This is a genomic window from Streptomyces sp. NPDC044921, from assembly GCF_056432865.1.
The window spans coordinates 1-113555 of record NZ_JBWKIF010000013.1 but is presented as its reverse complement, the minus strand read 5'-3'; the positions used below and the strand labels follow the sequence as shown (position 1 = coordinate 113555).

The 113555-nt window shown below is 72.9% G+C and carries 102 protein-coding genes, 2 pseudogenes and 1 riboswitch (1 of these 105 running past the window's edge); of the genes and pseudogenes, 59 read left to right on the top strand and 45 right to left on the bottom strand.

The annotated features are described in order from the left end of the window. The 3 genes from AC07DA_RS21535 to sucD form a co-directional block, all read left to right on the top strand. Positions 1-1149, top strand: partial view of a hypothetical protein gene (locus AC07DA_RS21535; RefSeq protein ID WP_479129786.1) — the 3' portion only. 264 nt of this gene lie to the left of the window's left edge; the window shows 1149 of its 1413 coding nt (coding positions 265-1413); its start codon lies beyond the left edge, outside the window; its stop codon occupies positions 1147-1149. A gap of 634 nt (positions 1150-1783) precedes the next feature. Further along, the gene (gene sucC / locus AC07DA_RS21530) at positions 1784-2965 is read left to right on the top strand and encodes an ADP-forming succinate--CoA ligase subunit beta (protein WP_479129784.1); all 1182 of its coding nucleotides are present in this window, start codon (positions 1784-1786) and stop codon (positions 2963-2965) included. A 21-nt stretch (positions 2966-2986) separates the two neighbouring features. After that, positions 2987-3871 carry a succinate--CoA ligase subunit alpha gene (sucD, locus tag AC07DA_RS21525; protein WP_094054536.1) on the top strand — a complete coding sequence of 295 codons (885 nt, stop codon included), beginning with the start codon at positions 2987-2989 and terminating at the stop codon, positions 3869-3871. A gap of 106 nt (positions 3872-3977) precedes the next feature. On the opposite strand, the gene AC07DA_RS21520 is transcribed toward sucD, so the two are convergent. Further along, complete coding sequence (locus tag AC07DA_RS21520) at positions 3978-4796, bottom strand: sigma factor-like helix-turn-helix DNA-binding protein (protein WP_479129891.1); 819 nt, start codon at positions 4794-4796, stop codon at positions 3978-3980. Between the two features lie 828 nt (positions 4797-5624). On the opposite strand from AC07DA_RS21520, the gene AC07DA_RS21515 reads away from it, so the two are divergent. Next, positions 5625-7544: a cell division protein PerM gene (locus AC07DA_RS21515; RefSeq protein WP_479129783.1), complete on the top strand. Its 1920-nt coding sequence runs from the start codon at positions 5625-5627 to the stop codon at positions 7542-7544. Positions 7545-7760: 216 nt separating this feature from the next. Here the strand turns inward: AC07DA_RS21515 and AC07DA_RS21510 are convergent, their stop codons facing one another. After that, positions 7761-8540: a hypothetical protein gene (locus tag AC07DA_RS21510; protein WP_479129782.1), complete on the bottom strand. Its 780-nt coding sequence runs from the start codon at positions 8538-8540 to the stop codon at positions 7761-7763. Positions 8541-8843: 303 nt separating this feature from the next. Between AC07DA_RS21510 and purN the strand changes: the two genes are divergently transcribed. Together purN and purH are read left to right on the top strand one after the other, a co-directional pair. Beyond that, the gene (purN, locus tag AC07DA_RS21505; RefSeq protein WP_479129781.1) at positions 8844-9482 is read left to right on the top strand and encodes a phosphoribosylglycinamide formyltransferase; all 639 of its coding nucleotides are present in this window, start codon (positions 8844-8846) and stop codon (positions 9480-9482) included. Continuing rightward, positions 9479-11041, top strand: a complete 1563-nt coding sequence (purH, locus tag AC07DA_RS21500; protein WP_479129780.1) for a bifunctional phosphoribosylaminoimidazolecarboxamide formyltransferase/IMP cyclohydrolase — start codon at positions 9479-9481, stop codon at positions 11039-11041. The genes purN and purH overlap by 4 nt, the downstream gene beginning before the upstream one ends. 86 nt (positions 11042-11127) lie before the next feature. On the opposite strand, the gene AC07DA_RS21495 is transcribed toward purH, so the two are convergent. From AC07DA_RS21495 to AC07DA_RS21485, 3 genes and pseudogenes are all read right to left on the bottom strand, one after another. After that, positions 11128-12705 (bottom strand): protein kinase domain-containing protein, encoded by a 1578-nt coding sequence (locus AC07DA_RS21495; RefSeq protein ID WP_479129779.1) that lies wholly within the window; start codon positions 12703-12705, stop codon positions 11128-11130. Positions 12706-12797: 92 nt separating this feature from the next. Continuing rightward, a pseudogene (locus AC07DA_RS21490) lies at positions 12798-12911 on the bottom strand (FHA domain-containing protein); the annotation flags it as partial. Between the two features lie 133 nt (positions 12912-13044). Then, the gene (locus AC07DA_RS21485) at positions 13045-13626 is read right to left on the bottom strand and encodes a hypothetical protein (RefSeq protein ID WP_479129778.1); all 582 of its coding nucleotides are present in this window, start codon (positions 13624-13626) and stop codon (positions 13045-13047) included. 275 nt (positions 13627-13901) lie between these two features. On the opposite strand from AC07DA_RS21485, the gene AC07DA_RS21480 reads away from it, so the two are divergent. The 9 genes from AC07DA_RS21480 (at position 13902) to AC07DA_RS21440 (ending at position 26037) form a co-directional block, all read left to right on the top strand. Then, positions 13902-14756, top strand: a complete 855-nt coding sequence (locus AC07DA_RS21480; protein WP_479129776.1) for a bifunctional methylenetetrahydrofolate dehydrogenase/methenyltetrahydrofolate cyclohydrolase — start codon at positions 13902-13904, stop codon at positions 14754-14756. A gap of 307 nt (positions 14757-15063) precedes the next feature. Further along, entirely contained in the window at positions 15064-15501 is a 438-nt protein-coding gene (locus AC07DA_RS21475; protein ID WP_479129890.1) for a DUF3017 domain-containing protein, read from the top strand. A 363-nt stretch (positions 15502-15864) separates the two neighbouring features. Next, positions 15865-17118, top strand: coding sequence for a helix-turn-helix domain-containing protein (locus tag AC07DA_RS21470; protein ID WP_479129775.1), 1254 nt, complete (start codon positions 15865-15867; stop codon positions 17116-17118). 346 nt (positions 17119-17464) lie between these two features. Next, positions 17465-18454, top strand: coding sequence for a malate dehydrogenase (locus tag AC07DA_RS21465; RefSeq protein WP_479129774.1), 990 nt, complete (start codon positions 17465-17467; stop codon positions 18452-18454). A gap of 232 nt (positions 18455-18686) precedes the next feature. Beyond that, a complete protein-coding gene (locus AC07DA_RS21460; RefSeq protein WP_479129773.1) occupies positions 18687-20207 on the top strand; it encodes an aldehyde dehydrogenase family protein in 1521 nt (506 codons plus the stop codon). Between the two features lie 284 nt (positions 20208-20491). Further along, positions 20492-22024, top strand: a complete 1533-nt coding sequence (locus AC07DA_RS21455; protein WP_479129772.1) for a GMC family oxidoreductase — start codon at positions 20492-20494, stop codon at positions 22022-22024. Positions 22025-22056: 32 nt separating this feature from the next. Further along, on the top strand, positions 22057-23130 hold the full coding sequence (locus AC07DA_RS21450) for a quaternary amine ABC transporter ATP-binding protein (protein WP_479129889.1): 1074 nt from the start codon (positions 22057-22059) through the stop codon (positions 23128-23130). Continuing rightward, positions 23130-25079: an ABC transporter permease gene (locus AC07DA_RS21445; protein ID WP_479129771.1), complete on the top strand. Its 1950-nt coding sequence runs from the start codon at positions 23130-23132 to the stop codon at positions 25077-25079. Before AC07DA_RS21450 ends, AC07DA_RS21445 begins: the two co-directional genes overlap by 1 nt. A 1-nt stretch (position 25080) precedes the next feature. Then, complete coding sequence (locus AC07DA_RS21440) at positions 25081-26037, top strand: ABC transporter substrate-binding protein (protein ID WP_479129770.1); 957 nt, start codon at positions 25081-25083, stop codon at positions 26035-26037. A gap of 3 nt (positions 26038-26040) precedes the next feature. On the opposite strand, the gene AC07DA_RS21435 is transcribed toward AC07DA_RS21440, so the two are convergent. From AC07DA_RS21435 to AC07DA_RS21425, 3 genes are read right to left on the bottom strand one after another with little or no spacing between them, the layout of a single operon-like run. Further along, positions 26041-26760, bottom strand: a complete 720-nt coding sequence (locus AC07DA_RS21435) for an isocitrate lyase/PEP mutase family protein (RefSeq protein WP_479129769.1) — start codon at positions 26758-26760, stop codon at positions 26041-26043. Continuing rightward, the gene (locus AC07DA_RS21430) at positions 26757-27233 is read right to left on the bottom strand and encodes a carboxymuconolactone decarboxylase family protein (protein WP_479129768.1); all 477 of its coding nucleotides are present in this window, start codon (positions 27231-27233) and stop codon (positions 26757-26759) included. Before AC07DA_RS21430 ends, AC07DA_RS21435 begins: the two co-directional genes overlap by 4 nt. Continuing rightward, a complete protein-coding gene (locus tag AC07DA_RS21425) occupies positions 27230-27736 on the bottom strand; it encodes a carboxymuconolactone decarboxylase family protein (protein ID WP_479129767.1) in 507 nt (168 codons plus the stop codon). The genes AC07DA_RS21430 and AC07DA_RS21425 overlap by 4 nt, the downstream gene beginning before the upstream one ends. A 47-nt stretch (positions 27737-27783) precedes the next feature. On the opposite strand from AC07DA_RS21425, the gene pdxR reads away from it, so the two are divergent. From pdxR to AC07DA_RS21395, 6 genes are all read left to right on the top strand, one after another. After that, positions 27784-29205 (top strand): MocR-like pyridoxine biosynthesis transcription factor PdxR, encoded by a 1422-nt coding sequence (gene pdxR / locus AC07DA_RS21420; RefSeq protein WP_479129766.1) that lies wholly within the window; start codon positions 27784-27786, stop codon positions 29203-29205. A gap of 142 nt (positions 29206-29347) precedes the next feature. Then, positions 29348-29701, top strand: coding sequence for a hypothetical protein (locus AC07DA_RS21415; RefSeq protein ID WP_479129765.1), 354 nt, complete (start codon positions 29348-29350; stop codon positions 29699-29701). 14 nt (positions 29702-29715) lie between these two features. Beyond that, positions 29716-30897, top strand: coding sequence for a glutathionylspermidine synthase family protein (locus AC07DA_RS21410; protein WP_479129764.1), 1182 nt, complete (start codon positions 29716-29718; stop codon positions 30895-30897). 151 nt (positions 30898-31048) lie between these two features. Then, positions 31049-31134, top strand: a riboswitch (ZMP/ZTP riboswitch). A 31-nt stretch (positions 31135-31165) separates the two neighbouring features. After that, positions 31166-32611 carry a glycine hydroxymethyltransferase gene (locus tag AC07DA_RS21405; protein ID WP_479129763.1) on the top strand — a complete coding sequence of 482 codons (1446 nt, stop codon included), beginning with the start codon at positions 31166-31168 and terminating at the stop codon, positions 32609-32611. Between the two features lie 115 nt (positions 32612-32726). Then, positions 32727-33740: a tryptophan--tRNA ligase gene (gene trpS / locus AC07DA_RS21400; RefSeq protein WP_479129762.1), complete on the top strand. Its 1014-nt coding sequence runs from the start codon at positions 32727-32729 to the stop codon at positions 33738-33740. A gap of 143 nt (positions 33741-33883) precedes the next feature. Next, the gene (locus tag AC07DA_RS21395) at positions 33884-34462 is read left to right on the top strand and encodes a 2'-5' RNA ligase family protein (protein WP_479129761.1); all 579 of its coding nucleotides are present in this window, start codon (positions 33884-33886) and stop codon (positions 34460-34462) included. 88 nt (positions 34463-34550) lie between these two features. Here the strand turns inward: AC07DA_RS21395 and AC07DA_RS21390 are convergent, their stop codons facing one another. Both AC07DA_RS21390 and AC07DA_RS21385 read right to left on the bottom strand, forming a co-directional pair. Then, on the bottom strand, positions 34551-35306 hold the full coding sequence (locus AC07DA_RS21390; protein WP_479129759.1) for a decaprenylphospho-beta-D-erythro-pentofuranosid-2-ulose 2-reductase: 756 nt from the start codon (positions 35304-35306) through the stop codon (positions 34551-34553). A 19-nt stretch (positions 35307-35325) separates the two neighbouring features. Continuing rightward, positions 35326-36720, bottom strand: a complete 1395-nt coding sequence (locus tag AC07DA_RS21385) for an FAD-binding oxidoreductase (protein WP_479129758.1) — start codon at positions 36718-36720, stop codon at positions 35326-35328. A 133-nt stretch (positions 36721-36853) separates the two neighbouring features. On the opposite strand from AC07DA_RS21385, the gene AC07DA_RS21380 reads away from it, so the two are divergent. The 4 genes from AC07DA_RS21380 to AC07DA_RS21365 are packed head-to-tail and all read left to right on the top strand — an operon-like array spanning position 36854 to position 39666. After that, positions 36854-37375 (top strand): phosphatase PAP2 family protein, encoded by a 522-nt coding sequence (locus AC07DA_RS21380; protein ID WP_479129757.1) that lies wholly within the window; start codon positions 36854-36856, stop codon positions 37373-37375. Continuing rightward, positions 37368-38312 carry a decaprenyl-phosphate phosphoribosyltransferase gene (locus AC07DA_RS21375; protein ID WP_479129756.1) on the top strand — a complete coding sequence of 315 codons (945 nt, stop codon included), beginning with the start codon at positions 37368-37370 and terminating at the stop codon, positions 38310-38312. Before AC07DA_RS21380 ends, AC07DA_RS21375 begins: the two co-directional genes overlap by 8 nt. Further along, on the top strand, positions 38309-38761 hold the full coding sequence (locus AC07DA_RS21370; RefSeq protein ID WP_479129755.1) for a GtrA family protein: 453 nt from the start codon (positions 38309-38311) through the stop codon (positions 38759-38761). The genes AC07DA_RS21375 and AC07DA_RS21370 overlap by 4 nt, the downstream gene beginning before the upstream one ends. Next, on the top strand, positions 38749-39666 hold the full coding sequence (locus tag AC07DA_RS21365) for a YihY/virulence factor BrkB family protein (RefSeq protein ID WP_479129754.1): 918 nt from the start codon (positions 38749-38751) through the stop codon (positions 39664-39666). The genes AC07DA_RS21370 and AC07DA_RS21365 overlap by 13 nt, the downstream gene beginning before the upstream one ends. Here AC07DA_RS21365 and AC07DA_RS21360 read toward each other — a convergent pair. Then, the gene (locus AC07DA_RS21360) at positions 39614-40918 is read right to left on the bottom strand and encodes a D-alanyl-D-alanine carboxypeptidase family protein (protein WP_479129753.1); all 1305 of its coding nucleotides are present in this window, start codon (positions 40916-40918) and stop codon (positions 39614-39616) included. The two genes, AC07DA_RS21365 and AC07DA_RS21360, sit on opposite strands and share 53 nt — an antisense overlap. Positions 40919-41090: 172 nt before the next feature. Between AC07DA_RS21360 and AC07DA_RS21355 the strand changes: the two genes are divergently transcribed. Both AC07DA_RS21355 and AC07DA_RS21350 read left to right on the top strand, forming a co-directional pair. Continuing rightward, on the top strand, positions 41091-41330 hold the full coding sequence (locus tag AC07DA_RS21355) for an SCO4848 family membrane protein (protein ID WP_383324869.1): 240 nt from the start codon (positions 41091-41093) through the stop codon (positions 41328-41330). Between the two features lie 23 nt (positions 41331-41353). Then, complete coding sequence (locus tag AC07DA_RS21350; RefSeq protein ID WP_479129752.1) at positions 41354-42697, top strand: metallophosphoesterase; 1344 nt, start codon at positions 41354-41356, stop codon at positions 42695-42697. A gap of 92 nt (positions 42698-42789) precedes the next feature. Here the strand turns inward: AC07DA_RS21350 and AC07DA_RS21345 are convergent, their stop codons facing one another. Further along, positions 42790-43164, bottom strand: coding sequence for a CU044_2847 family protein (locus tag AC07DA_RS21345; protein ID WP_479129751.1), 375 nt, complete (start codon positions 43162-43164; stop codon positions 42790-42792). A 286-nt stretch (positions 43165-43450) separates the two neighbouring features. Between AC07DA_RS21345 and AC07DA_RS21340 the strand changes: the two genes are divergently transcribed. Both AC07DA_RS21340 and AC07DA_RS21335 read left to right on the top strand, forming a co-directional pair. Further along, complete coding sequence (locus tag AC07DA_RS21340) at positions 43451-43672, top strand: hypothetical protein (RefSeq protein ID WP_479129750.1); 222 nt, start codon at positions 43451-43453, stop codon at positions 43670-43672. Continuing rightward, the gene (locus AC07DA_RS21335; RefSeq protein WP_479129749.1) at positions 43666-45567 is read left to right on the top strand and encodes an aKG-HExxH-type peptide beta-hydroxylase; all 1902 of its coding nucleotides are present in this window, start codon (positions 43666-43668) and stop codon (positions 45565-45567) included. The genes AC07DA_RS21340 and AC07DA_RS21335 overlap by 7 nt, the downstream gene beginning before the upstream one ends. Positions 45568-45595: 28 nt before the next feature. Here AC07DA_RS21335 and fxsT read toward each other — a convergent pair whose 3' ends face one another. The 7 genes from fxsT to AC07DA_RS21300 all read right to left on the bottom strand — a co-directional run bounded on the left by fxsT (position 45596) and on the right by AC07DA_RS21300 (position 55868). Beyond that, the gene (fxsT, locus tag AC07DA_RS21330) at positions 45596-50014 is read right to left on the bottom strand and encodes an FxSxx-COOH system tetratricopeptide repeat protein (RefSeq protein ID WP_479129748.1); all 4419 of its coding nucleotides are present in this window, start codon (positions 50012-50014) and stop codon (positions 45596-45598) included. Further along, the gene (locus AC07DA_RS21325) at positions 50011-51171 is read right to left on the bottom strand and encodes an AAA family ATPase (protein ID WP_479129747.1); all 1161 of its coding nucleotides are present in this window, start codon (positions 51169-51171) and stop codon (positions 50011-50013) included. Before AC07DA_RS21325 ends, fxsT begins: the two co-directional genes overlap by 4 nt. A 123-nt stretch (positions 51172-51294) precedes the next feature. Next, entirely contained in the window at positions 51295-52806 is a 1512-nt protein-coding gene (locus tag AC07DA_RS21320; protein ID WP_479129746.1) for a VMAP-C domain-containing protein, read from the bottom strand. Then, on the bottom strand, positions 52799-53827 hold the full coding sequence (locus AC07DA_RS21315; RefSeq protein WP_479129745.1) for an effector-associated domain 2-containing protein: 1029 nt from the start codon (positions 53825-53827) through the stop codon (positions 52799-52801). Before AC07DA_RS21315 ends, AC07DA_RS21320 begins: the two co-directional genes overlap by 8 nt. 253 nt (positions 53828-54080) lie before the next feature. Next, complete coding sequence (locus tag AC07DA_RS21310) at positions 54081-54821, bottom strand: TetR/AcrR family transcriptional regulator (RefSeq protein WP_479129744.1); 741 nt, start codon at positions 54819-54821, stop codon at positions 54081-54083. 32 nt (positions 54822-54853) lie between these two features. Beyond that, positions 54854-55348 (bottom strand): thiol-disulfide oxidoreductase DCC family protein, encoded by a 495-nt coding sequence (locus AC07DA_RS21305; RefSeq protein WP_479129888.1) that lies wholly within the window; start codon positions 55346-55348, stop codon positions 54854-54856. 112 nt (positions 55349-55460) lie between these two features. Beyond that, positions 55461-55868, bottom strand: a complete 408-nt coding sequence (locus AC07DA_RS21300; protein ID WP_365087398.1) for a hypothetical protein — start codon at positions 55866-55868, stop codon at positions 55461-55463. A 121-nt stretch (positions 55869-55989) separates the two neighbouring features. On the opposite strand from AC07DA_RS21300, the gene AC07DA_RS21295 reads away from it, so the two are divergent. Both AC07DA_RS21295 and AC07DA_RS21290 read left to right on the top strand, forming a co-directional pair. Then, positions 55990-56382 carry a hypothetical protein gene (locus AC07DA_RS21295; RefSeq protein ID WP_479129743.1) on the top strand — a complete coding sequence of 131 codons (393 nt, stop codon included), beginning with the start codon at positions 55990-55992 and terminating at the stop codon, positions 56380-56382. Next, positions 56382-58853, top strand: coding sequence for a DUF4132 domain-containing protein (locus tag AC07DA_RS21290; protein ID WP_479129742.1), 2472 nt, complete (start codon positions 56382-56384; stop codon positions 58851-58853). Before AC07DA_RS21295 ends, AC07DA_RS21290 begins: the two co-directional genes overlap by 1 nt. Before the next feature lie 3 nt (positions 58854-58856). Here the strand turns inward: AC07DA_RS21290 and AC07DA_RS21285 are convergent, their stop codons facing one another. The 6 genes from AC07DA_RS21285 to AC07DA_RS21260 all read right to left on the bottom strand — a co-directional run bounded on the left by AC07DA_RS21285 (position 58857) and on the right by AC07DA_RS21260 (position 63730). Next, a complete protein-coding gene (locus tag AC07DA_RS21285) occupies positions 58857-59468 on the bottom strand; it encodes a Uma2 family endonuclease (protein ID WP_479129741.1) in 612 nt (203 codons plus the stop codon). 151 nt (positions 59469-59619) lie between these two features. Further along, positions 59620-60399 (bottom strand): succinate dehydrogenase iron-sulfur subunit, encoded by a 780-nt coding sequence (locus AC07DA_RS21280; RefSeq protein WP_479129740.1) that lies wholly within the window; start codon positions 60397-60399, stop codon positions 59620-59622. Beyond that, positions 60399-62153, bottom strand: a complete 1755-nt coding sequence (gene sdhA / locus AC07DA_RS21275) for a succinate dehydrogenase flavoprotein subunit (protein WP_479129739.1) — start codon at positions 62151-62153, stop codon at positions 60399-60401. The genes AC07DA_RS21280 and sdhA overlap by 1 nt, the downstream gene beginning before the upstream one ends. Positions 62154-62172: 19 nt before the next feature. Continuing rightward, positions 62173-62655, bottom strand: a complete 483-nt coding sequence (locus AC07DA_RS21270) for a succinate dehydrogenase hydrophobic membrane anchor subunit (protein ID WP_479129738.1) — start codon at positions 62653-62655, stop codon at positions 62173-62175. A 5-nt stretch (positions 62656-62660) separates the two neighbouring features. Further along, positions 62661-63041 carry a succinate dehydrogenase, cytochrome b556 subunit gene (gene sdhC, locus AC07DA_RS21265; RefSeq protein WP_037670267.1) on the bottom strand — a complete coding sequence of 127 codons (381 nt, stop codon included), beginning with the start codon at positions 63039-63041 and terminating at the stop codon, positions 62661-62663. A gap of 191 nt (positions 63042-63232) precedes the next feature. Beyond that, positions 63233-63730 (bottom strand): 2-oxo-4-hydroxy-4-carboxy-5-ureidoimidazoline decarboxylase, encoded by a 498-nt coding sequence (locus AC07DA_RS21260; RefSeq protein WP_479129737.1) that lies wholly within the window; start codon positions 63728-63730, stop codon positions 63233-63235. Between the two features lie 291 nt (positions 63731-64021). Between AC07DA_RS21260 and AC07DA_RS21255 the strand changes: the two genes are divergently transcribed. The 4 genes from AC07DA_RS21255 to AC07DA_RS21240 all read left to right on the top strand — a co-directional run bounded on the left by AC07DA_RS21255 (position 64022) and on the right by AC07DA_RS21240 (position 67418). Continuing rightward, positions 64022-65623 (top strand): beta-N-acetylhexosaminidase, encoded by a 1602-nt coding sequence (locus tag AC07DA_RS21255; protein ID WP_479129887.1) that lies wholly within the window; start codon positions 64022-64024, stop codon positions 65621-65623. A gap of 96 nt (positions 65624-65719) precedes the next feature. Next, positions 65720-66226: a hypothetical protein gene (locus tag AC07DA_RS21250; RefSeq protein ID WP_479129736.1), complete on the top strand. Its 507-nt coding sequence runs from the start codon at positions 65720-65722 to the stop codon at positions 66224-66226. Positions 66227-66334: 108 nt separating this feature from the next. Further along, positions 66335-66889, top strand: a complete 555-nt coding sequence (locus AC07DA_RS21245; RefSeq protein WP_479129735.1) for a hypothetical protein — start codon at positions 66335-66337, stop codon at positions 66887-66889. 133 nt (positions 66890-67022) lie between these two features. Next, complete coding sequence (locus AC07DA_RS21240) at positions 67023-67418, top strand: hypothetical protein (RefSeq protein WP_479129734.1); 396 nt, start codon at positions 67023-67025, stop codon at positions 67416-67418. A gap of 49 nt (positions 67419-67467) precedes the next feature. Here the strand turns inward: AC07DA_RS21240 and AC07DA_RS21235 are convergent, their stop codons facing one another. Continuing rightward, complete coding sequence (locus AC07DA_RS21235; protein ID WP_479129733.1) at positions 67468-68655, bottom strand: N-acetylmuramoyl-L-alanine amidase; 1188 nt, start codon at positions 68653-68655, stop codon at positions 67468-67470. A gap of 367 nt (positions 68656-69022) precedes the next feature. Here AC07DA_RS21235 and AC07DA_RS21230 point away from each other — a divergent pair, with 367 nt between their 5' ends. The 4 genes from AC07DA_RS21230 (at position 69023) to AC07DA_RS21215 (ending at position 73050) form a co-directional block, all read left to right on the top strand. Further along, positions 69023-69640 carry an RNA polymerase sigma factor gene (locus tag AC07DA_RS21230; protein ID WP_479129732.1) on the top strand — a complete coding sequence of 206 codons (618 nt, stop codon included), beginning with the start codon at positions 69023-69025 and terminating at the stop codon, positions 69638-69640. Positions 69641-69802: 162 nt separating this feature from the next. Next, complete coding sequence (locus tag AC07DA_RS21225; protein ID WP_479129731.1) at positions 69803-70795, top strand: hypothetical protein; 993 nt, start codon at positions 69803-69805, stop codon at positions 70793-70795. Positions 70796-71254: 459 nt separating this feature from the next. Continuing rightward, a complete protein-coding gene (locus tag AC07DA_RS21220) occupies positions 71255-71929 on the top strand; it encodes an RNA polymerase sigma factor (protein ID WP_479129730.1) in 675 nt (224 codons plus the stop codon). Further along, entirely contained in the window at positions 71929-73050 is a 1122-nt protein-coding gene (locus tag AC07DA_RS21215; protein WP_479129729.1) for a hypothetical protein, read from the top strand. The genes AC07DA_RS21220 and AC07DA_RS21215 overlap by 1 nt, the downstream gene beginning before the upstream one ends. A gap of 157 nt (positions 73051-73207) precedes the next feature. On the opposite strand, the gene AC07DA_RS21210 is transcribed toward AC07DA_RS21215, so the two are convergent. Further along, entirely contained in the window at positions 73208-74041 is an 834-nt protein-coding gene (locus AC07DA_RS21210; protein WP_479129728.1) for a L,D-transpeptidase family protein, read from the bottom strand. A 137-nt stretch (positions 74042-74178) separates the two neighbouring features. Between AC07DA_RS21210 and AC07DA_RS21205 the strand changes: the two genes are divergently transcribed. Both AC07DA_RS21205 and leuE read left to right on the top strand, forming a co-directional pair. Continuing rightward, positions 74179-75759: an acyl-CoA mutase large subunit family protein gene (locus AC07DA_RS21205; protein ID WP_479129727.1), complete on the top strand. Its 1581-nt coding sequence runs from the start codon at positions 74179-74181 to the stop codon at positions 75757-75759. Positions 75760-75822: 63 nt separating this feature from the next. After that, positions 75823-76470, top strand: coding sequence for a leucine efflux protein LeuE (leuE, locus tag AC07DA_RS21200; RefSeq protein ID WP_479129726.1), 648 nt, complete (start codon positions 75823-75825; stop codon positions 76468-76470). 160 nt (positions 76471-76630) lie between these two features. Here the strand turns inward: leuE and AC07DA_RS21195 are convergent, their stop codons facing one another. From AC07DA_RS21195 to AC07DA_RS21180, 4 genes are all read right to left on the bottom strand, one after another. Then, positions 76631-77548 (bottom strand): class I SAM-dependent methyltransferase, encoded by a 918-nt coding sequence (locus AC07DA_RS21195; protein WP_479129725.1) that lies wholly within the window; start codon positions 77546-77548, stop codon positions 76631-76633. A 61-nt stretch (positions 77549-77609) separates the two neighbouring features. Beyond that, positions 77610-78761 carry an acyltransferase family protein gene (locus AC07DA_RS21190; RefSeq protein WP_479129724.1) on the bottom strand — a complete coding sequence of 384 codons (1152 nt, stop codon included), beginning with the start codon at positions 78759-78761 and terminating at the stop codon, positions 77610-77612. 178 nt (positions 78762-78939) lie between these two features. Continuing rightward, on the bottom strand, positions 78940-80274 hold the full coding sequence (locus AC07DA_RS21185) for an alpha-2,8-polysialyltransferase family protein (protein ID WP_479129723.1): 1335 nt from the start codon (positions 80272-80274) through the stop codon (positions 78940-78942). Further along, a complete protein-coding gene (locus AC07DA_RS21180) occupies positions 80274-81260 on the bottom strand; it encodes a glycosyltransferase family 2 protein (RefSeq protein ID WP_479129722.1) in 987 nt (328 codons plus the stop codon). The genes AC07DA_RS21185 and AC07DA_RS21180 overlap by 1 nt, the downstream gene beginning before the upstream one ends. A gap of 198 nt (positions 81261-81458) precedes the next feature. On the opposite strand from AC07DA_RS21180, the gene AC07DA_RS21175 reads away from it, so the two are divergent. The 4 genes from AC07DA_RS21175 to AC07DA_RS21160 are packed head-to-tail and all read left to right on the top strand — an operon-like array spanning position 81459 to position 86330. Continuing rightward, a complete protein-coding gene (locus tag AC07DA_RS21175; protein ID WP_479129721.1) occupies positions 81459-82829 on the top strand; it encodes a DUF6716 putative glycosyltransferase in 1371 nt (456 codons plus the stop codon). A 35-nt stretch (positions 82830-82864) separates the two neighbouring features. Then, positions 82865-84130: a cytidylyltransferase domain-containing protein gene (locus AC07DA_RS21170; protein ID WP_479129720.1), complete on the top strand. Its 1266-nt coding sequence runs from the start codon at positions 82865-82867 to the stop codon at positions 84128-84130. A 14-nt stretch (positions 84131-84144) separates the two neighbouring features. Continuing rightward, positions 84145-85083, top strand: a complete 939-nt coding sequence (locus tag AC07DA_RS21165; protein WP_479129719.1) for an N-acetylneuraminate synthase family protein — start codon at positions 84145-84147, stop codon at positions 85081-85083. 44 nt (positions 85084-85127) lie between these two features. Beyond that, positions 85128-86330 carry a ferritin family protein gene (locus tag AC07DA_RS21160; RefSeq protein WP_479129718.1) on the top strand — a complete coding sequence of 401 codons (1203 nt, stop codon included), beginning with the start codon at positions 85128-85130 and terminating at the stop codon, positions 86328-86330. Positions 86331-86376: 46 nt separating this feature from the next. On the opposite strand, the gene AC07DA_RS21155 is transcribed toward AC07DA_RS21160, so the two are convergent. After that, on the bottom strand, positions 86377-87063 hold the full coding sequence (locus AC07DA_RS21155; protein ID WP_479129717.1) for a class I SAM-dependent DNA methyltransferase: 687 nt from the start codon (positions 87061-87063) through the stop codon (positions 86377-86379). Positions 87064-87361: 298 nt separating this feature from the next. Here AC07DA_RS21155 and AC07DA_RS21150 point away from each other — a divergent pair, with 298 nt between their 5' ends. The 8 genes from AC07DA_RS21150 to AC07DA_RS21115 all read left to right on the top strand — a co-directional run bounded on the left by AC07DA_RS21150 (position 87362) and on the right by AC07DA_RS21115 (position 97228). Next, positions 87362-88594, top strand: a complete 1233-nt coding sequence (locus AC07DA_RS21150; protein WP_479129886.1) for a M20 family metallopeptidase — start codon at positions 87362-87364, stop codon at positions 88592-88594. Positions 88595-88912: 318 nt separating this feature from the next. Continuing rightward, the gene (locus AC07DA_RS21145) at positions 88913-89956 is read left to right on the top strand and encodes a BMP family lipoprotein (protein WP_479129716.1); all 1044 of its coding nucleotides are present in this window, start codon (positions 88913-88915) and stop codon (positions 89954-89956) included. Between the two features lie 273 nt (positions 89957-90229). After that, entirely contained in the window at positions 90230-91279 is a 1050-nt protein-coding gene (locus AC07DA_RS21140) for a BMP family lipoprotein (protein WP_479129715.1), read from the top strand. A gap of 210 nt (positions 91280-91489) precedes the next feature. Beyond that, entirely contained in the window at positions 91490-93079 is a 1590-nt protein-coding gene (locus AC07DA_RS21135) for an ABC transporter ATP-binding protein (RefSeq protein ID WP_479129714.1), read from the top strand. After that, positions 93079-94200 carry an ABC transporter permease gene (locus AC07DA_RS21130; RefSeq protein WP_479129713.1) on the top strand — a complete coding sequence of 374 codons (1122 nt, stop codon included), beginning with the start codon at positions 93079-93081 and terminating at the stop codon, positions 94198-94200. The genes AC07DA_RS21135 and AC07DA_RS21130 overlap by 1 nt, the downstream gene beginning before the upstream one ends. After that, positions 94197-95471, top strand: a complete 1275-nt coding sequence (locus tag AC07DA_RS21125; RefSeq protein ID WP_479129712.1) for an ABC transporter permease — start codon at positions 94197-94199, stop codon at positions 95469-95471. The genes AC07DA_RS21130 and AC07DA_RS21125 overlap by 4 nt, the downstream gene beginning before the upstream one ends. Further along, on the top strand, positions 95468-95872 hold the full coding sequence (locus tag AC07DA_RS21120) for a cytidine deaminase (RefSeq protein WP_479129711.1): 405 nt from the start codon (positions 95468-95470) through the stop codon (positions 95870-95872). The genes AC07DA_RS21125 and AC07DA_RS21120 overlap by 4 nt, the downstream gene beginning before the upstream one ends. A gap of 72 nt (positions 95873-95944) precedes the next feature. After that, complete coding sequence (locus AC07DA_RS21115; RefSeq protein ID WP_479129710.1) at positions 95945-97228, top strand: thymidine phosphorylase; 1284 nt, start codon at positions 95945-95947, stop codon at positions 97226-97228. Between the two features lie 133 nt (positions 97229-97361). On the opposite strand, the gene AC07DA_RS21110 is transcribed toward AC07DA_RS21115, so the two are convergent. Genes AC07DA_RS21110 through AC07DA_RS21100 form a run of 3 tightly spaced genes read right to left on the bottom strand, consistent with a single transcriptional unit; the run spans position 97362 to position 99836 of the window. After that, positions 97362-98180 carry an ABC transporter permease gene (locus AC07DA_RS21110; RefSeq protein WP_479129709.1) on the bottom strand — a complete coding sequence of 273 codons (819 nt, stop codon included), beginning with the start codon at positions 98178-98180 and terminating at the stop codon, positions 97362-97364. Continuing rightward, positions 98177-99136, bottom strand: a complete 960-nt coding sequence (locus tag AC07DA_RS21105; protein WP_479129708.1) for an ATP-binding cassette domain-containing protein — start codon at positions 99134-99136, stop codon at positions 98177-98179. Before AC07DA_RS21105 ends, AC07DA_RS21110 begins: the two co-directional genes overlap by 4 nt. Before the next feature lie 31 nt (positions 99137-99167). Next, positions 99168-99836 (bottom strand): DUF4097 family beta strand repeat-containing protein, encoded by a 669-nt coding sequence (locus tag AC07DA_RS21100; RefSeq protein WP_479129707.1) that lies wholly within the window; start codon positions 99834-99836, stop codon positions 99168-99170. Between the two features lie 221 nt (positions 99837-100057). On the opposite strand from AC07DA_RS21100, the gene AC07DA_RS21095 reads away from it, so the two are divergent. Continuing rightward, complete coding sequence (locus AC07DA_RS21095; RefSeq protein ID WP_479129706.1) at positions 100058-100834, top strand: GbsR/MarR family transcriptional regulator; 777 nt, start codon at positions 100058-100060, stop codon at positions 100832-100834. Between the two features lie 7 nt (positions 100835-100841). Here AC07DA_RS21095 and AC07DA_RS21090 read toward each other — a convergent pair whose 3' ends face one another. Next, on the bottom strand, positions 100842-101762 hold the full coding sequence (locus AC07DA_RS21090; protein WP_479129705.1) for an AEC family transporter: 921 nt from the start codon (positions 101760-101762) through the stop codon (positions 100842-100844). Between the two features lie 136 nt (positions 101763-101898). On the opposite strand from AC07DA_RS21090, the gene AC07DA_RS21085 reads away from it, so the two are divergent. Then, a complete protein-coding gene (locus AC07DA_RS21085; RefSeq protein WP_479129704.1) occupies positions 101899-102285 on the top strand; it encodes an STAS domain-containing protein in 387 nt (128 codons plus the stop codon). Here AC07DA_RS21085 and AC07DA_RS21080 read toward each other — a convergent pair. Both AC07DA_RS21080 and AC07DA_RS21075 read right to left on the bottom strand, forming a co-directional pair. Further along, positions 102169-103185, bottom strand: a complete 1017-nt coding sequence (locus AC07DA_RS21080) for a sigma-70 family RNA polymerase sigma factor (protein WP_479129703.1) — start codon at positions 103183-103185, stop codon at positions 102169-102171. The genes AC07DA_RS21085 and AC07DA_RS21080 overlap by 117 nt on opposite strands. Positions 103186-103372: 187 nt before the next feature. After that, positions 103373-104644 (bottom strand): MFS transporter, encoded by a 1272-nt coding sequence (locus AC07DA_RS21075; RefSeq protein ID WP_479129702.1) that lies wholly within the window; start codon positions 104642-104644, stop codon positions 103373-103375. Positions 104645-104707: 63 nt separating this feature from the next. On the opposite strand from AC07DA_RS21075, the gene AC07DA_RS21070 reads away from it, so the two are divergent. Further along, positions 104708-105661 (top strand): LysR family transcriptional regulator, encoded by a 954-nt coding sequence (locus AC07DA_RS21070; RefSeq protein WP_479129701.1) that lies wholly within the window; start codon positions 104708-104710, stop codon positions 105659-105661. Between the two features lie 71 nt (positions 105662-105732). Here the strand turns inward: AC07DA_RS21070 and AC07DA_RS21065 are convergent, their stop codons facing one another. Beyond that, complete coding sequence (locus AC07DA_RS21065; RefSeq protein WP_479129700.1) at positions 105733-106491, bottom strand: alpha/beta hydrolase; 759 nt, start codon at positions 106489-106491, stop codon at positions 105733-105735. A gap of 122 nt (positions 106492-106613) precedes the next feature. On the opposite strand from AC07DA_RS21065, the gene AC07DA_RS21060 reads away from it, so the two are divergent. Together AC07DA_RS21060 and AC07DA_RS21055 are read left to right on the top strand one after the other, a co-directional pair. Then, positions 106614-107771, top strand: coding sequence for an adenosine deaminase (locus AC07DA_RS21060; RefSeq protein ID WP_479129699.1), 1158 nt, complete (start codon positions 106614-106616; stop codon positions 107769-107771). Positions 107772-107912: 141 nt separating this feature from the next. Continuing rightward, positions 107913-108266 carry an ATP-binding protein gene (locus tag AC07DA_RS21055; protein WP_479129698.1) on the top strand — a complete coding sequence of 118 codons (354 nt, stop codon included), beginning with the start codon at positions 107913-107915 and terminating at the stop codon, positions 108264-108266. Positions 108267-108351: 85 nt separating this feature from the next. On the opposite strand, the gene AC07DA_RS21050 is transcribed toward AC07DA_RS21055, so the two are convergent. From AC07DA_RS21050 to afsQ1, 5 genes are all read right to left on the bottom strand, one after another. Further along, positions 108352-108564: a PspC domain-containing protein gene (locus AC07DA_RS21050; RefSeq protein WP_479129697.1), complete on the bottom strand. Its 213-nt coding sequence runs from the start codon at positions 108562-108564 to the stop codon at positions 108352-108354. A gap of 65 nt (positions 108565-108629) precedes the next feature. Continuing rightward, on the bottom strand, positions 108630-109214 hold the full coding sequence (locus tag AC07DA_RS21045) for a VanZ family protein (RefSeq protein ID WP_479129696.1): 585 nt from the start codon (positions 109212-109214) through the stop codon (positions 108630-108632). Positions 109215-109299: 85 nt separating this feature from the next. Then, complete coding sequence (locus AC07DA_RS21040) at positions 109300-110019, bottom strand: hypothetical protein (RefSeq protein WP_479129695.1); 720 nt, start codon at positions 110017-110019, stop codon at positions 109300-109302. Next, positions 110016-111623: an ATP-binding protein gene (locus tag AC07DA_RS21035; protein WP_479129694.1), complete on the bottom strand. Its 1608-nt coding sequence runs from the start codon at positions 111621-111623 to the stop codon at positions 110016-110018. Before AC07DA_RS21035 ends, AC07DA_RS21040 begins: the two co-directional genes overlap by 4 nt. Next, on the bottom strand, positions 111620-112297 hold the full coding sequence (gene afsQ1 / locus AC07DA_RS21030; protein WP_010048893.1) for a two-component system response regulator AfsQ1: 678 nt from the start codon (positions 112295-112297) through the stop codon (positions 111620-111622). Before afsQ1 ends, AC07DA_RS21035 begins: the two co-directional genes overlap by 4 nt. Before the next feature lie 239 nt (positions 112298-112536). On the opposite strand from afsQ1, the gene AC07DA_RS21025 reads away from it, so the two are divergent. Then, positions 112537-113298, top strand: coding sequence for a SigE family RNA polymerase sigma factor (locus tag AC07DA_RS21025; protein WP_479129693.1), 762 nt, complete (start codon positions 112537-112539; stop codon positions 113296-113298). Between the two features lie 157 nt (positions 113299-113455). On the opposite strand, the pseudogene AC07DA_RS21020 reads toward AC07DA_RS21025, so the two are convergent. After that, positions 113456-113555 (bottom strand): annotated as a pseudogene (locus AC07DA_RS21020) (IS481 family transposase); the annotation flags it as partial.

The following is a 113555-nucleotide window of genomic DNA, read 5'->3' as shown; positions in this document are numbered from 1 at the left end:
GGCGCGCAGGGGTTGAGGGTTGTGGGGGAGCAGCCGGAGCGCCCGGACTCGTCCGCGTCGTCGATGTCGTCCAAGGCACCGGTGAACAAGGCACCGGTGAACAAGGCACCGGTGAACAAGGCACCGGTGAACAAGGCACCGGTGAACAACGCGCCGCTGAACGGGCCGCAAGTGGACAACGCGCCGGTGTACGAGCCGCTGGCCGACCACGCGCCGGTGGGCCCGGAGACGCCAGTGCCTCCGTCGCGTTCTGAGCCGCCGGTGCTACCGACGTCGCCCGAACTGCCGCTCGTTCCGACGTCGCCCGAGCAGCCGGTCGCACCGGGACTGCCCGAGCTGCCGGTCGCACCGGGACTGCCCGAGCTGCCGGCCGTACCGGGACTGCCCGAGCTGCCGGTCGCACCGAGGCTGCCCGGGCCGCCAGCCCTGCCGACGCTGCCCACTCTCCCCGGCTCGTCGTCGCTGCCGGGTCTGCCCGACCTGCCGGGCGCTCCGGGACTGCCCGGAGCGCCGCCGCCCGAGCTGCCCGGCGTACCGCTGCCGGACCTGCCCGGCGTACCGCTGCCGGACCTGCCCGGTCCGTCAGGTGATGACATCACGCTCCCGGGAGCACCTGGCTCTCCCGAGCCTCCTCCGGGCCTCCCCGAGTTCCCCCCTGACCTGGTCCTGCCCGGCCGGCTCCTCCCCGCGCCGGTCACGGCGGATCCGCAGCCGGTCACGGCATCTCCGCAGCCGGGCGGGGCGTCGGTGCCGTCGGACGACGTACCCGCATCCGTCGGGCGGGCGGCCACCGCGGAGTCGCCCCGTGCCGACGACCGCCGGGCCGTCCGGACAGCCCTCGCGAGCCGCCCTCACGCCGGGCGTTCCGGGTATGCCGCGCACTCCGCGCACCTCGCGCACCCCGGTGACCACGCCGCCCCGCCCGCGCGCACCGGGCACCTGCCGCCCGACGAAGTCCCCGCCGAGCGGCCAGACGGCGCGCCCGGCAAGCGGGCCTCGGCCGACAACGGCACGCCGCGGCACGCCGACGCGCATGCCGTCACCTCGAGCCATCGGGCCCCGTCGCGGCTCGTGCCCGGTACCGCGGCGCGCGGTGAGGCGCCCGGTACGCGGGACAGCCACCGGGACGTCCCACTCTTCCCCGGCTAGTCCGCCAGGCCTACGCACGCGCCCTCCCTCTCCGGCCGTTCGCTTCCCGGTTCGGCTGCGCATGGCCCGCGTGCCGTGCGCCGCGTGCCGCGTCCCGTGCGCCGCGTGGCTCTGTGGCCACAGCGTGCCGCAGGGCCGGGAGGCCGGGTGATCACTCACAGGCAGCGCGTCCGAGCACCACACCCCCGCGCCCCGAAGACCCTCACGAGACATCTCCCCGCCGGTCGAAAGCCGTCGACTCCCGGGGACCGAGGTCTCGTGGGCAGGGGCGGCCGGGCCCCGTCGGGGCGGGGAACGGCCGTCCCGCACCCCGGGGAGCCATGGGCCCGTACAGGCCCTCCGTGCTCCCCGGAGGTGTCCAGCGGGCCTCACCGGGCCAACCCCAGCCCGGTGAGGCCCCTCACCCCCGGCACGCCGTGCCAGAGAGCGCGGCATCATGTGACAGGTATCACCGCTCAGGTGTGACCCTCGATTTAGAGGCCCCCCGGAAGCAGCGATAACCTGCGAGACGGACATGCCGCGCGCTCGGACACCGTGTGCGCCTCCCTTGTGACAGACGGCGGACGTCACGTTGCCCTCGCGGCACGCCCACGCAGACAACGAACCGCGAGATCACTGATAGGGACGGAAGCGCGTGGACCTGTTCGAGTACCAGGCGAGGGACCTCTTCGCCAAGCACGATGTACCGGTGCTGGCCGGTGAAGTCATCGACACGCCTGAGGCGGCCCGCGCAGCCACCGAGCGCCTCGGTGGCAAGTCCGTCGTCAAGGCCCAGGTGAAGGTCGGCGGCCGTGGCAAGGCCGGCGGCGTCAAGCTCGCCGCCACCCCCGACGAGGCGGTCGAGCACGCGACCAACATCCTCGGCATGGACATCAAGGGCCACACGGTCCACAAGGTGATGATCGCCGAGACGGCCCCGGAGATCGTCGAGGAGTACTACGTCTCCTTCCTCCTGGACCGTGCCAACCGCACCTTCCTCTCCATCGCGTCCGTCGAGGGCGGCGTGGAGATCGAGGAGGTGGCGGCCACCCGCCCGGAGGCCGTCGCCAAGACGCCGATCGACGCCAACGAGGGCGTGACCGAGGAGAAGGCGCGCGAGATCGTCGCGGCCGCCAAGTTCCCGGCCGAGGTCGCCGACAAGGTCGTCAACGTCCTGGTCAAGCTGTGGGACACCTTCATCAAGGAGGACGCCCTCCTGGTCGAGGTCAACCCGCTGGCCAAGGTCGCCTCCGGTGACGTCATCGCCCTGGACGGCAAGGTCTCCCTGGACGAGAACGCCGAGTTCCGCCAGCCGGAGCACGAGGCCCTCCAGGACAAGGACGCGGCCAACCCGCTCGAGGCCGCCGCCAAGGCCAAGAACCTCAACTACGTCAAGCTCGACGGCGAGGTCGGCATCATCGGCAACGGCGCGGGTCTCGTCATGAGCACCCTCGACGTCGTCGCCTACGCCGGTGAGAAGCACGGTGGCGTCAAGCCCGCCAACTTCCTCGACATCGGTGGCGGCGCCTCCGCCGCCGTCATGGCCAACGGCCTGGAGATCATCCTCGGCGACCCGGACGTCAAGTCCGTGTTCGTCAACGTCTTCGGTGGCATCACCGCGTGCGACGAGGTCGCCAACGGCATCGTCCAGGCGCTGCAGCTGCTCAAGGACAAGGGTGAGGACGTCACCAAGCCGCTCGTCGTCCGTCTGGACGGCAACAACGCCGAGCTGGGTCGCAAGATCCTCTCCGACGCCAACCACCCGCTGGTCCAGCGCGTGGACACCATGGACGGCGCGGCCGACAAGGCCGCCGAGCTCGCGGCTGCTGCGAAGTAAGGGACGAGGGACTACACAGCCATGGCTATCTTCCTCAACAAGGACAGCAAGGTCATCGTCCAGGGCATGACCGGTGCCACGGGCATGAAGCACACCAAGCTCATGCTGGCCGACGGCACGAACATCGTCGGTGGCGTGAACCCGCGCAAGGCCGGCACGACCGTCGACGTCGACGGCACCGAGATCCCGGTCTTCGGCACCGTCGCCGAGGCGATCGAGAAGACGGGCGCCAACGTGTCCGTCCTCTTCGTCCCGCCGGCCTTCGCCAAGGCCGCCGTCGTCGAGGCCATCGACGCCGAGATCCCGCTCGCGGTCGTCATCACCGAGGGCATCGCCGTCCACGACTCGGCCGCGTTCTACGCCTACGCCGTGTCCAAGGGCAACAAGACCCGGATCATCGGCCCGAACTGCCCCGGTCTCATCACCCCGGGCCAGTCCAACGCCGGCATCATCCCGGGCGACATCACCAAGCCGGGCCGCATCGGCCTGGTCTCGAAGTCCGGCACGCTGACGTACCAGATGATGTACGAGCTGCGGGACATCGGCTTCTCCTCCGCCGTCGGCATCGGTGGCGACCCGGTCATCGGCACCACGCACATCGACGCCCTGGCCGCGTTCGAGGCCGACCCCGACACCGACCTGATCGTCATGATCGGTGAGATCGGCGGCGACGCCGAGGAGCGTGCCGCGGCCTTCATCAAGGAGAACGTGAAGAAGCCGGTCGTCGGCTACGTCGCGGGCTTCACCGCGCCCGAGGGCAAGACCATGGGCCACGCCGGCGCCATCGTCTCCGGCTCCTCCGGCACGGCCGCCGCGAAGAAGGAGGCCCTCGAGGCCGCCGGCGTCAAGGTCGGCAAGACACCGACCGAGACGGCCAAGCTGGCGCGCGAGATCCTCGCCGGCTGACACCACCCCGGCCTTCGGCCACAGTGGGCCCGCTCCCGGCACGGGGGCGGGCCCACCGCCGTTCCGTCACCATCGTCCCATCCATCGTTCCGTCACCGCCGTTCCGTCACCGCGGTTGGGGCAGCAACCGCTCCGGTCCCTTCTGGGACTGCTCGCGCAGCTTCGCCCGCAGCTCGCGCTCCGACTCGGACAGCGGCCCGGGTGCGACCGGGGGCGGGACGCCCTGGACGGTCTCGCCCCGGGGCACGGGCGGCTCGTAGTGCGTGGGGGCCGTACGGACGGTGAGGGCCGTGGTGCCGATCAGGGCGACGGTGAAGGCGATGGCCGCCCGGGTCCAGAAGCGGGCCCGGCGTTCCCCGCTCCTCCGCACGACCTCGGGTTTCGCGGCCCGCAGCCGCTCGGTGGAGGCCAGTTCGACCAGCCGCCAGTGCAGCGTCTCCGGGTCCGCCAGTTCCGGCAGCCGTTCGGCGACCGCCTCCCGCGCGTGCACCAGCCGGTTCACGGCCGCGCGGGTGCTCGCCTCCGTCTCCGCCGCCGTCTCCGGCAGGCCGAGCCCCACGCCGTCGTGGAGCAGGAGCGTGCGGCGGTACGACGGCGGGAGCTTGAGCAGGGTGTCCAGCAGCGCCCGGTCGAGTGCGTCCGAGGGCGGCGGCTCGGCGTGCCGGTAGCGGGGGCGGAGCCGCTGCCAGGGGGAGAGCGCGCACTCGTACGCGACCGAGCGCACCCAGCTGGCCGGGTCACGGTCCCGGGCCACCTCCGGCCACCGCTGCCACGCGATCTGGAACGCCCGTTCGACCGACTCCCGGGCCAGCTCACGGCCCCCGGTCAGCAGGTAGGTCTGCCGGACCAGGGCGGGGGCGCAGAAGGCGTACAACGCGTCGAAGGCCTGGTCGGGGCTGAGCGCGGCGGTGGTGTCGCCCGGCAGGTACGTCCGCGCCGGACGCGCGGCGGCGGAACGCCGACGGAGAACGGGCACGCCCCGGTCACCGTCCAGTACCGGCACGCTACGACCCCGGTCGACAACCGGCGCACCCCGGCCACCGTCCAGAACCGGCACGCCGCCCTCGCCACGCACCGGCACGCCGCCCTCGCCACGCATCCGCACGCGCCCCCGGTCGAGAACCGGCACATCACCGCGGTCGAGGACCGGCACACCACCCCCGTCCGCAACCGGCACATGGCGGCCCTGGTCGTGAACCGGGCCCCGGCGCCGGTCGTGCACCCTGGCGCGACCCCGGTCGTGGACCGCGTGGTGCTCATGGTCGGGAAGGGACGAGTGACCCCGGTCGGGGGCCGGTGAGGGCGGTCGCTCGGGCGCGGGGCCGCGGGACTTGCGGCCCGCGGCGGAGGCCCGGCCGCGCCCGCCCTGCTGGGCCGCCCGAGTGGCGTGAGCCGCTGGCTCCGCCTGCCCGGCGGGCGATTCCGGAGCCGTCTGAGGGTGCGTCACCTCCCGCTCCGCGCACAGCGAGTTCAGCACCCTCGCGTACTTCTCCCCCTTCCGGCCGCGCGGCGTCGAGCGGCCGGTCTCCCATCCGCGCACCGTCTCGCTGGTCACGCCCACCCGGGAGGCCAGTTGAGCCCGCGTCAGCGAGGCGGCCTCCCGCAGGCGTCGGCGCTCCTTCGGCGGGGGGAGCGGCAGGGCAGGGCTCTGGGTCACAGCAGGCCCCTCCGTGCAGGAAAGTACATAAACGTATATTGAGCGACACAGCGGCGGTTCGCCTGTTACGACGGGAAAGCGCGTGTCGTTGGGAGCATGGCGGGCGTGATCGAGATGACCGCTCGCCGCCGCCCCTCGCCGCCCCTGCTCACCCGGATGCGCGACCGTTCGCCCGGACTGGTCGGCGGCCTGATGGGTGGTGCGGTCGCGGCAGGCCTGGGGCTCGCGTCGTTCGCCGTGCTCGTGACGCTGCTGTGGATCAGCTCCCCGTACCCCGACAGCGGACCGGGCGGCGCGCTGCACGTCGCGGCGGCCCTGTGGCTGCTGGCCCACGGAGCCGAGCTGGTCCGGGTCGACACGCTCTCCGGCGCCGCCGCACCGATGGGCGTCCCGCCACTGCTGCTGCTCGTCCTGCCCGTGTATCTGCTGCACCGCGCGGCGCGCGACGCCACGGACGGCGGGGCCGGGGGAGGGGACGAGGCGGAGGACGAGTACGGCGTCGTCGAGGTGGGTGCGGAACCTCCGCTGGTTCCGGCCCGCACGGCCTGGGCGGGTGTCGTCCTCGGCTACCTCGCCGTCGCCGCTCCCGCCGCCCTGTACGCCGCCGGTGGTGTGCTGCGGCCGTCGTGGGTGTCGGCGGGGGTGTGCGTGCCGGTGGTGGCCGTCCTGGCGGCGGGGCTGGGCGTGTGGTCGGCCCACGGCCGCCCGAACGGGCCGCTGCGGCGGCTGCTCGGGGTGCTGCCCGGCGGAGTGCGGCCGCTGGTGCTCGCCCCGGACGGACGCCCGGGAGTCGCCGCCCGGGCCGCCGCGGCCGGGCTGACCGTGCTGCTCGGCGGCGGGGCGCTGCTGGCGGCGGTGTCCCTGGCCGGGCACGGGGCCGCGGCCCAGTCGTCGTTGTTCCGGCTGACCGAGGGCTGGTCGGGGCGGTTCGCGGTGCTGCTGCTGTGCGCGGCCCTGGTGCCGAACGCGGCGGTGTGGGGCGCCGCGTACGCCCTCGGGCCCGGGTTCGCCCTGGGCGCCGGGCATGCCGTGGGCCCCTTGTCCTCCGCGCCGGCGCCGTCCCTGCCGCCGTTCCCACTGCTGGCGGCGGTGCCCCAGGCGGGGGCGGGGACCCCGGTGCACTGGGCGGCCGGGGCGGTGCCGTTGGTCGCCGGGGTGATGGTGGGCCGGTGGGTGGCGAAGGCGGCGGCGGCCGCGGAGCGGGGCGGCACGCGCCCGGGTGGCCGGCCGGCCGTCGTCTGGTCGGCGGGGCGCACCGCCCGCGCGGCCGGTCTCGCGGCCGTGCTGTGCGCTGCCGTGCTGGCGGGGCTCGCCGCGCTGGCGGGCGGCCCGCTCGGGGTGTCGGTGCTGGCGCGCTTCGGCCCGGTGTGGTGGCAGGTCGGCGCGGCGGCACTGGCGTGGCTGGCGCTGGTGGCGGTCCCGACGGCGCTGGCCGTACGGTCCCGTCGGTGCCGGCCGCCGCGCGAGGACGAGCCGAGGATCGGCCGGCAGCGGGACGACACGGCCGAGGACGCCCAGGGCCGCCGGGGCGGGCGGCTGTGGAAGCGGCCGGGCAGGGGCGGAGGCCGGTTCACGCGCCGCGTCGGCGCGGGCAGTGCCGGGGGAGCCGCGGAAGCGTCCGCCGACGGCACCGGAGCCGGGTGGTACGACGACGAGGGCCTGGGCGCCATGTGGTCGGCCGGGGCTGCCAGCGGGCCGGACGCCTTCCCGGCGGACGAGGACTGGGGAACGGCCTGGGCCGCCGGAACCCCCGGTGGTCTCGACGGCCTCCGGACGGACCCACCCCGGACCGTCCAGGACCTCGGGGGCGGCAGGCAGACGAGCGGTGAGGAGCCGGGCGCCGCACGGGGGACCGGAACCCCCGCCGAGCGCCAGGGTCTCCCGGCGGACAGACACCCGGACGCGGCGGACCCCGCCGAAGCGGCCGGAGGCGACATCACGAGCCCCGGCCCACGGGACCGCGGCACCGCCTCCGAGCCCTACGGCGCCCCGCACCCCGGGCCGGAGACCCCCTGAGAGGTCCCGGCTTCCCGCCCCCTGCGGTAGGGGTTCCCGGAGAGGCCGCGGTCCCGGCTTGGCCGCCTGCGGCCTCCGCCCCCTGCGTTGGGGATCCCCTGAGAGACCGCGGTCCCGGCTTCCGCCCCCTGCGTGGGGATCCCGGAGAGGCCGCAGGCCCCGCTTTCCGCACCCGGAGGCGGACACCCCCGGGGTCCCGGCCCGGGCGGAGGCGTGTCAGCCGTCCGTGCCCAGCACTCCGCGCAGTTCCTCCGGCAGGAGCTCGGAGCAGGACTGCTTGGCCTCGTTGGTCAGGGCGTCGTTCGTGCACGTGTAGTAGTCGCGGTAGACCAGCTGTGCCGCGAAGGTCGCGGCGACCAGGGCGATGGCCAGGGACGCCGTCACCAGGCCGCTCACCGCCGCCGTCGTCTGCGGACGGCCCTGCTGCCCGGCGGCCGGGGAGTCCGGGTCGGGCCTGCGGGGCGTGGCGCGCAGGGAGCTGATGGCCCAGTACAGGGCCAGCGCGCCGAGCAGCAGGGCCACGTACGGCCAGCTGAACAGGGCGAAGAAGAACGCCCACATGCCCGACAGCAGGGCGTAGCGCGCGCGGCGCTGGGCCGGGTCCGTCGGGTCCCAGCGCAGGTTCGGGCCGCCGCCCTGGGGGCCGCCCGGGCCCTCGGGGCCGCCGCGGGGGCGCTCGCCGAAGCCACCGGGGGAGCGGCCGGGCTGCCGGTCGCTCCACTGACTGCCCCACGGCGAACGGTCACGCTCGCCGCCGTCCCGCGCCTCGTCACCGGAGGGGCGCCGCGGCTGCCAGGGCCGCTCCGGCGTGCCCTCGGGCGGCGGGGCGAAGGGGTTGTCCTCCTGGGATCCGCGGCCCCGCCCGCCCCGGTCGCCGCCGTCCGACGGCGCTTCGGGCGGTGAGCCGGGGCGCTCCCGCAGCAGCACGGCGCCGCGCTCCCCTCCCTGCGGCGACAGCTGGGGGAACGTGAGGAGTCGCAGGCTGCGGTCCGGCATCAAGTGAGCGTCTTCCCGTTGGTGAGTAGGACTGGCTGGGCGGGACGGGCGGTGTCGGATCCGGGTCCGTCACCTCCTGAACGCTCCGCGCCCGGACGGCGTTCCCGAACCGGCCCCGCCCAGACGCTACCTTCCGGCCATGCCCCCGTCCCGAGGGGGCCGTCCGGTGTGCCGGTATCGTTGCTGACGGTCGGCCGGTTCGTAGGCTTCCCCGTATCCGGGGGCCCGAAGCATTCGTATGAAGGCACAAGCCCACGGGACGGGCCGTCCGGACAGACGCTCCCCCGAGAAAGGCCCACCACCGTGGCCGCCAAGCCCGTGGCCCCGCGCGCCAAGCGCCTCGTCGTGCTCGTCTCCGGCTCCGGCACCAACCTGCAGGCGCTGCTCGACGAGATCGCCGCCACCGGCGCCGAGGAGTACGGGGCCGAGATCGTCGCCGTCGGCGCCGACCGCACGGGCATCGAGGGACTGGCCCGCGCCGAGCGCGCCGGGCTGCCGACCTTCGTGTGCCGGGTGAAGGATTACGGCAGCCGCGAGGAGTGGGACGCCGCGCTCGCCGAGGCCGTCGCCGCCTTCGAGCCCGACCTCGTCGTCTCCGCCGGCTTCATGAAGATCGTCGGCAAGGAGTTCCTCGCCCGGTTCGGCGGGCGGTTCGTCAACACCCACCCCGCCCTGCTGCCCAGTTTCCCGGGGGCCCACGGCGTACGGGACGCGCTCGCGTACGGCGCGAAGGTCACCGGCTGCACCGTCCACTTCGTCGACGACGGCGTCGACACCGGACCGATCATCGCGCAGGGCGTGGTGGAGGTCCGGGACGAGGACGACGAGAGCGCTCTGCACGAGCGCATCAAGGAAGTCGAGCGAAGGCTGCTCGTCGAGGTCGTGGGGCGGCTCGCCCGCAACGGCTATCGCATTGAGGGACGAAAGGTAGTTATCCAGTGACCGCCGAGAGCAACAAGCGGCCCCTTCGCCGGGCGCTCGTCAGCGTCTACGACAAGACCGGGCTGGAGGACCTCGCGCGCGGGCTCCACGAGGCCGGGGTCGAGCTCGTCTCCACCGGCTCCACCGCCGCGAAGATCGCCGCTGCCGGCGTCCCCGTCACCAAGGTCGAGGAGCTGACCGGCTTCCCCGAGTGCCTGGACGGCCGCGTGAAGACGCTGCACCCCCGCGTGCACGCCGGCATCCTCGCCGACCTGCGCCTGGACAGCCACCGCGAGCAGCTCGCCGAGCTGGGCGTCGAGCCGTTCGACCTCGTCGTGGTCAACCTCTACCCGTTCCGCGAGACGGTCGCCTCCGGCGCCTCCCCCGACGAGTGCGTCGAGCAGATCGACATCGGCGGACCCTCGATGGTCCGCGCCGCCGCCAAGAACCACCCCTCGGTCGCGGTGGTCACCAGCCCGGCCCGCTACGCCGACGTCCTGTCCGCCGTGCAGAACGGCGGCTTCGACCTGGCCACCCGCAAGCGGCTCGCCGCCGAGGCGTTCCAGCACACCGCCGCCTACGACGTGGCCGTCGCCTCCTGGTTCGCCTCCTCCTACGCGCCGGCCGACGAGTCGCGGTTCCCCGACTTCCTCGGCGCCACCTGGGAGCGCGAGCACACCCTGCGCTACGGCGAGAACCCGCACCAGCCGGCCGCGCTCTACGTCTCCGGCACGGGCGGTCTCGCCCAGGCCGAGCAGCTGCACGGCAAGGAGATGTCGTACAACAACTACACGGACACGGACGCCGCCCGCCGTGCCGCGTACGACCACGCCGAGCCCTGCGTGGCGATCATCAAGCACGCCAACCCCTGCGGCATCGCGATCGGCGCGGACGTCGCCGAGGCGCACCGCAAGGCCCACGCCTGCGACCCGCTGTCGGCGTTCGGCGGCGTGATCGCGGTCAACCGCCCGGTCAGCAGGGAGATGGCAGAGCAGGTCGCGGAGATCTTCACCGAGGTCATCGTCGCGCCGGACTACGAGGACGGCGCCCTGGAGGCCCTCACCAAGAAGAAGAACATCCGCGTGCTGCGCTGCCCCGAGGGCCCGGCCGCCCCCGTCGAGGTCAAGCCCATCGACGGCGGCGCGCTGCTCCAGGTCACCGACCGGCTCCAGGCCGACGGCGACGACCCGGCGAACTGGACGCTGGCGACCGGCGAGGCGCTCGGCGAGGCCGAGCTGGCCGAGCTGGCCTTCGCCTGGAAGGCCTGCCGGGCGGTGAAGTCCAACGCGATCCTGCTCGCCAAGGACGGCGCCTCGGTCGGCGTCGGCATGGGGCAGGTCAACCGCGTCGACTCCGCGAAGCTGGCCGTCGAGCGGGCGGGCGCCGAGCGCGCGGCCGGTTCCTACGCGGCCTCCGACGCCTTCTTCCCCTTCCCGGACGGCCTGGAGATCCTCACCGGGGCCGGTGTGAAGGCGGTCGTCCAGCCCGGCGGTTCGGTCCGTGACGAGCTGGTCGTGGAGGCCGCCCGGAAGGCGGGCGTCACGATGTACTTCACGGGCACGCGGCACTTCTTCCACTGACCCCGTGACTCTTCCCCTGACCCCGTGACAGCGTGAAGGCCCCGCCGGTGCGCCACCGGCGGGGCCCCGTCGTGCGGGGACCGGCCTCACCGCCGGCCCGGCGGGGCGTACTCCTTGAGGTAGTGGGCGACGCGCTCGGCGTAGTCGCGCACGTCCGGGGGCACGCCGCCCGCCTTGTTGACCGTCCGGTACGACCTGCGGTAGGAGGCGGCGATCAGGACCCGGCGGTCGCCCGGCAGTTCCTCGTGCAGGCGCGGCGCGATCCAGCACAGGTAGCGGCCCATCGCGGGGATGGACTCGGCCGGCGGGAAGGGGGGCTGGGGGACGGTCTCCCCGGGCGTGCCGTCCTCGTTCATCCACCAGCGCAGGACGCGCGGGGTCCAGCGGGCGATGCCGTACTCGTCGTTGGCGGGGTCGGAGAGGTCCGGGTCGAAGTCGCTCTCCACCTTCAGCATGGCGGCGATCAGCACCGGGGTGACGTCCTTCTGGGCGCAGTCGTGCGCCGTCTCGACGATCAGCAGCCGGTAGGCGGGCGGGATGCCGCGGTCGGTGCGCAGTTCCAAGGCCCCGTACGCGGCGGCGGAGACGTTCGCCGCTCCCGGGCCGCTGCCGCCGCCGCGCGTGCCGTCGCCCCGGACGACGACGCCGTAGGCCAGGGCGGCGACGGCGGTCACGGCGGCGGCCGCGGCCGCGACGACGGACGCACGGCGCGGGCGGCGGCGGGGCGGACGGAGGCGGGCCGGACGGAGGCGGGGCGGGCGGAAGGGGCGGTGCCCGGTGCCGGCGGCCGCCGTGACGCGGCGCAGCAGTGCCCCGGCGGTGACGCGGTCCTCGTGGGTGCGGGTCAGGCAGGCGGAGACGATCTGCCGCCAGTCGTCGCTGAGCCGGGGCGACAGGCGCAGCTCGTCGGTGCCGCGGGCGTAGGCCGCGGCCGCGTCGCGGCGGGCCGCCGGGGTGGCGCCGGGCAGGGGGAAGGAATCGGTCAGGACCAGGTGGGCGAGGACGCCGAAGGCCCAGACGTCGGCCGACGGGCGGATCCGGCGGCCGCGTTCGCCGATCTCGGTCCACAGCAGCTCGGGCGGTGTGTAGTCCGGTGTGGAGAAGGCCGGGCCGTAGGCGTGGGTGCCCTCCAGCTCGGCGGCCATGTTGAAGTCGCCGAGCCGCACCGAACCGTCCTCCATCAGCAGGACGTTGGCCGGCTTCAGGTCGCCGTGCACCCAGCCGGCGCCGTGCAGCTGGGCCAGGCCCTCGCAGACCTGCGCGAGCAGGGCGGGACCGGCCGCGGGCCGGGGCGTGGCGGCGAGCAGGGCGGACAGCGAGCCCGCGGCCCGCTCCAGGACCAGCACGGTGGCGCCGTCCAGCTCCGGGTGGTCCGGGTCGTCGACGGTCAGCGTCTGGTACATCCGCAGCAGCCGCGGGCGCCGCAGCCGCCGGTACAGCTCGACCTCACGCTCGATCAGCTCCCGCAGGTGGGCCAGCCGACGGGGTGTCGCCGTACCGGTGGGCAGGAACTTCAGGGCGGCCGTCGGCGGCAGTGCGGCGGCGTCGCCGACGCGGCGGGCCGCGTACACGCTGCCGAAGGCGCCGGTCGCCAGGGGCTCGCGCACTTCCCAGACGCCGACCCGGTACCCCTTCGGCACGGGTACGGCGTAGGGCTCCGTCACCGGGTCACCTCGCCCGGCGGGGCGGCCGGTCCGGCCTCGCGCGCGGGGTGAGAGGGCCGGGAGGGCTCCGAGGAGCGGAAGAGGCGGGCGACGTTGTCGGGCGCGGACCGGCCCGCGAGGGGGCGGCGGCCGGGCGCGTATCGGGTGGGGCGGCGGTCTCGCTCGTCCTCCGTGGTCGGCGGAGGTACCACGATGATGCTGTACAAGGTGCTCTCCCCGTGCCTGAACAGCTACCACCGTCAGACTAGGGCGACGCACCAGGGCCGTGCCCCCCTCGTACGGGTGAGACACGGCCCTTGGGTGTGATTGGCGTGAAGTGGTCCGGTCGACCGGGTCCGCTCAGTAGCGGGGGCGGTTGAACCAGGCCTTGCCGGCCGCGTTGCCGACGAACACCGCCACCAGGACGGCCAGGATCGTGTGCACCAGGCCCACGATGACGAACGGGTAGATGCCGAGCACGGCCGTGATGATGGCGAAGACCAGGATGGTGATCCGGGCGCCGTTGCCGCCGTTCTTGAACTTCGTCGCCAGCACGGCCGCGAACACCAGCCAGGCCAGGCCGAACACCACGTAGCCCCAGATCACGCCGGTCGAGTCACCGACCAGGTCCTGGAAGGCGGTGTTGTCCTTGAGGGACTCGTCGTCCTTCGCGGCGTTGAGCGCGATGGCCGAGAAGGCGAAGAGGGCCACACCGAGGACCTGCAGGCCGACGATCACCCAGAGCATCACGCGGGCCGCGCTCACCGAGCCGGGCATCGTGGTCGGGGCGGCGGGGCCACCGCCGTAGGGGGAGACCGGAGGGGCCTGCGGGTAGCCGTAGCCGGGCGCCTGTCCCTGCTGCTGCGGGTAGCCGTAGCCCTGCTGCTGCGGCTGCTGCCCCTGGGGCTGGCCGTAGGGGTTGTTCGGGTCGCCGAAGCTCATGGCGGACTTTCCTCCGTTGTTCCGAGTGCGGGGACGACGCGTGACGTCCGTACGGAGGAGAGCACTTCAGATTGCGACCGTCCCCCCGTTGAACTGCCCGCGGCACTTGTCAGGTCATCGTTCTGCACCGCTGACCGGCTTGTCCAGCCGCATTCCCGATGTGTTGTGCAAGTGCAACATCACTGATCATGGGCGGATACGGGCGGAGCGCACCCGCGGTGCCCGGATTGCGGGCGGATTGGAACCGCGGCGGGGTCATCCGCGAGGATGGGGCCATGACCGCCCAGATTCTCGATGGCAAGGCCACCGCAGCCGCGATCAAGTCCGATCTGACCGCCCGCGTGGCGGCGCTGAAGGAGAAGGGCGTCACGCCCGGCCTCGGCACGATCCTCGTCGGGGACGACCCCGGCAGCCAGAAGTACGTCGCCGGCAAGCACCGTGACTGCGCGCAGGTCGGCATCGCCTCCATCCAGCGGCAGCTGCCCGCCACCGCCACCCAGGAGGAGATCGAGGCGGTCGTGCGCGAGCTGAACGAGAACCCGGCGTGCACCGGGTACATCGTGCAACTGCCGCTGCCCCGGGGCATCGACGAGAACCGCATCCTGGAGCTGATGGACCCGGACAAGGACGCCGACGGTCTGCACCCGATGAACCTCGGCCGCCTCGTGCTGAACGAGCCGGCGCCGCTGCCCTGCACGCCGAACGGCGTGCTGACGCTGCTGCGGCAGTACGGCGTGGAGATCAAGGGCGCCGAGGTCGTGGTCGTCGGGCGCGGCGTGACCATCGGCCGGCCGATGCCGCTGCTGCTGACCCGCCGCAGCGAGAACGCGACCGTGACCCAGTGCCACACCGGCACGCGCGACCTGTCGGCGCACCTGAAGCGCGCGGACATCATCGTGGCCGCGGCCGGTTCCGCCCACCTGATCCGCGCCGAGGACGTCAAGCCGGGCGCGGCCGTCCTCGACGTCGGTGTCTCGCGCAGCGCCGAGGGCAAGATCGTGGGCGACGTCCACCCCGACGTCGCCGAGGTCGCCGGCTTCATCTCCCCGAACCCCGGCGGGGTCGGCCCGATGACCCGCGCCCAGCTGCTCGTCAACGTGGTCGAGGCGGCGGAGCGCAGTGCCGGCTGACCGCAACGCAGCGAGCGCGCCGAGCGCCGCTCCCGGCCCGGAGGAGACGGACGCGTCCGGCACCGGCCCGGCCGGGGACGGCGCCGGCACCGCTGCCGGGCCGCGGGACGCCGACGGCCCGCGCGGCGCCGAGCACGGCAGGGCCGGCCCGCACGGCCGGGACGGCGTCGCGGGCCACGACCGGCCCGGCGGCCACGACGACCGGCGCGACACCCGGGACGGCCCGGGTGGGGCGGACGGTGTCGGTGGTGGCGGTGGTGACGGTGGCGTCGGCGGTGACGGTGGTGAGGACGGTGAGGAGTTCACCGTGCGGGACCCCGTCAGTGCCCCCGACGCCGAAGGGCGGCCGCGGCGGGTCACCCGGCGGTTCCCGCTGTTCACCCGGGACACGGCCCGGCCCGAGGGCGGTGGCCGGGCCGCGTCCCGCGACGCGCCCGCGCCGGCCCGTCAGTGGCCCGTGCTCGCGGTGCTGGTGCTCACCGGGCTCGGGCTGCTGCTGACCGCGTTCGACCAGTTCCGGATCGGGACACTGCTGATCGGGGTCGCCCTGCTGGGCGGCGGCGTGATGCGCTGGCTGCTCCCGGACGTCGGCATGCTCGCGGTCCGCTCCCGCTTCACGGACATCGTCACGTACGGCGTGCTGGGCACCGTGATCGTCCTGCTGGCGCTCATGGCCCAGCCGCATCCGCTGCTGCAGATCCCGTTCCTGAAGGACACCCTGCACTTCACGGTCACCAGCGAATGACCGGACGCCGGCCCGTCCCCTCCCCCGAGGAAGGACGGGCCGCCGCCGCGATCACCCTCGTGCACCGCGAACGGCCTGTTCAACGCCTGTCAGTACGCTGTGGCACGGAAGTGACGGTTCCGGTACGTCCGGCCTCGATGGGGCACGAAGTGGTGCGACACGGGGGTTGGCGTGGACAATCGGGACGGTCCAGGGTGTATCGCGCGCGGGCACCACGCTCCTGTGCGCCCCCCGTCGGGGAACTGAGATCCTGACCGGGCGCATCCCTGTGGGTAGCCACAACGGGGATCGGCCGAGGCCGCCACGCGCGGGGCGAACAGCGCGGGAAAGAACAGCACTACCCGGGGGAAGAGGGGGGAAGCAATGCCTCGTTGGAAGGCCTTGCCGGACGAGCTCGATCCGCAGATCAGGGAGTTCACCAGCCAGCTGCGCAGGCTCGTGGACCGCAGCGGTCTGAGCATCGCCTCGGTGGCGGACCGCACGGGCTACAGCAAGACGTCGTGGGAGCGGTATCTGAACGGCCGGCTGCTCGCGCCCAAGGGCGCGATTGTGGCCCTGGCCGAGGTCACCGGAACCAACCCGGTGCACCTCACCACCATGTGGGAGCTCGCCGAGCGCGCCTGGAGCCGCTCGGAGATGCGGCACGACATGACGATGGAGGCCATCCGGATCTCCCAGGCGCGCGCCGCGCTCGGGGAGTTCGGCGGCCAGGACTTCGGCGCCGCCGCGGCCGGATCCAAGGAGGACGGCAGATCCGGGGGCGGCAAGCCGTCCCGCCGGAGCGGCAGCGCCACCGTCACGCCGGGCGTCGCGGGCCCGGCCGGCGTCGTCCCGAGCGTGCCGTCGCAGCCGACGGCGCCCGAGGTGCAGGACTCCACCGGCGCCGGCCCGCGTCAGGACCGCACCGAGGTCAACTCCTGGGGCATCGCCGGGTACAAGGGCCCGTCGCCGACCGGGCCGGGCGCCGGTGGACGCACCTCCGGGCACGCGGCCGGAGCGCCCGGCGGCACCGCCCGGACGCCGGCCGTGGGCGCGGGCGCGTACGGCGGGCCGCAGGACGCCGGACCGGGCGCCGCCGGGGGGGCCGGCCGGGCGGCGGGACCGGGCCGGAGGGGCGGTTCCGCCGGCAAGCGGCGGACCGGGACGTTCGTCGCCGGTGTCGTGGGCGTGCTCGTGGTGATCGCCGGCGCGTTCTACCTGACCGGCGGGGGCGGCGGCGACGACACCAAGGGCAGTGCCGAGTCGCCCAGGCCCACCGCCAGCAGCAACCCGGACCTGCCGCCCGGTGTGAAGTGCAGCGGCGACAGCTGCACCGGCAAGGACGCGGAGAACATGGGATGCAGTGGCGACCTGGTCACCACGGCCCGGACCGCGACCGTCGGCACGACCGTCGTCGAGGTGCGCTACAGCGAGACCTGCAAGGCGGCCTGGGGCCGCATCACGCAGGCCGCGCAGGGCGACGAGGTCCAGATCAGCGCGGGCAGGGCGAAGCAGACCGGTGGCATCACCGCCGCCGGGGACTCCATCGCGTACACCCCGATGGTGGCCGTGAAGAACGCTGCCGACGCCAAGGCGTGCGCGACGCTCGCGGCCGGCGGGCAGGGCTGCACCGAGTGACGGCGTAACGGGCGGTGGCGCGCGCCGCGGTCCGGCGGGCGGCGAAGAAGTCCGGAGGGGGAGGCATGCCCGCCCGGATCGGGGGCACGCGAACCGTACCCCCACGGGACCGGCATCGTCGGTATCCCCCTCAAGGCGGCCGCCCTCGTCCTCCTCTCCCGGACGGGCGGCCGCCCCTTGTGTGACGGGGAGGCGGGTTGTGGGCCGGGCCACACCGACCCGGCCGTCCGGGATCCCGGATGCGCGATAGCCTGACCGCTGGATCGATCTCTTGACGCCAAGAGATCGATCAAACGTCCGGGGCAGGGACCCCGCCCCTACCGCCAGCTGTCATACGGAGAACGCCATGACCCGCACTCCCGTGAACGTCACCGTCACCGGCGCGGCCGGCCAGATCGGTTACGCCCTGCTCTTCCGCATCGCCTCCGGTCAGCTGCTCGGCGCGGACGTGCCGGTGAAGCTGCGCCTGCTGGAGATCACGCCGGCGCTGAAGGCGGCCGAGGGCACGGCCATGGAGCTGGACGACTGCGCGTTCCCGCTCCTGCAGGGCATCGACATCACGGACGACCCGAACGTCGCCTTCGACGGCGCCAACGTCGCGCTGCTCGTCGGCGCCCGCCCGCGCACCAAGGGCATGGAGCGCGGCGACCTGCTGGAGGCCAACGGCGGCATCTTCAAGCCGCAGGGCCAGGCCATCAACGCCCACGCCGCGGACGACATCAAGGTCCTGGTGGTCGGCAACCCGGCCAACACCAACGCCCTGATCGCCCAGGCCGCCGCGCCGGACGTCCCCGCCGAGCGGTTCACGGCGATGACCCGCCTCGACCACAACCGCGCCCTGACCCAGCTGTCGAAGAAGACCGGCACCCCGGTCTCCGAGATCAAGAAGCTGACGATCTGGGGCAACCACTCCGCCACGCAGTACCCGGACATCTTCCACGCCACGGTCGCCGGCAAGAACGCCGCCGAGGTCGTCAACGACGAGAAGTGGCTCGCCGACGACTTCATCCCGACCGTCGCCAAGCGCGGCGCCGCCATCATCGAGGCCCGCGGGGCCTCCTCGGCCGCCTCCGCCGCCAACGCCGCCATCGACCACGTGTACTCGTGGGTCAACGGCACGCCCGAGGGCGACTGGGTCTCCATGGGCATCCCGTCGGACGGCTCCTACGGCGTCCCGGAGGGCCTGATCTCCTCCTTCCCGGTCACCTGCAAGGACGGCAAGTACGAGATCGTCCAGGGCCTGGACATCAACGAGTTCTCGCGCGCCCGGATCGACGCCTCCGTCAAGGAGCTCGAGGAGGAGCGCGAGGCGGTCCGCGGCCTGGGCCTCATCTGAGCCGAGCCGCTCGCGTCTTCGTCGCGCAGGCCCCGCACCGGATCCCCGGTGCGGGGCCTGCGGGCTGTTCATCGAGACTTTCGTTCCTTTTGTCCGTATTTCCCGTGACGCAGCGCACTTTCGGCCACGCGGGCGCATGCATCCGGGAGGTCTCGGGCAGGCGAACCCGGTCTCTTGGTGACACGTGTGTGACACAGAGACGCTGATCAGGAACGGAAGGCGAAGACCGATCATGGCGGAAAGTACCGAGCTTCAGGCGAGTCAAACCATCCACGCGGGAGGAGAATGGCGCGCGGCCGTCTCCGGCGCCACGCGCGAGATCCTCGACCCCGCGGACGCCCAGCCCTTCGCCGTCGTCGCGGAGGGTGACGAGAAGGACACCGACCTCGCGGTCGCCGCGGCCCGGCGGGCCTTCGACGAGGGCGAGTGGCCGCGCACGCCCGCCGCCGAACGGGCCGCGCTGCTGCGCCGCGTGGCCGACCTGCTCGTGCGGGACCGCGAGAAGCTCGGCCGGCTGGAGGCCCAGGACGCGGGCAAGACCGTCGAGGAGGGGCGCGTCGACATCGACTGTGTCGCCGACGCCTTCCGCTACTTCGCCGACCTGGTCGCCGCCGAGGCCCCGGGCCGGGTCGTGGACGCGGGCTCGCCCGACATCCACAGCGTCGTGGTGCACGAGCCCGTCGGCGTCTGCGCGATGATCACGCCCTGGAACTACCCGCTGCTGCAGGCCAGCTGGAAGATCGCTCCGGCTCTCGCCGCCGGCAACACCTTCGTCATCAAGCCGAGCGAGATCACGCCGATGACCACCATCGCGCTGATCGACCTGCTCGTCGAGGCCGGTCTGCCGGCCGGGGTCGCCAACATCGTGACCGGGCCGGGCCATTCGGTCGGCGCGCGCCTGTCCGAGCACCCCGACGTCGACCTGGTCTCCTTCACCGGCGGCCTGATCAGCGGCACCAAGGTGGCCCAGGCGGCGGCTCCCACCGTCAAGAAGGTCGCCCTCGAACTCGGCGGCAAGAACCCCAACGTCGTCTTCGCCGACGCCTGCGCCACCGAGGAGGGCTTCGACACCGCCGTCGACCAGGCCCTCAACGCGGCCTTCATCCACAGCGGCCAGGTCTGCTCGGCCGGCGCGCGCCTCATCATCGAGGAGTCGGTGCGCGACCGGTTCGTCGCCGAACTCGCCCGCCGGGCCGAGAGGATCCGGCTGGGCCGCGGCACCGAGGAGGGCGTCGAGTGCGGCCCGCTCGTCTCCGAGCAGCAGCGGGCCAAGGTCGAGGCGTACGTCGAATCCGCCCTGCGGGAGGGCGCGGTGCTGCGCTGCGGCGGCAAGCGCCCCGGGCCGTCCCCGCAGCGCCCGGAGAACGGCTACTTCTACGAGCCGACCGTCCTCGACCACTGCCACCGCGAGATGCGCGTCGTCCGCGAGGAGGTCTTCGGGCCGGTCCTCACCGTCGAGACGTTCCGCACCGAGGACGAGGCCGTCGCCCTCGCCAACGACACCGAGTACGGCCTCGCGGGCGGCGTCTGGACCGCCGACCCGGGCCGCGCCCGCCGCGTCGCCGGCCGGCTGCGCCACGGCACGATCTGGATCAACGACTTCCACCCCTATCTGCCGCAGGCGGAATGGGGCGGTTTCGGCAAGAGCGGTGTGGGCCGCGAGCTCGGCCCGGCCGGTCTCGCCGAGTACCGGGAGACCAAGCACGTCTACCAGAACCTCGCGCCCAAGCCGGTGCGCTGGTTCGCGGGCTGACCCCCGGCCCGGATCACCCCCCGGCCCGGATCACCCCCGGTCCGGGCCGGTCCCCAGGCCCGGATCCTCCCGGGTCCGGGCCACCCCCCCCCCTCGGTCCGGATTGCACCCGGCCCGGGCCACCCCCCCCCTGGGCCCGGATCACACCCGGGTCCGGGCCACCCCCCCCTCGGCCCGGATCACACCCGACCCGGCCGGTCCGGGGCGCCCCCCTCGCCCCGGACCGGCCTCCCCCGCCCACCTCCGAGCCCGTCCCCTTCATCCCCCTCTGGAGCAAGCACGTCATGTCCCACACCAGTCATGAGTACGACTATGTCGTGATAGGCGGCGGAACCGCCGGTTCCGTCATCGCCTCCCGCCTCACCGAGAACCCGGATGTCACCGTCGCCGTCATCGAGGGCGGCCCCAGCGACGTCGGCCGCGACGACGTGCTGACCCTGCGCCGCTGGATGGGCCTGCTCGGCGGCGAGCTCGACTACGACTACCCCACCACCGAACAGCCCCGCGGCAACTCGCACATCCGGCACAGCCGGGCCCGCGTCCTCGGCGGCTGTTCCTCGCACAACACCCTGATCGCCTTCAAGCCGCTGCCGGCCGACTGGGACGAGTGGGAGGCCGCGGGCGCCACGGGCTGGGGCGCGGTGCAGATGGAGGCGTACTACGCCCGGCTGCTCAACAACATCGTCCCCGTCGACGAGAAGGACCGGAACGCCATCGCCCGCGACTTCGTCGACGCGGCCCAGGAGGCGCTCGGCGTGCCGAGGGTGGAGGGCTTCAACAAGAAGCCGTTCACCGAGGGCGTCGGCTTCTTCGACCTCGCCTACCACCCCGAGAACAACAAGCGGTCCTCGGCGTCGGTGGCCTACCTGCACCCGGTGATGGACGAGCGGCCCAACCTGACGATCCTGCTGGAGACCTGGGCGTACAAGCTGCAGCTCGACGGCGACCGCGCCGAGGGCGTCCACGTGCGCACCAAGGACGGCGAGGAGATCCTCGTCAAGGCACGCAACGAGGTCCTGCTGTGCGCCGGCGCCGTCGACTCGCCCCGGCTGCTGATGCACTCCGGCATCGGCCCGAAGGCCGACCTGGAGAAGCTCGGCATCCCCGTCACGCACGACCTGCCGGGCGTCGGCGAGAACCTGCTCGACCACCCCGAGTCGGTCATCGTCTGGGAGACCAACGGCCCCATCCCGGAGAACTCCGCGATGGACTCGGACGCGGGCCTGTTCGTGCGCCGCGACCCCGAACTGCCGCACCCGGACCTGATGTTCCACTTCTACCAGATCCCGTTCACGGACAACCCGGAGCGACTGGGCTACCAGCGGCCCGAGTTCGGCGTCTCCATGACCCCGAACATCCCCAAGCCCAAGAGCCGCGGCCGGCTCTACCTCACCAGCGCCGACCCCGAGGTCAAGCCCGCCCTGGACTTCCGCTACTTCACCGACGAGGACGACTACGACGGCCGCACCCTCGTCGACGGCATCCGCATCGCCCGCGAGATCGCGAAGACCGAGCCGCTGGCCGGCTGGCTCAAGCGTGAGGTCTGCCCCGGCCCGGACGTCACCGGTGACGAGGAACTGAGCGAGTACGCCCGCAAGGTCGCGCACACCGTCTACCACCCGGCCGGCACCTGCAGGATGGGCGCCGGGGACGACCGCCTCGCCGTCGTCGACCCCGAGCTGCGCATCCGCGGCCTGGAGGGCATCCGCGTCGCCGACGCCTCCGTGTTCCCCACCATGACCACCGTGAACCCGATGATCGGCGTGCTCATGGTCGGGGAGAAGGCCGCCGAGCTGATCGGTGGTGGTGCCAAGTGACCGCGACCCTCGAACCCCCGACGGAGCAGACCATGGACGCCGCCACCCCCGTCTTCTCGGTGGAGGGCCTGTGGAAGGTGTTCGGCCCCAAGGCCGAGCGCGTCCCCGGTGACCCCGAGCTGACCGCCCTCGACCCGGCCGAGCTGCGCTCGCGCACCGGCTGCACGGCCGCCGTCCGGGACGTCACCTTCGACGTGCGCAAGGGCGAGGTCTTCGTGGTCATGGGCCTGTCCGGCTCCGGGAAGTCCACGCTGGTGCGCTGTCTGACCCGGCTGATCGAGCCCACGGCCGGCACCATCGCCATCGACGGCGAGGACGTGCGCGCCATGGACCGCTCCCGGCTGCGCGAACTGCGCCGCCACCGCGCCGCCATGGTCTTCCAGCACTTCGGCCTGCTGCCGCACCGCACGGTCCTCGACAACGTCGCCTACGGCCTGGAGATCCAGGGCGTGGGCAGGGCCGAGCGGCGTGAGCGGGCCGCCGAGGTCGTGGCCAAGGTCGGCCTGGAGGGCATGGAGCACCGCCGCCCCGGCCAGCTCTCCGGCGGCCAGCGGCAGCGGGTCGGCCTCGCCCGCGCCCTCGCCGTCGACCCCGAAGTCCTGCTGTTCGACGAGCCGTTCAGCGCGCTCGACCCGCTCATCCGGCGCGAGATGCAGGAGGAGGTGGTGCGGCTGCACCGCGACGAGGGCCGCACGATGGTCTTCATCACCCACGACCTCCAGGAGGCCCTCAAGCTCGGCGACCGCATCGCCCTGATGCGCGACGGCCGGGTCGTGCAGCTCGGCACGCCCGAGGAGATCGTGGGCGCGCCCGCCGACGACTACGTCCGCGAGTTCGTCCGGGACGTCCCGCGCGAGCAGGTCATGACCGTCCGCACGGCCATGCGCCGCCCCTCGGCGGACCAGGACGGCAGCGGACCGGCGGTCCGGCCCGACGCCACGGTCTCCGAGGCCATCGAGGCGGTCGCCCGCGCCGGCGCCCCGGCCCGGGTCATGGACCGGGGCCGGTGCGTGGGCATGGTCGACTCCGACATCCTCCTCGGGGTCGTCGCCGGCACGGAGCACCCCGCCCCGCCGGGGACGGAGCAGCCCAAGGAGGCGGTGTGATGGCGACCATCACCGCGAACCCGCCGCGCCTGGGCCTGCCCGGGCTGCTGAGGAACCGGACCGTGCGCAAGCTCCTGCTGCTGGCCGTCACCGCCGCGGTCCTCGTACCGCTGGCCGACGCCCGCTGGGCGAGCGGCAGCTGGCCGGCCGCGCTGACCGTCGACCTGTCCGACCCGCTGGCCCGGACCAGCGACTGGATCATCGACAACCGCGACAGCCACCCGCTGTTCCTGTACTTCTTCGGCCACGTCAGCAACGTCGTCGTCCTCGCCGTACGGGCCGTCTACCTCAGCCTCCTGGCCATCGGCTGGGCGGGCGTCACCGCCCTGGGCGCCCTGGTCGCCTGGCGCGTGGCGGGCGTGCGGCTGGCCCTCGGCACCGCCGTGGCGTTCCTCGCCTGCGGCCTGCTCGGCATGTGGGTGCCGACCATGCAGACCCTCGCCCTGATGGTCGTCGCGGTCCTCGCGTCGGTCGTCGTGGGCGCGCTGCTCGGGCTGGCCGCCGGACTGTCCGACCGGATGGACCGCGCCCTGCGCCCGGTCCTGGACACCATGCAGGTGCTGCCCGCCTTCGCCTACCTGCTGCCGGTCGTCCTCGTCTTCGGCATCGGCGTCCCGGCGGCCGTCCTGGCCACCGTCGTCTACGCCGCCCCGCCCATGGCCCGGCTGACCTCGCTCGGCCTGCGCGGCGCCGACAAGGAGGTGCTGGAGGCCGTCGAGTCGCTCGGCGCCACCGCCCGCCAGCGCCTGCTCACCGCGCGGATCCCGCTGGCCCGCAAGGAACTCCTCCTCGGCGTCAACCAGACGATCATGATGGCGCTGTCCATGGCCGTCATCGCCGCCGTCATCGGCGCGGGCGGTCTCGGCGACCGCGTCTACCAGGCCCTCGCCTCGGTCGACGTCGGCGCCGCGCTCGCCGCCGGCATCCCGATCGTGCTGCTGGCCGTCGTCCTGGACCGCGTCACCGGCGCGGCGGGGGAGAGGCTCGGCGCCGCCCCCCGGCCCCGCGCCGGCCGCGGCTGGCTCTACGCCCTCGCCGGTGTCGTCGCCGCGGCGGTCGCCGGGCGGCTCGCCGGCCGCCTCGACTGGCCCGACGCCTGGGTCGTCGGCATCGCCGAGCCCGTCAACCGCGCGGTGGACTGGATGACCGCCCACCTGTACTCGGGCGTGCCGGTCATCGGTGGCACCGCCGACTGGGCGGGCCACTTCACCACCTGGGTCCTGGACCCGGTGCGCGACGGCCTGCAGGCGCTGCCCTGGTGGGCGGTGCTGCTGGTCGTCGCCGCCCTGGCCTGGGTGATCGGCACCTGGCGCACCGCGCTCACCGCCGTCCTCGCCATGGCCGCGATCGGTGTCCTCGGCGTCTGGAAGCCGTCCCTGGACACCCTCTCCCAGGTCCTCGCGGCCGTCGCCGTCACCCTGGTCGCCGGCTTCGCCGTCGGCATCGCCGCGGCCCGCAGCGACCGGCTGGAGCGGGCGCTGCGCCCGGTCCTCGACGTCTTCCAGACGATGCCGCAGTTCGTGTACCTCATCCCGGTCGTCGCCCTGTTCGGCGTCGGCCGCGCCCCGGCCGTCGCCGCCGCGATCGTCTACGCCCTGCCGGCCGTCGTCCGCATCACCACCCAGGGCCTGCGCCAGGTCGACCCGGCCGCGCTGGAGGCGTCCGGCTCGCTCGGCGCGACCAGCTGGCAGCAGCTGAGGCAGGTGCAGCTGCCGCTGGCCCGCCCGGCGCTGCTGCTCGCCGTCAACCAGGGCCTCGTCCTGGTCCTCGCCGTCGTCGTCATCGGCGGCCTGGTCGGCGGCGGCGCGCTCGGCTACGACGTCGTCTTCGGCCTCGCCCAGGGCGACCTGGCGACCGGACTGGTGGCCGGCGCGGCGATCGTCTGCCTGGGCCTGATGCTCGACCGGGTGACGCAGCCCACCGAACGCCGCGCGAGGAAGGGAGCCTGACATGCGCGTCCGTACCACCGCCGCGATCGCCGCGGTGAGCTCCCTGGCGCTGCTCACCGGCTGCGGCGCGGCCGACATGACCAAGCAGGCCTCGCCCTTCGCGGGCGCCCAGGGCGCCCAGACAGTGACCCTGTCCGTGCAGTCCTGGGTGGGCGCCCAGGCCAACGTCGCCGTCGCCCAGTACCTCCTGGAACACGAACTGGGCTACCGCGTCGACACCGTCCAGGTCGACGAGGTGCCCGCGTGGGACGCCCTCAGCCAGGGCCGGGTCGACGCGCTCCTGGAGGACTGGGGCCACCCCGAGCAGGAGAAGCGGTACGTCGACGACAAGAGGACGATCGCCCGCGGCGGCGAACTCGGCGTCACCGGCCACATCGGCTGGTACGTCCCGACGTACCTCGCCAAGAAGCACCCCGACATCACGAACTGGAAGAACCTCAACAAGTACGCCCACCTGTTCCGCACCCCGGAGAGCGGCGACAAGGGCCAGCTGATGGACGGTTCGCCGTCCTACGTCACCAACGACAAGGCGCTGGTGAAGAACCTGAAGCTGGACTACCAGGTGGTGTTCGCCGGCTCCGAGGCGGCGCAGATCACGCAGATCAAGCAGTTCGCCAAGGAGAAGAAGCCCTTCCTGACCTACTGGTACTCCCCGCAGTGGCTGTTCAAGAAGGTCCCGATGACCGAGGTGAAGCTGCCGCCGTACAAGGAGGGCTGCGACGCCGACCCGGAGAAGGTCGCCTGCGCCTATCCGCACACACCGCTGGAGAAGTACCTCAACGCGGACTTCGCGAGGAAGGGCGGCAAGGCGGCGGCCTTCCTGAAGAAGTTCCGCTGGACGACGGAGGACCAGAACGAGGTCTCCCTGATGATCGCCGAACAGAAGATGTCCCCCGAGGACGCGGCGAAGAAGTGGGTGGACAGCCACGAGTCCACGTGGCGGAAGTGGCTGTCCTGACCTTCACCGCACCAGCCGGCCGGCGATCTCCCGCAGCGCGCGGGCGGCCCGCCGCTGGAGTCCCGGCCCGAAGGTGACCCGGGTGGCCCCCCGCCCGCCGAGTTCGGCGGGCGAGGGGCCGTCCTCGGTGAAGACCCCCGCGTTGATCGGCCCCTGGACCCCGGCCCGCAGCAGGGGCAGGACCTCCGGGGGCGCCTGGATCGGGTAGACGCAGTCGGCGCCCGCCGCGACGTAGAGCGCGGCCCGCTCGATGGCCCGGTCGGGATCGGCGGCCCCGCAGGCGAAGGTGTCCACCCGGGCGTTGACGAACAGCCGGTCACCGGCCGCCGCCCGCACCTCCGCCAGCCACTCGGCGTGCCGGTGCGGGTCCTTCAGCACCCCGTGCGCGGAGTCCTCCAGGTTGCAGCCCACCGCCCCGGTCTCCAGCAGCCGCTCCACCAGCTCCTTCGGCGCGAGCCCGTACCCGCCCTCCACGTCCGCCGACACGGGCACGCCGACGGCCCGGACGATCCGGGCGATTGCCGCGAACATCTCGTCGGCCGGGACCTGCCCGTCCTGGTACCCCAGGGAGGCGGCGACCCCGGCGCTGGGCGTGGCGAGCGCCGGGAACCCGGCCTCCTCGAACACCCGGGCGCTGGCCGCGTCCCACGGGCCGGGCAGCACCAGGGGATCGCCCGGGGGCCGGTGGCGGTGCAGGGCGCGGAACGCGTCGACCTTGCTCACGGCGTGTGACCCCCCGGCGGAATCCGGCGGGCGACCATCATCCGGTTCCAGTTGTTGATGGCGACGATCAGACCGATCAGATGGGCCAGCCGGACCTCGTCGAAGTGCTCGGCGGCCCGCTCGTACACCGCGTCGGGCACGAAGCCTCCCCCAGAGCCGGAAGCCTGGGAGGTGCCCCCGGTCAGCACGGTCACCGCCTCGGTCAGCGCCAGCGCGGCCCGTTCCCGTTCGTCGAAGACGTCCCCCGCCTCCTCCCAGGCGGCCAGCAGGTCGAGCTGCCGCTCGCTCACGCCGTACTGCCGGGCGATCGCGAGGTGCATGTCGAGACAGAACGCGCACCGGTTGAGCTGCGAGGCGCGGATCACGACGAGTTCGGCGAGGGCGGGGTCGCCGAGGCCCTCCTTCGCCGCGGCGCTCACGGAGGACAGGGCCCGGGCCACCGCCGGGTCGAGCGCGCGCGTCCGGGCCGTCACTTGTACTGGCCCGGCTGGTAGTGCCCCGGCGCCATGCGGCAGGTCACGCCGAACCGGTTCCAGGCGTTGATCGTCGTGATCGCCGCGATCAGCTGCGCCAGCTCGGTCTCCTCGAAGTGCCGGGCCGCGTTCTCGTACACCGCGTCCGGCACGAACCCGTCCGTGAGGACCGTCACGGCCTCCGTCAGCTCCAGCGCCGCGATCTCCTTCTCGGTGTAGAAGTGCCGGGACTCGTCCCAGGCGCTGAGCTGCACGATCCGCTCGACCTTCTCGCCCGCGGCGAGGGCGTCCTTGGTGTGCATGTCGATGCAGAAGGCGCAGTGGTTGATCTGGGAGGCGCGGATCTTCACCAGCTCGTACAGCGTGTGGTCGAGGCCCTGCCGGGCGGCGATGTCCAGCCGGACCATCGCCTTGTAGACCTCGGGCGCGTGCTTGGCCCAGTCCAGGCGGGCGGGCCGTTCGGGGGCGTACGCGGCGGTGGTCTCGTCCAGGTGTGTCGTCATGCCCTCGACCCTAGGGAGAAAGCAGCCCAGGGGTATGGTCCATTTCCATGGCGGATCAGTGGGCCACTTTGGGCGTCGACCTGCACCTGGAACCGACCGGCCCGGGGCTGCGCCGAGGGCTGACCGACGCCCTGCGCGAGGCGGTGCGCTCCGGCCGGCTGGCCCCGGGCACCCGCCTGCCCTCCTCCCGCTCCCTCGCCGCCGACCTGGGCATCGCCCGCAACACCGTCGCCGACGCCTACGCCGACCTGGTCGCCGAGGGCTGGCTCACGGCCCGGCAGGGCTCCGGCACCCGGGTCGCCATGAGGACGTCCCCCACGGCGACCAGGCAGCGGGGGAGGACGGCCGCGGCGCCGGCCGGGACCGCGCCCCACCCCCGTGAACCGGCCCACCCCGCCTACGACCTGCGGCCCGGCAGCCCCGACCTGGCGTCCTTCCCGCGCGCCGAGTGGCTCAAGGCCGCCCGCCGCGCCCTCGACGCCGCCCCGTACCGGGCCCTGGACTACGGTGACCCGCGCGGCCGCCCCGAGCTGCGCACCGCGCTCGCCGGATACCTCTCCCGCGCCCGGGGCGTGCGCGCGGACCCCGAGCGGATCGTGGTGTGCGGCGGGTTCGCGCACGGCCTGCGGCTGCTCGGCGAGGTCCTGCGGGGCCGCTCGGCCCGGACGGTCGCGGTGGAGTCGTACGGCCTGGACGTGCACTGGCGGCTGCTGACCGGCTCCGGCCTGCGCACCGTCGCGCTGCCCTTCGACCGCCTGGGCACGGACCCCGGCGCCCTGCCCGGCGCCGACGCGGTCCTGCTCACCCCCGCCCACCAGTTCCCCATGGGCGTGCCCCTGCACCGGGACCGCCGGGCCGCCGTCGTCGACTGGGCGCGCCGCACCGGCGGGCTGGTGCTGGAGGACGACTACGACGGCGAGTTCCGCTACGACCGGCAGCCCGTCGGCGCCCTCCAGGGCCTCGACCCCGACCGGGTCGTCTACCTGGGCACCGCGAGCAAGTCCCTCGCCCCCGGGCTGCGGCTGGCCTGGATGGTGCTGCCGCCGGACCTCGCCGAGGAGGCCGCCGCGGCCAAGGGCGGCGTCGACACCTGCGGGGCGCTCGACCAGCTGACCCTGGCCGAGTTCCTCACCTCCGGCGCCTACGACCGGCACGTCCGCGCGACCCGCCTGCGCTACCGGCGCCGCCGCGACGCCCTGGTCGCCGCCGTGGCGGCCCGGGCCCCCGAGGCGCGGGTCACCGGCATCGCGGCCGGTCTGCACGTCCTGCTGCGGCTGCCGCCCGGCACGGAGCAGTCGGTCGTCCAGGCCGCCCGCTGGCGGGGCCTGGCGGTCCACGGACTGGCCCGCTACCGGCACGCCGACGCGGTCGCCGAGCCGGTCGAGGCCCTGGTCGTCGGATACGGCACCCCGCCGGACCACGCGTGGTCGGGGGCGCTGGACGCGCTGTGCACGGTCCTGCCCGGCTGAGGGCACACACCGCCGCAAAGATCACAAATCGGCAGGAGGGCAGGGCCGGGAGAAGGGGGGCCGTGCACGCCCGCGCCCGCCGCTCTCTAGGCTGACCCTCCAGCAGTACATGACAGGCAGCGCACGGGGGAGAGACACCGGTATGGCGGAGACACGGCGCAGACTGCGTTCGAGCACGGTGGTCCTCGGCGGCATGGGCGTTCTCGCGGCGGCCCTGTCCGCCTGCGGCTCCGACCCGGACCGCCGCTGCGTGGACCGGGACAGCTACGACTACATCAACGGCTACAAGATCGTCTCCGACAAGAACTGCGCGTCCGGCTCCTCCTCCGGCAAGAGCCGCAAGACCGGGAAGACCGGCAAGACCAGGGACGCGGACGCCGACTGGTACTACGACGCCGACGTCAGCAACGGATACGCCCAGAACGGCACCTTCAGCCGCAGCGAGGCCGTCGACCGGGGCGGTTTCGGCTGCTCGGGCGGCAGCGGCGGCGGCTGACCGGACGCACAGCGATGGAACGCCGTACCACCACACCCCGCCCCGGCTGGCAGCAGACCGTCGAGGAGCAGGGCCTGATCTACCCCCTGACCCGCTACCCCGACGGCTCCCTGCGCCCCTACTGGGACGAGAGCGCCTACTACGTCTTCGGCCTGCCCGAGATCGAGGCGCTGGAGGAGGTGGTCGAGGAGCTGCACCGCATGTGCCTGGCGGCGGCGGAGCACATCGTCGCCGAGGACCGCTTCGCCGACCTGGGCATCACCGACCCGCGAGTGGCCCGGGCGGTCGCCGAGGCCTGGCACCGCCGCGCCGAACTCCCCTCCCTCTACGGCCGCTTCGACCTCCACTACGACGGCACGGGCCCGGCCAAGCTCCTGGAGTACAACGCGGACACCCCCACGTCCCTGGTGGAGGCCGCCTCCCCGCAGTGGTTCTGGATGGAGGAGCGCTTCCCGGGCGCCGACCAGTGGAACTCCCTCCACGAGCGGCTCATCGACGCGTGGAAGCACCAGGCCGCCCTCCTCCCGCCCGGCAGCCCCGTGTACTTCGCCTACTCCTCGGCCGACGAACTGGGCGAGGACCTCATGACGGTCGCCTACCTCAAGGAGACCGCCGAACAGGCCGGCCTGGCCACCGACTGGATCTCCATGGAGGAGATCGGCTGGGACCGCCTCTCCGGCCGCTTCGTCGACCAGCGCCTGCGCTTCATCCGCAGCATCTTCAAGCTGTACCCGTGGGAGTGGCTCACCACCGACCGCTTCGCCGGCCACGTCCTCGACACCCTCGACAACGGCGGCGGCACCGGCTCCACCCTGTGGATCGAACCGGCCTGGAAGATGCTGCTGAGCAACAAGGCCCTGCTGGCGATCCTGTGGGACCTCTACCCGGACCACCCCAACCTCCTCCCCGCCCACCTGGACGGCCCCCGGGACCTGACCGCCACGGGCTGGGTCGCCAAGCCCCTGCTGGGCCGGGAGGGCGCCGGCGTCACGATCCACGAGCCCGGCTCGGACCCCGCCCCGCGCGGCGAACCCTGCTGCTACCAGCAGCTGGCCCCCCTGCCCGACTTCGACGGCAACCGCGTCGTCCTGGGCGCCTGGGTGGTGGAGAACGAGTCGGCGGGCCTGGGCATCCGCGAGTCCTCGGGCCTGATCACGGACGAGTACGCAAGGTTCCTGCCCCACGTGATCCTTTAGCCGGGGCCGTACGGCCACGCCCGTGAAGGGGCGCGGGGCCGTATCGACGTGCGGCTGCCGCCGCGTGGGCGCGATCAACCACGGCGCACCCGCACCCGGCACCGAAGAGCAACCCGGCGGACGCTCCCCGCTCACCCCACCCGGTAGGCTGGCCACGGGCCGTGACTGGCGCGCTGGGATGGACGAACCATCGGGGAGCGGCCCGGACGACGAGAGCCGTGCGCCTGGGCCGTACCGTGAACGCCGAACGCAACGTCCGGAGGTCCCCATGCCAGCAGAGCTCAGCCCCGCTTCCACCGCCTACCGCGCCGCCCTCGACGTCATCCGCGCCGTGGAGCCGCGCGTGGCCGACGCCATCGGCCAGGAGGTTGCCGACCAGCGCGAGATGCTCAAGCTGATCGCCTCCGAGAACTACGCCTCCCCGGCCACGCTCCTGGCGATGGGCAACTGGTTCAGCGACAAGTACGCCGAGGGCACCATCGGCCGCCGCTTCTACGCCGGCTGCCGCAACGTCGACACCGTCGAGTCCCTCGCCGCCGAGCACGCCAGGGAACTGTTCGGCGCCCGCCACGCCTACGTCCAGCCGCACTCCGGCATCGACGCCAACCTCGTCGCCTTCTGGTCGGTCCTCGCCCAGCGCGTCGAGGTCCCGGCCCTGGAGAAGGCCGGCGCCCGCCAGGTCAACGAGCTCTCCGAACAGGACTGGGCGGAGCTGCGCCGCGCCTTCGGCAACCAGCGCATGCTCGGCATGTCCCTGGACGCGGGCGGCCACCTCACCCACGGCTTCCGCCCGAACATCTCCGGCAAGATGTTCGACCAGCGCTCCTACGGCACCGACCCGGCCACCGGCCTGCTGGACTACGAGGCCCTGCGCGCCACGGCCCGCGAGTTCAAGCCGCTGATCATCGTCGCGGGTTACTCGGCCTACCCCCGTCTGGTGAACTTCCGGATCATGCGCGAGATCGCCGACGAGGTCGGCGCCACGCTCATGGTCGACATGGCGCACTTCGCCGGCCTGGTCGCGGGCAAGGTCCTCACCGGCGACTTCGACCCGGTCCCGCACGCCCAGATCGTGACGACGACCACGCACAAGTCGCTGCGCGGCCCGCGCGGTGGCATGGTCCTGTGCGACGACTCGCTCAAGGACCAGGTCGACCGCGGCTGCCCGATGGTCCTCGGCGGCCCGCTCCCGCACGTCATGGCCGCCAAGGCCGTGGCCCTCGCCGAGGCCCGCCAGGAGTCCTTCCGCGACTACGCCCAGCGCATCGTCGACAACTCCCGTGCCCTGGCCGAGGGCCTGATGCGCCGCGGCGCGACGCTGGTCACCGGCGGCACGGACAACCACCTGAACCTGATCGACGTCGCCTCCTCCTACAGCCTCACCGGCCGCCAGGCCGAGGCCGCCCTGCTGGAGTCGGGCATCGTCACCAACCGCAACGCGATCCCCGCCGACCCGAACGGCGCCTGGTACACCTCCGGCATCCGCATCGGCACCCCCGCCCTGACCACCCGCGGTCTCGGCATGGCCGAGATGGACGAGGTCGCCGGCCTGATCGACCGGGTCCTGACCACCACCGAGCCGGGCACCACCAAGTCGGGCGCCCCCTCCAAGGCCGCCCACGTCCTCGACGCGAAGGTCGCGGACGAGATCTCCCGCCGCGCCACGGACCTGGTCGCCGGCTTCCCCCTCTACCCGGAGATCGACCTCGGCTGACGAACGCCGTCAGGGGCAGTGCCCCCCACGGGCGCGGGGAACTGCGCGAACGGGTCCCACCGGCCGCAGTTCCCCGCGAACCGACCCTCCCGAGCTCTCTGAGAGAATGAGAGACATGGCCTCTGATCGTCCCCGCGTGCTCTCCGGCATCCAGCCCACCGCCGGCTCGTTCCACCTCGGCAACTACCTCGGCGCCGTCCGCCAGTGGGTGGCCCTGCAGGAGACACACGACGCGTTCTACATGGTCGTCGACCTGCACGCGATCACGGTCCCGCAGGACCCGAAGGACCTGCGCGCCAACACGCGCCTGGCCGCCGCCCAGCTCCTCGCGGCCGGTCTCGACCCGGACCGCTGCACGCTCTTCGTGCAGAGCCACGTCCCGGAGCACGCCCAGCTGGCCTGGGTCATGAACTGCCTCACCGGCTTCGGCGAGGCGTCCCGGATGACCCAGTTCAAGGACAAGGCCGCCAGGCAGGGCGCCGACCGCGCCTCCGTCGGCCTGTTCACGTACCCGATCCTCCAGGTCGCGGACATCCTGCTCTACCAGGCGAACGAGGTCCCCGTCGGCGAGGACCAGCGCCAGCACGTGGAGCTCACCCGCGACCTCGCCGAGCGCTTCAACGGCCGCTTCGGCCCCACCTTCACCGTCCCCAAGCCGTACATCCTCAAGGAGACGGCGAAGATCTACGACCTCCAGGACCCGTCGATCAAGATGAGCAAGTCGGCGTCCACGCCGAAGGGCCTGATCAACCTCCTGGACGAGCCGAAGGCCACGGCGAAGAAGGTCAAGAGCGCCGTCACGGACACGGAGACGGTGATCCGCTACGACGCCGGGAACAAGCCGGGCGTCAGCAACCTCCTCACGATCTACTCGACCCTCACCGGCGAGACCATCGGTGAGCTGGAGGAGAAGTACACCGGCAAGATGTACGGCGCGCTGAAGACGGACCTCGCCGAGATCATGGTCGATTTCGTCACGCCGTTCCGGGAGCGCACCCAGCAGTACCTGGACGACCCCGAGACGCTCGACTCGGTGCTGGCCAAGGGCGCCGAGAAGGCCCGCGCCGTCGCCGCCGAGACCCTCGCCCAGGCGTACGACAAGGTCGGCTTCCTGCCCGCCAAGCACTGAACGCCGCCCCCGCGCACAGCCGTACCACCGAACAGCGCTGTACATCACTCCGGTTGCGCCTGCCCGTAACCCGGTCGTGGCCGTACAGTCGATATCCGGGCGGTCGTATCAGCGGCCCATCAACTGAAACGACAGGAGACCACGTGGGGACCGTAACGATCGGTGTGTCGATCGCGGTCCCGGAGCCTCACGGCAGCGAGCTCCAGCAGCTGCGCGCGGGCTTCGGCGACGCCGCGGCTCACGGCATCCCCACGCACGTCACCCTGCTTCCGCCCACGGAGATCGACGCGGCCGCCCTGCCGGCCGTCGAGGCGCATCTGACCGAGGTCGCCGCGGCCGGCCGGCCGTTCCCGATGCGGCTGTCGGGCACCGGCACCTTCCGGCCCCTGTCGCCGGTGGTGTTCGTCCGGGTGGTCGCCGGGGCGGAGGCCTGCACACGGCTCCAGCGGCAGGTCCGCGACCCCGCCGGGCCGATCGCGCGCGAACTGCAGTTCCCGTACCACCCCCACGTCACCGTGGCGCACGGCATCGACGAGGCGGCGATGGACCGCGCCTTCGAGGAACTCGCCGCTTACGAGGCCGAGTGGCCGTGCACCGGCTTCGCCCTCTACGAACAGGGCGCCGACGGCGTCTGGCGCAAGCTCCGCGAGTTCCCCTTCGGCGGCCCGGTGGTCCCGTCGCAGACCGGCCGCGTGGACCACGACTCGATTCCCACGCGCTGACCGACCGAACCCCGTGTGGCGGCCGCCGGCACCTCCCGCGGCCGGATGGCCGCGGCGGGCACGTCCGGCCCGGGACGGCGGGCCCGCGTCAGATCGGCAGCCGCCGGAACACCCCCCGCGGCAGGTGCCGCAGCGCCGCCATCACCACGCGGAGCGCGCCCGGGACCCACACCGTCTCCGAGCGGCGGCGCAGCCCCAGCTCGACCGCTGTCGCGACGGCCTCCGGCGTGGTCGCCAGGGGCGACTCGGGCAGTCCCGCGGTCATGCGCGTCCGGACGAAGCCGGGGCGGACGACCATGACGTGGACGCCGGTGCCGTGCAGCGCGTCCCCCAGGCCCTGCGCGAAGGCGTCGAGACCGGCCTTGCTGGAGCCGTAGATGAAATTGGCGCGGCGGGCCCGCTCGCCCGCGACGGAGGACATCACCACCAGCGAGCCGTGCCCCTGCGACTGGAGTGAGCGGGCGCACACCAGGCCCGCCGAGACCGCGCCGGTGTAGTTGGTCTGCGCGACCCGCACCGCCGCCTCCGGCTCCCGTTCGTCACGGGCCTGGTCGCCGAGCAGCCCGAAGGCGAGCAGCACCAGGTCGATGTCGCCCTCGGCGAAGACCTTGCCGAGGACGGCCTCGTGGGAGGCGGGGTCGAGCGCGTCGAAGGCGACGGTGTGCACGTCGGCCCCGAGGCCGCGCAGCTGCCCGGCGGCCTCCTCCAGCGCGGGCGAGGGGCGGCCCGCCAGCCAGACCGTGCGGGTGCGGCGGTCGATCAGCCGGCGGGCGGTGGCCAGCGCGATCTCGGACGTGCCGCCGAGGACGAGCAGGGACTGGGGGAGGCCGAAGGCGTCCTTCATGACAGCTCCTAGGGATCGCTCAGAGGTGGAGGCGGCGGGCCAGGTCGGACACGAACACCCCGCGCGGGTCCAGCTCGGCGCGCAGCGCGCGGAAGTCGTCCAGGCGCGGGTACATCGCCGCGAGCAGCTCGGGGCGCAGCCGGGCGTCCTTGGCGAGGTAGACGCGGCCGCCCGCGGCGGCGACCTCCTCGTCGAGCTCGTCGAGGAACGCGCCGAGGCCGGGCAGGCCCGCCGGGATGTCCAGCGCCAGCGTCCAGCCGGGCACGGGGAAGGACAGCCAGCCCGGGTCGGACTCCCCGAAGCGCTTGAGGACGGCGAGGAAGGACGGGCAGCGGCGTTCGGAGATGCGGCGCACGATGCGGCGCAGGGCGTCCTCCCGGCCGTAGCCGACGACGAACTGGTACTGCACGAAGCCGCCCCGGCCGTAGACGCGGTTCCAGTGGGGGACCCCGTCCAGGGGATGGAAGAAGGCGGAGATCCGCTGGAGTTGGCCGGTCCGCGCCCGGGGGGCCTTGCGGTACCAGAGCTCGTTGAACAGGCCCACGGTGGTCCGGGTGAGCAGGCCCTCCGGGAGGACGGCGGGGGCTGAGGGGAGGCGCGAGGTGCGGAAGCGGAGCGCGTCGCGGCGCATGCGGGCGGGGAGCGCGTCCAGGGGCGCGTGGTCGCCGCGGGTGAGGACCGCGCGGCCGGTGGCGGTGCCGCGGGCCAGCAGGTCGATCCAGGCGACGGAGTAGCGGTAGCGGTGGTCGTTGGCGGCCAGCCGGGCCATCAGGTCGTCGAGGTCGGCGGCGCGTTCGGTGTCGACCGACATCAGCGAGGTCTCGACCGGCTGGAGCCGGATCGTGGCGGTGAGGATCACCCCGGTCAGCCCCATGCCGCCGGCGGTCGCGTCGAAGAGCGGCGTGCCGGGGATCACCGTGTGGATCTCGCCGTCGGCGGTGAGCAGTTCGAGGGCGAGCACGTGCCGCGCGAAGGAGCCCGAGACGTGGTGGTTCTTGCCGTGGATGTCGGCCCCGATCGCCCCGCCGACGGTGACGTAGCGGGTGCCGGGCGTGACCGGCACGAACCAGCCGAGGGGCAGCAGCACCTCCATCAGGCGGTGCAGCGAGATTCCCGCGTCGCACAGCACGGTGCCGCCGTCGGCGTCGATCGCGTGCACCCGGTCCAGGCCCGTCATGTCGAGCACGGACCCGCCCGCGTTCTGCGCCGCGTCCCCGTACGCCCGGCCCAGGCCCCGGGGGATCCCGCCGCGTTCCCCGCAACTGCGGACGGCCGCCGCCGCCTCCTCGTACGTCCGCGGGCGGATCAGCCGGGCGGCGGTGGGAGCGGTGCGGCCCCAGCCGGTGACGGTGGTGTGGTCCAAGCCCATGACGTCCGGGGCGAAATCGGGGACGGATTCGGTGTCGGCAGACATGTCGGTGACCGTATCGCCCTAGTGTGGGCGATCAGTTAGGGAACATGGCATCCCTCCCCGAAATGGGTGATTAATGGGATGTCGCTCAATATTGCCGGAGTTCAGGCGAGTCGGGCGTGAACAGTGAGTCCACATGGACGACCTCGACGACCTGCACGACATGGACCACCGGATCGTTTCGGCGCTCAGGGCGTGCGGCACCGACCCGCGCGTGGCCGGCGCCGCACGCGCCCTGTCCTGGGCCGGGGAGCACGCGGCGCTGTGGCTGGCGGCGGGGCTCGCCGGAGCCGCCGTCGACCGCGGCAGACGCGGCGCCTGGCTGCGCGGCACGGCCCTCACCGCCGGGGCGCACCTCGCCGGCATGGGAGTCAAACGGATCGTGCGCCGCCCGCGCCCCGCGCACGTCGACCCGTTGGTGCGCACCGCCGGCCGGCACTCCTTCCCCAGCGCGCACGCCACCTCCTCCGCGGCCGCCGCCGTCGTCTTCGGCGCCCTGGGCGTCCGCGCGGCCGGGCCGCTCGCCGCCGCCGTGTGCGTCTCGCGCCTGGTCGCCGGCGTCCACTACCCCTCGGACGTCGCCGCCGGAGCGGCCCTCGGGGCGCTGACGGCCCGGCTCGGCGCCCGCTGGATGCGGGGAGGCGCCGACCGTGACTGAGACGGCCGTCCTGCGCCGGCGCGCCCCCGAGCAGCCGCCCGCGCCACCCCGCAAGGGCGGCGTCGCCGCCGGTCTCCTCCGCACCGCGCGCCCCAGGCAGTGGGTCAAGAACGTCCTCGTGATCGCCGCTCCGGCCGCCGCGGGAGAACTGTTCTCCCGGCACGCCCTGACGCAACTCGCCCTCGTCTTCGTGCTGTTCACGGCCTGTGCCGCCGCCGTCTACCTCGTCAACGACGCCCGCGACGCCGCCGCCGACCGGGCCCACCCCGTCAAACGGAACCGCCCGGTCGCCGCCGGGCAGGTCCCGGTGCCCGTCGCCTACGCCGTCGGCGGCCTGCTCGGCGTCCTCGCGCCCGTCGCCGCCGCCCGGCTGTGCGGCCCGCCCGTCGCGGCCCTGCTGACCGCGTACCTCGCCCTGCAACTGGCCTACTGCATCAGCCTCAAGCACGTCCTGGTCGTCGATCTCGCCGTCGTCACCACCGGGTTCCTGATGCGGGCCATGGTCGGCGGGCTCGCCCTCGGCATCCCGCTGTCGCGCTGGTTCCTCATCACGACCGGGTTCGGCGCACTGTTCATGGTGTCGGCCAAGCGCTACTCGGAGGCCGTGCAGATGGCCGGAAAGGGAGGCGCCACCCGCGCGCTGCTCACCGAGTACACCACCGGCTACCTCCGCTTCGTCTGGCAGCTCGCGGCCGGTGTCGCCGTCCTCGGCTACTGCCTGTGGGCCATGGAGGAGGGCGGCGTCCCGCACACCAGCGTGCTGCCCTGGCGGCAACTGTCCATGGTCGCCTTCATCCTGGCGATCCTCCGGTACGCCGTCTTCGCCGACCGCGGCACCGCCGGCGAACCCGAGGACGTCGTCCTGCGCGACCGGGCGCTCGCCCTGATCGGCGTGGCCTGGGTGGCGATGTACGGCCTGGCGGTGGCCAATTGGTGACCCCGCGCGCGTGGTCCGGCCCCGCGCCCCCGCTGCGCCGGGAGCTGCTGGGCTTCGCCGGCGTCGGTGTCCTCGCCTACGCGGTCGACCTCGCCCTGTTCACCTGGCTGCGCGGCCCCGCCGGACTCGGCCCGCTCACCGCCAAGGCCCTGTCCTTCGTGGCCGCCTGCGCGGTCGCCTACGCGGGCAACGCCTTCGGCACCTACCGTGCCGCGCGGCCCCGGGGCCTGCGCCCCTGCGCCGTGTTCCTCGCGGTGAACCTGGCCGGGGCCGCCGTCCAGCTGCTCTGCCTCGCCGTGAGCCACTACGGCCTCGGCCTCACCTCCCAGCGCGCCGACACCGTCTCCGGTGCCCTCGTCGGGATGGCCCTGGCCACCGTCCTGCGGTTCTGGGGTACCCGTACATGGGTGTTCCGGGCGGAGGGCAGAGTCGGATCATGGACTGGCTGAAAAGGCTGCCGGTGGTGGGGCCGTGGGCGCAGCGGCTGATGATCACCCACGCGTGGCGGTCGTACGAGCGGCTGGACCGCGTGAAGTGGACGCGGCTGGCCGCCGCGATGACCTTCACCAGCTTCGTCGCGCTGTTCCCGCTGCTGACGGTGTCCGCGACCATCACCGCCGCCACGCTCAGCACCGAGCAGCAGGAGCGGCTGCAGGACAAGATCGCCGAGCAGGTGCCAGGCATCTCCGACCAGCTGGACATCGCCGGCCTGGTGGAGAACGCGGGCACCATCGGGCTCATCGCCGGCGCGCTGCTCTTCTTCACCGGCGTCAGCTGGGCCGGTTCGATGCGCGAGTGCCTGCGGGCGGTGTGGGAGCTGCCCGACGAGGAGGAGAACCCGGCCGTGCGCTACGGCAAGGACACGGGCGTCCTGATCGGCCTGGGCGGCGCGCTGCTCGCGACGATCGCCGCCTCCGCCGTCGCCTCCGCGATGATCGGCTGGTTCACCCGGGAGCTCGGCATCGACGAGGGCGGCTGGAGCGGGGTCCTGCTGCACGTCGCCGCGTTCCTGATCGCGGTCCTCGCGAACTTCCTGCTCCTGCTCTACGTCCTGACGCTGCTGCCCGGCGTCGAGCCCACGCGCCACCGCCTGGTCGTGGCGGCACTGACCGGCGCGGTCGGCTTCGAACTGCTGAAGCTGCTGCTCAGCGGCTACCTCCAGGGCGTGGCCGCGAAGAGCATGTACGGCGCGTTCGGCGTGCCCGTCGCGCTGCTGCTGTGGATCAACCTCACCTCGAAGCTGGTGCTGTTCTGCGCCTCCTGGACGGCGACGCAGAGCAAGCAGGACGAGGTCCCCGGCTTCACGGGCGCGACCGGCGGCGCACCAGATCCGGCAGCGGCCACCGGCGGTTGACCAGGAACGCGCCGGCCGCGAGCAGCACGAGCACGCCCCCGGTGACGCCGAGCGCGATGCCGATGCCGCTGGAGCCGTCCGCGGCCGGGGCGCTGGCCACCGGCTTGGCTCCGGTCCCGGCCGTGCCCGTGCCGCCGTCCCCGGCGCCGCCGGCCTCGCCGGACGGCTTCGCGTCCGGCCCGGCGCCCGGCCGCGCGGCGTTCCTGGGCGGCACCAGCTCCCCGACCGGCCGCACCTTCCCGGCGGCCTTGAAGCCCCAGTCGAACAGCCGGGCGGTCTCCTTGTAGACCTCGTTGTGCTCGTCCTTCTCCGGGTTCATCACCGTCACCAGCAGCACCTTGCCGCCCCGCTCGGCGACGCCGGTGAAGGTGGCGCCCGCGTTGGTGGTGTTGCCGTTCTTGACGCCCGCGATGCCCTCGTAGACGGGCACGTCCGCGTCACCGCTCAGCAGCCGGTTGGTGTTCTGGATCTCGAAGGACTTGCGGACCTTCTTGCCCTTCTTGTCCTTCTTCGTCTCGCCGGGGAACTTCGCCGTGACCGTCGAGGCGTACTCGCGGAAGTCCTTCTTCTGCATCCCGGAGCGGGCGATCAGCGTCAGGTCGTAGGCCGAGGAGACCTGCCCCTCGGCGTCGTAGCCGTCCGGGCTGACCACGTGCGTGTCGAGGGCCTGGAGCTCCTCGGCGTGCTCGTTCATCTCCCGGACGGTGTTCTCGACGCCCTCGTTCATCGCCGACAGCACGTGCACGGCGTCGTTGCCGGAGCGCAGGAAGACGCCGAGCCACAGGTCGTGGACGGTGTAGGTCTCGTCCTCCTTGATGCCGACCATGCTGGAGCCGGAGCCGATCCCGGCCAGGTCGGAGGGCGCGACCTTGTGCTTCGCCGTCCTCGGGAACTTCGGCAGCAGCGTGTCCGCGAACAGCATCTTCAGCGTGCTCGCCGGGGCGAGGCGCCAGTGCGCGTTGTGCGCGGCGAGCACGTCACCGGTCTCGGCGTCCGCGACGATCCAGGACCGGGCGCTCAGGTCCTTCGGGAGCACCGGCACGCCGCCCGCCAGGTTCACCTGCGTCCCCGGCTGCCCGAGCCGGGCGCCGCCGACGGTCGACATCGAGGCCGGGGGGGTGGCCGACGGGCTCGCCGACGGGCTGGCCGAGGGCTTCGGGGCCGCGACGGCGGCGGGCGCGGCCAGGGCGAGGGACGTCAGGACGGCGGAGGCGACCAGCGGGAATCGCCGGGCGGTCTTCTTTGCGGGCACGGTCGGAAACGTACATGCCGTACGCAGTGAAGTCCCGCTCCCGGCCCCACCCCGGGCACGGAACCGGACAGGCTCTGGCGATACTGGTCTCATGCCGTGCTCACCCAGGGGACGACCCCCGGACCCCCGGCCGGCCCCGGGAGCCCGGCATTGCGATGAAAGGTCTGATTCTGTGAAGCTCAGCCGCCCCGTGTCCTGGTTCCTGCTCGCCTTCGGGGTGTGGAGCTGGGTCATCTGGATCACTTTCGTCAAGAACCTCGTCAAGGACAGCAGCGGGCTCGCGTTCGACGACGGTCGTCCCACGGCGTACTTCTGGGTGCACCTGCTGCTCGCCGTCGTCTCCTTCGTATTGGGGACGGTCGTCGGGGCCATCGGGTTGCGTGGTCTGCGCGCACTGCGCCGGACGTCATAACGGCAATCGGGAGACACGACACCGTGGCCATCGTCTTCATACTCGTCGCACTGCTGGTCCTGGCCGTCATCGTGACGGCCAACTGGTACGTGTGGCGCCGCCTGTTCCGCGACACGACCCGCGGCCCGGGCCCGGCCCGCCGCGCGGGCGCGGTGCTGATCGCGGGCGGCTGGGTCCTCACGATCACGGCCCTGGTCGCGGAACGGACCGGAGCCCCCTTCTGGCTCCAGCAGGTCCTCGCCTGGCCGGGCTTCCTGTGGCTGGCGCTGTCGATGTACCTGCTGCTGGCGGTCCTCGCGGGCGAGGTCGTACGACCGCTGCTGCGGCGCTTCCTGGAGCGGCGTGACGCGGCGAGGCGGCAGGACCCGGAGCGGGGACCGGTGTCGTCGTCCGCGTCCCGGACCGAGAAGGTGACCGTGCCCGGAGGGGCGGCCGTTCCCGCGGGGGCCGGTCCGGACGCGGACCCCGCGCCCGGCACGCCCGGGGGCCCCGCCCGGCCGCCGGCCCCCACGGACCCGGCCGGGTCCCCCGCTCCCGCCGGCCCCTCCCGCCGTGTGTTCGTGGCCCGGGTGGTCGGCGGGGCGGCCGCCGCCGCTGCCGTCGGGACCGTCGGGTACGGGACGTACGGCGTGCTGCGCGGTCCGCAGGTGAAGCGGGTCACCGTACCGCTGGCCAAGCTGCCGCGCGGCGCGCACGGGTACCGCATCGCCGTGGTCAGCGACGTGCACCTCGGCCCGGTCCTGGGCCGCGGCTTCGCCCAGAAGGTCGTGGACACGATCAACGCGACCCAGCCCGACCTGATCGCGGTCGTCGGCGACCTGGTCGACGGCAGCGTGAAGGACCTGGGCCCCGCCGCCGCCCCGCTGGCCCGGCTGAGGGCCCGTCACGGGTCGTACTTCGTCACCGGCAACCACGAGTACTTCTCCGGCGCCGAACAGTGGGTCGAGGAGGTCCGGCGGCTCGGCCTGCACCCGTTGGAGAACGCCCGCCGGGAGCTGCCGTACTTCGACCTGGCCGGTGTCAACGACATCGCCGGCGAGGAGGAGGGCCAGGGCCCCGACTACGCGCGGGCGCTCGGCGACCGGGACCGGGCCCGCGCGTGCGTGCTCCTCGCCCACCAGCCCGTGCAGATCCACGACGCCGTCGAGCACGGCGTCGACCTCCAGCTCTCCGGTCACACCCACGGCGGCCAGCTCTGGCCCGGCAACCTCCTCGCCTCGGCGGCCAATCCCACCCTCGCCGGCCTGGAGCGCTACGGCGACACGCAGCTCTACGTCTCGCGCGGCGCCGGAGCCTGGGGCCCGCCCACCCGGGTGGGCGCACCGTCGGACATCACGGTGATCGAACTGGCGTCCAGGCAGGCCTGACCTGGCGTTCAAGCAGGCTTGACACCGACGTGCCGCACGGCGGCGAGCAGGACCCGGGCCCGGCGTCCGGGTGGCACGGCGTGACACCCGCCCTAGGTCTGCGGCGCCCGGCCCTCCGGTCCCGTGGCCGGGGAGGCCTCCGGCGCCTGTTCGTCGCGCCGCCAGGTGAGCTGGACCTGGAGGTGGCCGCGGGCGCCGGTCCGGGCCAGGACCGCGCCCACCTCGGCGTCGAGCTGGATGCCGAAGTCGACGGTGACCTCGTCGGGGCGTTGGGGCAGGTCGCGCATGCGCCGGATGGTGAGCGCCGCGACCGAGCGCACCTGGTCCAGCGCCGCCGAGAAGGACCCGGTGGCCCGGGCCACCAGGTCGGACGGCGTGGCCGCGTCCACCACCCCACCGTCCACGCGCTCCAGTTCGGCGACGACCGAGTCGCCGTCACCCAGGTCGAAACGCACCAGAGTTCCCACGCATCCCCCTGAGACAGCCGGTCCGGAAGGTACGCCAACGGTAGCGGCCCGGAGCCCCGGCGGCAGCGCAAGTCGTCGCGACAGCGCGGCGGTTGGAAAGATTCCGGCCGTCGTGGCCGCCGGGGGCCCTTTCGACACGGGCCTTCGCGGGCCACTATGGGAAGAGCGCCTGCGCTTGGCCGGGCCGCGGGCCGGAGCCGACAGGGGGAAGTCTGACGTGAGGTTGTCTGCGACCGACATCGAGACCGACCTCGTCGATCTCAGCGGTTGGGGTCTTCGGGAGGTCATGGCACGCAGTGACCCCCAGCTCGTTCAGGCGCAGAACACGCTGCTCCGGCACCTCGTGGACCACGCGGTCGGACTGAGGGGCGGCGACGGTTCGGGAAGTCCCTACTTCGCCGCCCAGCAGCAGGACCAGCAGGACCAGGAGGAGCCCGCCGCCGCACAGGAGCACCCGGCGCGAACGCCGGTGTCCGAGCCGCCGTTGGCCCCCGAAGCCCCGTGCTGAGCAGCCACCGGACCCCGGTCGGCGACCTGGACGCGGTCGCGACCGGTCGGCTCACGGCCGCCTCGGTGGCGCGCATCGCCTCGGCGGAACGCAGCCGGCGCCTGCTGATGTTCCGCGCCATCGCCGCCGCCGAGCCCGAGGCCGCCGTGGACGACAGCCCGCTGCCTCCGGTGGCCGAGGCCTTCGACGTCCTCGCTCAGGCGGAACGATTCTGCCCGGAGGCCGTCCTCGCGGTCCTGTCCCATCCCCCGGTCGGCGTGTGGACGGTGAGCGCCCTGCGACACCTGCAGGACGGCGGAACGGCGGGCCACCGGCCGCCCTTGTGGCACCTGCTCGGCTACGCCCACGCCCTGGCGGGTGCGGCAGCGCTGCGCAGTGGCCTGCCCGGCGTGCTGCGCGTCCCCGCGACGGCCGGCACGGTCACGCTGCCGACCGTCGGACACGCCGTGTTCCCGGACAGGCCGGCAGGCTTCGACGTCGCCCTGCTCCACGTCACCGGGCGCGAGACCGCCACCCTCTCCCTGGGGGAGCAGCGCGTGCTCATACGGCCCGGTGACGACCGGCCGCGGGCCGGCACGGCACCGTCGCGCGCGGTGTGGCTGCCGCCGCGGCGACTGGCCTGGAGCGCCGGCACCGCACCGGCACCCGACCTGCTCCTGGAGGACACCGACCCGTACCGGGACTTCCGCTCCCCGCACGCGGAGCGCGCACCGCTGCCCGACGACGAGGCGGACCGGTGGCGCGAACTCTTCCGCGACGCGGCGGACGTCCTGCTCCGCAGGCACCCGCACGCGGCGCGGATGGTGTCCCTCATGCTGCGGGCCGTGGTGCCCCTGCCCGCCATGCCCCGTTTCCGGACCGCGAGCGCCTCCTACTCCGAAGCCGTGGGCAGCGCCCTGATCAGCCTCCCGCCCGACGGCGTCGATCTCGCCGTGACCCTGGTCCACGAGGCGCGGCACTCCGCCCTCAACGGGCTCGACCACCAGGTCCGGCTCGTCGAGCCGCCCGAACCGGGACAGCGGGAGGCCCTCTTCTACGCCCCGTGGCGCATGGACGCCCGGCCCCTGTGGGGAATCCTGCACGGCGCGTACGCCTTCACCGGTGTGGCGGAGTTCTGGCGCGCCGAACGGGCGGCGCTGAGCGGGCCCGCGGCCGGCCTCGCCCACTTCGAGTACGCGGTGCTGCGGGACGCGCTGACCGAGGTGCTCACCGCACTGCCCGCCCGGCAGGGCATCACCGAGTGGGGGCGGCGCTTCGTCCGGCACCTGGTGGAGCAGACCGCGCCCTGGCGGCACGACTCCGTGCCCGACGAGCCGATCTCCCTCGCCCGCACCGAACTGGCGGACCTCGCAGCCACCTGGCGCATGCGCCACCTCACGGCCGATCCGCCCGCCTGTGCCCGGCTGGCCGAACGGTGGCTGAACGGGGCGGCCGCCGAGGAGGCGGCCGCCCCACGGTCGGTCATGCGCGACTCCCCGCTGTTCCACTGGCCCGAGCCGCGCGGGGAGTTACGCCGCGTCCTGCTCGCCGAAGGGCCGTCCGCCCTCCGAGCGGCACCGGGGCCCGGCGCCCGCCCGCTCCCGTACGACCGCGATGCCGCCCTGCTCGCCGTCGACCGGCTGCTGGTGAGCGGAGCGGCGGCCGACGCACGGCACGCGTACGGCAAGCTGCTCGCCGAGGACCCGGACCGCCCCGCCGCCTGGGTGGGTCTGGGCCTCGCTCTGGAGGCCGACGGGCAGGATCCGGCCTCCCGCGCGCTGCTGCGTCGCCCGGAGGTGGTGCGCGCGGTGGCCCTGTCGGTCCGCGCCCGTACCGGGTGCGCTCCCGACCCCGAAGGACTGTCCCGGTGGCTCGGACGCGTGCCCGGCCTGTGCGCGTCCGGTGGTCACGGCTGAACCGCGGCCACCGGACACGGCAGCCGGGTCACGCCGGGAGCGGGTCGACGTCGCAGTTGGCCGGTTTCCCCTCCGCCGCGGCGTGACAGGCCGGGTGCTCCTCGCCCAGCGTCTGCCGGTAGCGGGCCAGCGTCTCGGCGTACAGTGACTCCGCCTCGTCGTCGCGCCCCAGCAGCCGCAGGCCCAGCGACAGGTTGAGTGCCATGGCCAGGCTGACCGGGTGGTTCTCGCCGATGCGGCGGCGGCTGTGCTCCAGCCCGCGGGTCGCGAGATCCACCGATGCCTGGACGTCACCGAGTTCGTACAGGTCGGCGACGAGGTTGACCACGCAGGACAGGGTGTTGGGGTGGTCTTCGCCCAGCAGGTCGGCCAGCTGCCGGTAGGCCGTCTCGTCCACGGCCCGGGCTTCCTCGACCCGGCCCACCAGACGCAGGCAGACCGCGTGGTTGACCCGCGCCGCGATCGTGTGCGGATGGTCCCCGCCCAGCAGGGCCTCGTATCCCTCGTAACCCTGCTGGCCCAGCTCCAGGGCGCGCTCCAGGTCACCCGAGTGGCGGACGTCGACGGCGTGCGCCAGCAGCGCGTTGACCGTCGCCGGATACTTGTCGCCGTACCGGGTCCGGAACAGGGCCAGCGCCCTGCCGGACAGCTCCAGCGCCTCCTCGTGGTGCCCCGCCCGCCGCTCGGCCACGGAGAGGATCTTGGTGACCGCGATCGAGTGCGGGTGGTTCTCGCCGAAGTTGTACACGGAGCGGTCCGCCACGTCCTCGGCCACGTCGCGGGCGCGGACGTACTCCCCGGCCTCCTGGAGGTCGAGCGTCACGGCGGCCATGGTGTTCAGCGTGGACAGGGCGTTCTCGCCCAGTTCCTCGACCTTCCGCCGGTGCGTGACCTGGTCGATCTCCAGTGCCTGCCGGTACTCCCCGATGAACCGCAGGTTGAGCGCGTGGCGGTGGGCGGACAGCAGCGTGGACAGGTCGTTGGGCCCGAAGAGCCGCTCGCAGGTCTCGTAGGCGTGCTTGTCGAGTTCCAGGGCGCGCTGGAACTCGCCGCGCAACCGGTGGTCCCAGGCGAGCATGCTGGTGATCTCCAGCGTGGACTCGTGCTCCGGGCCGAGCACCTCGGTCATCTCCGCCAGGGTCCGCTGGTCCAGCTCGAAGGCCTCCGAGTAGCGGCCCAGGATGCGCAGCGCGTCGGTGAAGAGCTTGGCGGCGGCCAGGGTCTGCTCGGGGCTTCCGCCCGGCTCGCTCTGCCACGTGTGGTACGTCTGCCCGGCCAGGTCGAGCGACCCCTCGTGGTCGCCCCAGGAGAACATGTACTGGATCTCGTTCAGCACGAGCTGCCGCACCCACGGGTCGGTCGACTCCAGGGCCCTGCTGTGCAGGACGTGCGGCAGCAACTCGCCGTACTGCTGCCACTGGTGCGACGCCGTCGGCTCGCCGGGGTCGCCCTGGGCCAGCAGCCAGTGGGCGCCGGCCCGCATCTGGCTCTTCAGCTGGTCCGGCATCTGGTTGATCAGCACCCGCTGGACCAGGCGGTGCAGCTGGATGGTGTTGGTGTTGTGGTTGATGCGCGCCAGGGCGTAGCGGTTGATCTCGCGGATGGCCCGGCCGAGCCGGATGGGATCGCTCAGCGCCGCACCGAGTTCCGGCGGCACCGGGGCGTCGCGGACCCCCGTGAACAGGCGCCGCGAGATCGGCTCGGGGGCGAAGAAGGCGCAGACCTGCAGGAGCTGCAGCGCGGCCGGGTGGTTCTTGCGCAGCCGCTCCAGGGACACGTTCCAGGCGGCCGCCACGGACAGCGGGTAGTCCGGCGGGGGGTCGCTGAGCATGAGCTCGTTGGCCTGCTGCTCGAAGAGGCGGAGGTACTCCTCGGCCGGCATGCCGGTCTCGGCGAGCCACACGGCCGCCTGTTCGATCCCCAGGGGGAGGTCCCCGAGGGTCTCCGCCAGCCGGTCGGCCGTCTCGTCGTCGAGCATCGGCGCTCGCAGTTGCAGCAACGACCGGCTCTCGTCCCGGGTGAACACGTCGACCTCCAGCGGACGTGCCGATGCCGCCCATTGGGCGTTGCGCGAGGTGACGAGAATGCGGCCCGGTCCATTGGTGGGGAAGAAGTCGCGCACGGCCTCGGGATTTTCTGCGTTGTCGAATACCAGCAGCCAATTCTTGTACGGTTCGCCGATGCGCAACGCTTCTATCACCGCGGGAACTGCCGTGTTGGCCTCACCGCTTCCCACATTCAGCCCAAGCCGCCCGGCCAGCATCACCAGGAACTGGCGGATCTGCTGCGGCTGCTCGGAGGGAATCCACCAGATGACCTGGTACTCGTGCATATGGCGGTACACGTATTCCACGGCGAGTTGGGATTTACCCACGCCGCCCATTCCCTGAAGCGCCTCGGGCAGTACCGCCGTGGTGCCTTCCTGCAGTCTGCGGTGCAAATCCTCCAGGAGCTGCACCCGACCGGTGAACGTACGATTGCGCGGAGGGACATTTCCCCAGACGGGTGGCGGTTTCTGCAGCCCGTCACTCCTCGATCCGGCTTGTGCGGACTGCAAGCCGCTCACTGTCATGTTCCCTTCCTCGTCGAACCCGGACTCTTCCTCGCCGAACCCGGAATCCTCGATCCCCACGCCTAACGGGGTCGCCTCATCCGAGGTTGCGGCCTCCTCGGTGGCCGGCGGAGGCCGCTCGACGGCCGTCGCCGCCGACAGGCGTTCACTCAGCTGGGCCACGGCTGTCGCGTACGGGGCTCCCATGGCCACAAAAGCGGGCGAAACCGAAGAAAACCACGGCTTCAACACTTCCACGGGCAGGCGAGCCGCGCGCGCGGGATCGCGGACCACTCGTCCGAGTTGGGAATAGCTGTACCCAACCGGCCCTTGTGCGGTCGCGGCGATGTGGTCGGCGGCCAGCATGATGGTCAGCGCGGTCTCGCGCCGCGTGCCCTCCGAGAGCAGCTCGCGCCGCACCCCCTCACCGATCTCCAGCTCGGCCCGGGCCTGGGCGGGCGTCTCCGGGTCGGCGGGGATGTGCCGCAGCATGCCGCTGAGCAGGAGCTCCGCCACGTGCCAGGTGCGCGCCTCGGGCAGCAGCCGGGCCTGCACCAGCCGCAGCAGCGAGAGATTCAGCAAGGGCAGGGCCGCGCACAACCGGGCCAGGCGGTACGCGGTCGGTGACAGCCGGGCCCGCAGCGTCCGGGCCCGCACGTCCGCCCGCGCGCCCGGTTCGGGACGCTCAGCGTCCGCCGGGGCCGCGGCCGACGCGAGCAGCGCCCGTACGGCGTACGCGCCGGACAGCTCGCCCGCCGTGAAACGGGCCCACCGGCCCAGCCCCTCGGGTGTCAGCGTCAGCACCGGCAGCGCGATGCCGTCCGCGGCCGGCTGCTGCCACGGCTCCTCGGGGGCCAGGACCAGCTCGTCGTGCCGGACGGTCCACGTCCGGTTGGGGGCGGCGGGGTACGGACCGGTCAGCTCCACGCGGTGGGCGCAGGTGCCCGTCCGGGCCCAGATGTGCTCGGGGAGGGTGTGGACGAGAGCGACGGGCAGGTCCCGGGCCCAGCGCGCCAGCAGGTGGGGTGCGCTGCCGTCGGCCCAGTGCGCGGCCTGCAGATCCGTCAGCACCAGCAGGACCTGGCGTCCGTCGCCGCCGGGCACCGGAGGGCGATCGGACCCGCCGGTACGGGACCACCGCACCAGGCGCACGTCGCGGAACGCCCCGGAGCCGTGCAGGGCGTCCCGCAGCCGTTGTGCCGTGGGCACCCACAGCCGCATCGAGGCGCCCGTGTCGACCAGGAGCGTCAGCGTCAGCCAGCGTTCCTCGGCCGCCCGCTCCCTGGGGAGCCACACGCCCTGCTCGGCCGCGGTCTCGGCGGTGGCCTCCTCGTCCAGCACGTACCGGTGCCGTGAGGCGATCCGCCGTTTCAGCGGCAGCATCGACTTCTCGACGGAGCGGGAACGGTCCAGGGCCAGGTGCCGGCCGAGTTCCACGAGGACGGACTCCATGGGGTCCGCCCGCGTCGCCTCGGCGGTCCGGGGAGGCCGGTGACCGGCGGTGTCGTCGGCGGGAGTGGGGGAGAACGGGCCGGCGGGGTACGGCCGTGGGCCGCTGGGCGGGGGTGGCCGCGTGCCGTCGGTGCCGTTCGGCGCGTCGGCGCCGTCCGTGTCGTCCCGTTCCGGTGGGGCGCCGTCCGTCTCGTCCCGCCCGGGCGGGCTGCCGTGCGCGGCGGAGCCGGCCGGCTGGTGCGGACGGGCGGCGCCGTTCTCGCGGCCGGCCGTGGCCGCCTCGCCCAGCAGCCGGTACCGCTGGGCCGCGAGCCACAGGGCCTCGCCGACCTCGAACCACAGGGGCCCGGCGCCGGACGGCGATCCGCGCAGCGCAGCCCGTGAGGCGGCACCCGGCCCGTCACCGTCGTGCCCCCCGCCGCCTCGGAAGGGCAACCGGGTCATCCAGATTCGCCCTCGTCGAGTCGGCGCCACAGCGCGTGCAGCAGCTCGTTCCAGGAATGCTCGCCGGGGCCCGCCGGGGCGGTGCGCAGGTACTCGGAGTTGAGCAACTGGTCCGCTGCCAGGGTGCCGCCCGCCCGGGACCGGGCCAGGAAGTCCCGGATCATGGTCGTCCGCCCCTCGTCGTCACCGTGGGACAACTGGGCGGCGAGCATCGCCGCGAGCTGTTCGGAGTCCGGCGCGGGCAGGTCCAGGTACAGACAGCGGCGCAGGAAGGCGGGGGGCAGGGTCCGCTCACCGTTGCTGGTGATCACCACGACGGGGAAGGCGGAGCAGCGCACCCGGCCGTGGTGGATCACGGCCGTCCCGTCCGGGTCGTCGGTGTGCACCTCCACCTCCGGCAACCGGGAGCGCACGCGCGCCAGTTCGGGGATGACGTACTCGCCGTCCTCGAAGACGCCGAGGAGGTCGCCGGCGAGGTCCATGTCGGCCTTGTCGATCTCGTCGATCAGCAGCGTGCGGGGCACGGCACGGGGGAGCAACGCCGTGCCGAGCGGGCCGAGTTGGATGTAGTCACCGAGGTTGTGCAGGCCGTCCGGCTCCGCCGGGGGCGTCTTGCCCTGCGCGTCCGCGTCCGCGTCGGCCGCGGCGCCGTCCGGGGCGGTGCCCGGCGCGGCACCGCGCAGTGCGCCACGGGCGGCGGCCTCCTGGACCCTGCCGATGGCGTCGTAGGCGTACAGGCCCTCCTTGAGGGTGCTGCGACTGGTGATCGACCACCGCAGCACCCGGCCTAACCCCAGCTCGCGGCTGATGCAGTGGGCGAGGCTGGACTTCCCGATCCCGGGCGGACCGGCCACGATCAGGGGGCGGCGGAGGAAGAGCGCGGCGTTGACGAGGTCCCGCTCCTGGGGCGAGGCCGCGCGGGCCACCGGGCCGTCGGCCGGACCCAGGCGCCGGGTGAACTCCGCCTCGTCCCGCGGAGGTTCGGCGGTGATCAATGGCCCGCCGGAGAACCTGCGCCACGGCGGGGCCGGGGGCAGCAGCTCGGACAGCGGTGCGTCGGCACGGGGCCGACCCGTCCCGCGATAGATGTGCCACGCACCCGGATCGACGGTTGTGCCGTCGGCCGCCGTCGGATCGTGCAGACCCCGTTCAGCCATCAGCGCCTCCCCCTCACCCTGAGTCCTGCGCGATCAGTGCACGCTCGTACCTCTCCGGCCGTGGTCCCGGCACAACCGCGGTCCCGTAGGCCCGACGTAGCCTGTCGGGTGTCCGCCGGGAGCTCACATCACCGACTCCGGGGCCTCGGGAAGGCGGTTCGGATCGTCCCACAGCACAGCGACGCGAGACCGGATGCAGCCCCGCCCATCGTCCCGTGGATCGGGAGAGAAGCGCAAGCGCGTGACGTGGTCGAGAAGGGCGTCCCACGCGCCCGTCTCGGCGACACGGTCGGCGGCTGCGTGCTCGCGTGCGTCGAGGTGCCCCTGATGTGCCCAAAGCAGCACGGGCAGACCCGCCCGCAGGCCCAGCAGCAGCTCACTGCGCCCCTCGGCATCCTGGGGCGAGGAGCCCAGGGCCATCAGAACTATGGCCGGGTCTTGCTTCAACTTGGCGTATAGCAGCCCTTGCCGGGCGCCGTCGCCGGTTCTGCACCGGTGCACGCGCCCCTGCGTGCCGCCCGTGAGTACCTTCCAGCGCTCGTTCCAGACACGGTGCAGTTGCAGTGCCTCCATGCGCTCCAGGCTCCGTATGGCGACCTTGTAGTCCGCCCCCAGCGAGGGGGTGAAGGACGCCCCTTCGGGCACGTCGGGAAAAGGGCTGGTCCGGGGCCAGTCCTCGACCGGCTCGTTGAGCAGTCCCACCGGGAGGATGAACTCCAGCACGATGCCGCCGTGGTGGTCGCGCAGCCGTGCCTCCTCCCGGTCGATCAGCTCGGCCACGTGGGCCGGGGCGTCGGCGAACGGCAGCCGCCGGTCGTCCCGCTGCCGTGGTTCCCAGGTGTCTCCGGTGCTGGTCCAGCAGGTGAGCCAGACCTCGTCGCGCGCGTCCGAACAGGGCTGCAGCCGGATCACCACGTAGGCGCATCCCTCGGTCTTCCGGCGCCACGCGCCGGTGGTCCCCCGGGTGTCGCCCAGGATCCGCATGGCGTCGACGCCCTGGTCCGTCATCATGCGGACGTGGCGGCTGAGCCAGCGGCGCAGCGGGTCCCCCAGGCCCGGACCGACGGCGTAGGCGACCTCCTGGACGAAGCGCACGGTGCGGGGCACGCCGTCGGTCGGGACGTTGCACTGCTCCAGCAGTTCGTACGCCTCCCAGGCCGTGCGCACGCCGTCGGGCAGCGGGTCGAAGCCGTCCCCGGCGGCGAAGGAGAAGATCGTCCCCAGCTCGGGGACGGTCCGGCGGTCGAGGCCCCCGAGCAGCGCGGCGAGTTCGCTCCGCTGTCCCGGATCGCCCATCGGGTGCGCCGGGCCGTGCACCAGGGCGGCCGCCTGCTCCGACGGCAGGTCGTAATCGGCGAGGAAGCGAACGGTGCCGGCGAGTTGTTCCCAGCCCCCCGGGGCCGTGCCGAACATCCGTACCATTTCCGCGAGATGGAGCTTCTTGTCGTCGAACTCGGCCACCGACAGGCGCTGCCGCAACCGGTCGAGGGCGATGTCCACGCACAGCCTGCGCGACCTGAGATCGTCCAGCACGGGCACCTTCATGAGCGCGTCCACCAGGTGCGCCGCCCGTTCCGCACCCAGCCGGTCGACGACCTCGGCGGGCCGCGGAGCGTACGTCGGATACTCAGTCATGGTGACCCGGGCCTCCGTCGGTCCCGCCCAGCCGGTCCGGCCACAGCCGTCTCGCCGCGTCGGTGAAACGCCGTACGGAGATGCTGTCTCCCTCCAACTCCCGCACCGCCCGCACCAGCTCACCGGGCCCGTCCCTGAAGTCGCCGCATCGGCGCACCAGGTGGAACATCTGGAGCCGGGGGCGGTCCGCCCGGGGCACGCTGCCCGATATGTGCCCGGGCAGGAGGGACAGCAGGCCGCTGCCGCCGTCGGGGGTGACGGCGCCGGTGGCCAGCAGCGCGTTGACCACGTCCCACGGGTCGGCCGGCCCGGCGGTGTCGGCCGGTCCGCCCTTCTCCTCGAACAGCGGAGCGAAGGGCGTCCGGGACAGCAGGGCGAAGGGGATCATCCACGCGACGCGCGTAGGGACCGGTGCGGCACGGTTCAGGACCGACGAGACGACGCCGGTCACCGTGCGGTGGTGCCGGTCCCACACCCCGGCCCCGCTGAAGCCCCGTTCGATCCGCGCTCCCGGGCCGTCGTCGCCGTCCAGCTGCAGCCACCGCGCCTGCGGCCCGCCCACGGCCACCGTCCGGGCACGCGCCCACACCCCCTCCGGCGCGTCGGAAGGGTGGCCGAAGACCAGGACCGGCACGTCGGCTCCGGGCGCGGTCGCGTCCACCGGGGCGGCTGCCGGGCCGGGCGGCAACGGACCGGTCAGCCGCAGCACGGCGAGGTCGCTCGCCGGGGGCGAGCGGAACCAGCCCCCCTCGGCGACGCGCGCCGTCACCGGCCCGCCGCCCGGCACGGCGGGGAAGTCGGCCTCGAAGGCGTCCGCGGGGGCCTCCTCCAGCCGCGGGCGGCGCAGCGCCGCCTCCACGACATGCGCGCACGTCACGGCCAGCCCGCCGGACAGCAGCACAGCCGCCCCGGCGACGCGCGGGCGCACACCGTCCGTCGCCGGCCGGGGGGCGACGTCGCCCGCCGCGTGCCGGTCGTCCGTGCGGACGAGAACCCGTAATCGCCAGGGAGCCTCCGTCACCCCCCGGGACTCCCGCCTCGTTCCGCCCGACCCCGTTCGCACCACGTCCCTGTGTCCCCCTCACGCGTGGTCTCGGCAGCGCGCCACACTCGCCGCCTCGGCCTGCCAGGTTAAGCCGAAGAGACGGGCGAGGGTACGGTCCGCGCACGCCACCGCCCCGCTCTGTGCAGAGCTGTGACACCCGGCCTCAGACACCTGCCCGGCCGGTTCTCTCCCCACTCGGCGGAGCCGGGCAGGGCCGGGGAGACGGACCCTAGGACCCGGCGGCGCGCCCGGCCGGGTCCGGGATCGCGCGGGTCATGCCCGGCAGGAAGTCCGTGAACAGCTCGTGCACCTCCCGCACGAGCGGCCGCAGCACCCGGAACCGGGCCAGGGCGACCCCGCGCGCGGTGAGCCGGGCGCCCCGCTCCGCGAGCCGGTAGCTGCGCTCCCGCCCCTCCGTGCGGTCGAAGATCCAGTACAGGACGAGTCCCATCTGCGACAGCCACATCAACTCGGGCAGGATGTCGCGCAGTTCCTCGGGCACCTTGGTCTTCGTCCCGGCCAGCACCTGCCGGTGGACGCTGATGGCCTCCACGCGCGCGTGCTCCGACTCGGGCGAGAAGGGGCTGAGCGGGCTGTCCGGGTCGGCGGCGTTCTTGAAGAACTGCACCGCGAACTCGTGGTACGGCGCGGCGATGTCCAGCCAGGTCCGCAGCACGCCCGCGAGCCGGGCCTCCAGGTCGGTCTCCCGTCGCAGGATCTCCCGGACGGCCACCTGGTGCTCGGCGGCGATCCGGTCGTAGAAGCCCTGGATCAGGTGTTCCTTGCCCTCGAAGTAGTAGTACGCGTTCCCGACGGAGACCCCGGCCTCCTTGGCGATGGCCCGCATCGTCGTCTTGTCGTAACCGCGCTCCTGGAACAGCCGCATGGCCGTCTCCAGGATCAGGGCGCGGGTCTGTTCGGACTTGGTCGGGGTGGCGCCGTCGCCGGGGCCGTCGTTCTTGTCGGGCACGGGAAGAGAGCCTAACGCCAGGGCCGGGGCGGTCAGCGGGGGGCGCAGGAGCCGTCGGCGCAGGACGGCGCGGTGTAGGTCCAGCCGGTGCCGGGGGTGTACGCCCACCCGTCCGCCCGGCGGTACACCCGGCCGCCCCACTGCGCACCGAGGCGCTGTCCCCGTTGCCACCGCGCACCGCGCCACTTGGCGGCGGCGAGCACGGCGCCTCTGGCGAGCCGGGCGCCGGAGGGGGTGCTCAGCCGGTGGGCGAGCGGCCGGTGCTCGCGCAGTGCCCACAGGGTGACGACCCAGGCGGCCGGGCCCCGGTAGACCTGCCCGGCGTCGCCGACGACGGTGATCTCGTCGAGCGTGGCGCCGTGGTCGAGACCGGGGAAGCGCCGCCGGGCCTCCGGGGAGCCGGCCGGGACCGGCTCCAGCGGCACCAGCCGGGGCTGCCGCAGGAGCCAGTCGCGCAGGAACACGCACAGGGAGCACTCGGCGTCGTAGAGGACGGTGAGGTGGCGGACCGGGGCGGCGGCCTGCACGGCGCCGGGCGCGGTGGCCGGCCGCGCCCCGGGCGCGGAGGCTTGTCGTGCGTCGGGCGCGGTGGCCGGTCCTGGGTCCGGTGCCGTGGCGTTCATGTGCCGCGTTTTCCGTTCAGGCCCGGGCCTGCGGGGCGACCCAGCCCTGCGGCGGCACCGGCGGCACCTGCTCGCGCTCCATCGCGCCCCGGCGCCGGATCCGGTTGAGCACGTAGACGTTGGCCAGGTGCATCACGCCGAGGACCAGCAGCACCACACCGAGCTTGGTCGACAGGGCCTCGAAGATCCCGCGCGTGTCGGTGATGGTCTCGTCGTCGCTCAGGTACAGCGCGACGAACCCGAGGTTGACGAGGTAGAAGCCGACCACCAGCAGGTGGTTGACGGCCTCGGCGAGCTTCTCGTTGCCGTGCAGCACGTCGGCGAGGAAGATCCTGCCGTTCCGGCTGAGCGTGCGGGCCACCCAGATGGTCAGACCGATGCTGACCAGCAGGTAGATGACGTAGGCGACGACCGTGCGGTCCATTGCCCCACCCCTTCTTGAACACGTTCAAAACGCTGTCGGGGATGACTGTAGACCTCTTTTTGAACATGTTCAACGTGGGTGGCCGGGGTGATTGTCAGTGGTGGCTCGTACTGTCCTCGGCATGGCAATCGTGACGTTCGTCGACGAGACGACAACGGGGGAGCGGCGGGCGGCCTGGGGGCTGGAGATCGCCGAGGAGCGGCTGAGTGTGCGGGAGTTGATCCGACGCCGGGTCTTCCAGGAGGTCGCCGAGTTCAACGCCCGGACGCCGCAGGTGTTCCAGGGACTCGTGCAGCCCGAGGACACCGAGCGCGTGCTGAACGGGTACGCGCTGCGCACCCCCCGCCGCATCGACCCGGAGACCCAGACGGCCCTGGCGCTGCGGGCGTTCGCGGGGAACGGCTTCCTGGTGCTGGTGGGAGACCGTCAGGTCACCGGCCCGGACGAGGAGATCGACCTCCCGCTCGGCACCGAGGTGACGTTCCTGAAGCTCGTCCCCCTGGTCGGTGGCTGATGAGCGCCGTCCGTACCCCCCGGTCGCACATGGACCGGCTGCTCGACAGGATCGCCGAGGGCGACATGGGCCGGCTCGCGGACGAGGCGCTGAGCGTGCTGGACTCCAGCCACGGCAGCTGGGGCCGCAACTGGGGCGAGGTGCTGGACCGGCTCCGCGAGCTGCCGGCCGGCCGCCGCCGCGAGCTGCTGCACGCCCTGGCCGGCCGTTTCGCCCGGGCGGGCGACGACACTGAGGACCGCTGCCGCCACCTCGCCCTGTGCGGCCTGGTCTCCGAGGGCCTCGCCGACGACCCGCTGGCCGCCGAGCGCCTCCGTGCCCTGGACGACCTGGCCCGGCGGCAGACCTTCTGGTACGCGGCCCGCTTCGACGTCCTGGCCCGGGCGGAACTGGCCGCCGGGCGGCCGCTGTCCGCCCCCATCGTGGCCGTGGTCCGCCGCTCCGCCCTGGACGCCTACCGCGCCGACGACCTCAAGGCCCTGGCCCGGGAGCTCACCGACCCCGTCCTCAACGTCGGCGAGGCCTGGGCCGAGCAGGCCCTGCGGGACGCCACGACCCCCGACTGGCAGGCGCTGCTGCGGCACGTGCTGACGGCCACCGCCTCCAAACCCACGGCCAAGTGGGACAAGCAGGCCCGCACCCTGCTGGACGCCCTCGGCCCCGGCCACGTCCGCGACACGGTCCTGCCCTGGCTCGCCCTCGTCGGCCGCCCCCGCACGCTCCCCCTGGAGCGCCGCGAGTGGGAGCCGGACGTCAACAGCGCCTTCGACCCCTACAACGCCACCGCCCTGCGCGGCCTGGCCTGGCTCCTCTCCCTGCTGCCGCCCGACCCGGGGACGGCCCGGGCCCTCGGTGCCCTGGTCGAGACCTCGCTGAAGAAGGTCGCGGGCATCGGCCCCCGCAACCCGAAGGTCGCCAACGCGGGCGTGGTCGCGCTCGCCCGCGTCGACTCGGAGGCGGCCCTCGCCGAACTGGCCCGGCTGGCCACGCGGGTCACGTACAAGAACACCGCCAAGCTCCTCGACTCGGCCCTGGAGGCCCGCGCCACCGCGCTCGGCCTCAGCCGCGAGGAGATCGAGGAACTGGCGGTCCCGGCCTACGGCCTGACGGAGGTCGGCCGGGCCACCCACCGCCTCGGCGAGGCGACGGCCCTGCTGGAGATCGAGGGCACCCGATCCGTCCTGACCTGGCGCAACGCCGCGGGCAAGCCCGTCAAGAGCGTGCCGGCGGCGGTCAGGCGCGACCACGCCGACGAGCTGAAGGACCTGAAGTCGGCGGTCAAGGACATCGACAAGATGCTCTCGGCGCAGAGCGAGCGCCTGGACCGCCAGTTCCTGGCCCGCCGCAGCTGGCCGTACGCCGTCTGGCGCGAGCGCTACCTCGACCACCCGCTCGTCGGCACGCTGGCCCGCCGCCTGCTCTGGACGATCGACGGCACGACCGCCGGGTACGCGGACGGCGAGCTGCGGACCCTGTCCGGCGAACCCGTGCGGGAGGGCACCCGGGTGGAGCTGTGGCACCCGGTGGGGCACGAGCCGGCCGAGATCGTCGCCTGGCGCGACTGGCTGGAGCGGCACGGCATCACCCAGCCGTTCAAACAGGCGCACCGCGAGGTGTACCTGCTCACGGACGCCGAGCGCGCCACCCGCACCTACTCCAACCGCTTCGCGGCGCACGTCCTGCGCCAGCACCAGTTCCACTCCCTGGCCGCGGTCCGCGGCTGGCGCAACAAGCTCCGCCTCTGCGTCGACGACTCGGCCCCGCCCGCCACGCGGGAACTGCCCCAGTGGGGTCTGCGCGCCGAGTACTGGATCGAGGGCGACGGCGAGGAGTACGGCGTCGACACCACCGACTCCGGCAGCTACCTGCGCCTGCGCACCGACCAGGTCCGCTTCTACCCGATCGGCGCCCCGGAGAACTGGGCCCACTGCCACGGCGGCGAGTACACCATGTGGCTCACCCCCGGCCGGGACCCCGTCGAGCCCGTCCCGCTGGAGGACATCCCGCCCCTCGTCCTCTCCGAAGTCCTGCGCGACGTCGACCTGTTCGTCGGCGTCGCCAGCATCGGCAACGACCCGACCTGGCAGGACGGCGGCCCCGGCGGCCGCTTCCGCGAGTACTGGGCGTCGTACGGCTTCGGCGAGCTCAACCAGAGCGCCGAGACCCGCAGGCTCCTGCTCGAACGCCTGGTCCCGCGCCTGGCGATAGCCGACCGCTGCACGCTGGAGGGCCGCTTCCTGCACGTCAAGGGCGACCGCCACACGTACAAGATCCACCTCGGCTCGGGCAACATCCTCAGAACCCCGAACGACCAGTACCTGTGCATCGTCCCGAAGTCCGACCCGAAGACCCAGGGGACGGGCTACCTGCCCTTCGAGGGCGACCGCATGCTGTCGGTGATCCTGAGCAAGGCGATGCTGCTGGCGGACGACACGAGGATCACGGACCCGACGATCCTGAGCCAGCTGTGAGCCTCAGTCGGCCGGACCCGGGCGGCCCGCCTTCAGGATCGCGGCGACGTCGAGCGTGACCTCGGCGCCGATCGCGCCGGGGAGCGTGACCCGTTCGCCGGGGGCATGAGGGCGGTGGTTCGCGTACGTGTCCCCGGCGGGTTCCGTGAGGACGTGGAGGCGCTCGTGCTCGCGGTCGACGACGACGTACACCGGCACCTTCGCCTCCGCGTACGCGGCGACCTTGGTGCGCAGGTCCGCCCGGTAGTTGCTGGAGGTCACCTCCAGGACCAGGCGGAAGCAGACGGGGTCGTAGCAGTTGTTCTGGATCAGGTGGTCCTGGTAGTCGGCGTCCACCAGGGACAGGTCCGGGATCGCGTAGTCCTCCGTGCCGGTCGGCAGCCAGAGGCCGATGCCCTGCACCGGCTTCGAGTCCGTGCCGTGGAGGCCCGCCGTCACGAAGGGCAGCATGAGGTCGGTCAGGACAACCGCGTGCGGGCCGTCCGGGGGCGGGGACACGAGGATCTGGCCTCCGATGATCTCGACTCGGTAGCCCGGGTTGCGCTCCATGAGCCGGTTGGCCTCCGCGATCAGCGGACGCTTTCCGTAAGGCCGCTCGACGGCTGCAGCGGACATCAAGGTGCCTCCGTGGCTGGTGTCGAGAGCCTCATCGTAGGCCGGACGACGCGTCCACGGCCCGTTCCGGCACCTCCACCCGATGGTGTGGCATATGCCAGAAGGCCCCGTCACCAGCGGCGACGGGGCCTTCTCGGTCGAGCGGCCGGGCTCAGTAGCGGCGCGTGATCAGCGCCCGCTTCACCTCGGCGATCGCCTTCGTGACCTCGATGCCGCGCGGGCAGGCGTCCGTGCAGTTGAAGGTCGTGCGGCAGCGCCACACGCCCTCGCGGTCGTTGAGGATCTCCAGGCGCTGCTCGCCGGCCTCGTCACGCGAGTCGAAGATGAACCGGTGCGCGTTGACGATGGCGGCCGGGCCGAAGTACTGGCCGTCGTTCCAGAAGACCGGGCACGACGTGGTGCAGGCCGCGCACAGGATGCACTTCGTGGTGTCGTCGAAGCGCTCGCGGTCCTCGGCGGACTGCAGCCGCTCCCGCGTGGGCTCGTTCGTGTCCTTCGTGATGAGGAAGGGCATGACGTCCCGGTACGCCTGGAAGAACGGCTCCATGTCGACCACGAGGTCCTTCAGCACCGTCAGGCCCTTGATGGGCTCGACCGTGATCGGCTTCTCGGGGTTGATGTCCTTGATCAGCGTCTTGCAGGCCAGGCGGTTCTTGCCGTTGATCCGCATGGCGTCCGAGCCGCAGATGCCGTGCGCGCAGGAGCGGCGGAACGTCAGCGTGCCGTCCAGGTCCCACTTGATCTTGTGGAGGGCGTCGAGGACGCGCTCCTTCGGGTCGATCTCGACCTGGAAGTCCTCCCAGGTCGCGTCCGCCGCGACCTCCGGGTTGAAGCGGCGGACCCGGAAGGTGACCGTGATGTAGGGGGAGTCGGCGAAACCGGGCTCGGGCTTGCCGGCCGCGTCTTCCTTGTCCAGAACAGGGGTAGCCATCAGTACTTACGCTCCATCGGCTGGTAGCGGGTCTGGACGACCGGCTTGTAGTCGAGACGGACGGTTTCGGAGCCGTCGGCGCCGACCTCGCGGTACGCCATGGTGTGCCGCATGAAGTTGACGTCGTCGCGGTTCGGGTAGTCCTCGCGGTAGTGACCGCCGCGGGACTCCTTGCGGGCCAGCGCGGAGACGGCCATGACCTCGGCGAGGTCGAGCAGGTTGCCCAGCTCGATGGCCTCCAGCAGGTCCGTGTTGAACCGCTTGCCCTTGTCCTGGATCGCCACGTTCTTGTAGCGCTCGCGCAGCTCCGCGATCTTCTCGACCGCCGTCTTGATGGTCTGCTCGGTGCGGAACACCATGACGTTGGCGTCCATGGTCTCCTGCAGCTCGCGCCGCAGCTCGGACACGCGCTCGGCGCCGGTGGAGTTGCGCAGCCGCTCCACCTGGGCCAGGACGAACTCCGCCGGGTTCTCGGGCAGCTCGACGAAGTCCGCCTTCTGCGCGTACTCCGCGGCGGCGATGCCCGCGCGCTTGCCGAAGACGTTGATGTCCAGCAGCGAGTTGGTGCCCAGGCGGTTGGCGCCGTGCACGGACACGCAGGCGACCTCGCCGGCCGCGTACAGGCCCGGGACGACCGTGGTGTTGTCCGCCAGGACCTCACCCTCGACGTTGGTCGGGATGCCGCCCATCGCGTAGTGCGCGGTGGGCTGGATCGGGATCGGGTCCGTGTAGGGCTCGATGCCGAGGTAGGTGCGGGCGAACTCGGTGATGTCCGGGAGCTTGGCGTCCAGCTGCTCCGGCGGCAGGTGCGTGAGGTCGAGGTAGACGTGGTCGCCCTCGGGACCGCAGCCGCGGCCCTCACGGATCTCGGTGTAGATGGAGCGGGAGACGACGTCACGGGACGCGAGGTCCTTCATGACCGGCGCGTACTTCTCCATGAAGCGCTCGCCGTCCTTGTTGCGGAGGATGCCGCCCTCACCGCGGGCGCCCTCCGTCAGCAGGATGCCCATGCGCCAGATGCCGGTCGGGTGGAACTGGAAGAACTCCATGTCCTCCAGCGGGATGCCCCGCCGGTACACGGCGGCCTGGCCGTCACCGGTCAGCGTGTGCGCGTTGGACGTCACCTTGAAGAACTTGCCGCAGCCGCCGGAGGCGTAGATCACGGACTTCGCGTGGAAGACGTGGATCTCGCCGCTGGCCAGCTCGTAGGCCACCACACCGGCCGAGCGCTTGACGCCGTCGACCTCGGTGATGAGCTGGTCCAGGACGTAGAACTCGTTGTAGAACTCCACGCCCTCCTTGACGCAGTTCTGGTACAGCGTCTGGAGGATCATGTGGCCGGTGCGGTCGGCCGCGTAGCAGGAGCGGCGGACCGGGGCCTCGCCGTGGTTGCGCGAGTGACCGCCGAAGCGGCGCTGGTCGATGGTGCCGTTCGGGGTGCGGTTGAACGGCAGGCCCATCTTCTCCAGGTCGAGGACGGAGTCGATGGCCTCCTTCGCCAGGATCTCGGCGGCGTCCTGGTCGACCAGGTAGTCACCGCCCTTGACCGTGTCGAAGGTGTGCCACTCCCAGTTGTCCTCCTCCACGTTGGCCAGCGCTGCGGCCATGCCGCCCTGCGCGGCGCCCGTGTGGGAGCGGGTGGGGTAGAGCTTGGTGAGCACGGCGGTGCGGCTGCGCTTCGTCGACTCGATGGCGGCGCGCATACCGGCGCCACCGGCGCCGACGATGACGGTGTCGTACTTGTGGATCTTCATGATTCTCGCAGCCCCGTGCCTAGCGGATGTTCGGGTCGAAGGTGAAGATCACCAGCGTGCCCAGCAGGATGGTGAACACCGTGGCGGTGTAGAGCAGAGCCTTCAGCCACAGCCGGGTCTGCGCGCGCTCGGCGTAGTCGTTGATGACCACGCGCAGGCCGTTGGCGCCGTGCAGCATGGCCAGCCACAGCATCAGCAGGTCCCAGACCTGCCAGAACGGGGACGCCCAGCGGCCCGCCACGAAGGCGAAGCCGATCTTGGAGACGCCGCCGTCCAGCACGAGCTGGATCAGCAGGTGGCCGAGGACCAGCACGACCAGCACGATGCCCGACAGGCGCATGAAGAGCCATGCGGCGAGCTCGAAGTTGCCCCCGGTGGACCTGGGGGACTTCTTGGTGCGCTTGCGCGGGGCCTCGATGAGGGGCGCCGGGTTGTCGACGGTGTAGACGGCGCCACCCTCGACGGGGCCGACGCCGGCGGCGGTCTTATCGGTCGTGGACATTGGCGTCAGCTCCCGAACAGTTCACGAGCGGCGTGGCCGAGGACGGGGTAGATCGCCCCGAGCATCAGCACGACCCACAGGGCGACGACGGTCCAGAGCATCTGCTTCTGGTAGCGGGCGCCCTTGATCCAGAAGTCGACGGCGATGACACGCAGGCCGTTGAGCGCGTGGAAGAGGATGGCGGCGACGAGGCCGTACTCCAGCAGCGCGACGATCGGCGTCTTGTACGTGGCCACGACCTTGTCGTAGGCCTCGGGGGACACCCGCACGAGGGCGGTGTCCAGCACGTGGACGAACAGGAAGAAGAAAATGAGGACGCCGGTGACTCGGTGAGCCACCCAGGACCACATTCCTTCCCGGCCGCGGTACAGCGTTCCAGCCGGCACGGAAGTTTCCTCCGGGAGCGGTGATTGGGGCCGCGCCGGCTTTCCTTGTCGGTCGGGCCCGGCCGGGTACGGTCCACCGGCCCCCAGCATCGTAGCGAGGCGTTGCCGCTGGGCTGAGCGGGGGTCTGGCTGTGTGATCAAACTGGCATGCGTACGGCCTAGCCGCGCGGCTTCTGAGGTGGGGTGTCCGGTTATCGGCCGGGTGCGGCGCCCTCGTGGCTCGCCGCGCGGTTCCCCGCGCCCCTGACGAGGGCGTGGACCAGCCGTTCTCTCGCCAGGCGCCGGAGTTCCTCCGCCGTCACCGCCCGCTCCTCCTCCGGATCGTTCGTCAATCGTGACCGGATGGCTTCCAGGAGGTGGTCGAGGATCTCGGAGGGGGACAGGCCGTCCAGGCAGATGACGAACACGTGTCCGAAGCGGGCCTCGTAGGCGGCGTGGGCCGCGTTGAGGGCCGTGTGGGCCGCGGAGTAGGTGTCCGGGGGCAGCGTGGGCAGGGGCTCGGCGGCCAGGGCCTCGGTGAGGTCGGCCCAGGTCAGGTCGTAGGCCGCCTCGTCCGCCGCGGCCAGCAGGGAGTCCAGGTCGGGATAGGGGCGGTGCTCCGCGACGCGGCGGGACCAGCGACGGCTGCGCAGGCAGGTGAGGAGGGTCCGTTCGAGGTCCTGGGCCGGGGCCGCGTTGAAGTGCTCCACCGGTACGGCCAGGCGGCCGGGGAGGTCTGGGAGACGGGGCGCGGGCAGCGTGGGTCCTCGTGGGCGTCACGTGTGTCGGCAGGGCAATGTTGTGAGAGTTGTGACGTCACGCTATCGAGTGCGACCGCGGCGTGTCCGACGGATGCCCGAATTTCACCCGGGGGAGAGAGTTTCGGAACGCGTGGTGGACGCGCGCCGGAGCGCGCCACGTCTTAGGTTGGCCGTGTGAGTCAGCACAGGCGCCGGGCTTCGGCGAAGCAGGTGAAACAGCGGCAGGTGCTGGTCGTGGCCATGGCGGTAGCCCTGGTCGTGGTCGCGGCCGGGGTGAGTCTGGGGCTCTGGGCGGCCTCGGGCGGCGACGGCGGGTCCACCGGACCGGAGGCCGGATCCACCGGGGGCGGGGTCGCGGCGGCCCCCACCACCACCGGGCCGGGATCGAGCCCCCGGCCCAGCCCCTCCCGTTCGTACGCCTTGTCGAAGACGCCCCGCACCATCCCGGCCGTGCGCGACCACACCCCCGCCCGCGGCCCGGGCTGGAAGCCCGGGGACGGCGACCGCGTGGTCGTGGACGACCCGGCGCTGGCCGACGAGGGGCGGCTGATCGCCGGTGAGCTGGGGCTGGCGTACGCCGGGCAGAAGGACGACGACCGGGACGGGGACCTGCGGCTGTCGCTGGCGGCGAAGAAGGGCGCGAACCCGGAGTCGTACGTGATGACCGTGCGCGACGGGCGCGTGGAGATCAGCGGGCCCACCGAGGCCGGCGTCTTCTACGGCACCCGCACGCTCAAGCAGGAGACCCACGACGGCGGCACGGCCCCCGAGGGCGTGGTGCGCGACGAGCCGGCCAAGGAGCGGCGCGGTTTCATGCTGGACATCGCGCGCAAGAACTTCACGGCCGGCTGGATCGAGGACCGCGTCCGTGAGCTGGGCGACCTGAAGTTCAACGAGCTGGGGCTGCACTTCTCCGACGACCAGGGCTTCCGGATCCAGTCCGACACCCACCCGGAGGTCGTCTCCGCGCAGCACCTGACCAAGGCGCAGGTGCGCAGGATCGTCGACCTCGCGGAGAGCCGGCACATCACCGTCGTGCCCGAGATCGACTCGCCCGGGCACCTCGGCGCGGTCCTGGACGCCCACCCCGACCTGCAGCTGCGCACCGCGCAGGGGTCGGCGGTGCAGGGCGCCGTCGACATCTCCAAGGCCGAGAGCGCCGAGATCGTCGACGACCTGCTGAACGAGTACGCGCAGCTGTTCCCCGGCAAGCCCTGGCACCTGGGGGCCGACGAGTACCAGGCGCTGGTCCGCTCCGACCCGGAGGCGTCCTTCCCGCAGCTGGCCGCCGCCGCGCGGGAGAAGTACGGCGCCGGCGCCACGGTCGCCGACCTGGCCACCGGCTGGCTGAACGACCGGGCCGCCACCGTCCGCGAGCACCAGCGCGTCCCGCGCGCCTGGAACGACGGCTTCTTCCGCGGTGGATCCGTCCAGGCCGGCAAGGACATCCAGGTCGCCTACTGGACCGGCAAGGAGATCGGCGCCCGGCCACCCCTGGAATACCTCCAGGCGGGCCGCAAGGTGATCAACTACAACGACGAGTTCCTGTACTACGTGCTCGGCGAGCCGCAGACCTTCGTCTACCCGACCGGGCAGCGGATCTACGAGCAGTGGACGCCCCGCGTGCTGCGCGGCACCGCGGCCGTCCCGGAGCGCTACGACGGCCAGATCCTCGGCGGCTCCTTCGCGGTCTGGTGCGACCTGGCGAACTCCCAGACGCAGGCCCAGGTCGCGGCCGGCATCCGGCTGCCGTTGCGGGCCACCGTGCAGAAGCTGTGGGACCCGGACAGGCCCGAACTGTCCTGGGCGGAGTTCCGGGCGCTGGCGGACAGGCTCGGCTGACTCCGCTCGAATTGGCCCATACGGCTGCGAACGCCCGTACGGCTGTGGTGGTCTTGCGAGGCGAGCCGAATCGAATATGCCGGGGGGAACCGGGACATGGGCTACTGGGGATACTTCGTCGTCGGCCGGGGGGAGCGGCCGATCGCCGGACTGACCGCGCTCGCGGGCGCGGCGGACGGGATGACGCGGCACACCTCGGCACCGGACGGATGGCAGATCTGGGAGTACCCGGGCGGCGAGGGCGACGTCGGGAACATGATCGCCCTCGCGGAGGAGACCGGCGCACCCGCGCTGTTCGGGTACGTGATGAACAGCGAGTGCGTGGTGCTGGAGGCGGCCGCGCCGGAGAGCGGGGCGTGGACGACCTGCCTCGCCCGGGCGGCCATGGCCGGGTACCTGGGGGCCGGGCGGGAGGGTCTCACGCTGGAGGACTACTTCCTCGAACCCCCTGACGCCGCCGAGCGCGCGGTGCGCTGGGCCGCCGAGGCCGGGCACGAGGTGGACGCCGAGACCCTGCTGGACGTCCTCACGTCAGACCCCGATCCCCTGGCCGAAAACCTCCTGTTCCGCTTCCTCGACAGGCTGGGCGTGGTGCCCCTGTGACACTCCCGGGCCGTCGCACGCAGTAAGGGGAAGTGCGGGTTCCGTGAGGGGTGAGGGCTGGTGGCGGCCTGACAAGGCCCTGGAGAAGGCCCGCGGAGGGAGGCGTGGATGAGCCTGGTGGAGTTGATCGCACAGGCCGACGAACGCGGGCTGGCCGCGAGCGGACTGGCTTGTTTGGATCGGTGCGTGCCGCTGCTGGGCGGTGACGACGAGACCCTGCGGCCGCTCTGGGCGAGCCTCACCGACGGCGCCGGCGCCGCCGAGTGGGGCGAACGGCTGGAGCAGGCCCGGGCGAAGCTGGACGCCGCCGGCGACGGGGACGAGGCGGTCGTGCTCGCCCACCGGATGCTCCGGGCGGCTCCCGCCGAGCGGTCCGCCGCCGCGGTGCGCGTCTGGGCCGACGCCTGCTCCGTCGCCTCCCTGCAGATCCACCGGCTCCTCGACCCCGGTGAGGACGACGCCTCCTCGCTGTCCGTGCGCCGCGAGGGCCGCACCGAGGGCATGTCGCCCCTCGTCGCCGCCGAACTGCGCCGGCAGGTCGTCGTCCTGGAGGTCCTCGCCGGGCACGGGCAGGCCGGGCTGCGCCGGGCGCTGGAGGTGTCCACGGAGGGGCGGCGGGTGCTGCGCGCGGTGGTGTCGCGCCGCAACCGGCACCAGGGCTGAGACGCGCCCAAACCCGCCTGCCTGCAAGAGTCCTGTGACTGTCCTCCGCACGAGGTGGGGCGGTCCTGCGCCGCTTCGGGGCAGCCGCCGGAATCCGGGTGACGAAACACTTCTCCTGAGCGCTCTTCGGAATGTGACGACTCAAGCGGAGACCAGGCCGTCGGCGGCGACGAAACCGCTGCGGTGGGCGGCGGACACAGTGGCGACGATGCGGGAGGGAGCACGGCTGCGCCTCGACTACTCGGCGCAGAGCCTGTGGAGCGTCGACCGGATGATCGAGGAGATACGGCGGGAGGGAGTGCCCTACGCCGCCGTCGAGACGGTGCTGCGCGGCTTCGGCGCCTACGCCGGTGAGGTGATCGCCCGTCAGGCCGGTGCCGAGTGGTGGGCCGGCGGCGGAGACCACTGGGTCCGCACGCCCGACGGGCGCCTGTGGGACCCGATCGACGAGGCCCGCCGCGCCTACGCCGGGCACGGCTCGCTGCGGCTGCTGTGCCGGGACGCGACCGGCGGCACGCCCCGGCCGTAGCCCCACCGGACGGCTAGGGCGCCCAGGGGCCGGGGGCGAACGGGTCCGCCTATCGGGGGGCGGGCTCGGCGGGCTTGCCGGCGTTTCCGGCGAGGGTGCGGACCTCGGGCAGGTCGTTGTAGAGGTTCTGCCCGGGGCACGCGGTCGGGTAGCCGTCGCGGTGGCCGGAGATGCGGTGCATCGTGACCTTCTCGCCCAGCTTGTACTTGCCGTTGTTCGCCCCGGCGGTCAGTACCACCGTGCCGGTGGGATCGATGCCGTACAGCCCGAGCTTCCACGCCGCGACCTTGGCGACCGACTCCCGGATGGCGGCGTTCGCGGTCGTCGCGGAGTAGTCGCCGAGCACCGAGACGCTGCTGGTGTCGCTGTTGAAGCCGTAGGCGTGTGCGCCGAGCACGGGTTTGTCGATGCCGCCCGCGCGGCCCTCGAAGACCGTGCCGCACTTGTCGACGAGGAAGTGGTAGCCGATGTCGTTCCAGCCGTTGCTCCTCACGTGGTACAGGAAGACGCCCCGCACGATCGACGCCGACTCGGAGCAGGCGTAGGCGTTGGTGCCCGCCGTGTGGTGGACGAACATCGCCTTGGTGTCGCCGGTGTAGGTGGGCGGGTCCTTCACCAGGGACTCGTCGGCGCCCCAGGCGGAACGCGACGTGACGGCCGGGCGGTCCGGGGCGAGCGGCCCGGCGGCCGGGGGGACCACGCCCGGCTGCGGCACGCCCGGTTCGACGACGTCCGGTTCCACCACGTGCACGGCGTCCTCCGCTCCGGCGTCGGGGTCGACGAGCTCGACGCGCAGCCCCTCGGGCAGCCGTCCGCCCGAGACGCGCACCTGGACGCCGTCCGACGGCCCGGTCCACAGCGGCTGGGTGCCGCCGCGCACTCCGGCGCGGGCGCGGTCGGGGCCGGTCTCGGGCGCCCGCACATCGGTCTCCAGGGGGCGCCACGCGCTCCACGCACCGCTCTCCCGGGAGCGGGTGCGCACGTACGCGGTGCCGTCCAGGACCGCGCGCGGATCGTCCCAGGTGACGCCGATCAGGCTGAACGGTTCGGTGGTGCGCGGCGCGAGGGAGCGCTCGTGCGGGTCGCCGTCCGGCACCCGCACGGTGTGCACGCCGTCGGAGGACAAGGAGTCGGAGGAGGAGGGGAAGGGGGAGGAGGCGAGGGCGGGCCGGGCCGGGCCGAGGGCGCCGAGGGCCAGGGCCGTGGCGACGGCGGTGCGCAGCAGAAGGCGTGTCATGAGGGCTCGTCTCCGGTCCACTTGGGGGCGGCGGGATGTCCTGAGCGTCATTCCCCCCTGCCGGGCCGTCCGTTCGCCCGCAGGGAGAAATCCGGCGAACGGAGGACGATCGCGGGGCCGTGCGGCGTGCCCACCCGGGCCCTGCCGCGGACCGGGCGCCGGTGGTGTCGGGGCGTCAGGTCCGGTCGGGTGCCAGTGGTGTCGGGGTCAGGTGCTGCCGGGTGTCCGTGGTGCCGGGTGCAGGTTCCGCCGGCGGCCGTGGGCGTGTCCGGGGCTGTCGCGTGTGACACTTCCCGGCGGCCCGGCGCTGATCAGCGTGGAGGACGTGGCACGGACGCGCCGCGCTCGGTACGGACGAGGACGGTTCTTGGGCCAGGGAGGGGAACCCCGGCGCGGGCAGGCGCAGGACGGGGAACTGGGCGCGGCCGTCGCGCGGGCGCAGGACGGTGACGAGGCGGCCTTCGCGGTCGCCTACCGGATCGTGCAGCCGGGCCTGCTCGGCTACCTGCGCGGTCTGGTCGGGGAGGACGCGGAGGACGTGGCCTCCGACGCCTGGCTGGAGATCGCCCGGGACCTCGGGCGGTTCCAGGGCGACGGGGCCGGCTTCCGGGGCTGGACGGCGACCATCGCCCGGCACCGGGCGCTGGACCACCTGCGCCGCCAGCGCGTACGACCGCGGCCCTCCGCGCTGGAACAGGACGTCCTCGACCTGCCCGGGCCGCACAGCACCCACGACCAGGCGCTGGAGTCGCTGTCCACCGCGCACGCCCTGCGGCTGGTCGGCGCTCTGCCGCGGGACCAGGCGGAGGCCGTGCTGCTGCGGGTCGTGGTGGGCCTCGACGGCCCCGCCGCCGCCCGCGTCCTGGGCAAGCGGCCGGGGGCGGTACGCACCGCCGCGTACCGGGGGCTGAAACGTCTCGCCGCCCAGCTGGGCGGCGAAGGTGTGACGGATGAGGCGCGCCGGACGCTGGGGGAGTCGACATGAACGGCGCCCGCGGCCCGGGGGCGGCCGCCGGGGCCCGTGCCCTGAACAGGGCGGACGGACGAGACGTATGGATGGGGCCCGGGACACCGGGCCGGCCGGCCGGGGCGTGGGCACGTGGCGGGCCGTGCGGTACGCGTGGATCGAGCAGGGACGGGACCGGACATGGGTGAACATCGAAGCGACGGCGGGCTCCCCGGCCGTCAGCAGGTGCACCCCGCGGACCCCGCGCACACCCGCCGGGCCGTGCCGGACGGCGACGGAGGGCTGCCCGGCCACCACCGGGCGACCGGCCGGGGCGGTCCCGGCTCCTCCCCGGCCCTGAAGGAGGCCGAACTGGAGGTGCTGCTCGCCGCCGCTCTCATCCGGGACGGCGTCGACGCCGAGGCCGAGCAGCGGGCCGTCGCCGCGTTCCGGGCCGCCCGGCAGGCCGGCGCGCACCGGGACCGCACCCGCCGCCGGGACGACTGGCGGTCCCGGGAGCGCCCGCTTCCGGGGCGTTCGCTGAAGGCCACGCTCTCCGTGCTGCTCGCCAGTCTCACGCTGGGCGGTGTCGCCGTGGCGGCGATCGGCACGGTGGCCTCCACCGACGACTCCGGCGAACGGGGCCGCCCCCCGGTCTCCACCCGCGCCCCCGGTCCCTCCGCCGACGGCACCACCGACACCCCGGCCGGGTCCGGCTCCACCCGCCCGGACCACCCCGGCACCGCCCGGGACACCGAGGCGCACTGCCGCGCCTACGAGCGGGTCGGGGGCCGCGGCGAGGCCCTGGACGCGACGGCCTGGCAGCGTCTCGTCGAGGCCGCGGGCAGTGAGAGCAACGTCACCGCCTACTGCGCCGAGCGGTCGGCCCGGGCCGACGAGAAGACCGGCGGCACCGCCGAGCCCGGCAAGGGCGAGGGCACTCCCGGCTCCGGCAACGCGGGCGGTGGCCCCGGGAACGCGGGCAACGGCTCGGGCGGGGAGGGCCGGGGCACGGGCGGCCAGGACACGGGCCGGGGCTCCGGGGGGAACGGTGCGGGCACGGGGGAGAGCGGCTCGGGTGCCGCCCGCAACGGTGAGGGGGGCGCCGTCGGCAATGGTGGACAGGGCGCCGTCGGCAACGGCTCCTCCGGGACCAGGGGCAAGCCCGCCCAGCCCGGCGACCGCCGCCCGTAGCCGGGTCGGGGGCCGGAGGGGCGTTTCGGGTCCCGGAAGCCGGTCAGGTCGCCCGGGCCCGCCGGCACCGCCGGGCAGCCGCCCGTGCCACCGGTCAGCCCTCCCCGCGGCGGGGGCCGGAGCGCCGTCGCGCCCCGCCATGGCAACGGCCGGAGCCGCCACCCCCCACAGGAGAGGCCCCGGCCGTCGCGCGGCACGGGCCGCGCGGCGGCCCGTACTCCCTACAGCGCCCGGTGTGCGTTTTCTGTCACACCCCTCCGTGTCACGGCTTAGTTGCATCTCGGGGGGACATGGACGGGGAGTGGTTTCAGGTCGTAACGTGCCTTTCGCGCCACACCGAGGCAGCAAGACCACCGCAACGACCTGCGGGCTTGTGAACCGCAGTGATCAAAGAGGAACGACGACGGCGAGAACCCGGGCCGCGAGAGCGGCGCCGGCTCAGGCGCAGAAGGGCACGCGGTGCTGGGGGACGACGCGGAGCTGACCGCCGCGGTGCGTGCGGCACAGGACGGGGACGAAACCGCGTTCCGCACTGTGTACCGCACCGTGCACCCGCGGTTGCTCGGATACGTACGGACGCTCGTCGGCGACCCCGACGCCGAGGACGTGACGTCCGAGGCGTGGCTGCAGATAGCCCGCGACCTGGAGCGGTTCACCGGTGACGCGGACCGGTTCCGCGGCTGGGCCGCCCGGATCGCCCGCAACCGCGCGCTGGACCACATACGCATGCGCGGGCGGCGGCCCGCCATAGGCGGCGACGAGACGGAGCTGACCGGCCGCGCTGCCGAGTCCGACACCGCCGGCGAGGCCATCGAGGCGCTCGCCACCGACGGCACGTTCTCCCTCATCTCCCGGTTGCCGCAGGACCAGGCCGAGGCGGTCGTCCTGCGCGTGGTCGTGGGGCTCGACGCGAAGACCGCCGCCGAGACCCTCGGCAAGCGCCCGGGCGCGGTCCGTACGGCGGCGCACCGGGGCCTGAAGCGGCTCGCCGAGCTGCTGGGCGACAATCCACAGGCCGATCCGGAATCGGCCGGGGTGCTCGACGCCCTGCCGCCCCAGCGAGAACCGCACGGCGGTGCGGTGACGTCCGCAACTGTGACGCACAGCGTCGCGCGGACGCAGAAGGATGTGTGATGGCCGACGAGCAGTACAGGTGGCTGGACCGCGAGACGGCGGAGCGTTTGCTGAGCGGAGAGCCACCGGAAGCTGTCGACGGTGCCCATCGGGGCGAGGCCGAACGGCTCGCCAGGACGCTCGGCGCACTGTCCGCGCCACCCCCGCCGACCAGCGAAGAACTCCCCGGTGAGGCCGCCGCGGTAGCCGCCTTCCGCAAGGCGCGGGAGGAACGCGCCGACGCCGCGGCCGCCGCCGCCACCCTCCGCGGACGGGCCGCCGACGGGACCGCCGACGCCGGGCTGGTCCGGATCGGAGCCGCGCGCGGCAGCGGCCGCGGTGCCGTCCGGCGGTTCCGCGGGGTCCGCCCCGCCGGCCTGGCGCTGGCCGCCTCACTGGCCGTCGGCATGGCCGGCGGAGTCGCCGCCGTGGCCGCAACCGGAGTCCTGGGAGCACCGTTCGGCGGTGACGAGCCCGACCCCGGCGCCTCCGTCTCGGCCGCCGTCACTCCTCCCGAGCGCCCCCTGGTCTCGCCCTCCCCGACCGGTGCCGGGCAGGGCGGAGCGGATCCCGGCGACCGCCCGGACGGCGCGGCGACGGGTGGTACCGGCTCCGGACGCACCGGCACCGGCGAGGACACCGGGAAACCCGGCACCGGCGAGGACCGTCCCGACGGCCGTGAGCGGATCGCCGAGGCCTGCCGCGACCTGCGCGCCGGAAAGCGGCTGGACGACGACCGCAGACGCGCCCTGCGGGACGCGGCGGACGGCACGCGCGTGTGGAAGTACTGCAAGGGCGTCCTGGCCCTGGCCGACCCCGGCTCCGGCGAGCGGGGCGACGAGGGGAAGGGCACAGAGAAGGGCCAGGGCCACGGCCACGGCAAGCACCGCAACGGTGACCGCGACCAGGGGCACGGCCGCGGGCAGGACGAGGCCGAGCGCCGGCAGGACAAAACCGAACGCAAAACCGAGCGCAAGACGGAGCGCAAGACGGAGCGCAAGGCCGAGCGGAAGGCCGGGGTGCGGAAGGCCGACGCGGCCGACGCCGTGGGCGGCGCGGACCGCGACCACGCCCGGCCTTCCCTCACACCCCTGCGACCTGGGATTTTGTACTCCGCGAAAATCTCCTGGCCGAGGGTGTGACGTTTTCGGCCGCTCCGGCGCAGTAATGAGTGAGCCGACTGGTCATCGGCCGTCGCACGGAGCCGGGGTTCCCCCCGTACCTACGGCTCGTGCACCTGAGCGCGGGCGGGACACGTTCCCCCGGTCCCGCCCGCGCCCCACATCCCCGCGCCAGCCCTCACCAGGACACGACGACCTTGTCGCCGTTGCGCACCTGCGCGTACAGGGCCGCGATCGCCGCCTCGTCCCGGACGTTCACGCAGCCGTGCGAGGCGCCCGCGTAGCCCCGGGCGGCGAAGTCCGCCGAGAAGTGCACGGCCTGGCCGCCGCTGAAGAACATGGCGTAGGGCATCGGGGAGTCGTAGAGCGTCGACACGTGGTCGCGGGACTTCCAGTAGACGGAGAAGACGCCCTCCCGCGTCGGTGTGTACTCCGAGCCGAAGCGGACGGCCATCGTCGACACGGTCCGCCCGTCGATCATCCACCGCAGGGTCCTGCTGGTCTTGTCGATGCAGAGCACCCGGCCGCCGCGGCAGCGCGGGTCCGGCGGATCGGCCGGCTGGCCGCCCATCAGGTACAGGTCCCAGCGGCCCGGCTCGCGGGTCATCCGCAGCAGCCGCTCCCAGGTGACGGTGTCGGTCCGCCCGGTGCGCGGCAGTCCGCGCTTGCTCTGGAAACCGCTGACGGCCCGCTCCGTGGCCTCGTCGTACGTCCCGGTGGGCCCGTCGAACAGCCAGGCGACCTGCCGCAGCCGTGCCTGGAGCTCGCGCACGTCCCGGCCCGTGGCGCCGCGCGACCACAGCACGCGGGGCGCGGCCCGGGGCGTGTCGTCGGGGGGCGGGGCGGCGCCCGACCGGCCCCCACCGCCGGGGCTGCGCGAGGCCGACGGGGTGCCGTCGGGCAGCTCGATGTGCACCGGCGGGCGGCCCTTGCCGTCGCCGCCGGGGGCCTGCACGGTGCAGCCGGTCAGCGCGGCCAGCACCGCGACCGCCGCCGCTGTCGCTCTCCCCACGCCCGCAGTACGCACACGCCCCCCGCCGTCCCGCCGGTCCGCCCGGATGTCACCTGAGATGTTCCCCGGGCGTGACCCGCCGCGAACCAGGGGGCATGGTGGTGAGCGAGGTCACTGCTTCCGGGAGGCATCACACCATGGCGCGCGAGTCGGAGTCGGGACTGCCGATCGAGCCGGTCTACGGACCGCAGGCCCTGCGGGGCTGGGATCCGGCCGAGAAGCTGGGGGAGCCCGGGGCGTACCCGTACACGCGGGGTGTGTACCCGACGATGTACACGGGCCGGCCCTGGACGATGCGCCAGTACGCCGGTTTCGGCACGGCCGCCGAGTCCAACGCGCGGTACCGGCAGCTGATCGCGCACGGCACCACCGGGCTGTCGGTCGCCTTCGACCTGCCCACGCAGATGGGCCACGACTCCGACGCCCCCCTCGCGCACGGCGAGGTCGGCAAGGTGGGCGTGGCGATCGACTCGATCGAGGACATGCGGGTGCTGTTCGGCGGGATCCCGCTGGAGCGGGTCTCGACGTCGATGACGATCAACGCCCCGGCGGCGGTGCTGCTGCTCCTGTACCAACTGGTGGCGGAGGAGCAGGGCGTCAGGCCCGAGCAGTTGACCGGCACGATCCAGAACGACGTGCTGAAGGAGTACATCGCCCGCGGCACCTACATCTTCCCGCCCAAGCCGTCGCTGCGCCTGACCGCGGACATCTTCCGCTACTGCGGGTCGGAGCTGCCGCGGTGGAACACGATCTCCATCTCCGGCTACCACATGGCCGAGGCGGGCGCCTCGCCCGTGCAGGAGATCGCCTTCACCCTGGCCAACGGCATCCAGTACGTGCGCACGGCGGTGGCGGCGGGGATGGACGTGGACGACTTCGCCCCGCGCCTGTCGTTCTTCTTCGTCGCGCGCACCACGCTGCTGGAGGAGGTCGCCAAGTTCCGTGCCGCGCGCCGCATCTGGGCCCGGGTGATGAGGGAGGAGTTCGGCGCGCGCAACCCCAAGTCGCTGATGCTGCGCTTCCACACCCAGACCGCCGGTGTGCAGCTGACGGCCCAGCAGCCGGAGGTGAACCTGGTGCGCGTGTCGGTGCAGGCGCTGGCCGCGGTCCTGGGCGGCACCCAGTCGCTGCACACCAACTCCTTCGACGAGGCCATCGCCCTGCCCACCGACAAGTCCGCCCGCCTGGCCCTGCGCACCCAGCAGGTCCTGGCCCACGAGACCGACGTCACGGCCACCGTCGACCCGTTCGCCGGCTCCTACGTCATGGAGAGCCTGACCGACGACGTGGAGGCGGCGGCGCTGGACCTGATGGACCGGGTCGAGGAACTGGGCGGGGCGGTCGAGGCCATCGAACGCGGCTTCCAGAAGGGCGAGATCGAGCGCAACGCCTACCGCATCGCCCAGGAGACCGACTCCGGCGAGCGGGTCGTGGTCGGCGTCAACCGCTTCCAGCTCGACGAGGAGGAGCCCTACGAGCCGCTGCGGGTCGACCCGGCCATCGAGGCCCGGCAGGCCGAACGCCTCGCCGCCCTGCGCGCCGAACGCGACCGGCAGGCCGTCGACACCGCCCTCGCCGCCCTGCGGAAGGCCGCCGAGGGCGACGACAACGTCCTGTACCCGATGAGGGAGGCGCTGCGGGCCAGGGCGACGGTGGGCGAGGTGTGCGGCGCGCTGCGCGAGGTGTGGGGGGCGTACGTCCCGTCGGACGCCTTGTGAGCGCCGCCGGAGGCCCGGCAGCACCCGGTCCGCAGGCCGGGACCGCGTGCGACACTCCCTTCCATGTTCGGTGTCATCGATCTGCCCACCTACCTGGCGGGCCTCGTCCTGATCATCCTGCTGCCCGGCCCCAACTCGCTGTACGTGCTGTCCGTGGCCGCCCGTCGCGGTGTGCGTTCCGGGTACACCGCCGCCGCGGGCGTGTGGTGCGGGGACGCGGTGCTCATGACGTTGTCAGCGGCCGGGGTGGCCTCGCTGCTGCAGGCGAACGCCGTGCTGTTCGGGATCGTGAAGTACGCGGGGGCCGGCTATCTGACGTGGCTGGCGGTCGGCATGCTGCGGGCCGCCTGGGGCATGTGGCGCACGCGCGGGGAGCGGGCCTCCGGTGGCGAGGCCGTCGCGCCAGCCGGGGAGCGGCCCTTCCGGCGCGCCCTCGTCGTCAGCCTGTTCAACCCCAAGGCGATCCTGTTCTTCGTCGCCTTCTTCGTGCAGTTCGTGGACCCGGCCTACGCCTACCCGGCGCTGTCCTTCGTCGTCCTGGGCGTCCTCGCCCAGCTCGCCAGCGTGCTGTACCTCAGCGCGCTGATCTTCGGCGGCACCCGCCTGGCCGCGGCCTTCCGGCGCCGCAGGCTCCTGTCGGCCGGGGCGACCTCGGCGGCGGGCGCCCTGTTCCTGGGGTTCGCGGTGAAGCTGTCGCTGGCGGGTTCGTGAGAGCGCGCCTCCGGCCGCCAGAGGCCCAAGTGGGCCAGCCGACCGGCGACCCGGCCGCTCAACACCGCCTGCCCGCCCTCGCCCGGCTTCGCATCGCGATGGCTACGGCATGGACGAACGCGCCCGCCTGATGGCCGACTGATGGCCGACTACCCCGGCGTCACCGCCGCTTCGCGCGGGCCCGCCGCACGGCCCGGGTGACCACGGGCGGCAGCAGGTCCTTGGCGAGCCGGCGGGCCCGGGACGGGGCGGGGCGGGCCGAGCGCGCGGCACGGGGCTCGGCGGCCTCGGCGGGGGCCTGCGCGGGGACGGGCGCCACGTAGTGCCGGGAGGTCGGGAAGGGCGGCGGCTTCATCCCCCGGGAACGGGTCCGGATCAGCCGGTGCCCGGCCGCCTCCTGCACGCTCAGACCGACGTCCGTGCGCTGGCGCAGCATGTCCAGCAGGTCCTCCTGGAGCGGCTCGGGGTCGCCCCAGGTGCCGTACAGCTTCTGCGTGCTGAGGCACACCGGCCGCAGACCGCGGTTGAGCACGGCTTCCCAGGCGGCCACCGAGACGCCCGGCGTGTGCTCGGAACGGAAGTCGTCGAGGACCACGAGGCCCCCGGGCCGCAGGATGTCGCGGGCCGCGCCGATGTCGCCGTACACGTGCTCGTACAGGTGCGAGGCGTCGACGTGGACGAAGCGGCAGCTGCCCGGCGCCACCTTCTCGGACACCACCGAGCTGGGGGCGGCGATCACCGTCGGCAGGGTGTCGTGGAAGGAGAGGTAGTTCCGCTCGAAGGCCTGCCGGGTCAGCGAGGAGTACGACTGCGCCGCCTCCGCCTGGTTGGCCCCGTCCGGGGCGTCCCCCTCGAACAGGTCGCAGACCGTGAACGTCTCGCCGGGCTGCAGGTGCCGGCCGAGCAGGATGGCGCTCTTGCCCATGTAGACGCCGAGCTCCAGCAGGTCGCCGTGGATCCCTCGCTGCCGCTGCCACTCCAGGAACCAGGTGAACAGCATCTGGTCCAGCGGCGGGAACCAGCCCGGGACGTCCGCCAGTTCGCCGGGGTTCTTGTCGGTCGCTTGTGCGTTGGTCATGAGACGAGCCTTCTCTGTGAGCGTTGCCCGAACCGACGGTCAGGTGAACGGCCCGTGCACCTCAGCGGGCCTTGGCCAGCAGCTCCCGCAGCCGTGGCGTCAGCGGCCTCTCCACATACTTGTGCAGCAACCACGCCAGCAGCAGCATTGACGCCACCGTCAGGGCGAAAGTCACCGCCGATGGCAGCGCCAGGCCGCGGTGCAGGGCGTGGATCACCACCCAGCCGAGGTGCTCGTGGACCAGGTAGAACGGGTACGTCAGCGCCCCCGCCACCGTCAGCCAGCGCCAGTTCGCCCAGCGCAGCCGGCCCAGCGCTATCGCCGCGACCGCCACGAAGCCGAAGGTGACGACGAGCACGATGCCGAGCGAGGAGCGGTACGAGAAGCCGCCCGCCCCGGGCGCGTGCCACAGGCCCTGCACCGCGTAGTGCTGTCCGATCAGCCAGCTCACGGCCACGATGCCCCAGCCGTAGACGTCCCGCCGGTCGAGGTGGACGAGGTAGAGACCGACCCCGCCGATGAAGAAGGGGGCGTACTCCGGCATCAGGACGATGTCGAGCAGCGGCATGTGCGCGTTGTCGGCGATCACCGCGGCCAGCGTCCAGCCCGCGCAGAACAGGATCACCCGGCGCCGGGTGGCCCCGGGCAGCACCACGCACAGCGCGAACAGGGCGTAGAAGCGGACCTCCGCCCACAGCGTCCAGCACACCCCGAGCACCCGGTCCGCGCCGAGCGGCATCTGCAGCATGGTGAGGTTCACCAGCGCGTCGCTCGGCGACACCGCCCGGTAGGCGACCACGGGCAGCGCGAAGACGGCCGTCACGAGCAGGACCGCCACCCAGTAGGCGGGCAGCAGCCGGGAGGCGCGGGAGGCGAAGAACGACTTCAGCGGCCGGCCCCAGCCGCTCATGCAGATCACGAACCCGCTGATCACGAAGAACACCTGGACGCCGAGGCAGCCGTAGGCGAGGAACTCGTGCAGCGTGGGGAACTGGAGCTTCGGCGAGGAGCCCCAGGCCTCGGCGACCTCGCCGTCGCGCCCGCCGTAGTGGTACGCCGCGACCATCAGCGCGGCCACCAGCCGCAGGCCGTCGAGGGCGCGCAGGCGGCCCGCGGACTTCTCCCGCCGCCGTGGGACGGTCGTGGCGCCCGGGGGTTCGACCAGCACGGCGACGGGCTGGGGCTTACGGGGGCTGACGACCGTCTCGGTCACGCTGGAAACCTCTGTGTGGCTCGTATGTCCTTTACCTGGGCCGCCTGGGGGCGGGCAGGGCGCCTGTCACCCTAGGACGGGAATTGACGGAATTCAGTTCGAAGGTGACAGGCTTCGCCTGCCGGTTCCCACGGGTTCATCTGGATGTCGCCGCGACCGGGCTCCGGGCACATCTTCTTCAGCGGCGCACCGCCTTGTTGCGCAGCGCCCGCGCCCGCCGCACCACCCGGCGCGCCGTGGAATTGCGCGGCAGGAACGCCAGCCGCTGCGGGATTCCCCCGGGCAGTCCGAGCGAGGTGAGACGGCGCTTCTTGAAGTAGCGCCGGGTACGCGGGCCGAGGTGCCGGGCGAGGAACCGCTCGGCCTCTCCCCGCAGCTCCGGGTAGATCTGCGGCTGCATGGTGAAACCGACGGCGGTGAGCAGCCCGGGCAGGCGCTCGGCGGGCAGCACGTCACCCTCCTCGCCGCTCTCCAGGTCGGGCAGCAGGGCGTCCGCCAGGGTGGTGGGCACGCGGTTGCTGTTCTGGTAGGGCGTCAGCCGCTCCAGCAGCAGCTCGGTGCCGATGCGGGCGACCGGCAGGTCGTAGAGGACCGAGGCCGTGAACAGGGCGGTGGAGAAGCAGCCGACGACCAGCGCGGGCCGGGCGCGGTCGAAGAGGACCTCGGCGAGGACGGGCGTGTCCAGCACGGTGAGGTCGACGCCGAGCTTCTCGGCCTCGGTCTCCAGGGCGCGGCTGTAGCGGGCCGGGGCGGTCGGGTGGGGCTTGAAGACGACCGTGCGGTGGCCGCGGGCGACGGCGCCCCGCATCATCCGCACGTGCAGGTCCTCCTCCTCCTCGGGGGAGAGGATGTTCAGCGCCGACAGGTACTGGCCGAGCAGCAGCGCCGAGCCGTCGGGCAGGGCGGGCAGCTCGGGCACGGTCTCGGTGACCTCGCCCAGCACCTTCAGGAACGCGGGCGTGGGCACCAGGTGGGCCGGCACCCCGAACTCGGTCAGCAGCAGCGGCGTGAGCCCCGGCACCAGGTCCAGGTGGAGCAGCCGCCGCACACGGGTGCCGACCAGCGGGTCGAGCTTGTTGCGCGTGGGGCCGTAGCTCATCAGGCCGTCGGCGTAGACGTCGATCGGGGCGTCGGTGAACAGCTGGGCCACCGTGAGCGCGGGCGCCACCTGGATGGACTCCAGGACCAGGCCGACGTGGTCGTCGCCGAGGCCCCACAGCATCCGCAGGTAGCGCTCGAAGAGCGGGACGTCGTCGGCGCGCGGGGTCCAGGCCCCGGGGTGGAAGGGGCGGATGGCCTCGTTCCAGGACAGCACGTCGTCGAAGTGCTCGCGCAGCGGCGCGAAGCCCGGCATCTCGTCGAGCGCCGGGGTGGTCTCCGGGGTCGCGGAGTTGTTGAACACCAGCAGCACCCGGCGGTCCGGCTCCTCGAAGAGGTCCGAGTCGATCGCGGCGGCCAGGGTGGCCACGCCGTACAGCGTCGAGGCGCAGAAGATCTGAGTGGTCCCGGGCATCAGGCGGCCGCTCCCGTCGTGGTCACCCGGCGGCGCAGCCGCCGCAGCTTGGACGCGCGGTCCATGTCCATGGCCTCCAGTGCGTCACGGAGCGCGTCCTGCGGCATGCGCTTGATGGCCGCCGCGCTCATCGACCGCAGCTGCCTCGCCACGGCCGGTTCGAACCTGTCTTCGTTGGAGAGGTGGTGGGCGATGATCGCGCAGTAGGTCCGCACCGCCTTGGGCAGCAGCCGGTCGGCCTCCCGGTCCGCGGCCGTCTCCTCGATCACCTGGTCGAAGGCGCGGATGAAGTCCAGCTGGCGGACGTCGCCGATCTGGGTGAGCGACGAGGCGACCCCGCGCCGGTAGAACACGCCCAGCAGGCTGATCACGGCGAACGACTCCGCCTCCCGGTGCAGCTTCCAGATCCACGGCCGGTCCTCGGCCGTGCGCAGTCCGTCGGTGAAGTGGAGCAGCCCCTTGTCGACGAGCCGGCGGTGATAGGCGCCGGCCCAGGCGTAGGCGTAGTCCACGGAGGTGGAGCGGTGGGCGGGCAGGATCGCCTCCCGCGGGTCGAACGGCTCCCAGCGGCGGCCGACCGGGACCCGGTGCACCGAACGCGCGCGGGCGGTGGCCTGCACGTGGTCGGTGCGCACGAAGTCGCACCCCAACCGGTCCATGGCGGACACCAGTTCGGTGAGGTAGCCGGGGGCCAGCCAGTCGTCACCGTCCAGGAAGGTCAGGTACTCGCCCTGCGCCGCGTCCAGGCCGGTGTTGCGGGCGGTGGCGAGGCCGCCGTTCTTCTCGTGTCGGATGTAACGCACCCGCGCGACATCCGAAAGCTCCTCGGCCGCCCGTTCGAGAATGGTCGGGGTTCCATCCTTGGAATGGTCGTCGACCAGGATGAACTCGAAATCGCGGTCGGCGTTCAGCCGAAGGCTTCTGAGGGTGTCCGGGGCATATTGCTGCACGTTGTAGAACGGCACGATCACGGAAAGCTTAGGCACCCGCAAAACGTTAGGAGCCCGCCCGGCAGCGCAACTTTCCGGTGAACGTACACCGGGTGAACTCCGTGTGTCAGAACGGTGCACCCCGTGTACTTCCCGCTTTCCCGCGGGCCAGTTCGGCTCCCGGAGGGGTGTTGTTAACTTTTCGTTGAGTCGCGGTTCCGCCATACCTAGGATTCGCTTCCTAGCGTCTTCGACGTGCCAGCAAGTACACCGAAGCGCCCGCGCATCGCGGTTCTCGCGGACTCCGACACCCGATGGAAATGGGGTGCGTTGACCGCGCACCGCATCGCCCCGGGACCGTCCATGGAAACCGGAGCGCGCGAGGGCGCGCAAGTCGCCCCCGTCCTCGACGGATTCCTGCTGCGCGGCCGGGCCACGCCCACCCCGCGCCAGCTCCGGGAAGTGGGCGTGCGCGCCGACTCGCTGCGGGAGGTCACCGCGGTCGAGTTCCTGCGCGTCATGACCGAGGAGTCCTACGACGTCCTCGTGCTGTCCCTGGTGGGCGGCGGTGTGCAGGCGATGCTGCACGGGCTCGTGCGGGCCTGGGAGGGCCGCACCTCACGTCCCGTCGTCGTCACCGGTTACGTCGGCGTCGTCTACGAGAAGCTCGCCGACGGCCTGCTGCTGCGGCACGGCGCGGACCTCGTCCTCGCCAACTCCCGCCAGGACGCGGACCGTTTCCGGGCCGTGTACGAGGGAGTGGGCGCCGACGCCTCGTCGGTGACGGAGGTGGCCCTGCCCTTCCTCGGCGGCGCGCCGTACGAGGGCGAACACGACCCCTCTGCCAAGCAAGGGCGCAGGCCCTACACGGTCGTCTTCGCCGCCCAGCCCTCGGTGCCCGAGAGCCGCAAGGACCGTACGTACCTGCTGAACCGGCTGGTGCAGCACGCCCGCCGGCACCCCGAGCGCGAGGTGCTGCTGAAGCTGCGCTCCAAGCCGGGCGAACACACCACCCACATCGAGGAGCTGCCGTACCAGAAGCTGGTGCAGCGCCTCGATCCGCCGGCCAACTTCCGTCTGGTGTACGGCAACATGGGCGAGGTCCTGGACCGGACCGACCTGCTGGTGACGGTCAGCTCCACGGCCGCCCTGGAGTCGCTGCACCGCCGCATCCCCACGGTCGTCCTCACCGACCTGGGCGTGCGCGAGTCGCTCGGCAACCACCACTTCGTGGGCTCCGGCTGCCTCGCCTCCTGGAACCAGCTCGACGCCGGGCACCGCCCCGTACCCGACGAGGAGTGGGTCTCCCGGCAGGGCGTCGCCGCCGACGGTTCCTACGACTCGGCCTTCGACGCGGCCCGCGAACGGATCGCCGAGCTGCTCGGCCGGCCCGGCGGCCTGCCCCCGCTGGCCCCGTACTACACCCCCGCCACCGCGCCCGGCTATCTGCCCGGGATCCTCGCCCGCCACCACCTCGGCCCCGACGGCACGCCGCTGCCCGGCGCGCCCGCCGCCGACCGGGAGCCCGGACCGGTCCGGCAGATCGTGCGCCGGGCGGCGCGCGGCGCCTACCGGCACGGCGTGCAGCGCGTGGCGCCCGTCATCCGGCGGATGGGGGAGCTGTGAGCCGCCCCGAGACCCCTGCCCAAGGAGTAGAGCCCATGTCCCGACCGGAAGCCGGCCAAGGCGCCTCCGTGCGCCGCGTGCTGGCGGTGATCCCCGCACGCGGCGGCTCCAAGGGCGTGCCCGCGAAGAACCTCCTGCCCGTCGGCGGCGTGCCGCTGGTGGCGCGGGCGGTCCGCGAGTGCCGGGCCGCCCGGCTGGTGACTGACGTGGTGGTCTCCACCGACGACCAGGCCATCGCGGCCGCCGCCCGCCAGGCCGGTGCCGAGGTGGTGCTGCGCCCGGCCGCCATCGCCGGTGACACCGCCACCTCCGAGGCCGCCGTCCTGCACGCCATGGACGCCCACGAGGCCCTGCACGGGGCGCCGGTGGACGTGGTCCTGCTCGTGCAGTGCACCAGCCCGTTCCTGATCCGCGAGGACATCGACGGGGTCGTCGCCGCGATCGCCGGGAACGGCGCCGACACCGCCGTCACCGTCGCGCCCTTCCACGGGTTCATCTGGCGCGACGCCGACGACGAGGCCGCCGCCGGTTCCGTCGCGGAGCCCGACGCCGCGGTGGGCGGCGGCTACGGCGTCAACCACGACAAGTCCTTCCGGCCCCGCCGCCAGGACCGCCCCCAGGACCTGCTGGAGACCGGCGCCGCCTACGCCATGGAGGCGACCGGCTTCCGCGAGCACCGCCACCGCTTCTTCGGCCGCACCGAACTGGTCCGCACGGACCCGGCGCGCGTGCTGGAGATCGACGACCCGCACGACCTCGCCCGCGCCCGGGCCCTCGCGCCGCTGTTCGACGCGGACCGGCCCGGCGCCCTCCCGACCGCCGACGACATCGACGCGGTCGTCCTCGACTTCGACGGCACCCAGACCGACGACCGGGTGCTCGTCGACTCCGACGGACGGGAGTTCGTCTCCGTGCACCGCGGGGACGGACTCGGCATCGCGGCCCTCCGCAGGAGCGGCCTGAAGATGCTGATCCTGTCCACGGAACAGAACCCTGTGGTCGCCGCCCGGGCACGGAAGCTCAAGCTCCCGGTGCTGCACGGCATCGACCGCAAGGACCTCGCGCTGAAGCAGTGGTGCGAGGAGCAGGGCATCGCGCCGGAGCGCGTGCTCTACGTCGGCAACGACGTCAATGACCTCCCGTGCTTCGCCCTCGTGGGCTGGCCCGTGGCGGTCGCGAGCGCCCACGACGTCGTGCGCGGCGCCGCACGCGCGGTCACCACCGTCCCCGGCGGCGACGGCGCGATCCGAGAGATCGCCAGCTGGATCCTCGGCCCCTCTCTCGATTCCCTCACCAAGTAAGGACATCTCCTGCCATGAGCACCAACTCCCGTATCCGCCAGTTCGGTTCGCGCGAGGTCGGCCCGGGCCGTCCGGTCTACATCTGCGGTGAGATCGGCATCAACCACAACGGCGAGCTGGAGAACGCGTTCAAGCTGATCGACGCCGCCGCCGAGGCCGGCTGCGACGCCGTCAAGTTCCAGAAGCGCACGCCGGAGATCTGCACCCCGCGCGACCAGTGGGACATCGAGCGCGACACCCCCTGGGGCCGGATGACCTACATCGACTACCGCCACCGCGTGGAGTTCGGCGAGGACGAGTACCGCGCCATCGACGACTACTGCAAGTCGAAGAACATCGACTGGTTCGCCTCCCCGTGGGACACCGAGGCCGTCGCCTTCCTGGAGAAGTTCGACGTCCCCGCCCACAAGGTCGCCTCCGCCTCCCTCACCGACGACGAGCTGCTGCGCGCCCTGCGCGCCACCGGCCGCGCGGTGATCCTCTCCACCGGCATGTCGACGCCGAAGCAGATCCGCCACGCGGTGGAGGTCCTCGGCTCGGACAACATCCTGATGTGCCACGCCACGTCGACCTACCCGGCCAAGGCCGAGGAGCTCAACCTGCGCGTGATCAACACCCTGCAGCAGGAGTACCCGAACGTCCCGATCGGCTACTCGGGCCACGAGACCGGCCTGCAGACCACCCTCGCCGCGGTCGCCCTGGGCGCCACCTTCGTCGAGCGCCACATCACCCTCGACCGCGCCATGTGGGGCTCGGACCAGGCCGCCTCCGTCGAGCCGCAGGGCCTGACCCGCCTGGTCCGCGACATCCGCACCATCGAGGCCTCCCTCGGCGACGGCGTCAAGAAGGTCTACGAGTCCGAGCTGGGCCCGATGAAGAAGCTGCGCCGCGTCACCGGCGTGGTCGCCGAGGCGGAGATCGCCACGGCCGCGGGCGAGCCGGTCGGCGTCTGAGCACCCACCCCACCACCCCCTTACGACGGGACGGTCGTACGTCGATGAGCCCCCGCGCCGGGAACGCCGGCCCCCACACTCTCGCCTTCGTCGAGAGCCCGGTACAGCTGCTCAACGTGCTGGAGTGGGCGCACGCGCACGCGCCCGGCGTGGGGCTCACCCTCGTGGTGCTGTCGCCCGTCGACCCGATGACGCGCGGCCAGCTGCGGCGGATGTCCGACCTGGCCCGCGAGGAGGGGCACGAGGTCCGCTGGGAGGAGGCCCGCGGCGGGGCCCTGGCGCCCTTCCAGACCATCGGCGGCCTGGCCGGCCTGCTCCGCAGGGCGCGCCGCGTCGTGCTGGGGGACCCCTTCTCCCGCTACGTCCAGCTGCTGCTGACCATCACCCGCGCCCGTGACCTGGTCGTCGTCGACGACGGCACGGCGACGATGGAGTTCGTCGGGCAGCTGGCCCGCGGTGAACGCCTGGTGCGCTGGCACCGCAAGGGCGGCCGTCCCGGCCCGCGGGACGTCCTCTTCGCGCCGGTGTCCGCCTCGGCGCGCCGCCGCCTGACCCCGGGCGACAGCCGCCGCATCGAGATCTTCTCGTCCATGCCGATGGAGCAGACCCCGCCGGGCGTGACGGTCCGCGCCAACGCCTTCGCCTGGACCCGGGCCCGCTTCGGCCCGCCGCGCCTGACCAAGGGCGCGGACCTGGTGGGCACGTCCCTGGTGGAGACGGGCGTGGTGGACGACGGCCGCTACCTGGAGGCCGTCCGCGCCCTGGCGAAGGCCCACGGCGCCACGCGCTACTTCGCCCACCGCCGCGAGAGCACCGACAAACTGCACCGCCTCGCCGTCGAGACGGGTCTGGAGATCGTCCGCCCCGAGCTCCCACTGGAACTGATCGCCCGCCGCGGCCCCATCGGCCGCACGATCCTCAGCTTCCCCTCCACGGTCGTCCACACCCTGCCGCTCGCCCTGTCCGGCACGGAGGTCCGCGTCGCCGTCTGCGACATCGACCGGGCCTGGCTGACCGAACACGCCTCGCCCCGCGCCCAGGGCTTCCTCTCCGGCGTCACGGGCACGGCCCGCGAGGCCCACGGCCTGACCACGGCGGCCCCGACGGACCCGCCCGCCCGTCCGGGCACCGAGTCCCCCGGGGACCGGACCGGCCCGCCGGACACGGCCGGCACGGCGACCTTCGTGACCATGCCGAGCCCGGCGACGGGGACGGCAGGGGCGCCGGGGACGGTGGCCGCGGGCTAGGCGGCGGCCGCACCGCCCGGGCCTGCGGAACGCCGGCGCCGGTCGTTCACCGTGCCCGGTCGGCTGTTCCCGGCTTGCGGGCCAGCAAGAACGCGCGCGGCAGCCGCTCCTCCTCCAGCGGCTCCCGTACGACCCGGGCGTAGAGCTCCAGCCCCGCCTCCCGCAGCCGGTCGGCCACGGAATCCGGAGTGCGCCAGTAGCAGTCGAGCGAGATCTCCTGCCCGTAGCGCTCGGTCAGACGGCGGTGCCCGTCCGCCGGGCCGGACTGGAAGGCGAGCAGTACGGGCGCGCCGGGTACCAGGACGCGGTGGAACTCCGCGAGGACCGGCGGCAGGTGATCGTCGGGCACATGGATGATCGAGTAGAGCGCGACGACGCCCCCGAGCGACGCGTCCGGCAGGTCCAGCGCGGTCATCGAACCGACGTGGAACCGCAGGTCCGGGTGGGCCCGCCGGGCCAGGGCCACCATGCGGGGCGACAGGTCCACCCCGAACACCGGCAGTCCGAGGTCGCGCAGCCGGGCCGTCACGTACCCGGGGCCGCTGCCGAGGTCGGCGACCGGGGGCCGCGCCGCCCCGCAGGTCGCTCCGGCCAGCGCCGCGAACGCCGTGAGCAGCGCGCCCTCCAGGGGTCTGCCGGCCAGGCTGTCCGGGTGCTCGGCGGCATAGGCCTCGGCGACGGCGTCGTACGAGGCCCGCGTCGGGTCCAGGTACTCGGGGCTGTCGGCGCGCACGGGGCGCACCCTATCGGCGCACGCGTCCGGCAGATGAACGCGCCCGTGTTCGGCGCGCAGGGCGTGGTATCCGTGAAGGAGGATGGACGGATACCGAGACTCCGAGTCGGGTGTGGCCGAAGTCACATCGAGTGGTCGCGATGGCCGACTCGGGCTGAAAGGCGGGCGAGTTTACCCATCTCCATCGATAGCCATGCGTCCGGCAGTCATATTTTCTTCCCCTAACGGGTTGAAGTTTTGTTGATCCAGGGTCGGGCGACCACCCCGGCGCCCTACCCTTCAAAGGGTGAAGCCACTGATGTCACTGGAGTCCGAGGTCGACCTTCCCGCGGGAGCCGTGCTTCCCGGATCGCTTCCCGACGCCCTGCGTGCCGAGCTCATCGCGTTCCGGCGCGACCTGCACATGCACCCGGAGCTCGGCAACCAGGAGTTCCGCACGACCGCGGCGATCAAGGAGCGGCTGGAGAGGGCCGGGCTCAAGCCGCGCGTCCTCCCGGTCGGGACGGGACTCGTCTGTGACATCGGCGTACCGGGCGAGCAGTGGGACGGCGGTCCCAGCATGCTCGCCCTGCGGGCCGACATCGACGGCCTGCCCATCCCGGACACCAAGTCGGACTGCCCGTACCGCTCGACCGTGCCCGACCGCGCGCACGCCTGCGGCCACGACGTGCACACCACCGTCGTCCTCGGCGCCGGTCTCGTCCTCGCCGAGCTGCACAAGCGCGGCCAACTGCCCCGCCCCGTCCGGCTGATCTTCCAGCCGGCCGAGGAGGTGCTGCCCGGCGGCGCCGCCGACGCCATCAAGTGCGGGGCGCTGGAAGGCGTCGGCGCGATCATCGCCGTGCACTGCGACCCCCGGGTCGACGCCGGGCGGATCGGGCTGCGCGAGGGTCCCATCACCTCCGCCTGCGACCGGCTGGAGATCGGCCTCGACGGCCCGGGCGGCCACACCGCGCGCCCGCACCTGACGACCGACCTGGTCACCGCGGCGGCCCGCGTGGTCACCGACGTGCCCGCCCTGGTCGGCCGGCGCTTCGACAGCCGCAGCGGGCTCGCCATCACCTGGGGCCGCATCGAGTCGGGCCACGCGCCGAACGTCATCCCGCAGCACGCCGAGCTGTCCGGCACCGTGCGCTGCCTGGACATCGAGGCGTGGCGGCAGGCCCCGGACGTGGTGGTCGCGGCGATCGACGAGATCGCCAACCTGCACCGGGCCAAGTCGGAGATCAACTACGTGCGCGGCGTCCCGCCCGTCGTCAACGAGCCCGGCGTGACCGAGCTGCTGCGCGACGCGATGATCGCCCGGCGCGGGGTCGACTCCGTCGTGGGCACCGAGCAGAGCCTCGGCGGCGAGGACTTCTCCTGGTACCTGGAGCACGTGCCCGGCGCGATGGCCCGACTGGGCGTACGCGTCCCCGGCGAGCGCCAGATCCGCGACCTCCACCAGGGCGACTTCGACGTCGACGAGTCGGCGATCACGGTGGGTGTCGAACTGTTCACCGCGGCGGCCCTGGTCAACGGCCTGCGGTAGACCCCTCGGGGCGCGGGGAACTGCGCGACAGGCCACGACGGCGCCGCACCGGAACGACGACGCAAGCCCCTACTGCGGCCCCCGGTTGCGCCCCGCGCACCCCGGGGGCAGCCTGGTGCGCGTGACGAGCAGGCACGCGCCGTGTCCCCGAGTACACCTTTCGACCCCGTTCGATCCCGTGGTTCACAAGGGCGTAACCGGCCATCGGCACGAATGGATAACGGCCCCGCGGCGACCCGTTCCCAGGAGTGTCTACGCGCGTTAATGTGCGCCGAACTGAGCACCCGCTGCGGAGCTTCGGAGAATGGGGAACTTCAGATGCGTCGGATTTCGAAACTGACCCGCGTCGCGGTGGGGGTCGCGTCGCTGGGCCTCGTCGCCACGGCCTGTGGCGGCACCAGCAGTGACAGCGGTGACAGCGACAGCAGCGACCGCGGCGTCGCCATCGCCTACGACGTCGGCGGCAAGGGTGACCAGTCCTTCAACGACGCCGCCTTCGCCGGCCTGACCAAGGCCAAGGACGAGTTCGGCTACAAGACGGCCGACATCGAGCCCACCGAGGGCGAGACGGACGCCGACAAGGAGCAGCGCCTCGCCTCGCTGGCGAAGCAGGGCTACAACCCGGTCATCGGCGTCGGCTTCGCCTACGGCCCGGCCATGAAGGCCGTCGCCTCCAAGTACCCGAAGACCACCTTCGGCATCGTGGACTCGGTCGTCGAGGGCAAGAACGTCGCCTCCCTCGTCTTCGCCGAGGAGCAGGCCTCCTACCTCGCCGGTGTCGCCGCCGCCAAGGCCACCAAGAGCGACGTCGTCGGCTTCGTGGGCGGGGTGGACATCCCGCTGATCCACAAGTTCGAGGCCGGCTACAAGCAGGGTGTCGAGGACACCAAGCCCGGCGTGAAGGTGCTGTCGCAGTACCTCACCCAGACGGCCGAGGAAGGCGGCTTCTCCAGCCCGGACAAGGGCAAGGCCGCCGCCGAGGGCCAGATCGAGAAGAAGGCCGACGTGCTCTACGCGGCGGCCGGTCTGTCCGGGCAGGGCGTGATCGAGGCCGCCGCCAAGGCGAAGGTCTGGGCGATCGGCGTCGACTCCGACCAGTACAAGCAGGCCGCTCTCGCGCCGTACAAGAACTACATCCTCACGTCCGCGCTCAAGGACGTCGGCGGAGCGGTCTACGCGCTGGCCAAGTCGGTCCAGGACGACAAGCCGCTGACCGGCACGCAGACCTTCGACCTGAAGGTCGACGGCGTCGGCCTGTCCGAGTCGAATCCCGAGTTCGCCAAGGTCGCGGGCCTGAAGGAGGCCGTCGACAAGGCGAAGCAGGGCATCGACGACGGCACCATCAAGGTGAGGACCGAGTAACACGCCCGCGCAGGGCACCGGAGCGGGCGGGCACCCCAGGGGTGTCCGCCCGCTCCGTGCTTCCCGCCCGCGGATCACCCAGCGCCACCCCGCGTTTGCGGTCGGCAACACCCGGACCGTGGCCCGGTGGTGGCTTGGCCACGGGCCTATAACAAGGTGGACAGAAGGGGTTTTCAGGCAGGTCTACGCGCGTTAATCTGCGGCGAAGCCAGCGCTGAAGCTGAATCGTCCCGGCGCTGTGCGACCTCGGTTGTACGACAGGAGCACCCACACATGCGCCGGATTTCCCGGATCACGGTCGCAGGCGCAGCGACCGCCTCCCTGGCCCTCGCGCTCTCCGCCTGCGGCGGCACCTCGACCTCCGCCGGGTCGTCGGACTCGAAGGGCGACAAGGGCCTCGCCATCGCGTACGACGTCGGCGGCAAGGGCGACCAGTCCTTCAACGACGCGGCCTACGCGGGCCTGGAGCAGGCGAAGAAGGAGTTCGGGTACCAGACGGCCGACGTGGAGCCCACCGAGGGTGAGACGGACGCCGACAAGGAGCAGCGCCTCGCCTCGCTGGCGAAGCAGGGCTACAACCCGGTCATCGGTGTCGGCTACGCCTACGCCTCGGCCATCAAGGGCGCCTCCGAGAAGTTCCCGGACACCACCTTCGGCATCGTCGACGACGCCACCATCAACGCCAAGAACGTCGCCGACCTGGTCTTCAGCGAGGAGCAGGCCTCCTACCTGGCCGGTGTCGCCGCCGCCAAGAGCACCAAGTCGAACGTCGTCGGCTTCGTGGGCGGCGTGGACATCCCGCTGATCCACAAGTTCCAGGCGGGCTTCGAGCAGGGCGTCAAGGACACGAACCCGAAGGTCAAGGTCCTCTCCCAGTACCTCACCCAGACGGCGGAGGAGGGCGGCTTCTCCAGCCCGGACAAGGGCAAGACGGCCGCCGAGGGCCAGATCGAGAAGAAGGCCGACGTGGTCTACGCGGCCGCCGGTCTGTCCGGTCAGGGCGTGATCGAGGCCGCCGCCGCCAACAAGGTGTGGGCGATCGGCGTCGACTCCGACCAGTACCAGCAGGAAGCCCTCGCCAAGTACAAGGACTCGATCCTGACCTCGGCGATGAAGGACGTCGCCAAGGCGGTGTACAACCTGGCGAAGTCGGTCGAGGACGGCAAGCCCGAGACCGGTATCGTTCGTGGCGATCTGAAGACCGGCGAGGTGAGCCTGTCGAACTCCAACCCGAAGTTCGCGGACGACGCCGAGCTCCAGGAAGCCATCAAGACGGCCAAGGAGAAGATCATCAGCGGCGAGATCAAGGTCAAGAGCAGCTGACGAGCGACTGCCTCGAAGCAGGCGGTAACCCCCGGGGTTGCGTCCGCTCGACGGGGTACGGGGAGCCGCTCCCCGTGCCCCGTCGCCGCGGGGTGCCGGCCCCTCTGTATGCCGTAGGGGCGCTACGCGCGTAGACGGCCCCCGTCCCCAGGAGAGTGCGCCATCAACGCGTCCAGCAGCCCTCCGGCCGGAGCGGCGGTCAACGAATCGGTGACCGCCGTCGAGCTCGCCGGGATCACCAAGCGTTTCCCCGGTGTCGTGGCCAACCACGACATCCACCTCACCGTCCGCAAGGGCACCGTGCACGCCCTCGTCGGCGAGAACGGCGCCGGCAAGTCGACGCTGATGAAGATCCTCTACGGCATGCAGAAGCCGGACGAGGGCACCATCGCCGTCGACGGGCAGCAGGTGAGCTTCTCGTCGCCGGCCGACGCCATCGCCCGCGGCATCGGCATGGTCCACCAGCACTTCATGCTCGCCGACAACCTCACGGTCCTGGAGAACGTGGTCCTCGGCAGCGAGAAGCTCTACGGCATCGGTGCCAAGGCCCGCCGCAAGATCAAGGACCTCTCCGAGCGCTACGGTCTCGGCGTCGAGCCCGACCTGCTGGTCGAGGAGCTCGGCGTCGCCGCCCGCCAGCGCGTGGAGATCCTCAAGGTCCTCTACCGCGGCGCCACCACCCTCATCCTGGACGAGCCGACCGCCGTGCTCGTGCCGCAGGAGGTCGACGCGCTCTTCGCCAACCTGCGCGAACTGAAGTCCGAGGGCCTGTCGGTCATCTTCATCTCGCACAAGCTCGGCGAGGTGCTCTCCGTCGCCGACGAGATCACCGTCATCCGCCGCGGCACCACCGTCGGCACGGCCGTCCCCGCCGAGACCACCCCGCGCCAGCTCGCCGAGATGATGGTCGGCAGCGAGCTGCCGACGCCCGAGACGGCCGAGTCCACGGTCACCGACCGCCCGGTCATCACCGTCGACAGGCTGCACCTGGCGGCCCCCGGCGGCAAGGCCCTCCTCGACGACATCAGCTTCACCATCCACGCGGGCGAGGTCCTCGGCATCGCCGGCGTCGAGGGCAACGGCCAGACCGAGCTCGTCGACGCGCTGATCGGTCTGCGGGCCGCCGACTCCGGCACCATCCGGCTCGCCGACGAGGAGATCACCTCCTGGCCGACGCGCAAGCGCCGCGAGCAGGGCGTCGGCTACATCCCCGAGGACCGGCACCGCCACGGCCTGCTGCTGGAGGCCCCCCTCTGGGAGAACCGCATCCTCGGCCACGTCACCGAGAAGCCGCTCGCCAAGGGCGTCTGGCTGGACCCGAAGGCTGCCCAGGAGGACACCCGCCGGATCGTCACGGAGTACGACGTCCGCACCCCCGGCATCGACGTCACCGCGGCCTCCCTGTCCGGCGGCAACCAGCAGAAGCTGATCGTCGGCCGCGAGATGAGCCACAAGCCGCGCTTCCTCATCGCCGCGCACCCCACCCGCGGCGTGGACGTCGGCGCCCAGGCCGCCATCTGGGACCACATCCGCGAGGCGCGCCGCGAGGGCCTGGCCGTGCTGCTGATCTCCGCGGACCTGGACGAGCTGATCGGCCTGTCCGACACACTGCGCGTGATCTACAACGGCAAGCTGGTCGCGGACGCCGACCCGGCCACCATCACCCCCGAGGAGCTCGGCTCGGCCATGACCGGTGCCGCCACCGGGCACCTCGAACACGACGAGACCGCCGAAGAGACCCCCGAGACCCCGGCGAAGGCCCCCGCGCCGTCCGAGTCTCCGGAAGACGAGGCCCGCTGATGAAGAAGTTCGACAAGGAGCGCCTGCTCCTCGCGGTGGCCGGGCCGGTCATCGCGCTCGCCGTGGCCTTCGTCCTGAGCGCGATCGTGCTGATCGCGTCGGGCAAGAGCCCGTTCGAGCCGTTCGCCCTGATGTTCGAGCAGATCGGCTTCTCGGACATCCAGGTGCTGGTGATCAACCAGGCGTCGATGTACTACATCGCGGCCCTGGCGGTGGCCATCGGCTTCCGGATGAACCTGTTCAACATCGGTGTCGACGGCCAGTACCAGCTCGGCGCCATGATGGCCGCCATCGTCGGCGCCCACATGAACCTGCCGGCCGCCCTGCAGATCCCGCTGCTGCTCCTGACCGCCGTCCTCACGGGCGCCTTCTGGTCCGGCATCGCCGGTGTCCTCAAGGTCACCCGCGGCGTCAGCGAGGTCGTCGCCACGATCATGCTCAACGCGATCGCCACCTCCGTGATCGCCTACCTGTGGCTGCCGGACGTCTTCGGCGTGAAGGTCGGCAACAACAACACCACCGGCGAGATGCACGAGTCCGGCTGGATCCCCGGCATCCCGATGGGCGACGCCGGCGAGATCTACGGGCTGGTCCTGCTCGCCGTGCTGCTCGGCATCGGCTACTGGGTCGTCCTCAACCGCACCCGCTTCGGCTTCGACCTGCGCGCCTCCGGCGCCTCCCAGACCGCCGCCGCGGCCAGCGGCGTCGACCCCAAGCGCATGGTGCTCAGCGCCATGCTGATCTCCGGCGGCATCGCGGGCCTGGCCGGCCTGCCGATCCTGCTCGGCGACACCCACACCTACAGCCTGAACTTCCCCACCGGCATCGGCTTCCTCGGCATCGGCATCGCCCTGCTCGGCCGCAACAGCCCCGTCGGCATCGCCTTCGCGGCCCTGCTGTGGGCCTGGCTCGACAAGGCCTCGCCCGAGCTGGACTTCCACGGCTACGACAAGGAGATCGCGGTCATCATGCAGGGCCTGATCGTCCTCTCCGTCGTCGTCTCCTACGAGGCCGTCCGCGAGTGGGGCCTGCGCCGCCAGCAGCGCCGCGTCGGCGCCGAACTGGCCGCCGGTCACGTCCTCGGCGCCCACAACACCACGAAGGAGGTGGCTGGCCGATGACCGCTCCTACCTCGGCGATCGACGTCAACCAGCCCACGCGGCAGTCCGCGGCGCCGACCGGTCGCCGCCTGTCGTGGCCCGTCCTGCTGCTGATCATCGCCGGCGGACTGGCGCTCACCTCGATCGTCCGCCTCATCACCGGCGCCGACGGCATCACCAACGTCAGCCAGATGTCCACCGCGCTCCAGCTCGCCGTGCCGATCGGCCTCGCCGGCCTGGGCGGCCTGTGGGCCGAGCGCGCGGGCGTGGTCAACATCGGCCTCGAAGGCATGATGATCCTCGGCACCTGGTTCGGCGCCTGGGCCGGATTCCAGTGGGGCCCGTGGACCGGTGTCCTGGTCGGCATCCTCGGCGGCGCGATCGGCGGCCTGCTGCACGCCTTCGTCACCGTCACCTTCAACGTCAACCACATCGTCTCCGGTGTGGCGATCAACATCCTCGCGCTCGGCGCCACCCGCTACCTCGCGCCCCTCGCCTTCGAGGGCCACACCGGCGGCTCCGCCAAGCAGTCCCCGGCGGTCGACTCCCTCGGCCACTTCACGGTGCCCGGACTGTCCGACGCGCTGCGGGACCTCAACAACCAGGGCTGGTTCTTCGTCTCCGACATCGCCGGCCTGCTCGGCGGCCTGGTCACCAACGTCTCCTGGCTGACCCTGGTCGCCGTCGCGCTGGTCCCCGCCACCTGGTGGATCCTGTGGCGGACCGCCTTCGGCCTGCGGCTGCGCTCCTGCGGCGAGAACCCGGTGGCCGCCGAGTCCCTCGGCGTCAACGTCTACAAGTACAAGTACATCGCCGTCGTCGTCTCCGGCGGTCTGGCCGGCCTCGGCGGTGTCTTCCTGTCCATCGTGGCCAACCCCTTCTACCTGGAGGGCCAGGTCAGCGGCCGCGGCTTCATCGGCCTCGCGGCGATGATCTTCGGCAACTGGATGCCGGGCGGACTCGCCCTCGGCGCCGGCCTGTTCGGCTACACCGACAGCCTCAACCTGCGCGGCGGCTCCGCCAACGTGCACGCCCTGCTGCTGCTCGGCGCGCTGCTGCTGGTCATCGGCGCGATCTGGCTGGTGATCCGCAAGAAGTACGTCCCGGCGGTGATCACCGCGGTCGTCGCCGCCCTGGTGTTCGCCTGGTACGCCTCCACCGACGAGGTCCCCAACCAGGTCGTCTCCGCCACCCCGTACGTCATCACCCTGGTCGTCCTCGCGCTGTCCGCCCAGCGGTTGCGCATGCCGCGGGCGAACGGGCTGCCGTACCGGAAGGGGCAGGGCAAGTGACCGACGCCGGCCCGGCCGTCGACTGGGAGCGGTTGCGCGCGGTGGCCCGGGACGCCATGTCCCGGGCGTACGCCCCGTACTCCGGCTACCCGGTCGGCGTGGCGGCCCTGGTCGACGACGGCCGGATCATCTCCGGCTGCAACGTCGAGAACGCCTCGTACGGGATCGGTCTGTGCGCCGAGTGCGGCCTCGTCTCCGAGCTGCACAACACCGGCGGCGGCCGGCTGACGCACTTCGCCTGCGTCGACCGCGACGGCGCCCCGCTCGTGCCGTGCGGGCGCTGCCGCCAGCTGCTGTACGAGTTCGGCGGCCCGGACCTCCTGCTGGAGACCCCGGAGGGGATCCTGCCGCTGTCGGAGATGCTGCCGCAGGCCTTCGGGCCCGGCCACCTCAGCAAGTAACCCCCGTGCGGCCCTCCTGAGTCGATCAGGGGGGCCGTACGGCTTGTGGAACCCTCGGAAGGAAGCCAAGCCATGGCCATGGACGCCATCTCCGTCATCCGCGCCAAGCGGGACCGCGGCGAACTCAGCGACGAGCAGATCGACTGGGTCATCGACGCGTACACCCGCGGGGAGGTCGCCGACGAGCAGATGTCCGCGCTCGCCATGGCGATCCTGCTCAACGGCATGAACCGCCGCGAGATCGCCCGCTGGACGGCCGCGATGATCGCCTCCGGCGAGCGCATGGACTTCTCGTCCCTGTCCCGCCCGACGGCCGACAAGCACTCCACGGGCGGCGTCGGCGACAAGATCACTCTCCCGCTGGCGCCGCTGGTCGCCGCCTGCGGCGCGGCCGTCCCGCAGCTGTCGGGCCGCGGCCTCGGCCACACCGGCGGCACCCTGGACAAGCTGGAGTCGATCCCCGGCTGGCGGGCCCTGCTCTCCAACGAGGAGATGCTGCACGTCCTCGACACCACGGGCGCGGTGATCTGCGCGGCGGGCGACGGCCTGGCCCCCGCCGACAAGAAGCTGTACGCGCTGCGCGACGTCACCGGCACCGTCGAGGCGATCCCGCTGATCGCCTCCTCGATCATGTCGAAGAAGATCGCCGAGGGCACGGGCTCGCTGGTGCTGGACGTGAAGGTCGGCACCGGCGCCTTCATGAAGACCATCGAGGACGCCCGCGAACTGGCCTCCACCATGGTCGGCCTGGGCACCGACCACGGCGTGCGGACGGTCGCGCTCCTCACCGACATGTCGACCCCCCTGGGCCTCACCGCCGGCAACGCCCTGGAGGTACGCGAGTCGGTCGAGGTCCTGGCCGGCGGCGGCCCCGCTGACGTGGTCGAGCTGACGGTCGCCCTGGCCCGCGAGATGCTCGACGCGGCCGGGGTGAAGGACGCCGACCCGGCGAAGGCCCTGGCCGACGGTTCGGCGATGGACGTCTGGCGGCGGATGATCGCGGCCCAGGGCGGCGACCCGGACGCGGCCCTGCCGGTGGCCCGCGAGCAGCACGTGATCAAGGCGCCCGCCTCCGGTGTCCTCACCCGCCTCGACGCCTACGCCATCGGGGTCGCCGCCTGGCGCCTCGGCGCCGGCCGGGCCCGCAAGGAGGACCCGGTGCAGGCGGGCGCGGGCGTGGAGATGCACGCCAAGCCGGGCGACACGGTGACCGAGGGGCAGCCGCTGCTCACCCTGCACACCGACACCCCGGACCGCTTCGCGTACGCCCTGCAGGCCATCGAGGGCTCCTACGACATCGCCGCCGCCGGCACGGACTTCACCCCGTCGCCGGTGGTGCTGGAGCGCATCGCCTGACCCGCGTCCGTCCCCCGGGGACACGAAAGTCCCCCGGGAACACGAAAAGGGGCGGCGCACTCCGACGGTTGCCGGGTGCGCCGCCCCTGGGCGTGTGCCGCGGTGCGCGAGGCGGCCCGCGCCGCCATGGCGGCTACTTCGGGTCGGCGTCGAACCGGGCCGTCGACCAGAAGTAGCCGAGGACCGCGAGGCCCAGGCACCAGGCCACCGCGAGCCAGCCGTGGTGCCCGATCCCGGTGCCCAGGAGCAGTCCGCGCAGGGTCTCGATGGCGGGGGTGAACGGCTGGTACTCGGCGATCGGCCGGAACCAGCCCGGCATCGCGTCCAGCGGGACGAAGGCGCTGGACAGCAGCGGCAGCAGGATCAGCGGCATCGCGTTGTTGCTCGCCGCCTCGGCGTTCGGGCTGACCAGGCCCATGCCGACCGCGATCCAGGTGAGCGCCGTGGCGAAGAGCACCAGCAGTGCGAACGCCGCGAGCCATTCCAGCACGGTGGCGTCGGTGGAGCGGAAGCCGATGGCCACCCCGACGGCGCCGACGAGGACCACGCTGACGATCGACTGGAGCACGCTGCCGACGACGTGCCCGATGATCACCGAGCCGCGGTGGATCGCCATGGTGCGGAAGCGGGCGATGATCCCCTCGGCCATGTCGTTGGAGACGGAGACCGCGGTGCCGATCGTAGTGCTGCCGATGGTCATCAGGAGCAGACCCGGGACGATGTAGGCGATGTACACGGACCGGTCCGGAGCGCCGCCGCCGATGCCCGCGCTCATGGTGTCGCCGAAGATGTAGACGAAGAGCAGCAGCAGCATGATCGGCGTGAGCAGCAGGTTCAGCGTCAGCGACGGGTAGCGCCGGGCGTGCAGGAGGTTGCGGCGCAGCATCGTGGACGAGTCGCGCAGGGCGAGGGAGAGCCGGGCCGGGCGGGCGGGGGCCAGGGGGGAGCTCATCGGGCAGCCTCCTCGGGCTGGACGGGCCGGCGGGTGCCGCCGGTGAGGGCGAAGAAGACGTCGTCGAGGTCGGGGGTGTGCACGGTCAGCTCGTCGGCCTCGATGCCCGCGGCGTCCAGCCGGTCGAGCACCGAGCGCAGCTCGCGCTGGCTGCCGTCGCTGGGGATGTGCAGGACGAGGGCGGTGTCGTCCCGGGTGACCCCGTCGTGCAGGGCGGAGGCGGCGCGGCGGTAGGCGGCCGGGTCGGTGAAGCGGAGCCGGACGTGTCCGCCGGGCACGAGCCGCTTGAGCTGCTCGGCGGTGCCCTCGGCGGCGATCCTCCCGCCGTCGAGGACGGCTATCCGGTCGGCGAGTTCGTCGGCCTCCTCCAGGTACTGGGTGGTGAGGAAGACGGTGACGCCGCCGGTGACCAGTTCGCGGATGATCTGCCACATGGTGTGGCGGGAGCGCGGGTCGAGGCCGGTGGTGGGCTCGTCGAGGAAGATGACGCGCGGGCCGCCGACCAGGGTCATGGCGATGTCGAGGCGGCGCTTCATGCCGCCGGAGTAGGTGGAGGCGGGCCTCTTCGCCGCGTCGGCGAGGCCGAAGCGTTCCAGCAGCCCGGCGGCGACGCGGCGGCCCTCGGCCTTCGGCAGGTGGTGCAGGTCGGCCATGAGGAGCATGTTCTCCTCGCCGGTGATCAGCCCGTCGACCGCGGAGAACTGCCCCGTGACGCCGATCCCGGCCCGCACGGCCTGCGGACGGGTGGCGAGGTCGTGCCCGCCGATGCGGATCTCGCCCGCGTCGGCGCCGATCAGGGTGGACAGGATCTTGACGACGGTGGTCTTGCCGGCGCCGTTCGGGCCGAGGAGGGAGAAGACCGTCCCCTCCGGGACGGCCAGGTCGACGCCGTCGAGGACGGTCTTGTCGCCGTAGGACTTGCGCAGCCCGGTCGCCGCGATGGCCAGGTCCGTCATGGGGAGGTGCTCCTTCAGGGGTCTCGGGTGGCTACAGGCTGCGGGCGGTGATGTCGCCGTAGGCGGTGGTGGCGTCGATGGTCAGGGCGGCGGCGCCGTCGGCGTTGCGGAGCGCGTTGTGGATCCGGCCGTAGGAGGTGCCGGCGTCCAGGGAGGCGGAGACGCCGCGGGCGGCGCCGACCGTGATCCCGCCGTGCTCGGTGCGCAGCGTGACCCTGCCGCGCAGGGCCTCGGCGACGCTGATGTCGCCCTTCCGGGTGCTGATCTCGGCGGGGCCGTGCAAACGCCCGACGGAGACGTCCCCGGCCGACACGGTGAGGCGGGCGCCTTCGGCCTCGTCGAGCTTGACCGTGGCCTGCGCGCCCTCGAAGGCGACCTCCCCGAGCCGGCCGACGCCGCGGAGCCCGCCCGCGGCCGTCTTCGCCTCCACGCGGGAGCCGGCGGGCAACTGGACGGTGATCTCGACGGACCCGGAGTGCCCGAGCACCCGGTTCTTCGCCTCCGGGGCGGTGATGCGCAGGACGCCGTCGGCGAAGACGACCTCGAGCCGCTCCGCGGCCTGCACGTCGCGGCTCCTGGAGGCGTCGGCGGGCAGGACCTCGACCGTGGTGTCGGCGCGGTCGGCGGCGATGAACCGGATGGCGCCGGCGGGAACGTCGAGGACGGCGGAGACCGGGGCGGGGCTGGGGAACGTCTGCATCGTGCATTCCTTCGATCCGTGTTTCCGACGCCGCAAACGCTACGTTGCGTTCACGGAGACGGCAACAAGCTTGTTGCGAAGGAATAGCGTTATTGCAGGTAGGCATTGGTATTTCGTTGCAACGGGTCGAAATCTAACGCAACGGTCCGGTGAGGAGGGCGTTGCAATAAAGGGAAGTGAACACTACTGTGGAGCCTCCACGCACCACGGAGGAGATCGTGATGCCGGGAGGCAGGCTCACCCAGCAGGAACGCCAGCAGATCGCGCTGGGACTGGCCGACGGACTCGCCTACGCGGAGATCGCCCGGCGCCTGGACCGCCCGACCTCGACCATCACGCGCGAGGTGATGCGCAACGGCGGCCCCACCGCCTACCGCGCCGACCTGGCCCACCGGGCCACCGAGCAGCGCGCCCACCGCCGCAGGCGGGCCGCGCCCCGGGGCGCCGGCGCGCCCCCGCTGCCCCACGGCCGGGACCCCGAGGCCGTGCGCGCGTACGAGGAGGTGTTCACCACCCTCTTCATGCAGCAGGGCCTGCCCAAGATGATGGCGCGGGTGCTGACCTGCCTCTACACCACCGACGAGGGCAGCCTCACCGCCGCCGAACTCGTCCGCCGCCTCCAGGTCAGCCCGGCGTCCGTCTCCAAGGCCGTGGCGTTCCTCGAGGGCCAGGGCCTCATCCGCCGCGAGCGCGACGAGCGCCGCCGCGAGCACTACATCGTCGACGACGACGTCTGGTACCAGTCGATGATCGCCGCCGCCCGGGGCAGTGCCCGGATCGCCGAGGCCGCGCGGCAGGGCGTCGGCGTCCTCGGTCCCGGCACCCCGGCCGCCGTCCGCCTGGAGGGCATCGCCCGCTTCGTCGACTTCGTCACCGAGAGCATGGCCCGCGCGGCGGAACAGGCCCGCGACGTCCTCTACACCAAGCCCCCCACGACGACGGACGGCGCCCCCGGGCCGGCCGGGACCGCCACCGACCGAAGGACGGCCGCCGGCTGAGGGCCCGTCACCCCAGCAGGGCCGCCACCACCACCAGGACCGGCACCGCCAGCACCGTCGACAGCAGGATCGCCTCCCTGGCCAGCACCTCGCCCACCCGGTAACTGCTCGCGTACGTGAACAGGTTCTGCGCCGCCGGCAGGGCGGACGTCACCACCACGTCGAGCAGGGGCGCCCCGCGCAGACCGAACACGCCCGCCGCCAGAGCCCAGGCGACCAGGGGCTGGACGACCGACTTGAGGGTCACGGCGAGCAGCACCGGGGCCCGCTCCGCGCCGCGCAGGGGGAGGGTGCTGCCGCGCAGGGAGATGCCGAAGGCCAGCAGGACCGCCGGGACCGACATGTTCCCGATCAGGACGAGGGGGTCCATCAGCGGCCCCGGCACCGTCAGGCCCGACGCCGACGCCGCCACCCCGGCCAGGGAGCCCAGCGCTATCGGATTGCGCAGCGGCGTGAGCAGACGCTGCCACAGGGGCCGTCGCGCCCCGCCGCTCGCCAGGTCCAGGACCGTGAGCGCCACCGGTGTGACACCGACCAGCTGGAACAGCAGCACCGGTGCGACCAGTGACGCGTCGCCCAGCACGTACACGGCGATCGGGATGCCCAGGTTCCCGGAGTTGACGTAGCTGGAGCACAGCGCGCCGATCGTCGTCCGGCCCACCCCCCAGCCGCGCGCGGCGCCCACCGCCGTGAAGACACCCGCCGCCGCTGCCGTGCTCAGCGCCGTCACCAGCAGCCGGTCGGAGAAGATCACCGACAGGTCGGCCCGGGCGAGCGTCGTGAACAGCAGGGCGGGGGAGGCGACGTGGAAGGCGAGCCTCGTGAGCACCTCGCGCCCGCCGTCGCCGAGATACCCCCGGCGTCCGATCAGGTATCCGACCCCGATCACGACGGCGATGACGGCGAAACCGCTCAGCACCCCCCGCACGGCACCCCCCGACCGGCGGAGGGGGAGTCACGCGGCGCGGGAGGGGCAGATGCATGGGGCATACAGCAAACCCTCCGGGGCGGGCCGCACCCAGGTCAATGTGATCCTCCCGGCGCCACGGGAAGGGGCCGCCCCGATGAGTTACCGCCGACCGCCCGGTCTACCGATCGTGGACGCCATGACACCGCCCGTGCTCGTACTGCCCGGACCCGTCACCAGGGACGAGGTGAGCGGGCTGAGCGACGACGTACGGGCACTGCTGCAGGGCGGCGGCGCCCGGGTCGTAATCTGCGACGTCGGAGGGCTGGGACCGCCGGGGCTGGCCGCCGTGGACCTGCTGGCGCGGCTGCAGCTGGCGGCCCGCCGGGCCGGGGGCCGGATCCGGCTGCGCGACCCCGACCCGGCCCTATGCGCCCTGCTCGACCTGGTCGGTCTCCGCTTCGAGGTGGAGGGGCAGGTCGAACAGGGGGAACCAGCGCTGGGTGTCGAGGAAGCAGTGGAACCCGGTGATCCGGCCGTCTGAGATCTCCAGCACCTGGACCGCCCACGGCGTGAAGCCGCCCTTGTCCGGGTCGGGCTTGTACTGGGCGAAGCCGGGCAGGCCGTTGACCTGGACCGGCACCAGCCGGGAGCCCGCGCAGGGCGCGCCGAGCGTGGTCATGAAGCCGGTGATGTCCCGCACGCCGGTCAGCCACAGGTCGAACGGCGGCATCGTCATGACGGCGTCCTCGTGCAGCAGGGCCGTCAGCGCCGTCATGTCGTAACCCTCGAAGGCCGCGACGTAGCGGTCCAGCAGCTTCCGCTGGTCCTCGTCGAGCGGGTCCGAGACGGCCGCGTCCGCGCCCGGCTCCTGCCGCTCGGCGAGGGTGGCCCGGGCGCGCTGGAGGGCGCTGTTGACCGACGCCACGGACGTGTCCAGCAGCTCGGCGACCTCGCTCGCCTTCCAGGCCAGCACCTCGCGCAGGATCAGCACGGCCCGCTGCTTGGCCGGCAGCTGCTGCAGGGCGGCCATGAACGCCAGCCGCACCGACTCCTTGGCGACCGCCGCCTCCGCCGGGTCGTCGGTCGTGGGCAGCACGCGGGCGTCCGGCATGGGCTCCAGCCAGGTGTTGTCCGGTCGGGGGGAGAGGGCCGCCTGGGCCAGGGGGGTGGAGTCCGTCAGGTCCATGGGCCGGGCGCGCTTGTTGCCCGCGGTGAGCATGTCCAGGCACACGTTCGTCGCGATGCGGTAGAGCCAGGAGCGGAGGCTGGAGCGGCCCTCGAACTTGTCGTAGCTGCGCCAGGCGCGGACCATCGTGTCCTGCACGGCGTCCTCGGCCTCGAAGGAGGAGCCGAGCATCCGGTAGCAGTAGCCCGTCAGCTCCTTGCGGTGCGCCTCCAGCCTGGTGTCCAGATCCGTCGGTGTCGCCGTGCCGTTCGCCATCTCCACCCACCCCTGTGGACGTTCTGTTCACGCGCCATTGCGCCCCAGCACCTCGGAAGCTACCGCAGCCCACTGACAACGGCCCCCCGAGCGAACGAAGGCGCAGGTCAGCACAGGTGATCCACAGCCCTGCGGGCGGCGCCGGGCCCCTTCGCGCAAGCTGCACCGACAGGGGGGACGGCGCGGCTCAGGCGGCGGCGGTCGTCCGCCGGTGCACGCGCGCCGCGCGCGTTCCGAACACCGTGATCGTCACGACCCCCAGGACCGCCAGCAGCCCGACCCCGACCGTCCCGGCCCAGCCGCCCGCGTGGAAGGCGAGGGCACCGGCCGTGCTGCCCGCGCTGGAGCCGATGTAGTAGGCGGACTGGTACAGCGCGGAGGCCTGCGCACGGCCGTGCGCGGCGGTCTTGCTCACCGCCGACGAGGCCACCGCGTGGCCCGCGAAGAAACCCGCGGTGATGAGGACCAGGCCCAGCAGCACCGGCGGGAGCGACCCCGCCAGGGACAGCAGCAGGCCCGCCGCGGTCGTGCCGCCGGCCGCGTACAGCGCGCCCCGGCGGCCCAGCCGGCCCACCAGGCGCCCGGCCGTCGACGCCGACACCGTACCGACCAGGTACACCAGGAAGATCGAGCCGATGATGCCCTGCGGCAGCGAGAACGGCGCCTCGGTCAGCCGGTAGCCGATGACCGTGTACACCCCGCCGAACACCGTCATGAACAGCGCGCCGATCGCGTACAGCCGGCGCAGCAGCGGGTTGGACAGGTGGTCGCGGACCGTGCGGGCGAGCACCCGGGGCCGCAGCGAGCCGGCCGTGAAGTGCCGCGGGGCGGGCAGCAGCGCCCGGAAGGCCACCGCGCAGGCCACGGCGATCACGCCGATGACACCGACCGCGACCCGCCAGCCCCACTCCTGCGCGACCCAGCCGGTGATGACCCGGCCGCTCATCCCGCCGACGCTGTTGCCCGCGACGAACAGCCCGATCGCGGTGACCAGCGCCTTGGGACTGACCTCCTCCGCGAGGTACGCGGTCGCCGACGCCGGCAGCCCGGCCAGCGCGGCGCCCTGGAGCGCCCGCAGCACGACCAGGGCACCGAGGGAGGGGGCGAAGGGCACCAGCAGCCCGACGGTCACCGCCACGGCCAGCGAGGCCGTCATGACCGTACGCCGTCCGAAGCGCTCCGACAGCGCGCTCATCGGCAGCACGGACAACGCCAGCCCGCCCGTCGCGGCGGCCACGGTCCAGCTCGCGTCGCTCGCCGCCACCCCGAACTCGCCGGAGATCAGCGGGAGCAGCGCCTGCGTGGAGTACAGCAGCGCGAAGGTCGCGACACCCGCGAGGAAGAGGGCGAGGCTCATCCGGCGGTAGCCGGGCCCGCCCGGGGACACACGGGAGTCGGGAGCGGGGACGGAGGCATCGGCGCCCACGACGGTGGACGCCCCGGTACTGGCGGGAGACATGTTTCGAACGTACGGACCCGTCCACTGATCCGTCCAATGCATGGAACGGCCATAATCGTTCCCATGGCGCATCAACACAGTTCAGCGGAGTGGCTGTCACCGTCCGGTGACACAGAAGACATGGTGATGTCGCTGGCGCCGCGCCTGGCGTACTTCGCCGGTGTGGCCCGCACCGAGCACGTCACCCGCGCGGCCCGGGAGATGGACGTCCCGCAGTCGACCCTCTCCCGCTCCATGGCCCGGCTGGAGCAGGACCTGGGCGTCGACCTGTTCGCCCGGCACGGCCGCACGGTCTCCCTCACCCCGGCCGGGCGCGCCTTCCTCACCTCCGTCGAACGCGCCCTGGCGGAGATCGGGCGCGCGGTCGAGGAGGTGCGGGCCGACGCCGACCCCGCCACCGGCAAGGTCGCCTTCGGCTTCCTGCACACCATGGGCGCCGAGACCGTACCCGGCCTCCTCCAGGCCTTCCGCGCCGACCACCCCCGCGTCCGCTTCAGCCTCGTCCAGAACTACGGCGAGGCCATGCTCGAACGCCTCCGCGCCGGCGACCTCGACCTGTGCCTGACCTCCCCGGTCCCCGACGCCCCGGACCTGGTCGCCCGCCGCCTGGACGAACAGAAGCTGCGCCTGGTCGTCCCCGCCGACCACCGCCTGGCCGGCCGTCGCCGTATCCGTCTCGCCGAGGCGGCGGAGGAAACCTTCGTCACCCTGGAGCCCGGCTACGGCCTGCGCCGCATCACCGACGACCTCTGCGAGGAGGCCGGCTTCAAACCCCGCATCGCCTTCGAGGGCGAGGAGGCCGAGACCCTGCGGGGCCTGGTGGCGGCCGGCCTCGGCGTCGCCCTCCTGCCGCCGCCCGCGGTGCCGCGCCCGGGAGTGGTGGAGCTGACGGTCACGGCCCCCCGAGCGGTCCGCGAGATCGGCGTGGCCTGGCTGGAGGGCCACCCGGACACGCCCCCGGTCGCGGCCTTCAAGAAGTTCCTGCTCTCCAGGAGAGGCAGCCTGCTCCCCAGCTGAAGGGGTGCGGCGAACTCCGCGAAGGACATCCGGTGACCCGCACCCGCGGACCGCCGCCGCTCCGCACGACGCTACCGCCGGGAAGGACTGAACCCCGCGGCCAACGGCATCCGCAACCCCAGCGGCGGCGGCGCGGCCAGCGCGTCCCGCACGGGCCGCGACACGGCCCGCCCGAACACCGCCCCCATCACGAAGTCCTCGACCAGCGCCAGCACTTCGTCCCGGTACTGGTGCAACCCGTGCCCGTCCGCGTGCACTTCGAACCGGCACACGTCCCGGTTCGCCTTCTTCGCCCGCGCCGCCAGCCGGAACGACAGCTCGGGGTCGGTCCGCCCGTCGTTCGTGCCGTGCACGATCAGCACCTGCCGGCCCACCAGCTGCTTCACCGGTTCGGGTGGCGCCGCCACGTCCTCCTCCGGCAGCCAGGGAGCGAGCGCCACCACCGAGTTGACGGCCTCGTGCCCGCCCGCGCGCAGCGCCGCCCGCCCGCCCATGCCCACCCCGGCCAGGCACACCGGGACGTCCCCGTACCGTCGTACGGCCTCGTCCGCCGCCCAGGTCGCGTCACGGGCGAGATTCGCCTCACTGCCGTTCCAGCCGCGGCAGCGGTAGTGCACCACGTGCGCGGCGAAGCCCTCCTCCCGGCCCGAGCGGGCCAGCCGGCGCCCCAGGGCGCGCACGGAGGCGGTCGCCAGCAGCGGCGACGGCCTGCGGCTGGAGACCTCGTCACCACCGGGGAGCAGCAGCACCACTGCGCTCACCGCGGCCGGCTCCGGTCCGAGTGTCCTTCCCAGCCGGGCCCTGCGAGCCGGCGTCGCTTGGTGTGCCATGACAGAACAGTGTCAGAAGGGTGGGTGTACACGACCCGTCCTCGGGGTCACCGTTACGTATCGACGGAAACGTAAAGCGGCCGGAACGCGCCGTCTACGCGCGTAGGAAGTAGAGTGCGGAAATGACGAGCCAGACCATCGCGAACACCCCGACCCCGGACCAGATCCGCCGGGCGCCCAAGGTCCTGCTGCACGACCATCTCGACGGGGGACTGCGCCCCGCCACGATCGTCGAACTCGCCCGCGACAACGGCTACACCCGGCTTCCCGAGACCGACCCGGAGAAGCTCGGCGTCTGGTTCCGCGAGGCCGCCGACTCCGGTTCCCTGGAGCGGTACCTGGAGACCTTCTCCCACACCGTCGCCGTCATGCAGACCCGCGACGCCCTGGTGCGGGTCGCCGCCGAGTGCGCCGAGGACCTCGCCGCCGACGGCGTCGTCTACGCCGAGGTGCGCTACGCCCCCGAGCAGCACCTGGAGGGCGGCCTGAGCCTGGAGGAGGTCGTCGAGGCCGTCAACGAGGGCTTCCGGGAAGGGGAGCGGCGCGCCCGGGAGAAGGGACAGCGCATCCGCGTCGGCGCGCTGCTCACCGCCATGCGGCACGCCGCCCGGGCCCTGGAGATCGCCGAACTCGCCAACCGCCACCGCGACCTGGGTGTGGTGGGTTTCGATATCGCGGGTGCCGAGGCGGGCTACCCGCCCACCCGGCACCTGGACGCCTTCGAGTACCTCAAGCGCGAGAACAACCACTTCACCATCCACGCCGGCGAGGCCTTCGGGCTGCCCTCCATCTGGCAGGCCCTGCAGTGGTGCGGCGCCGACCGGCTCGGGCACGGCGTGCGGATCATCGACGACATCCGGGTCCACGAGGACGGCCGGGTCGAACTCGGGCGGCTCGCCTCGTACGTCCGGGACAAGCGCATCCCGCTGGAGCTGTGCCCGAGCTCCAACCTCCAGACCGGGGCCGCGTCCTCCTACGCCGAGCACCCCATCGGGCTGCTGCGCCGGCTGCACTTCCGTGCCACGGTCAACACGGACAACCGCCTGATGTCCCACACCAGCATGAGCCGGGAATTCGAGCACCTCGTCGAGGCGTTCGGTTACACGCTCGACGACATGCAGTGGTTTTCCGTCAATGCGATGAAATCAGCGTTCATTCCTTTCGATGAACGACTGGCCATGATCAATGACGTGATCAAGCCCGGATATGCCGAGCTGAAATCCGAATGGCTGTTCCGTCAGACCGCCTCCACCAGCGGTTCTTCCGTCTCCGAGGACTGACCGGGCGGACATCGGCGCACCGCGCGTGCGGGCGGCTTTCACAATCCGTCCGCATTTCGATGTTTGCGGCGGGCGGTGTGGGGTGTCTACGGTCGCTGGACCGCTCACACACCCCGTCATCCCATTACGAGGACGCCTTTCATGAAGCAGTCTGCTGCCAAGTCCCTCGGTGTCGCCGCTCTCGGTGCCGCCTTCGCCGCCGCCGGTGCGGGTGCCGCGACCGCCGCCCCGGCCCTCCCGGACACCGCCCGGACGCTGGAGACCGCCACCGCGGCGCTCCCGGCGGAGCAGCTCGCCCAGACGCTGCCGGGCTCGGGCGAGGCGCTGGGTCAGGGGCAGACGGCGGCCGGCGCCGGTCTCGCCGCCGCCCAGCCGGTCGCGGAGCAGCTGCTGGCCGAGGGCCCGACCGGCCCCGCCGCCAAGCTGCTGGGCGGCCTCCCGGTGCAGGGCCTGCCCACGAACGGCCTGCCGGTGAACGGCATTCCGGTCGGCTGACCGTACGCCGCGGCGGACACACGCCGACGGGGCGCACCCCTGGACACGGGGTGCGCCCCGTCGGCGTTCCGGGGCGGCGGGTGCGTCACCAGGCCGTCTGCGCCTTGCTCCGCGTCCCGCTCTCCGAGGGCAGCAGGATCCACAGGGCGATGTAGAGCAGGAACTGCGGTCCGGGCAGCAGGCACGAGACCAGGAAGATCACCCGCATCGTCGTCGCGGAGGTGCCGAAGCGCCGTGCCAGTGCGGCGCACACTCCGCCGATCATGCGGCCGTGGGTGGGGCGGGCGAGGCGGGACATGTGCGTCTCCTTCAACGTCGGTGTGCGTGAGGCCTCCGGTCCGAGTACCCCATCTGCGCTCCACGCTACGGAGACGAAGGGGGCAAAGCGTCGCTCCACGGGGCGATCCCGACCCTGGGAATCGTCGGGGTCCGACCCTGAGCCGGCTCCTCCACGGGAAGGGGCGCGCGGGGCGGGCCCGCGGTGGTACGGCGGCGCAGCCAGGAGCGTCCGGCGGGTACCAGGGCGAGGTGCGCGAGGGTGACGCCCACGGTGTTCAGGAACAGCGAGTCGACGTCGACGACCTGGCCGGGCACGCCGGTCTGCAGCAGTTCGATGCCCAGCGACAGCAGGGCGCCGGCCGCGGCCGTGCGCAGCAGGGACACCAGGGGTGAGACGGCCAGCCGGCCGCTCACCAGCGGCAGCAGCACGCCCAGCGGGGCGAGCAGGGCGATCTTCTCGCCGATGGGGCGGACCGCCCCCGGCCAGCCGAGGGCGAGATCGGCCCGGATGCCGGCGAAGGGCCGCAGGTTGGCGGGCATGACCCAGGGCACGTCCAGCGGACGCAACGTCAGCCAGGCGACGAACGCCAGGTGCGCGACGAGGAGGACACCTCCTGCCACCCGGATACGGAACGCGGCGCTGCCGCCGATGGAGCCTTGACGCTGCACGCCCCCCTAGACGCCGCCCCCGGCGGGATCGGTTCCGGGAAGGGCCCCGTTACGCCGGTGAGGCATGCGCCACAGCGGGCCCGCGTCACTCCGCGGCGACCTCCTTCGAGGGGGGTTCCGTGCTGCCCGGGCGGGCCCGCACCTCGTCGGTGCACTCGTAGCGGCGCGGCGGCTCGGCGCCGGGGCCCGCCAGGACCACCGAGCCGTCGCCCTCGGCGGCCGCCGAGTCGGAGAAGGTGCAGACGATCTGCGCGAGGGCGTACGAGGTGAGGCTCTCCGGCGCCGTGCCGAGCCGCAGCGTGTCGTCCGGGTCGCCGGGCCGGGGTCCGCCCACGGTGATGCCGCCGCGGACGTCCGTGCTGTACCCGGCCTCCTTCTCGGCGGGGGAGGGCGGCTGCGCGAGCTGGTCCAGCAGGCCCTGCGCGACCAGGATGCGCCGCTCGGAGTCGGCCGCGCCGTCCGGGACCCGTACGGTCCGGTCGACGGTCACGAGCTGGGAGCCGCACAGCAGGAACACCTGCACGGGCAGCCCTCGGGCGGCCTGCGCCGACACGTCCGGCTCGGCGAGCGCGCACTGCACCCGCGAGGGCGCGGGCCCGAAGTTCGTCGGCACTTCGGTGGCCCGGATGCCGCACCCGGCGAGCAGCAGGGCGAGCACGGACAGACCGGCCGGCCGCGACAGCGCCCTCGACCGCCGCCGACCGCCCGGAGCCCGGCCCGTCGCGGCGACGGGCCGGGTGCGGGGGGCCGGGCCCGCGCCGCGGGTGGCCGCAGCGGTGGCGGTCCGTGGGCGTCGTATGGTCATCGGGCGTCCCCCTTCGCGTCCTCGCCCTTGGCCCGGCCGATGCCGTCCGCCGGCTTGTCCTCGCCCTCGGCGGGCCGCTCCCCGGGCTCGGAGGAGTCGCGCGGCAGCCGCAGGGTGAAGACCGCGCCGGAGTCGGGCGAGTTGGCGGCGGTGATCTCGCCGCCGTGGATGTGCGCGTTCTCCTGGGCGATGGACAGGCCGAGCCCGCTGCCCTCGGACCGCGGCCGGGAGGCGCTGGCCTTGTAGAAGCGGTCGAAGACGTGCGGCAGGACGTCCTCGGGGATGCCGGGCCCGTTGTCCTGCACCTCGATGACGACCGAGTCGTCCTCCTCGCGGACGGACACCCGCACCGGGGAGCCGCCGTGCTTGAGGGCGTTGCCGATCAGGTTGGCCAGGATGACGTCCAGCCGGCGCGGGTCGAGCCGGGCGTGGATGCCGCGCTGGGCGTCCAGTTCCACCGCGTCCAGCCAGGCGCGGGCGTCGATGCAGGCGGTGATCTGGTCGGCGATGTCGACGTCGTCCAGGACGAGCCGCGCGGTGCCCGCGTCGAACCGGGTGACCTCCATCAGGTTCTCGACCAGGTCGTTCAGGCGCCGGGTCTCGCTGACGACGAGCCGGACGGCCGGCTCGATCATCGGGTCCATGCTCCCGGTCTCCGCCTCCAGCTCCTCCTCCAGCACCTCCGTCACGGCGGTGATGGCGGTCAGCGGCGTGCGCAGCTCGTGGCTCATGTCCGCCACGAACCGCCGGGAGGCCTCGTCCCGGGCGGCCATGTCGGCGACCCGTTGCTCCAGCGCCTCGGCGGCGTTGTTGAACGTCCGCGACAGATCGGCCAGTTCGTCCGTCCCGGACACCCTCAGCCGGGTGTCCAGCTTGCCCTCGCCGAGCCGCCGCGCGGCCGCCCCGAGCCGTTGCACCGGCTTCAGCACGGTCGTCGCCGCGGCCTGCGCGAGCAGCGCCGAGCCGATCAGCGCCAGGCCGGTCGCGATCCCCAGCGACCAGGCCAGCGAGTTGAGGTCCTTGGCCTCCGGCTCCAGCGACTTGAGCATGTAGCCGGTCGGGCCGCCGCCGATCACGCGCGTCCCCGCCACCAGGTACGGGGTGTCGTGGGCGACTATCCGCTGCCAGTACAGGTGGTGGGGGTGCTTGTTGGTCCCGTCCACCTTCTGCGTCTTGTTCACCGCCGTGCGCAGCGACACCGGCACGTCCCGCAGCGAGAAGCCGCTCAGCCCGCCGGAGCTGCCGTAGACGGTCTTGCCGTCGGCGTTGCGGGCCACCAGCAGCACGCTGAAGCGCTGGTCGCTGCCCGCCATCTGCCCGGCCGTGTGCTGCAGTTCGTCCTGCGTCGGTCGCTCGGGCAGCGCGCTCGCCCGGTTCTGCATCTCCTGCTCGAAGTCCCGCAGCACGGCGTCCTGGGTGCGGGTGAGCACGGCCTCGCGGTTGAGCCAGTACGCGATGCCGGACGCGGACACGGCCGCCGTCAGGGCCACCAGGCCGAAGACGAGGACCAGCCTCAGCCGCAGGCTGGTGAAGCGCAGCCGCGACAGAACTCCCTTGCGTGCCGCGGTCCAGCCGCGGTTCCCCCCTGGGTCGTGCTGGGTCACTGAGGCGGATCCAGCCGGTAGCCGACACCGCGCACGGTACGGATCAGCGTCGGGGACGACGGCACGTCCTCGACCTTGGCGCGCAGCCGCTGGACACAGGCGTCCACCAGCCGCGAGTCGCCCAGGTAGTCGTGCTCCCACACCAGCCGCAGCAGCTGCTGCCGCGACAGCGCCTGCCCCGGCCGCCGGCTCAGCTCCAGCAGCAGCCGCAGCTCGGTCGGCGTGAGCTGGAGGTCCTCGCCGTTCTTGGTCACGGTCATCGCCGAGCGGTCGATGACCAGGCTGCCGAAGGTCGCCGCGTCGTTGGACTCCCGCTCGCCGCGCCGCAGCACGGCCCGGATCCGGGCGTCCAGCACCCGTCCCTGCACCGGTTTCACCACGTAGTCGTCGGCGCCGGACTCCAGCCCGACCACCACGTCGATGTCGTCGCTGCGCGCGGTCAGCAGGATGATCGGCAGTTGGTCCGTGCGCCGGATGCGCCGGCACACCTCGAACCCGTCGATGCCGGGCAGCATCACGTCCAGCACGATCAGATCCGGCCGCTGCTCGCGCAGCAGCTTCAGACCGTCCTCACCACTGGCAGCGGTCGCCACGCGGTGTCCCTGGCGCGTCAGTGAGAGCTCCAGGGCCGTCCGGATGGCGTCGTCGTCCTCGATCAGCAACAGGGAAGGCACGGGCTCATTCTGGCCCATGGAGGGCTCGGGGTTCGACCGGTGGGCCCGAGAGGATGCCGCCGGTACCCCCGACGCCTGTGGACCAGGTGTGTCCGGCCTGCGGCCGACCTCTGTGACAGGTCTGTGACAGTCGGCGGACACGGCCATGAAAGTGCCGCGGCAAGCTTCTCGGCACAGGCAAGGAAGCCCGCCCGACCGGCGGGCCGCACACACCGGAAGTCCACGACGGGGGGCGCGAGATGAACACGCTGCACGGCACCAGCACCAGCGCTGTGATCACGCGTCTGCACGACGTGCACGCGCACCGGGGTTCCGAGAAGTCCGGTGCTGTGAGCGGGCGGGGGTGCGCTCGCGGCGCCGGGCGTCAGCACACCGCGTTCATGACGGTGGTTGACGCGCACACGGGGGAGAACAAGGGGACGGGGGCGGTTCACGGGGGAGCCGCGTACGGGGAGGACCCGGGGGAGCGCCGCTCGCTGACGGAGGCGGAGTTCACCGCCTACGTCCGGGAGCGCCGCGCCTCCCTGTACGCCACCGCCTACCACCTCACCGGCGACCGCTTCGAGGCCGAGGACCTGCTGCAGAGCGCGCTGTTCTCGACCTACCGGGCGTGGGACCGGATCAGCGACAAGGCCGCGGTCGGCGGATACCTCCGCCGCACCATGACCAACCTGCACATCAGCGCCTGGCGGCGCCGCAAGCTCAACGAGTACCCGACCGAGGAACTGCCGGAGACGCCCGGCGACACGGACGCGATGCGCGGCACCGAGCTGCGCGCGGTCCTGTGGCAGGCGCTGGCCCGGCTGCCCGAGCTCCAGCGCACCATGCTGGTCCTGCGCTACTACGAGGGCCGCACGGACCCGGAGATCGCGGAGATCCTCGACATCAGTGTCGGCACGGTGAAGTCCAGCATCTGGCGGTCGCTCCGCCGGCTGCGCGAGGACGAGGTCCTCAGCTTCGGCCGTGACGAGGAGGACGCCTTCGGCGAGCTCGTCGCCTGAAGGTACGGGGGGGAGCACCCCGAGGAGGGGGCCCACGGGGGATCCGTGGAGACGCTGGGGGGCGTCTTCCCGGGAGAGTGGGGACACGGGGGGCACGGGGGAGCGGGACTGGAGGGCCGGGGGGTCCGTCCAGTCCCGCTTTCGTGTGCGCCCGGCCCTAGGTGTATTGCCTTGTGAGGTTGGGGACGCGGCTGGCGGGTGGTTGGCCCTTGAGCGCGGTGTGTCCGCGGTGGTGATTGTAGGAGTGCAGCCAGTCC

Bases quoted from the DNA above. Each gene is read 5' to 3' on its own strand.
- sucD (WP_094054536.1), top strand. From the start codon at position 2,987: ATGGCTATCTTCCTCAACAAGGACAGCAAGGTCATCGTCCAGGGCATG.
- AC07DA_RS21515 (WP_479129783.1), top strand. From the start codon at position 5,625: ATGGCGGGCGTGATCGAGATGACCGCTCGCCGCCGCCCCTCGCCGCCC.
- AC07DA_RS21510 (WP_479129782.1), bottom strand. From the start codon at position 8,540: ATGCCGGACCGCAGCCTGCGACTCCTCACGTTCCCCCAGCTGTCGCCG.
- AC07DA_RS21485 (WP_479129778.1), bottom strand. From the start codon at position 13,626: ATGAGCTTCGGCGACCCGAACAACCCCTACGGCCAGCCCCAGGGGCAG.
- AC07DA_RS21480 (WP_479129776.1), top strand. From the start codon at position 13,902: ATGACCGCCCAGATTCTCGATGGCAAGGCCACCGCAGCCGCGATCAAG.
- AC07DA_RS21470 (WP_479129775.1), top strand. From the start codon at position 15,865: ATGCCTCGTTGGAAGGCCTTGCCGGACGAGCTCGATCCGCAGATCAGG.
- AC07DA_RS21465 (WP_479129774.1), top strand. From the start codon at position 17,465: ATGACCCGCACTCCCGTGAACGTCACCGTCACCGGCGCGGCCGGCCAG.
- AC07DA_RS21460 (WP_479129773.1), top strand. From the start codon at position 18,687: ATGGCGGAAAGTACCGAGCTTCAGGCGAGTCAAACCATCCACGCGGGA.
- AC07DA_RS21455 (WP_479129772.1), top strand. From the start codon at position 20,492: ATGTCCCACACCAGTCATGAGTACGACTATGTCGTGATAGGCGGCGGA.
- AC07DA_RS21450 (WP_479129889.1), top strand. From the start codon at position 22,057: ATGGACGCCGCCACCCCCGTCTTCTCGGTGGAGGGCCTGTGGAAGGTG.
- AC07DA_RS21445 (WP_479129771.1), top strand. From the start codon at position 23,130: ATGGCGACCATCACCGCGAACCCGCCGCGCCTGGGCCTGCCCGGGCTG.
- AC07DA_RS21440 (WP_479129770.1), top strand. From the start codon at position 25,081: ATGCGCGTCCGTACCACCGCCGCGATCGCCGCGGTGAGCTCCCTGGCG.
- AC07DA_RS21425 (WP_479129767.1), bottom strand. From the start codon at position 27,736: ATGACGACACACCTGGACGAGACCACCGCCGCGTACGCCCCCGAACGG.
- pdxR (WP_479129766.1), top strand. From the start codon at position 27,784: ATGGCGGATCAGTGGGCCACTTTGGGCGTCGACCTGCACCTGGAACCG.
- AC07DA_RS21415 (WP_479129765.1), top strand. From the start codon at position 29,348: ATGGCGGAGACACGGCGCAGACTGCGTTCGAGCACGGTGGTCCTCGGC.
- AC07DA_RS21410 (WP_479129764.1), top strand. From the start codon at position 29,716: ATGGAACGCCGTACCACCACACCCCGCCCCGGCTGGCAGCAGACCGTC.
- AC07DA_RS21405 (WP_479129763.1), top strand. From the start codon at position 31,166: ATGCCAGCAGAGCTCAGCCCCGCTTCCACCGCCTACCGCGCCGCCCTC.
- trpS (WP_479129762.1), top strand. From the start codon at position 32,727: ATGGCCTCTGATCGTCCCCGCGTGCTCTCCGGCATCCAGCCCACCGCC.
- AC07DA_RS21390 (WP_479129759.1), bottom strand. From the start codon at position 35,306: ATGAAGGACGCCTTCGGCCTCCCCCAGTCCCTGCTCGTCCTCGGCGGC.
- AC07DA_RS21385 (WP_479129758.1), bottom strand. From the start codon at position 36,720: ATGTCTGCCGACACCGAATCCGTCCCCGATTTCGCCCCGGACGTCATG.
- AC07DA_RS21380 (WP_479129757.1), top strand. From the start codon at position 36,854: ATGGACGACCTCGACGACCTGCACGACATGGACCACCGGATCGTTTCG.
- AC07DA_RS21365 (WP_479129754.1), top strand. From the start codon at position 38,749: ATGGACTGGCTGAAAAGGCTGCCGGTGGTGGGGCCGTGGGCGCAGCGG.
- AC07DA_RS21340 (WP_479129750.1), top strand. From the start codon at position 43,451: ATGGCACGCAGTGACCCCCAGCTCGTTCAGGCGCAGAACACGCTGCTC.
- fxsT (WP_479129748.1), bottom strand. From the start codon at position 50,014: ATGACCCGGTTGCCCTTCCGAGGCGGCGGGGGGCACGACGGTGACGGG.
- AC07DA_RS21325 (WP_479129747.1), bottom strand. From the start codon at position 51,171: ATGGCTGAACGGGGTCTGCACGATCCGACGGCGGCCGACGGCACAACC.
- AC07DA_RS21320 (WP_479129746.1), bottom strand. From the start codon at position 52,806: ATGACTGAGTATCCGACGTACGCTCCGCGGCCCGCCGAGGTCGTCGAC.
- AC07DA_RS21300 (WP_365087398.1), bottom strand. From the start codon at position 55,868: ATGGACCGCACGGTCGTCGCCTACGTCATCTACCTGCTGGTCAGCATC.
- AC07DA_RS21295 (WP_479129743.1), top strand. From the start codon at position 55,990: ATGGCAATCGTGACGTTCGTCGACGAGACGACAACGGGGGAGCGGCGG.
- AC07DA_RS21290 (WP_479129742.1), top strand. From the start codon at position 56,382: ATGAGCGCCGTCCGTACCCCCCGGTCGCACATGGACCGGCTGCTCGAC.
- AC07DA_RS21285 (WP_479129741.1), bottom strand. From the start codon at position 59,468: ATGTCCGCTGCAGCCGTCGAGCGGCCTTACGGAAAGCGTCCGCTGATC.
- AC07DA_RS21280 (WP_479129740.1), bottom strand. From the start codon at position 60,399: ATGGCTACCCCTGTTCTGGACAAGGAAGACGCGGCCGGCAAGCCCGAG.
- sdhA (WP_479129739.1), bottom strand. From the start codon at position 62,153: ATGAAGATCCACAAGTACGACACCGTCATCGTCGGCGCCGGTGGCGCC.
- AC07DA_RS21270 (WP_479129738.1), bottom strand. From the start codon at position 62,655: ATGTCCACGACCGATAAGACCGCCGCCGGCGTCGGCCCCGTCGAGGGT.
- AC07DA_RS21255 (WP_479129887.1), top strand. From the start codon at position 64,022: ATGGCGGTAGCCCTGGTCGTGGTCGCGGCCGGGGTGAGTCTGGGGCTC.
- AC07DA_RS21250 (WP_479129736.1), top strand. From the start codon at position 65,720: ATGGGCTACTGGGGATACTTCGTCGTCGGCCGGGGGGAGCGGCCGATC.
- AC07DA_RS21245 (WP_479129735.1), top strand. From the start codon at position 66,335: ATGAGCCTGGTGGAGTTGATCGCACAGGCCGACGAACGCGGGCTGGCC.
- AC07DA_RS21235 (WP_479129733.1), bottom strand. From the start codon at position 68,655: ATGACACGCCTTCTGCTGCGCACCGCCGTCGCCACGGCCCTGGCCCTC.
- AC07DA_RS21225 (WP_479129731.1), top strand. From the start codon at position 69,803: ATGGGTGAACATCGAAGCGACGGCGGGCTCCCCGGCCGTCAGCAGGTG.
- AC07DA_RS21215 (WP_479129729.1), top strand. From the start codon at position 71,929: ATGGCCGACGAGCAGTACAGGTGGCTGGACCGCGAGACGGCGGAGCGT.
- AC07DA_RS21205 (WP_479129727.1), top strand. From the start codon at position 74,179: ATGGCGCGCGAGTCGGAGTCGGGACTGCCGATCGAGCCGGTCTACGGA.
- leuE (WP_479129726.1), top strand. From the start codon at position 75,823: ATGTTCGGTGTCATCGATCTGCCCACCTACCTGGCGGGCCTCGTCCTG.
- AC07DA_RS21195 (WP_479129725.1), bottom strand. From the start codon at position 77,548: ATGACCAACGCACAAGCGACCGACAAGAACCCCGGCGAACTGGCGGAC.
- AC07DA_RS21185 (WP_479129723.1), bottom strand. From the start codon at position 80,274: ATGCCCGGGACCACTCAGATCTTCTGCGCCTCGACGCTGTACGGCGTG.
- AC07DA_RS21170 (WP_479129720.1), top strand. From the start codon at position 82,865: ATGTCCCGACCGGAAGCCGGCCAAGGCGCCTCCGTGCGCCGCGTGCTG.
- AC07DA_RS21165 (WP_479129719.1), top strand. From the start codon at position 84,145: ATGAGCACCAACTCCCGTATCCGCCAGTTCGGTTCGCGCGAGGTCGGC.
- AC07DA_RS21160 (WP_479129718.1), top strand. From the start codon at position 85,128: ATGAGCCCCCGCGCCGGGAACGCCGGCCCCCACACTCTCGCCTTCGTC.
- AC07DA_RS21150 (WP_479129886.1), top strand. From the start codon at position 87,362: ATGTCACTGGAGTCCGAGGTCGACCTTCCCGCGGGAGCCGTGCTTCCC.
- AC07DA_RS21145 (WP_479129716.1), top strand. From the start codon at position 88,913: ATGCGTCGGATTTCGAAACTGACCCGCGTCGCGGTGGGGGTCGCGTCG.
- AC07DA_RS21140 (WP_479129715.1), top strand. From the start codon at position 90,230: ATGCGCCGGATTTCCCGGATCACGGTCGCAGGCGCAGCGACCGCCTCC.
- AC07DA_RS21130 (WP_479129713.1), top strand. From the start codon at position 93,079: ATGAAGAAGTTCGACAAGGAGCGCCTGCTCCTCGCGGTGGCCGGGCCG.
- AC07DA_RS21125 (WP_479129712.1), top strand. From the start codon at position 94,197: ATGACCGCTCCTACCTCGGCGATCGACGTCAACCAGCCCACGCGGCAG.
- AC07DA_RS21115 (WP_479129710.1), top strand. From the start codon at position 95,945: ATGGCCATGGACGCCATCTCCGTCATCCGCGCCAAGCGGGACCGCGGC.
- AC07DA_RS21110 (WP_479129709.1), bottom strand. From the start codon at position 98,180: ATGAGCTCCCCCCTGGCCCCCGCCCGCCCGGCCCGGCTCTCCCTCGCC.
- AC07DA_RS21105 (WP_479129708.1), bottom strand. From the start codon at position 99,136: ATGACGGACCTGGCCATCGCGGCGACCGGGCTGCGCAAGTCCTACGGC.
- AC07DA_RS21100 (WP_479129707.1), bottom strand. From the start codon at position 99,836: ATGCAGACGTTCCCCAGCCCCGCCCCGGTCTCCGCCGTCCTCGACGTT.
- AC07DA_RS21095 (WP_479129706.1), top strand. From the start codon at position 100,058: ATGCCGGGAGGCAGGCTCACCCAGCAGGAACGCCAGCAGATCGCGCTG.
- AC07DA_RS21085 (WP_479129704.1), top strand. From the start codon at position 101,899: ATGAGTTACCGCCGACCGCCCGGTCTACCGATCGTGGACGCCATGACA.
- AC07DA_RS21080 (WP_479129703.1), bottom strand. From the start codon at position 103,185: ATGGCGAACGGCACGGCGACACCGACGGATCTGGACACCAGGCTGGAG.
- AC07DA_RS21075 (WP_479129702.1), bottom strand. From the start codon at position 104,644: ATGTCTCCCGCCAGTACCGGGGCGTCCACCGTCGTGGGCGCCGATGCC.
- AC07DA_RS21070 (WP_479129701.1), top strand. From the start codon at position 104,708: ATGGCGCATCAACACAGTTCAGCGGAGTGGCTGTCACCGTCCGGTGAC.
- AC07DA_RS21065 (WP_479129700.1), bottom strand. From the start codon at position 106,491: ATGGCACACCAAGCGACGCCGGCTCGCAGGGCCCGGCTGGGAAGGACA.
- AC07DA_RS21060 (WP_479129699.1), top strand. From the start codon at position 106,614: ATGACGAGCCAGACCATCGCGAACACCCCGACCCCGGACCAGATCCGC.
- AC07DA_RS21055 (WP_479129698.1), top strand. From the start codon at position 107,913: ATGAAGCAGTCTGCTGCCAAGTCCCTCGGTGTCGCCGCTCTCGGTGCC.
- AC07DA_RS21050 (WP_479129697.1), bottom strand. From the start codon at position 108,564: ATGTCCCGCCTCGCCCGCCCCACCCACGGCCGCATGATCGGCGGAGTG.
- AC07DA_RS21040 (WP_479129695.1), bottom strand. From the start codon at position 110,019: ATGACCATACGACGCCCACGGACCGCCACCGCTGCGGCCACCCGCGGC.
- AC07DA_RS21025 (WP_479129693.1), top strand. From the start codon at position 112,537: ATGAACACGCTGCACGGCACCAGCACCAGCGCTGTGATCACGCGTCTG.